General features: G+C 59.7%; 95 protein-coding genes and 12 pseudogenes (2 of these 107 running past the window's edge). 41 read left to right on the top strand and 66 right to left on the bottom strand.

Annotated features, from left to right (window positions below; all coding sequences use genetic code 11):
- A protein-coding gene (locus tag ACVISU_RS25095; RefSeq protein ID WP_050406272.1) for an NADH:flavin oxidoreductase/NADH oxidase crosses the window boundary here: on the bottom strand, nt 1–1028 show its 5' portion. The gene continues 139 nt to the left of window position 1, outside the view; 1028 of the gene's 1167 nt are visible here — the first part of the coding sequence; it begins with the start codon at nt 1026–1028; the stop codon falls past the left edge of the window.
- A gap of 242 nt (nt 1029–1270) precedes the next feature.
- Between ACVISU_RS25095 and ACVISU_RS25090 the strand changes: the two genes are divergently transcribed.
- Nucleotides 1271–2290: an LLM class flavin-dependent oxidoreductase gene (locus tag ACVISU_RS25090; RefSeq protein ID WP_456708681.1), complete on the top strand. Its 1020-nt coding sequence runs from the start codon at nt 1271–1273 to the stop codon at nt 2288–2290.
- A gap of 255 nt (nt 2291–2545) precedes the next feature.
- Here ACVISU_RS25090 and ACVISU_RS25085 read toward each other — a convergent pair whose 3' ends face one another.
- Nucleotides 2546–2797, bottom strand: coding sequence for a DUF3551 domain-containing protein (locus ACVISU_RS25085; RefSeq protein ID WP_083991991.1), 252 nt, complete (start codon nt 2795–2797; stop codon nt 2546–2548).
- A 276-nt stretch (nt 2798–3073) separates the two neighbouring features.
- Here ACVISU_RS25085 and ACVISU_RS25080 point away from each other — a divergent pair, with 276 nt between their 5' ends.
- Complete coding sequence (locus ACVISU_RS25080) at nt 3074–4687, top strand: hypothetical protein (RefSeq protein ID WP_456708680.1); 1614 nt, start codon at nt 3074–3076, stop codon at nt 4685–4687.
- Nucleotides 4688–5103: 416 nt separating this feature from the next.
- On the opposite strand, the gene ltrA is transcribed toward ACVISU_RS25080, so the two are convergent.
- The 4 genes and pseudogenes from ltrA to ACVISU_RS25060 form a co-directional block, all read right to left on the bottom strand.
- Nucleotides 5104–6540 carry a group II intron reverse transcriptase/maturase gene (gene ltrA, locus ACVISU_RS25075; RefSeq protein ID WP_456708679.1) on the bottom strand — a complete coding sequence of 479 codons (1437 nt, stop codon included), beginning with the start codon at nt 6538–6540 and terminating at the stop codon, nt 5104–5106.
- Between the two features lie 455 nt (nt 6541–6995).
- Nucleotides 6996–7195 (bottom strand): annotated as a pseudogene (locus tag ACVISU_RS25070) (transposase domain-containing protein); the annotation flags it as partial.
- Between the two features lie 193 nt (nt 7196–7388).
- Nucleotides 7389–8432, bottom strand: coding sequence for a medium chain dehydrogenase/reductase family protein (locus ACVISU_RS25065; protein WP_456708678.1), 1044 nt, complete (start codon nt 8430–8432; stop codon nt 7389–7391).
- A 728-nt stretch (nt 8433–9160) separates the two neighbouring features.
- The gene (locus tag ACVISU_RS25060; protein ID WP_456708677.1) at nt 9161–9628 is read right to left on the bottom strand and encodes a hypothetical protein; all 468 of its coding nucleotides are present in this window, start codon (nt 9626–9628) and stop codon (nt 9161–9163) included.
- Between the two features lies 1 nt (nt 9629).
- Here ACVISU_RS25060 and ACVISU_RS25055 point away from each other — a divergent pair, with 1 nt between their 5' ends.
- The 5 genes and pseudogenes from ACVISU_RS25055 to ACVISU_RS25035 all read left to right on the top strand — a co-directional run bounded on the left by ACVISU_RS25055 (nt 9630) and on the right by ACVISU_RS25035 (nt 14126).
- A complete protein-coding gene (locus ACVISU_RS25055; protein ID WP_456708676.1) occupies nt 9630–9926 on the top strand; it encodes a transposase in 297 nt (98 codons plus the stop codon).
- Complete coding sequence (locus ACVISU_RS25050; RefSeq protein WP_456708675.1) at nt 9923–10384, top strand: IS3 family transposase; 462 nt, start codon at nt 9923–9925, stop codon at nt 10382–10384. The genes ACVISU_RS25055 and ACVISU_RS25050 overlap by 4 nt, the downstream gene beginning before the upstream one ends.
- A 706-nt stretch (nt 10385–11090) precedes the next feature.
- Entirely contained in the window at nt 11091–11804 is a 714-nt protein-coding gene (locus ACVISU_RS25045; protein ID WP_456708674.1) for a hypothetical protein, read from the top strand.
- 282 nt (nt 11805–12086) lie between these two features.
- Nucleotides 12087–13124, top strand: a complete 1038-nt coding sequence (locus tag ACVISU_RS25040; protein ID WP_456708673.1) for a zinc-dependent alcohol dehydrogenase family protein — start codon at nt 12087–12089, stop codon at nt 13122–13124.
- Between the two features lie 252 nt (nt 13125–13376).
- A pseudogene (locus ACVISU_RS25035) lies at nt 13377–14126 on the top strand (IS6 family transposase).
- Here ACVISU_RS25035 and ACVISU_RS25030 read toward each other — a convergent pair.
- Entirely contained in the window at nt 14107–14301 is a 195-nt protein-coding gene (locus tag ACVISU_RS25030) for a hypothetical protein (RefSeq protein WP_456710892.1), read from the bottom strand. The pseudogene ACVISU_RS25035 and the gene ACVISU_RS25030 overlap by 20 nt on opposite strands.
- 60 nt (nt 14302–14361) lie before the next feature.
- Nucleotides 14362–15230 (bottom strand): annotated as a pseudogene (locus tag ACVISU_RS25025) (ISL3 family transposase); the annotation flags it as partial.
- Nucleotides 15231–15567: 337 nt separating this feature from the next.
- On the opposite strand from ACVISU_RS25025, the gene ACVISU_RS25020 reads away from it, so the two are divergent.
- Together ACVISU_RS25020 and ACVISU_RS25015 are read left to right on the top strand one after the other, a co-directional pair.
- Nucleotides 15568–17013 carry an extracellular catalytic domain type 2 short-chain-length polyhydroxyalkanoate depolymerase gene (locus ACVISU_RS25020; protein ID WP_456708672.1) on the top strand — a complete coding sequence of 482 codons (1446 nt, stop codon included), beginning with the start codon at nt 15568–15570 and terminating at the stop codon, nt 17011–17013.
- Nucleotides 17014–17735: 722 nt separating this feature from the next.
- Nucleotides 17736–19075, top strand: a pseudogene (locus tag ACVISU_RS25015) (IS5 family transposase).
- A gap of 42 nt (nt 19076–19117) precedes the next feature.
- Here ACVISU_RS25015 and ACVISU_RS25010 read toward each other — a convergent pair.
- Entirely contained in the window at nt 19118–19531 is a 414-nt protein-coding gene (locus ACVISU_RS25010; RefSeq protein ID WP_456708671.1) for a hypothetical protein, read from the bottom strand.
- Between the two features lie 110 nt (nt 19532–19641).
- Here ACVISU_RS25010 and ACVISU_RS25005 point away from each other — a divergent pair, with 110 nt between their 5' ends.
- Nucleotides 19642–19977: a hypothetical protein gene (locus ACVISU_RS25005; protein ID WP_456708670.1), complete on the top strand. Its 336-nt coding sequence runs from the start codon at nt 19642–19644 to the stop codon at nt 19975–19977.
- On the opposite strand, the gene ACVISU_RS25000 is transcribed toward ACVISU_RS25005, so the two are convergent.
- The 16 genes and pseudogenes from ACVISU_RS25000 to ACVISU_RS24925 all read right to left on the bottom strand — a co-directional run.
- Entirely contained in the window at nt 19969–20550 is a 582-nt protein-coding gene (locus tag ACVISU_RS25000) for an IS4/Tn5 family transposase DNA-binding protein (RefSeq protein ID WP_456708669.1), read from the bottom strand. The genes ACVISU_RS25005 and ACVISU_RS25000 overlap by 9 nt on opposite strands.
- 193 nt (nt 20551–20743) lie before the next feature.
- A complete protein-coding gene (locus ACVISU_RS24995) occupies nt 20744–22336 on the bottom strand; it encodes an ATP-binding protein (protein WP_456708668.1) in 1593 nt (530 codons plus the stop codon).
- Nucleotides 22314–22598, bottom strand: coding sequence for a hypothetical protein (locus ACVISU_RS24990; RefSeq protein ID WP_456708667.1), 285 nt, complete (start codon nt 22596–22598; stop codon nt 22314–22316). Before ACVISU_RS24990 ends, ACVISU_RS24995 begins: the two co-directional genes overlap by 23 nt.
- 223 nt (nt 22599–22821) lie before the next feature.
- Nucleotides 22822–22992: a multicopper oxidase domain-containing protein gene (locus ACVISU_RS24985; protein WP_456708666.1), complete on the bottom strand. Its 171-nt coding sequence runs from the start codon at nt 22990–22992 to the stop codon at nt 22822–22824.
- A 69-nt stretch (nt 22993–23061) separates the two neighbouring features.
- Entirely contained in the window at nt 23062–23325 is a 264-nt protein-coding gene (locus ACVISU_RS24980) for a hypothetical protein (protein ID WP_456708665.1), read from the bottom strand.
- Nucleotides 23322–24041, bottom strand: a complete 720-nt coding sequence (locus ACVISU_RS24975) for a transposase (protein WP_456708664.1) — start codon at nt 24039–24041, stop codon at nt 23322–23324. Before ACVISU_RS24975 ends, ACVISU_RS24980 begins: the two co-directional genes overlap by 4 nt.
- A gap of 218 nt (nt 24042–24259) precedes the next feature.
- Nucleotides 24260–25543: an IS256 family transposase gene (locus ACVISU_RS24970; RefSeq protein ID WP_456708663.1), complete on the bottom strand. Its 1284-nt coding sequence runs from the start codon at nt 25541–25543 to the stop codon at nt 24260–24262.
- Between the two features lie 417 nt (nt 25544–25960).
- Nucleotides 25961–26755 carry a hypothetical protein gene (locus ACVISU_RS24965; protein WP_456708662.1) on the bottom strand — a complete coding sequence of 265 codons (795 nt, stop codon included), beginning with the start codon at nt 26753–26755 and terminating at the stop codon, nt 25961–25963.
- Nucleotides 26661–28133: a hypothetical protein gene (locus ACVISU_RS24960; RefSeq protein ID WP_456708661.1), complete on the bottom strand. Its 1473-nt coding sequence runs from the start codon at nt 28131–28133 to the stop codon at nt 26661–26663. The genes ACVISU_RS24965 and ACVISU_RS24960 overlap by 95 nt, the downstream gene beginning before the upstream one ends.
- Nucleotides 28134–29328: 1195 nt before the next feature.
- Nucleotides 29329–29745 (bottom strand): YybH family protein, encoded by a 417-nt coding sequence (locus ACVISU_RS24955; RefSeq protein WP_456708660.1) that lies wholly within the window; start codon nt 29743–29745, stop codon nt 29329–29331.
- A 20-nt stretch (nt 29746–29765) separates the two neighbouring features.
- Complete coding sequence (locus ACVISU_RS24950; RefSeq protein WP_456708659.1) at nt 29766–33128, bottom strand: AAA family ATPase; 3363 nt, start codon at nt 33126–33128, stop codon at nt 29766–29768.
- Nucleotides 33125–34537, bottom strand: coding sequence for a flavin-dependent monooxygenase QhpG (gene qhpG, locus ACVISU_RS24945; protein WP_456708658.1), 1413 nt, complete (start codon nt 34535–34537; stop codon nt 33125–33127). The genes ACVISU_RS24950 and qhpG overlap by 4 nt, the downstream gene beginning before the upstream one ends.
- Nucleotides 34530–35882 (bottom strand): radical SAM protein, encoded by a 1353-nt coding sequence (locus ACVISU_RS24940; protein ID WP_456708657.1) that lies wholly within the window; start codon nt 35880–35882, stop codon nt 34530–34532. The genes qhpG and ACVISU_RS24940 overlap by 8 nt, the downstream gene beginning before the upstream one ends.
- Before the next feature lie 26 nt (nt 35883–35908).
- Nucleotides 35909–38275: a hypothetical protein gene (locus ACVISU_RS24935; RefSeq protein WP_456708656.1), complete on the bottom strand. Its 2367-nt coding sequence runs from the start codon at nt 38273–38275 to the stop codon at nt 35909–35911.
- 17 nt (nt 38276–38292) lie between these two features.
- On the bottom strand, nt 38293–39765 hold the full coding sequence (locus ACVISU_RS24930; protein ID WP_456708655.1) for a ferritin-like domain-containing protein: 1473 nt from the start codon (nt 39763–39765) through the stop codon (nt 38293–38295).
- 746 nt (nt 39766–40511) lie between these two features.
- Nucleotides 40512–40950 (bottom strand): annotated as a pseudogene (locus ACVISU_RS24925) (ISL3 family transposase); the annotation flags it as partial.
- Nucleotides 40951–41095: 145 nt separating this feature from the next.
- Here ACVISU_RS24925 and ACVISU_RS24920 point away from each other — a divergent pair.
- The 4 genes and pseudogenes from ACVISU_RS24920 to ACVISU_RS24905 all read left to right on the top strand — a co-directional run.
- Nucleotides 41096–41251, top strand: a pseudogene (locus ACVISU_RS24920) (DUF4236 domain-containing protein); the annotation flags it as partial.
- Nucleotides 41252–41404: 153 nt separating this feature from the next.
- On the top strand, nt 41405–42901 hold the full coding sequence (locus ACVISU_RS24915; protein ID WP_456711007.1) for a hypothetical protein: 1497 nt from the start codon (nt 41405–41407) through the stop codon (nt 42899–42901).
- 325 nt (nt 42902–43226) lie between these two features.
- The gene (locus ACVISU_RS24910) at nt 43227–44522 is read left to right on the top strand and encodes a DEAD/DEAH box helicase family protein (RefSeq protein WP_456708654.1); all 1296 of its coding nucleotides are present in this window, start codon (nt 43227–43229) and stop codon (nt 44520–44522) included.
- Between the two features lies 1 nt (nt 44523).
- Entirely contained in the window at nt 44524–45732 is a 1209-nt protein-coding gene (locus ACVISU_RS24905) for a hypothetical protein (protein ID WP_456708653.1), read from the top strand.
- A gap of 487 nt (nt 45733–46219) precedes the next feature.
- Here the strand turns inward: ACVISU_RS24905 and ACVISU_RS24900 are convergent, their stop codons facing one another.
- Nucleotides 46220–47119, bottom strand: coding sequence for a 3'-5' exonuclease (locus tag ACVISU_RS24900; RefSeq protein ID WP_456710891.1), 900 nt, complete (start codon nt 47117–47119; stop codon nt 46220–46222).
- Nucleotides 47120–47228: 109 nt separating this feature from the next.
- Entirely contained in the window at nt 47229–49322 is a 2094-nt protein-coding gene (locus ACVISU_RS24895; RefSeq protein WP_456708652.1) for an AAA family ATPase, read from the bottom strand.
- A gap of 1096 nt (nt 49323–50418) precedes the next feature.
- Here ACVISU_RS24895 and ACVISU_RS24890 point away from each other — a divergent pair.
- Nucleotides 50419–52254, top strand: a complete 1836-nt coding sequence (locus ACVISU_RS24890) for a hypothetical protein (protein ID WP_456708651.1) — start codon at nt 50419–50421, stop codon at nt 52252–52254.
- A 237-nt stretch (nt 52255–52491) separates the two neighbouring features.
- On the opposite strand, the gene ACVISU_RS24885 is transcribed toward ACVISU_RS24890, so the two are convergent.
- The gene (locus ACVISU_RS24885; RefSeq protein WP_456708650.1) at nt 52492–53133 is read right to left on the bottom strand and encodes a hypothetical protein; all 642 of its coding nucleotides are present in this window, start codon (nt 53131–53133) and stop codon (nt 52492–52494) included.
- 37 nt (nt 53134–53170) lie between these two features.
- Here ACVISU_RS24885 and ACVISU_RS24880 point away from each other — a divergent pair, with 37 nt between their 5' ends.
- Nucleotides 53171–53350 (top strand): hypothetical protein, encoded by a 180-nt coding sequence (locus tag ACVISU_RS24880; RefSeq protein WP_456708649.1) that lies wholly within the window; start codon nt 53171–53173, stop codon nt 53348–53350.
- A gap of 283 nt (nt 53351–53633) precedes the next feature.
- Here the strand turns inward: ACVISU_RS24880 and ACVISU_RS24875 are convergent, their stop codons facing one another.
- The 5 genes from ACVISU_RS24875 to ACVISU_RS24855 all read right to left on the bottom strand — a co-directional run bounded on the left by ACVISU_RS24875 (nt 53634) and on the right by ACVISU_RS24855 (nt 56997).
- Nucleotides 53634–54644 (bottom strand): hypothetical protein, encoded by a 1011-nt coding sequence (locus tag ACVISU_RS24875; RefSeq protein ID WP_456708648.1) that lies wholly within the window; start codon nt 54642–54644, stop codon nt 53634–53636.
- Entirely contained in the window at nt 54607–55329 is a 723-nt protein-coding gene (locus ACVISU_RS24870) for a nucleotide-binding protein (protein WP_456708647.1), read from the bottom strand. Before ACVISU_RS24870 ends, ACVISU_RS24875 begins: the two co-directional genes overlap by 38 nt.
- 610 nt (nt 55330–55939) lie before the next feature.
- Nucleotides 55940–56179, bottom strand: coding sequence for a hypothetical protein (locus ACVISU_RS24865; protein WP_456708646.1), 240 nt, complete (start codon nt 56177–56179; stop codon nt 55940–55942).
- Nucleotides 56180–56187: 8 nt separating this feature from the next.
- Complete coding sequence (locus tag ACVISU_RS24860) at nt 56188–56403, bottom strand: hypothetical protein (protein ID WP_456708645.1); 216 nt, start codon at nt 56401–56403, stop codon at nt 56188–56190.
- A gap of 345 nt (nt 56404–56748) precedes the next feature.
- Complete coding sequence (locus ACVISU_RS24855) at nt 56749–56997, bottom strand: hypothetical protein (RefSeq protein ID WP_456708644.1); 249 nt, start codon at nt 56995–56997, stop codon at nt 56749–56751.
- Between the two features lie 849 nt (nt 56998–57846).
- Between ACVISU_RS24855 and ACVISU_RS24850 the strand changes: the two genes are divergently transcribed.
- Nucleotides 57847–58386 (top strand): YfbU family protein, encoded by a 540-nt coding sequence (locus tag ACVISU_RS24850; protein ID WP_456708643.1) that lies wholly within the window; start codon nt 57847–57849, stop codon nt 58384–58386.
- Nucleotides 58387–58865: 479 nt separating this feature from the next.
- Here the strand turns inward: ACVISU_RS24850 and ACVISU_RS24845 are convergent.
- Together ACVISU_RS24845 and ACVISU_RS24840 are read right to left on the bottom strand one after the other, a co-directional pair.
- Nucleotides 58866–59045: pseudogene (locus ACVISU_RS24845) on the bottom strand (ISL3 family transposase); the annotation flags it as partial.
- Between the two features lie 1126 nt (nt 59046–60171).
- On the bottom strand, nt 60172–60726 hold the full coding sequence (locus tag ACVISU_RS24840) for a hypothetical protein (protein WP_456708642.1): 555 nt from the start codon (nt 60724–60726) through the stop codon (nt 60172–60174).
- A gap of 1868 nt (nt 60727–62594) precedes the next feature.
- On the opposite strand from ACVISU_RS24840, the gene ACVISU_RS24835 reads away from it, so the two are divergent.
- From ACVISU_RS24835 to ACVISU_RS24820, 4 genes are all read left to right on the top strand, one after another.
- Nucleotides 62595–62927: a hypothetical protein gene (locus tag ACVISU_RS24835; protein ID WP_456708641.1), complete on the top strand. Its 333-nt coding sequence runs from the start codon at nt 62595–62597 to the stop codon at nt 62925–62927.
- Between the two features lie 475 nt (nt 62928–63402).
- Nucleotides 63403–63804, top strand: a complete 402-nt coding sequence (locus tag ACVISU_RS24830) for an avidin/streptavidin family protein (protein ID WP_456708640.1) — start codon at nt 63403–63405, stop codon at nt 63802–63804.
- 218 nt (nt 63805–64022) lie between these two features.
- Nucleotides 64023–64550 (top strand): RidA family protein, encoded by a 528-nt coding sequence (locus ACVISU_RS24825; protein WP_456708639.1) that lies wholly within the window; start codon nt 64023–64025, stop codon nt 64548–64550.
- Between the two features lie 223 nt (nt 64551–64773).
- Nucleotides 64774–65256, top strand: a complete 483-nt coding sequence (locus ACVISU_RS24820) for a hypothetical protein (RefSeq protein WP_456708638.1) — start codon at nt 64774–64776, stop codon at nt 65254–65256.
- Nucleotides 65257–65732: 476 nt separating this feature from the next.
- Here ACVISU_RS24820 and ACVISU_RS24815 read toward each other — a convergent pair whose 3' ends face one another.
- Both ACVISU_RS24815 and ACVISU_RS24810 read right to left on the bottom strand, forming a co-directional pair.
- Nucleotides 65733–66152, bottom strand: a complete 420-nt coding sequence (locus tag ACVISU_RS24815) for a globin domain-containing protein (RefSeq protein WP_456708637.1) — start codon at nt 66150–66152, stop codon at nt 65733–65735.
- A 643-nt stretch (nt 66153–66795) separates the two neighbouring features.
- Nucleotides 66796–66999 (bottom strand): c-type cytochrome, encoded by a 204-nt coding sequence (locus ACVISU_RS24810; RefSeq protein WP_456708636.1) that lies wholly within the window; start codon nt 66997–66999, stop codon nt 66796–66798.
- Between the two features lie 821 nt (nt 67000–67820).
- On the opposite strand from ACVISU_RS24810, the gene ACVISU_RS24805 reads away from it, so the two are divergent.
- Entirely contained in the window at nt 67821–68033 is a 213-nt protein-coding gene (locus tag ACVISU_RS24805; RefSeq protein ID WP_456708635.1) for a hypothetical protein, read from the top strand.
- An 11-nt stretch (nt 68034–68044) separates the two neighbouring features.
- A complete protein-coding gene (locus ACVISU_RS24800) occupies nt 68045–68362 on the top strand; it encodes a hypothetical protein (protein ID WP_456708634.1) in 318 nt (105 codons plus the stop codon).
- Nucleotides 68363–68743: 381 nt separating this feature from the next.
- Here the strand turns inward: ACVISU_RS24800 and ACVISU_RS24795 are convergent, their stop codons facing one another.
- Nucleotides 68744–69211, bottom strand: coding sequence for a helix-turn-helix transcriptional regulator (locus ACVISU_RS24795; protein ID WP_456708633.1), 468 nt, complete (start codon nt 69209–69211; stop codon nt 68744–68746).
- A 930-nt stretch (nt 69212–70141) separates the two neighbouring features.
- On the opposite strand from ACVISU_RS24795, the gene ACVISU_RS24790 reads away from it, so the two are divergent.
- Entirely contained in the window at nt 70142–70360 is a 219-nt protein-coding gene (locus ACVISU_RS24790; RefSeq protein WP_456708632.1) for a hypothetical protein, read from the top strand.
- 297 nt (nt 70361–70657) lie between these two features.
- On the opposite strand, the gene ACVISU_RS24785 is transcribed toward ACVISU_RS24790, so the two are convergent.
- From ACVISU_RS24785 to ACVISU_RS24765, 5 genes and pseudogenes are all read right to left on the bottom strand, one after another.
- Nucleotides 70658–70888, bottom strand: a complete 231-nt coding sequence (locus ACVISU_RS24785; protein WP_456708631.1) for a hypothetical protein — start codon at nt 70886–70888, stop codon at nt 70658–70660.
- A gap of 204 nt (nt 70889–71092) precedes the next feature.
- Entirely contained in the window at nt 71093–71641 is a 549-nt protein-coding gene (locus ACVISU_RS24780; protein WP_456708630.1) for a phasin family protein, read from the bottom strand.
- Between the two features lie 1343 nt (nt 71642–72984).
- A pseudogene (locus tag ACVISU_RS24775) lies at nt 72985–73133 on the bottom strand (IS6 family transposase); the annotation flags it as partial.
- A gap of 92 nt (nt 73134–73225) precedes the next feature.
- On the bottom strand, nt 73226–73456 hold the full coding sequence (locus tag ACVISU_RS24770) for a hypothetical protein (RefSeq protein WP_456708629.1): 231 nt from the start codon (nt 73454–73456) through the stop codon (nt 73226–73228).
- A 2026-nt stretch (nt 73457–75482) separates the two neighbouring features.
- Nucleotides 75483–77045, bottom strand: coding sequence for an ISL3 family transposase (locus ACVISU_RS24765; RefSeq protein ID WP_456708628.1), 1563 nt, complete (start codon nt 77043–77045; stop codon nt 75483–75485).
- Nucleotides 77046–77319: 274 nt separating this feature from the next.
- Between ACVISU_RS24765 and ACVISU_RS24760 the strand changes: the two genes are divergently transcribed.
- The 6 genes and pseudogenes from ACVISU_RS24760 to ACVISU_RS24735 all read left to right on the top strand — a co-directional run bounded on the left by ACVISU_RS24760 (nt 77320) and on the right by ACVISU_RS24735 (nt 85492).
- A complete protein-coding gene (locus ACVISU_RS24760; RefSeq protein ID WP_456708627.1) occupies nt 77320–77724 on the top strand; it encodes a hypothetical protein in 405 nt (134 codons plus the stop codon).
- A 334-nt stretch (nt 77725–78058) separates the two neighbouring features.
- Complete coding sequence (locus tag ACVISU_RS24755; protein WP_456708626.1) at nt 78059–79222, top strand: hypothetical protein; 1164 nt, start codon at nt 78059–78061, stop codon at nt 79220–79222.
- 652 nt (nt 79223–79874) lie between these two features.
- Nucleotides 79875–81208 (top strand): annotated as a pseudogene (locus ACVISU_RS24750) (IS5 family transposase).
- 531 nt (nt 81209–81739) lie between these two features.
- On the top strand, nt 81740–82279 hold the full coding sequence (locus ACVISU_RS24745) for an esterase/lipase family protein (RefSeq protein ID WP_456708625.1): 540 nt from the start codon (nt 81740–81742) through the stop codon (nt 82277–82279).
- Between the two features lie 202 nt (nt 82280–82481).
- Nucleotides 82482–83516: a hypothetical protein gene (locus ACVISU_RS24740; protein ID WP_456708624.1), complete on the top strand. Its 1035-nt coding sequence runs from the start codon at nt 82482–82484 to the stop codon at nt 83514–83516.
- A 14-nt stretch (nt 83517–83530) separates the two neighbouring features.
- Nucleotides 83531–85492, top strand: coding sequence for a pentapeptide repeat-containing protein (locus tag ACVISU_RS24735; RefSeq protein WP_456708623.1), 1962 nt, complete (start codon nt 83531–83533; stop codon nt 85490–85492).
- 119 nt (nt 85493–85611) lie between these two features.
- Here ACVISU_RS24735 and ACVISU_RS24730 read toward each other — a convergent pair.
- A pseudogene (locus ACVISU_RS24730) lies at nt 85612–85767 on the bottom strand (IS5/IS1182 family transposase); the annotation flags it as partial.
- A gap of 266 nt (nt 85768–86033) precedes the next feature.
- Here ACVISU_RS24730 and tnpA point away from each other — a divergent pair.
- The 4 genes from tnpA to ACVISU_RS24710 all read left to right on the top strand — a co-directional run bounded on the left by tnpA (nt 86034) and on the right by ACVISU_RS24710 (nt 88605).
- Nucleotides 86034–86405: an IS66-like element accessory protein TnpA gene (tnpA, locus tag ACVISU_RS24725; protein ID WP_456708622.1), complete on the top strand. Its 372-nt coding sequence runs from the start codon at nt 86034–86036 to the stop codon at nt 86403–86405.
- The gene (gene tnpB, locus ACVISU_RS24720) at nt 86402–86755 is read left to right on the top strand and encodes an IS66 family insertion sequence element accessory protein TnpB (RefSeq protein WP_456708621.1); all 354 of its coding nucleotides are present in this window, start codon (nt 86402–86404) and stop codon (nt 86753–86755) included. Before tnpA ends, tnpB begins: the two co-directional genes overlap by 4 nt.
- Before the next feature lie 73 nt (nt 86756–86828).
- Nucleotides 86829–88433, top strand: a complete 1605-nt coding sequence (gene tnpC / locus ACVISU_RS24715) for an IS66 family transposase (protein WP_456710890.1) — start codon at nt 86829–86831, stop codon at nt 88431–88433.
- 19 nt (nt 88434–88452) lie between these two features.
- Complete coding sequence (locus tag ACVISU_RS24710; RefSeq protein ID WP_456708620.1) at nt 88453–88605, top strand: hypothetical protein; 153 nt, start codon at nt 88453–88455, stop codon at nt 88603–88605.
- Here ACVISU_RS24710 and ACVISU_RS24705 read toward each other — a convergent pair.
- A pseudogene (locus ACVISU_RS24705) lies at nt 88539–88712 on the bottom strand (transposase); the annotation flags it as partial. The gene ACVISU_RS24710 and the pseudogene ACVISU_RS24705 sit on opposite strands and share 67 nt — an antisense overlap.
- Nucleotides 88713–88770: 58 nt before the next feature.
- The gene (locus tag ACVISU_RS24700) at nt 88771–89667 is read right to left on the bottom strand and encodes a DEAD/DEAH box helicase (RefSeq protein ID WP_456708619.1); all 897 of its coding nucleotides are present in this window, start codon (nt 89665–89667) and stop codon (nt 88771–88773) included.
- Between ACVISU_RS24700 and ACVISU_RS24695 the strand changes: the two genes are divergently transcribed.
- Entirely contained in the window at nt 89635–90318 is a 684-nt protein-coding gene (locus tag ACVISU_RS24695; RefSeq protein ID WP_456708618.1) for a hypothetical protein, read from the top strand. The two genes, ACVISU_RS24700 and ACVISU_RS24695, sit on opposite strands and share 33 nt — an antisense overlap.
- Before the next feature lie 40 nt (nt 90319–90358).
- Here the strand turns inward: ACVISU_RS24695 and ACVISU_RS24690 are convergent, their stop codons facing one another.
- The 5 genes and pseudogenes from ACVISU_RS24690 to ACVISU_RS24670 all read right to left on the bottom strand — a co-directional run bounded on the left by ACVISU_RS24690 (nt 90359) and on the right by ACVISU_RS24670 (nt 94510).
- A complete protein-coding gene (locus tag ACVISU_RS24690) occupies nt 90359–91030 on the bottom strand; it encodes a phospholipase effector Tle1 domain-containing protein (protein WP_456710889.1) in 672 nt (223 codons plus the stop codon).
- Between the two features lie 177 nt (nt 91031–91207).
- A pseudogene (locus tag ACVISU_RS24685) lies at nt 91208–91819 on the bottom strand (phospholipase effector Tle1 domain-containing protein); the annotation flags it as partial.
- Nucleotides 91820–91833: 14 nt separating this feature from the next.
- Nucleotides 91834–92817, bottom strand: a complete 984-nt coding sequence (locus ACVISU_RS24680; protein ID WP_456708617.1) for a CBASS cGAMP-activated phospholipase — start codon at nt 92815–92817, stop codon at nt 91834–91836.
- Nucleotides 92810–93277, bottom strand: coding sequence for a hypothetical protein (locus tag ACVISU_RS24675; RefSeq protein ID WP_456708616.1), 468 nt, complete (start codon nt 93275–93277; stop codon nt 92810–92812). The genes ACVISU_RS24680 and ACVISU_RS24675 overlap by 8 nt, the downstream gene beginning before the upstream one ends.
- Before the next feature lie 33 nt (nt 93278–93310).
- Nucleotides 93311–94510, bottom strand: coding sequence for a nucleotidyltransferase domain-containing protein (locus tag ACVISU_RS24670; RefSeq protein WP_456708615.1), 1200 nt, complete (start codon nt 94508–94510; stop codon nt 93311–93313).
- Nucleotides 94511–94666: 156 nt separating this feature from the next.
- Between ACVISU_RS24670 and ACVISU_RS24665 the strand changes: the two genes are divergently transcribed.
- A complete protein-coding gene (locus ACVISU_RS24665) occupies nt 94667–94966 on the top strand; it encodes a hypothetical protein (RefSeq protein WP_456708614.1) in 300 nt (99 codons plus the stop codon).
- Nucleotides 94963–96126, top strand: a complete 1164-nt coding sequence (locus ACVISU_RS24660; RefSeq protein ID WP_456708613.1) for an ImmA/IrrE family metallo-endopeptidase — start codon at nt 94963–94965, stop codon at nt 96124–96126. Before ACVISU_RS24665 ends, ACVISU_RS24660 begins: the two co-directional genes overlap by 4 nt.
- A 69-nt stretch (nt 96127–96195) precedes the next feature.
- Here the strand turns inward: ACVISU_RS24660 and ACVISU_RS24655 are convergent, their stop codons facing one another.
- From ACVISU_RS24655 to ACVISU_RS24640, 4 genes are all read right to left on the bottom strand, one after another.
- A complete protein-coding gene (locus ACVISU_RS24655) occupies nt 96196–96507 on the bottom strand; it encodes a lanthionine synthetase LanC family protein (RefSeq protein WP_456708612.1) in 312 nt (103 codons plus the stop codon).
- Nucleotides 96508–96685: 178 nt separating this feature from the next.
- On the bottom strand, nt 96686–96994 hold the full coding sequence (locus ACVISU_RS24650; protein WP_456708611.1) for a hypothetical protein: 309 nt from the start codon (nt 96992–96994) through the stop codon (nt 96686–96688).
- 389 nt (nt 96995–97383) lie between these two features.
- Nucleotides 97384–97530, bottom strand: a complete 147-nt coding sequence (locus ACVISU_RS24645) for a hypothetical protein (protein WP_456708610.1) — start codon at nt 97528–97530, stop codon at nt 97384–97386.
- Nucleotides 97531–97612: 82 nt separating this feature from the next.
- Nucleotides 97613–98284 carry a hypothetical protein gene (locus tag ACVISU_RS24640; RefSeq protein WP_456708609.1) on the bottom strand — a complete coding sequence of 224 codons (672 nt, stop codon included), beginning with the start codon at nt 98282–98284 and terminating at the stop codon, nt 97613–97615.
- A 300-nt stretch (nt 98285–98584) separates the two neighbouring features.
- Here ACVISU_RS24640 and ACVISU_RS24635 point away from each other — a divergent pair, with 300 nt between their 5' ends.
- Nucleotides 98585–98803 (top strand): hypothetical protein, encoded by a 219-nt coding sequence (locus ACVISU_RS24635; RefSeq protein WP_456708608.1) that lies wholly within the window; start codon nt 98585–98587, stop codon nt 98801–98803.
- Nucleotides 98804–98851: 48 nt separating this feature from the next.
- On the opposite strand, the gene ACVISU_RS24630 is transcribed toward ACVISU_RS24635, so the two are convergent.
- Nucleotides 98852–99535: a hypothetical protein gene (locus tag ACVISU_RS24630; protein WP_456708607.1), complete on the bottom strand. Its 684-nt coding sequence runs from the start codon at nt 99533–99535 to the stop codon at nt 98852–98854.
- An 88-nt stretch (nt 99536–99623) separates the two neighbouring features.
- Between ACVISU_RS24630 and ACVISU_RS24625 the strand changes: the two genes are divergently transcribed.
- Nucleotides 99624–100085 carry a hypothetical protein gene (locus ACVISU_RS24625; protein WP_456708606.1) on the top strand — a complete coding sequence of 154 codons (462 nt, stop codon included), beginning with the start codon at nt 99624–99626 and terminating at the stop codon, nt 100083–100085.
- A gap of 347 nt (nt 100086–100432) precedes the next feature.
- On the opposite strand, the gene ACVISU_RS24620 is transcribed toward ACVISU_RS24625, so the two are convergent.
- The 5 genes from ACVISU_RS24620 to ACVISU_RS24600 all read right to left on the bottom strand — a co-directional run bounded on the left by ACVISU_RS24620 (nt 100433) and on the right by ACVISU_RS24600 (nt 103776).
- Nucleotides 100433–101272 (bottom strand): IS5 family transposase, encoded by an 840-nt coding sequence (locus ACVISU_RS24620; protein ID WP_456708605.1) that lies wholly within the window; start codon nt 101270–101272, stop codon nt 100433–100435.
- Nucleotides 101273–101351: 79 nt separating this feature from the next.
- Nucleotides 101352–101969, bottom strand: coding sequence for a DUF4760 domain-containing protein (locus tag ACVISU_RS24615; protein ID WP_456708604.1), 618 nt, complete (start codon nt 101967–101969; stop codon nt 101352–101354).
- A gap of 260 nt (nt 101970–102229) precedes the next feature.
- Nucleotides 102230–102370, bottom strand: coding sequence for a hypothetical protein (locus tag ACVISU_RS24610; protein ID WP_456708603.1), 141 nt, complete (start codon nt 102368–102370; stop codon nt 102230–102232).
- 398 nt (nt 102371–102768) lie between these two features.
- Nucleotides 102769–103125: a hypothetical protein gene (locus ACVISU_RS24605; protein ID WP_456708602.1), complete on the bottom strand. Its 357-nt coding sequence runs from the start codon at nt 103123–103125 to the stop codon at nt 102769–102771.
- A 336-nt stretch (nt 103126–103461) separates the two neighbouring features.
- Entirely contained in the window at nt 103462–103776 is a 315-nt protein-coding gene (locus ACVISU_RS24600) for a hypothetical protein (RefSeq protein ID WP_456708601.1), read from the bottom strand.
- Nucleotides 103777–104049: 273 nt separating this feature from the next.
- On the opposite strand from ACVISU_RS24600, the gene ACVISU_RS24595 reads away from it, so the two are divergent.
- Nucleotides 104050–105423 (top strand): toll/interleukin-1 receptor domain-containing protein, encoded by a 1374-nt coding sequence (locus ACVISU_RS24595; protein ID WP_456708600.1) that lies wholly within the window; start codon nt 104050–104052, stop codon nt 105421–105423.
- 134 nt (nt 105424–105557) lie between these two features.
- Here the strand turns inward: ACVISU_RS24595 and ACVISU_RS24590 are convergent, their stop codons facing one another.
- Genes ACVISU_RS24590 through ACVISU_RS24580 form a run of 3 tightly spaced genes read right to left on the bottom strand, consistent with a single transcriptional unit; the run spans nt 105558 to nt 109076 of the window.
- Complete coding sequence (locus ACVISU_RS24590) at nt 105558–107321, bottom strand: hypothetical protein (protein ID WP_456708599.1); 1764 nt, start codon at nt 107319–107321, stop codon at nt 105558–105560.
- A 10-nt stretch (nt 107322–107331) separates the two neighbouring features.
- On the bottom strand, nt 107332–108612 hold the full coding sequence (locus ACVISU_RS24585) for a hypothetical protein (RefSeq protein ID WP_456708598.1): 1281 nt from the start codon (nt 108610–108612) through the stop codon (nt 107332–107334).
- Nucleotides 108522–109076 carry a hypothetical protein gene (locus ACVISU_RS24580; RefSeq protein ID WP_456708597.1) on the bottom strand — a complete coding sequence of 185 codons (555 nt, stop codon included), beginning with the start codon at nt 109074–109076 and terminating at the stop codon, nt 108522–108524. Before ACVISU_RS24580 ends, ACVISU_RS24585 begins: the two co-directional genes overlap by 91 nt.
- A 925-nt stretch (nt 109077–110001) precedes the next feature.
- Here ACVISU_RS24580 and ACVISU_RS24575 point away from each other — a divergent pair.
- Nucleotides 110002–110379, top strand: a complete 378-nt coding sequence (locus ACVISU_RS24575; RefSeq protein WP_456710888.1) for a hypothetical protein — start codon at nt 110002–110004, stop codon at nt 110377–110379.
- Between the two features lie 314 nt (nt 110380–110693).
- On the opposite strand, the gene ACVISU_RS24570 is transcribed toward ACVISU_RS24575, so the two are convergent.
- On the bottom strand, nt 110694–114074 hold the full coding sequence (locus tag ACVISU_RS24570) for a TM0106 family RecB-like putative nuclease (RefSeq protein WP_456708596.1): 3381 nt from the start codon (nt 114072–114074) through the stop codon (nt 110694–110696).
- A gap of 1072 nt (nt 114075–115146) precedes the next feature.
- Nucleotides 115147–115343, bottom strand: the 3' portion of a protein-coding gene (locus ACVISU_RS24565) for a hypothetical protein (protein WP_456708595.1). It continues 112 nt past the right edge of the window; the window shows 197 of its 309 coding nt (coding positions 113–309); the start codon falls outside the window, past its right edge — the gene reads right to left on this strand; the stop codon is at nt 115147–115149.

Below are 115343 nucleotides of genomic sequence, written 5' to 3'. Positions count from 1 at the left end.
AGCGGCCAGTTCGGATCGAACAGCGCTTCGCGGCCGATCGCGACCAGATCGGCCTGACCGTTGGCGAGCACGTCTTCCGCCTGCTGCGGATGCAGGATGAGGCCGACCGCGATAGTGGCGACCTCGGCGGCGCGGCGGATTTCGTCCGCATACGGCACCTGGAAGCCATAGCCGCGCGGAATCCGCGCCGCGGTCGCCGAGCCGAGCAGGCCGCCCGACGAGCAATCGATCAGATCGGCGCCGCGCGCCTTGGCTTCGCGCGCGAATGCGACCTGATCCTCGATGGTCAGGCCGCCATCGACACCGTCGACCGAGGAGATGCGCACCGCCAGCGGCCGCTCGGCGGGCCAGGCGGCGCGCACGGTCTCGATGATCTCGAGCGGATAGCGCATCCGCCCGGCGCGGTCGCCGCCATAGGCGTCGCTGCGGCTGTTCGACAAGGGCGAGAGGAATTCGTGCAGCAGATAGCCGTGCGCGCAATGTACTTCGACGAATTCGAAACCGGCCTCCACCGCGCGCAAGGTGGCGCGGCGCCATTGCTCGCGCAGCGCTGTGAGCTCGGCGACATCGAGCGCATGCGGCATCAGCCAGCCTTCCTCCATCGGGATCGCGCTCGGCGCCACGGGGCGCCACGGCAGATCGCCGCGGGCGCGGTCGGCCGCGTCGAGCGCGGCATTGCCGTACCAGGGACGCTGCATGCTGGCCTTGCGGCCGGCATGCGCGAGCTGGATCGATGGCACCGCGCCGTTGTCCTTCAGGAAGGCGGCGATGCGTTCGAGCGGCGCGATCTGCTCGTCGTTCCAGATTCCCACGTCGCCATGGGTGATGCGGCCCTCGGCGGTGACCGCCGCGGCCTCGACCATCACGAGCCCGGCGCCGCCTTGGGCGAATTTACCAAGATGAACAAGATGCCAGTCATTGGCGAGGCCGTCGGTTGCCGAATACTGGCACATCGGTGAAATCAGGATGCGGTTTCGAGAGGTCACGCCGCGAAGCGTGATCGGCTGAAACAGAAGCGGCTGCGACATCGGGTCCTGCGGGAAACTGGTGGCGGGAGAAATGGTGGCCGGAAGCTAGGCGGCGCGCGGGCTGATCGCAAGCCGCGCCGCAGCGCAGGCGGCAAGCCCAGCGCGCATGCAGCGCGTCCACAGCGGCGCGATCGGCAAAACCCGCAACATCTGCTGAATCAATTTTTCCCCGTTGGTAAACATTTTCCGTCGTCGCCATGCCACCGTTCGCAATTCGCGCCTGATATGCCTACATTGCCGACATGAAAAAAATCGGATTCCTCTCGTTCGGGCACTGGACGCCCTCCCCGCAATCCCAGGCCCGCTCGGCCGCGGATGTGCTGCTGCAATCCATCGACCTTGCGGTCGCCGCCGAAGAGCTCGGCGCTGACGGCGCGTATTTTCGCGTGCATCACTTCGCGCGCCAGCTGGCCTCGCCGTTCCCGCTGCTGGCGGCGGTCGGCGCCAAGACCAGCCGGATCGAAATCGGCACCGCCGTGATCGACATGCGCTACGAAAATCCGCTCTACATGATCGAGGACGCCGGCGCGGCCGACCTGATCGCGAGGGGACGCCTGCAACTCGGCATTAGCCGCGGCTCGCCCGAGCAGGTGATCGATGGCTGGCGCTATTTCGGCTATCAGCCTGGTGAAGGCGAGACCGACGCCGACATGGGCCGGCGTCATGCCGAGATCTTCCTCGATATGCTGCGCGGACAAGGTTTCGCGCAGCCGAATCCGCGGCCGATGTTTCCCAACCCGCCCGGCATGCTGCGGCTCGAGCCGCACTCGGAAGGCCTGCGCGAGCGGATCTGGTGGGGCGCCGGTTCGAACGCCACCGCGGTCTGGGCGGCGAAGCTCGGGATGAACCTGCAAAGTTCGACGCTGAAGAGCGACGAGACCGGAGAGGCCTTCCATATCCAGCAGGCCGCGCAGATCCGGGCCTACCGCGCCGCCTGGAAGGAGGCCGGCCACACCCGCGCGCCGCGGGTCTCGGTGAGCCGCAGCATCTTCGCACTGGTCGACGATCGCGACCGCGCCTATTTCGGCAACGCCCAGGAGGAAGACCAGATCGGCTTCATCGACGAGCGGACCCGCGCGATCTTCGGCCGCGGCTACGCGGCCGAGCCGGACAAGCTGATCGAGCAACTCAAGACGGACGAGGCGATCGCGGAGGCCGACACCTTGCTGCTGACCGTCCCTAATCAACTCGGCGTCGCCTATAACGCGCATGTGATCGAAAGCATTTTGACTCACGTCGCGCCCGCCATGGGATGGCGCTGATCGCCACCGGAGGATGATGCAACCTCGGCCATTGCCGGTCGCTCGCGGGTTCCAGCGGAACTCCGTTCTCAAACGCGGAGAACTACGGAAACATAACTGCGTGTTGTGAGAAGAACAGGTCGAGTACAGTGCGTCCGGCGCGCACGTTGCGTGAACAGACCGCCGTAATAGCACGGGATCATCGCGCGAGACCCGTTTGTGGGTTGCCCAGGTTGATCTGGAATCAACGCGCTCGCGGATGCGAGCTGAAGAGGGTCATCGCGCGGGCTTGGAAGGACGCACAGGTCTCGGCGCATAAAAAGGGTTAACCAGGCAGGTTGCCGGATTCCCCACGGCGCTGGCCTGGCACTGCCTCATCGACGCGAAGATGCAATCCATTCGTTCGCCGATCAGTTCACCGTACACATGCATGCAGACCGGATAACGGGGATCATACATTTGCGCCGATGCCGGCTTCGTCATGCAAAGCGCGCCCAGCGCGAACAGCAGCGCTCCAAGCAACCTCACGTCAAGTCTCCCGCTATGGCACCAAAATGTATTGTCTCGCCGACAGGACCGTCGCGCACAAGCCTTGGGACTGACCTTGGGGCTGGAGCGGGCGAAGGGAATCGAACCCTCGTATGCAGCTTGGGAAAACGATTTTTAGACCTTTACCCGCCCTATTCACAACACAATAACACATTGAAAGTACGATACTTTCTGCTATTCTAAGGGGTGAACAATATTGCGTTTTAAGCGCCTCTCCCGTAGCTGTGTTTGTACGATCGTTGTACGGGGTTTCCAATGCCAGAAAAGAGCTATTATGAGCGCGAGGTGAAATCCCTCACCGACTCCGACGTTCAAAGCGCTTTGTCCTACAGCACAAGCAAAGCTGTTGTCGGAAAGGTCGCGGAGTGGCGAGACCGCAAGACAGTAGGTCTGACGGTCAGGATTACCCCTGGCAAAGCTGTTTGGTATGTGCGCCGTCGCGAGCTAACACTCCGCCTTGGGTTAGTGGCATCGAACTGGGGTTTCGACCAGGAGACAGCTGACGGCAAGCTTGACCTCGATACGGCAAGGTATATTGCCAATCAGATACGTCTGGCCGCGGGACGAAAGCGCAGCCTGCGAGAGTTTGCCGACACCTTGGTGCGGCTATCGACCGGCAGCAAATACAGAGATCCAATCGGGCACGCCGAAATTGCAGACACATATGCCGACGAGACCTCGCTGATTGCGTACCGTAAGCGCATTGGCGACACGGGCGTTACCTGGACTTGGAAGGCGCTTACTCAAAAATTTCTTGAGTACCAAAAGCCCAAGCTCAAAGCGAAGTACCGCGAACAATACGAGCATTACCTGACGTTGGCGGAATTTGCGTCGCTCAACGACAAATTGGTTAGGGAGATTCGGCTCCGAGATCTCGAACTTGTACGCGATCGGATCAATTTGAATCACGCGCCTTCAGCGGTCCATCGTGCCTTGACCCAGTCAAAGCGAATGCTCACGTGGGCCTGGAAATTCCACGCCACTGCATCCGGATTGGACGAGGTGCAAGCGGAATGGTGGACCCGATGGTCATTCGAGTACAAAACGGAGGAGCGCACGCACACCCCGACCATCAGCGAGATCGCGCGTGTCTTGATCCTAGCAGATGAGTACAGGCATTTAGCAGACGACGAGCACGATACGTATCCAGGTACATTGGGCGCACTATGGGGCGTGGCACTGACCGCGCAAAGAACAGGTGCCTTTCTTCAGTTGCGCCTTGATCGCCTCTTCGATACTGCGAAGACGTACCGCAAGCTGCGTGGATGGAAGATCGCGAACTGGACTTGCGAAGAGATGAAAGGTGGCCGGGACGGCGGCCGCCCGCATTCGCTCCCTATACCTCCAGAGGCATTGAAAGTGCTGCAGAGCTATCACAAGGAAGCTGGCGGGAATTCGCCATGGATGTTTCCGGGAAACGACCCGAAGAGACAGATTACGCCGGCCGCGCTCAATCTACTCATGTATAGGCTTCAAGGACGCGTCTACGACCACACCGTCCGACAGAAGCCCGCTCGTAAAGGGAAGCCAGGACCCAAGCCCAAACCAAAGAAAACGCGTCCCGACCTTTTCAAGGAATACGGCGTACGGCCCTTTACACTTCACGACATTAGAAGAGCGATGGCAACGTTCCTTGAAGACAACAGATTGGGAGGGGCCGCCACCGCCATCTTGGGGCACAAGATGACCTACTCTAACATCAATGAACGTGAACGATTGGCGCCCGTAACCGAGCAACACTATAGCCAATCCCAAAAAATCGATCTGAAGTCCGAAGGCATGGCACTTTGGGTCAAAACGCTTCTCGCGGCTTATGCAAAAGAACGGCGGAAGTTTCACGACCTTCGGTCGACCACGCTTGCAGCCTGATTCCGAATCCTGACTGTACCGAGGAAGTGATTGTTGGAAAAGTCAGCGTGATGAGACTGTCGACTGAAGCGCGCGAAGCCTGCAAGGTGGCGTTCCGTCGTCTCAATCTTGGCTACTGAAGCCGAGAAGGCTAAGCGCCGTAGAACGCGCTGGACCTTCTGGTTTGGCAGAGGGCCAAAAAACTTCTTACGAAGTCGAGGTCGACCCCAAGCGTGGCAAGGGCAGCGCAGAAAAACTGCGGGTCTGATCGCGTCCGCCGGTGATAGATCTCCGGCAACAATTGCTATGACGAACAGGCAGTGTTCTTTTCAGAGATGACACAGCGAATTAGGGGTCGCGGTAGGGACACGGATTTCTCCGTGCCCCCCGCCCAGATCCGTACGTGCGGAACTACCGCATACGGCTCCTGCCTTGGGTCATGACGTATACCTTGGGTTGGGATGCGGATGACATGCGCGGACTTTCGGGATGTATCGCCCAATGAATCGTCGGAACCTTTCCCAGGTCATGCGAGAGCGCTGGCTGCGTCGACGAAGCGAGCGCAGCCAGGCCCGGCAGACCTCGGCGCGGAACATGCCGAGCCGCTTCAGGTTCCCCGGGATCGCGTGGTAGTTCAGGTATCCCTGCATCACGCGACGGAGCCAAACGCCGGTCTCACCGATAGGCGCATGGCGACGTTTCATCAGGTCGTGTCGTATCGCACTCAGCGTCGCCCGCAAGCGAGAGGCGATGGTCACGCGCCGGATTGTGAAGTGCGGGTTTATCCGGGTCACCGCGCAGATGTGCGTGAACCCGAGGAAGTCGAACGTTTCCGGGCGGCGTTGCCCCCGGCGTGCGCGGCGCTCGGCCGCGTACCGTCCAAATTCCAATACCCGCGTCTTCTCCTCATTCAGCGACAAACCGAACTTCGCCATCCGCTCACGCAGTGCGTCGAGAAAGTGCAGGGCCTCGGACTTTGTTTCGAAGCCCATGACACTGTCGTCCGCATAGCGGACGACGATGACATCCCCTTTTGCCGACTTACTTCGCCACTGATGAGTCCAGAGGTCGAAGACGTAGTGCAAGTAAATATTAGCAAGAAGCGGTGAGATCACTGCTCCTTGCGGAGTACCTACTCGCGCTACGGACTTCAATCCACCTTCGACAACGCCAGCGGTTAACCACTTGCGTATCAGTCGTAAGAGCCGGCGGTCTGCGATCCTGTGCTCGAGGAATTGCATCATCCACTCGTGATCGATCGTATCGAAGAACGAACGGATGTCAGCGTCGAGCACCCAGTTCACTCTTTTCTGATGAACGCCGATCCACAGTGCGTCCAGCGCTTGGTGCTGGTTCCGCCCCTCCCGGAATCCATAGGAAAAGCCGAGAAAGTCCACCTCGTAAATCGCATTCAAGACCGTCGTCACCGCGTGCTGGACGATTTTATCTTCCAACGCTGCGATTCCGAGCGCTCTCAGTTTGCCATTTATCTTGGGGATATACACTCGGCGAGACGGGAGTGCCCGATAGCGACCTGACTGGACCGCGTCCCAAAGCACTTCGATTCGCTCGTCGAGTCCTTCCTCGTAGTCACGCCATGTCACTCCGTCGACGCCGGATGCAGCGGAATGCTTCAGTCGCCTGAAGCTTTCCGTTAGCAGTTCGCGCGTCACATGGTGCATCAGCGCTGTGAACCGTGTCTTCCTATTCCGTCTTGCCAGTTCACGTATAACATCCAACCTCGTCGACGCGCTGGTCCGGCTCTGTGTCCGGGGCACGGGAGGATGTTTGCTATTGCCCTTGGCTGCCCGCCTTCCCTCCGGACCTTCCGCGAGCATCGGTGTGGACCCGTCGCTCTTGTTCAGATCGTTCATTGGTACTGTGCAGACATCCGACTTCTCGTCGACGGTGGTGCTGGGCTTACGGCATTCAGCCTTCCCCAGCCTGCCCGAAGGTTGTTCCCCCTCGGGCGACGACGAGATCTCCCAGTTCCTGTGCGAAGGATTTCCCCGCATGCTCAGGGTCTCCGACCGCGTGGAGCCGTTGGGTGGCTTGCGATAAACGCCGTCCAACGTGTTGCCTTCCGCATTGCATAACTGCGTCGGCGCTCCAGACTTTCGATTTCGCGGCTCAATGGCTGGCCTGCGGTTTCCCCTGTCAACGCTTCGAAGTCGCCCTCACGGACGCCTCCGCATGACTCGGGGTCAGGGTGGGTCGCTACTCCTTTCCTGTATCGAACTTTCATCGACTATCCTTCGCCAGTTTCACTGGCGCACTACGCATACGACGAAGACCGCGCGGCGGGCTCTATGATGGCGTTGCGTGAAGGTCAGGCGGCCTGCTGACCGGCGGCTTGGCGCAGGAGTTTCCATTCCCAGGGCAGCAATTCGTGCAGACGTGAGCGGGAAGATCCGCGATACGGGCGAGCACGTCGGCGAGCCAGGCCTTGGGATCGACGTCGTTGAGGCGACAGGTCGTGATCATCGCCAGCATGATGGCGGCACGATCGGCACCACGCTGGCTGCCGGCTGTGCTGGGACATAAAAGAGTGTCAAAGGACAAAAAGAGTGTCACGTTTTTTGGCGCTTGTGAGCCGTCGAATCACAACCTTAGATAGGCAAAATGCGTGGAATCGGCTGAAATCAGCCGTTTTTCATCGATCCTTTTGCACGCGGTCGTAGCCTCCCCTGAAGCACGGGGTGTAGCGTGCCGGCGCACCGCCTCAGGCCGCGCGCTGGCTGCGTCGCGAGGAGAGATCCGGACAAAGAACGAGTTTGCCCTCAAGACCGCCAGCCTCGAGGCGACGGTGAGCATCGGCGACCTCCTCGAACGAGATCCGCTCGGCGATCCGCGGCCGAATGGCGCCAGTTGCCAGAAGCCCGAGCAGTCGCTCCAAGTCCTCCTTGAACCAAGCCGGATGTCGAGCCCGCATGGAATTTACAGAGTAGAAGCGGGCTCGCTTGCCGCCGGGCAACAGTCTCCACAGGTAGAGGCGCGCGATTTCCATCAAAATTGGCAACATTCGACGCTGTGCCTGCACGCTCGCCGAAAAGCCGATGGCACAGAGCAGGCCACCCGGTTTGAGCGCCGCGTATGAGCGGCGGTAGCCGTCTTCGCCAACGCCGTCGACAATGACGTCGAACCCACCCGGCACAATCCGCGTGAAGTCCTCATGCTGGTAGTCGATTGCCGTTGCCCCAAGGTCTTCCACGAGCGTCATGTGCTCGCGGCGTACAGTGCCCCACAGATCGAGGCCGGTCTGTCTTCCAAGCACGAGCAGCGCCTGGCCGACCGCGCCAGCGGCACCGTGCACGAGCACACGTTGGCCCCGCCGGACCCTGGCCGCGCGGTGCAGAAGCTGGTGCGCAGTCGTCCAGCTCAGGATCAGCGCAGCCGCTTCAGCCGCGTCCACATCCACCGGCACGCGGGCCACGTCGCCCGCCCGAAGCGTACGATAGTCGGCATTTGATCCGACCACCGTCATGTCGGCCACGCGATCGCCAATCTGAAAGTCGTGTACGCCTTCGCCGAGCTGATCGATTGCCCCCACCACGTCGTAGCCCATTACGAACGGCGGCCGGAGGCGCATCGTTTGCGGATAGAGATGGCGCCTGATCAACACCTCGGTGTAGTTGAGACTCGACGCGAGTACGCGAACGCGCACCTCGCCCGAACCGACGGTCGGCAGAGGAGCGTCCACCACCTCTAATCTCCCGGGATCACCGAAGCGGCTGACCTGAACAACTCGGTTGCGCTGCTCCATCATGACCGATCTCCATGCACCGACATCCAGCGCGGAACGGTCAGGTTGCCGCTAGGCCGCATCAATGGAATTGATCCAGATCAAGCTTGAGGCTGTACTCCTTGGAATTCTCCCCTGGCCAAATGACCACGTTGCTTGGCGCGATCATTGCTCATCGGAGGGAAAAATGCCTGCAGTCATTATGCAGTTCGTTTCGCATCCAAGGCCCGGTAGTGATCTTGCAACTATCCCACCGCTGGCAAAGGACGGCGCGTCACTTTGGAGGAAACACGGGGCCGATGTCAGCTATTGGTCCGTTATCGGCGGCGAGATCGGAAACTATGCCTTCGTCGCCCGCTTCGATAGTGTAGAAACTTATGAGCGTACCTTGGCATCACTGGGTGCCGATCCGGCCTTCGTTGAATTTCAAGCCAAGCGGCTGAAGGCCGGGCAATCGATTGGGTGCGCTCCAATGTTGCCGTCCAGGTCGATCTCTGACGGAGCGCCTTCTCGCCCAAACGCGAGACCGTCCCTCGGGCGGTCTCTTGCTACGCGGTCGATGTCGGCTGTTGGCCCATCGCGACATACCGCGCTGCCGCGGGAACTTGGTCGCTATAGAAGCAAAGCGGACGTAATCGCCGGTCACATGACGCCGCCCGCGTTTATAGGTACACGGCCTAATTTCGGCAATATCGTTTGACTGTGGACGTCAACGATCCACTTCAAGACAGCCCACTGCATCTCACATGCTTTCAATTACCCATAATTGTCGCCCCGATCGCGGCCTCTAATTCGAGGTCGGTGAGTCGCGATAGTCCGCGCCAGATCACGATATTTCCTGGCGGTGGATCGTTGGTCCGTGCCAGGTATCCTCCGAGCCGCGCGATCTTGATGACGTAGTCGGAGATCGTGGTTCGTTGAGAGCGGTTGGCGTCCCAATCTTTCACCAAATGATCGAGAAGCTCGATTTCGGGATCCGTCAGCGCCGTTTGCGGCGGCACATTCGGCGTGGAGCGATTGAGCATCGTCATCCAGAAGACGCGCCAGCTCACAATGCAGAAGACCGCGATCAGATTGACCAAGCGCTCAGCGGTTCGCAATTTCGATTCCTCCGCTTTGCAGCCCGATTTGAGGATCTTATGGAAGACTGAAATGGACCCCGATTTTTGGACCACGTGCTTAGTTGGAAGGGGCTGCTTCGTTTGATAGACGGAGCGCATGATGACGACGAAGACGAGACGCAAGATCGACGCGGCACTGAAGGCAAAGATCGCGCTGGAAGCCATGCGGGAGCAGGCGACGGTGGCCGATCTGGCCCAGCGCTATGAGGTTCACCCGAACCAGATCTATGCCTGGAAGAAGCAACTGCTGGAACAGGCGGCCCGGGCCTTTGACGCGGGTGTCGGGCGGGAGAGTGAGGAGGCTCGCGAACGCGAGATCGAGAGGCTGCACGCCAAGATTGGACAACTGACAGTCGAGCGCGATTTTTTAGCGCGGCAGCGGAGGTCCGGAAGATGAGCACGCCGGACCGTCGAGGAATGCTCGATCGCGCCGACATGGCGCTGTCGATCCGCCGCCAATGCATGTTGCTTGGCATCGCGCGCTCTGGGGTCTACCGGCCGCCACGGCCGGCCAACGACAACGACCTTGCCCTGATGCGGCGCCTCGACAAGCTGTTCACCGCCTGGCCGTTCCTGGGCTCGCGGCGAATGACCGCGATGCTGAAGGCTGAGGGGCTTCAGGTCAATCGCAAGCGCGTGCAGCGGTTGATGCGCAAGATGGGCATCGCGGCGTTGGGACCAAGGCCGAACACGACGAGGCCGGCACCGGGCCACAAGATCTATCCCTATCTGTTGCGCAACATGACGATCGACCGGCCGAACCAGGTGTGGGCGGCCGACATCACGTATCGTGCGCCTCGCCCCACATTTGGGGAAGCGCGTATGACTGGAATGCAAAAGAGAAAGGAGGACTAAAAAAATGACTTGTCCCCTGCTGTGAGGGGACATGAGCCCAAGCGGCGGGTAGTCGAATTCGCGGATGGGCTGTTCAGCAGTTCGTCCGCGAATCTCTTCGCGTCAGCCTCACTCGGAAAGGTTCTGTTTCTCGAATGGGGTATCGATTTGGCCCTTCGACTGGTTGAAGGGAACGTACCAAGTGTGTTTTAGCCCTATCCTTTTCGTGCTCATCGGCCGACGATGACTCTGTGCCCCAACGCCTGTGATGCAGCCGGGTCAGCACAGTTTTTCAGTGACGATCATTACCTAGGGTGGTCATGCCTCCATCGGCAGTCAATTGCGAGTATTGGTAGTTGATCGTTTGCGGCAATTGTCGTCGATGGAGGGGCTTGACTATTTGGCAGGCCTTCGGAACCACCTAGCCCAGAAGGGGGCAAGAAGATCAGGTTACACCGGCAGACTTGACCACGCCCCGCGCCGCCGAAGCCTGGACAGGTTCAGGCCACGCCTGCTGATTTCTCAAGCTGAAAGTTGCCCACCAGGATGCGACGCAGCCTGCGGGAGCGAAGCAATGAGGTATCCGCAGTTTAACGCAGCCCCGATGCTTGGCTTGCTCGCGCCATGCGCGGCCCACGCTCAGGAACACACGCCCGAGCCGATCCTGCGGGTGACGCTCGATCCGCCGTGCGTCGTGGTGAGACAGGCTGCCACGCAGCGGATCGAGGTGCTGGCGCCGAACTACATGACGGCGCCGCCCAAGCTGCCAGACTTCCAACCGCGCAATGCCCTGACGCGCCAGCTGCGCAGCTCCAATGAGAGCGAAGAGCGCGACGGCCTCACTTATGGCGGCGTCCGGTTCGAATTCGCGATCCATCCGCAGGAGCCGGGCAGCTATGCGATCTCTGGCCTGACGATCGTCGCCATTTGTGCGGCCGATCCGCCGGCCACACGCGAGGCAACGCTCACGCTCCCGCGGATCGCATTTCAGACCTTCATCCCGCATGTGGCATCCGATCTGCAGCCCTTCCTCGCTGCAGGCAGTCTGTCGATCGCGCAGACCATCAATCGCTCGTCGGATCAGCTCGAGACCGGGAATGCCGTGACGCGAACCGTCACTATCGAGGACCGAGGGCATTCCGACGATGCTGTTGTCGCCGGCGAAATTTGCTGTCCTAGACGGGCTCAAGCTCTACCCCGCTCAATCGTCGCTTCAGACGTCGGTACGCAAAGAATCGACGTGACGCATTTCGATGCGGTGACCTGCATGTCGAGGCAAGCGCGACGTGTTCGCGCGCGACTGGCTGCAACGGTTCGAACCGGTCGCGCCACGCATGCGATCGAGGCATTGCGGCTCGCTGCCCACGATCCTGTACTCGACGCCGAGATCAGCGTGGTCGAGCGCGCGCTCTTCCGCGGCAGCCGTTCAAAGCGATTCTAGAGAAGGACAGCGGGGGCGCTTGCCGCCAGCGGCGAGAAGGGGCCTGGTGCAGATTAATGGCGGTGCCGTATGCCGGCATGACCACCGATGCGTTCGCAAGCTCAGTGCGCGGCTGGCTCGGACGGCTCAGTTGCGGTGCCAGTTTGGAGGCTACGACGGCAAGATCCAAAACTGCCTGCCGATCACCAAAGTCTGGAACTACACGGTTCGGCTCTACCGGGCGACGGTGGCAATTGCCCGAGGCAAAACCGGCGGACTGAATACGCAAGGAGGAGATGCGAAATGAAAGCGCTTATCTTCGAAGGTCCCGGTAAAAAGTCTCTCGCGCAGCGACCGAAACCGGCCATCCTGGAATCCGGAGACGCCATCGTGCGCATCGTGAAAACCGCGATCTGCGGCACTGATCTCCACATCCTCAAGGGCGATGTAACGACCTGTCAGCCCGGCCGAATCCTAGGCCATGAGGGCGTGGGCGTCGTTGACCAGGTCGGCGGTGGCGTGACCGCTTTCAAGGCGGGTGACCGCGTCCTCATCTCCTGCATATCGTCCTGCGGCAAATGCGACTTCTGCCGGAGAGGTATGTATTCGCACTGTCGCACCGGCGGGTGGATCCTCGGCAACAAGATCGACGGCACGCAGGCCGAATATGTCCGGGCGCCGCATGCCGACACCAGCCTCCACCATTTGCCTGATGGGGTCGATGAGGAAGCTCTCGTCATGGTCAGCGACATCCTTCCCACCGGATTCGAGTGCGGCGTGCTCAACGGCAAGATCTCGCCCGGCTCCGCCGTCGCCATCGTCGGTGCCGGCCCCGTCGGCTTGGCTACGCTGCTGACCGCACAATTCTACTCGCCTGCCGAGATCATCGTGATCGATGTCAATGACAAGCGCCTCGCCATTGCGCGCCAGTTTGGCGCGACACAGACGGTCAACAGCGCCGACGGCAAAGCAGTTGAGAAGGTTCGCGCGCTGACGGGGGGAGAGGGCGTGGATGCCGCCGTTGAGGCCGTCGGTGTACCGGCGACTTTCAAACTCTGCACCGACATCGTCTCGCCGGGCGGCGTCGTGGCAAACGCTGGCGTACACGGCGTCAAGGTCGATCTGCACCTGGAACGGCTCTGGTTCCAGAACATATCGATCACCACGCGGCTGGTGGACACCGTCTCGACGCCCATGCTGCTGAAGACGGTCGTTTCCCACCGCATCGAACCGAAGCTGCTGATTACACACCGCTTCAAGCTCGACGAAATCATGGACGCCTACGACATGTTCTCGCGTGCGGCAGAGACCGGGGCCTTGAAGGTGATCATCGAGACATAACGCAACGAGGAAGGCGGTGGTGTCGGCACGCGGAAGAGAGAGGTCCGACACAGCCCAGGACGAAAGTGTCTGAAGTTGCGACGAACGAAATCGAAGGGCATCGTCGCCGCGGCACAGGCGATAACAATTTACGAAAGGAGATGGTCGAGCAGCGCACAAGCCTCAGCACCTTGAGCTTTCAGCTGCTCCAGGCGTCAGGACGGCACCGTCAAGTTAACGAATTAGAGCGGCCGACGGGGTAGACGACGGGCCATGCCGACCACCCGGGACCCTCTTTATCGCCGCCACCGCTTCCCACCGGAAGTGATCAGCTATGCCGGTTGGTTGTATTTCAGGTTTCCCTTAAGCTTGCGCATGGTCGAGGAAATGCTGGCGGCGCGTGGCATTGGCGTGACCTATGAAACCGTGCGCCAGTGGGGACGGAAATTCGGCAAGGCGTTCTCCGATCGGATCCGCCAGCGCGCTCCCGCTCGCGCCACATGGCATCTGGACGAGGTCGTATCTCGATCGCGGGCGAACAACATTGGCTCTGGCGCGCGGTCGACCAGAATGGCTTCGTTCTCGACGTCTTGATCCAGCGCCGAAGAGATTCGCGCACTGCGCAATGAAGAAGCTCTTGAAATCCGCCGGCACGCCGCCCCGCGTGATGATCACGGACAAGCTGCGTTCGTACGGCGCTGCGAGAGCGAAGATGGGCTTTCACGTCGAACATAGCCAGCACAAAGCTCTCAACGATCGGGCGGAGAATTCTCATCAGCCGACGCGGCTGACGCGAGCGGATCATGAAGCGTTTCAAATCGTCCCATCAGGCTCAACGGTTTCTGTCAGTTCACAATCAGGTCGAACCTTTTCCACTTCCCTATCCCGGAGCCGTCACGGCCGACTTCCGTCGCGCTTCGCGCGAGCGAGCCTTTGCGACTTGGCGCGAGATCTCCACGACAAGCGCTATCGCCGAATCTCGAACCTTTGAGTCGCGCCTCCTTCAGCTCGGCGGTCGATTAAGTTGACGATGCCTTTCGAAGTGTCTTTCGAGCTCTACAACCGCCCGGCGCTCCCACTCCTCAGCCTGCGTAAGCAGAGAGCAGCGCAGTACCGGTCGAAATGCCGCGGTCTGGCGACATATCGAAGCTATTGCACGGTAGCGGCGCACATTTTCCATAACGGCCAGCCCGGTCATGTCTGGATCTTCCCTTTCTGTCCCGGCCGCGAACTTGCGGCAAAACTGTTTTCGATCCGTCGCCGCATTTGTATCCTCCCGCCGCAGATAGCTCTCGTACCGCAGCTTCTCTGCCGAGGTGAGCAGCTCTGGGGTGATTGTTGGCGAACCGATCGCGCTGCGGATTGCGTGCATGGACTTGCGCACCGCGTCGAGGAAGGCGCGCGCCGGCGTTCTCCATCAGGTGCCAACGATCGGCGACCTGAACCGCATCGGGTAGTGCCTTGGCAACCGCCTCACCATAACCGCCACCGCGATCGCGTGACACGACCTTGATCCCAGGATGTTCAGCGAGCCAAGCTCGAACTGTCGCGACCTCGCGATCTGGCAACAACGTCACAATCCGTCGTCGCTCGAGATCGCAGACAATCGTTCCGTAGCGGCGATTGCGTCGAAAAGCCCAATCATCAATGCCGACAACCGTCAGCGGATCCGTTCGAAGCGCCGTCCGCCGTCGCACAACCCGAAGCAACGTATCGTTGCTGGCCGGCAGCATCAGTCCTTTGGCAAAGCTCGCTGCAGGTCTGCCGCCCAGTACCAGCCCCCAGATGGTGGACGATGCAATCCAGCCGTGCGGTCCGGCGCGACCGGGACGGGAGAACATCGTCCCGGAACCGTTCAGCGAAAATCCGCCGCCGACAATGAGGCACCTCGCAAACGAACCTCCGCGTGATCACGCGGAGGCGTATTTCCTTGCCAGCACAAGGCAAATCCGGAGCCTGTCGGTCGTATCGGCTATGGATTCGGCTTGATCTCGCCCCGCATAATGGGCATTCGGCCACGCCGCTTTCCGCTCGGACGGCTATAAAAATCGAGTCAGATGAATCACTTACGCTCTCGATAGCTAACCCATTCGGCACAAGCGACGAAATTCGAATGCCGGCTCGCATGGTCCTGAGTCCCCCATTGGAGAACCGCAAGCTCGGCAGAGAACATCATCAGATCTGAGTCAGACCCGAACATTGACCCCGCACGCGCGAAGTCAATCAAGCACTTGGGACGCCGATCGGCGTCCGGACCCCACGCCGATTCACAGCGTCGTCTGGCGCGAAACGAGGCTCGTCGACCGGGTACGCGACTGGGCGCCGTCCTCGTTTCATCGTCACGTGGAGAGCTCGGCAACTATCCAGCGGATTGGCGGACTCCCCTCATTTTTGGTGGGTCGCTTGTCCCGTTCAATTGCCCTACGGTTGTCCAATCACTGGCCTGTTGATTGGCGAGGCTTCCATGCACGTGACCATGTTGCGGCAACACGTTGTCGGCCTGATCTGTGCTATGGCCGTTGGAATATCGCCGCTCGCTGCCCAGCCTTCGGCATTGCGCAGTTATAATGCGCCGATCGGCGAGAGCTCGGTCTCCGGCATTTCATCCGGCGCCTTCATGGCAATCCAGTTCGGCACAGCCTGGTCTTCGATCATCAAGGGAGTCGGTGCGGTCGCTGGCGGCCCCTATTGGTGCGCGGAGGCGAACTACTGGTACGATGTCATCACCGGGTATTGGGGGCCGATCTGGCGGGCGACGGGTCAATGCATGAAAGGGCCTGCGTCGGACCTGAACATCAAGCACTTCACGAATCAAGCTGATGCGAAGGCGTCAGCCGGCGAGATCGATCCACTTAGCAATCTTGCCAGGCAGAAAATCTACCTCTTTCACGGCTACAACGACGCGGTCGTCTATAAAGCCGCGCCCGATGCGGCTGCCGAGTTCTATCGCCACTATTTGGGCGATGGCAAGCGCGGCAATCTCTTCTATCAGACCGTGCTTGGCGCGGGCCATTCTTTCGTCGTGACGAAACAGAACGACGCGGGACTGAACGACTGCAGCGCCAACAAGGAACCGTATATCGACCAATGCGGCTACGATCAGGCCGGAATCATTCTGCAGCACATCTATGGCCGACTGAACCCACTCAATCGCGGGCAACTCGCGGGTACACTCAAGAGCTTCGATCAGTCACTCTATACTAGGCCGTATACACCCGACGAGCTGAGCCTGGGCGATAAAGGCTATGCTTTTGTACCTCAGGACTGCGAGCAGGGCGCTCCATGCCGCGTTCACGTGGCGCTGCATGGATGCAAGCAGGATGTCGATCAAATCGGGCCCAAGTTTGTCGACTATGCCGGCTACAATGCGTGGGCGGATACGAACAGTTTTATCATTCTCTATCCTCAAACCAAGCCCCACTCATATTGGCCGACCAATCCGGATGCCTGCTGGGACTGGTGGAGCTACGTCAATCACACCGATGACTATGTCACCAAGTCCGGACCGCAAATCAAGGCGATCAAGGCCATGCTAGACGCGCTCACCGGGGGGAACGCGACGCCCAACGCGACGCTCGTCAGTGAAAACGATCAATCGGCGTCAGCACCTCAAGGGCTCACGGCGAACGATGCTTCGGATAGCAGCGTTGATCTTGTCTGGTTTCCGGTATCGGGAGCAACGACTTACAAGGTCCAGCGTGCAGGCGCCGATCGTGCGTTTCAGACGGTTGGCGAGGTAGCAGGCGCAAGCTTCGGTGACTCCGGCCTGACGCCGCAAACAGCCTTCCGCTGGCGCGTATCTGCCATGCTCAATGGAACGGAGGGCCCCGCCTCCGAGGAAGTGATCGCTACTACGCGATCGAGGCCTCCCCCTTGCAACGATCCCGGGTCCTGCCCGATAGGCAGGTAGGCGAAGGAGCAATGTATCTTTGCATCAGCTTCATTCATCTGCCGAGCGCGAGGATCATGGATGAGGCGAACATCCTCTCTCTCGGCCCAGGTGGCCGATTAGTGCGTCTGATTCAGTCTCCCTCGCGACAGATTCCGGCACTGCCACGTCCTTGTCTGTGCTGAACGAGGTGGCCCCGGAAACAGTTCGCTATCCAGCCAGATATTTGTCAGTGCGCGTGCTCAGCTCGCCGCAACGCTAACAGGTGCCACGCTGGATGCGCTCAGAAACGAAATCGAACTCGCCGAGCAGCAATCTGCACGATGGTCGTCCCCGACCGCAGCTCCCGACGACAGCGTCCATCGGCACCGCGTTCATGTCCGTAACACGGCGCGAGATCATTCTTCCATTGGAGCGATATCCCATGGATCGGGCGCGCCAGGCCGGATGGCATATGCGCGGCAAGACAGCAGCATCTCCTTTCGTGTCGTTGGTTGAGAATCCCTCAAAACTGGTCGTTTCGCGCGCCCCCTGGGCGCGAGCGATCGCCAACAATACGAACACCCTGCACACCTAGTCGGCTGTGAACAAGCCTGTAAGCGATTGAGGGGGATTCTGTTTTTGGGATTTGATGGCGTTTGAGATTGCAGGGATTTGAGGCTTGATGGCCGCAAACCTTGCAAATTCGTTTTGTGGATTCCTCTCTGCTGTGAACCGTGCTTCTGTGGTGCATCGGAGGGACGATGCGGCCGAAGAAGCACAAGACGACGGGATCGAACGATCTGTTCCGGGCACGGCTGGACCAGATCATCAACATGAAGCACGAGCTCGTTCTGCTTGCCGGCAAGATCGACTGGGACTGGATCGACGGCGAGATCGCGCCGCTCTACAGCGAGAGCGGCAGGCCTGGGATCGAGACCCGCTTCATGATCGGGCTGCTGTTGCTGAAGCACATTTACGGGCTGTCCGATGAGGGGGTGTGCGAACGCTGGGTCCACGATCCGTACTTCCAGCTCTTCACCGGCGAAGAGTTTTTCCAGCACGTTTTCCCGCACGAGCGCTCGGACCTGAGCCATTGGCGCAAGCGGCTCGGCGACAAGCTGGAGCGGTTGTTGGCCGAGAGCCTTCGGGTGGCGCACGAGGCCGGTGCGTTACGCAGCCAGGACCTCAAGCGGGTCACGATCGACACCACAGTGCAACCGAAGGCCATCAGCTTCCCGACCGACGCCAAACTGCTGCATGCAGCGATCTGGGGGCTGAACCGTCTGGCGAGGAAGCACGGGGTCAGGCTGCGGCAATCCTATTGTCGCGTGGCAAAAAGCGCGGCGATGATGGCGGGCCGTTACGCTCACGCCAAACGGTTCAACCGGCATCAGCGGCAGCTGCGTATCCTGCGCAGCCGGCTGGGTCGGATCATCCGCGACATTCGTCGCAAGATCGAAGGTCAGGCGACGCTGGAGGAGCGTTCGCCCTTCCGCTTGGTCGGGCCACGCAGATCCGATCGCAGCAGCAGCGCCAGCGCGGCTTCAAGCTCTATTCCTTCCATGCCCCGGAGGTGGAATGCATCGGCAAGGGCAAGGCCGCCGCACCTTACGAGTTCGGCGTGAAGGCCTCCATCGTTACCAACAATCGCCGCGCCCCCGGCGGCCTGTTCGTGCTGCATGCCAGGTCGCTGCCCGACAACCCTTACGACGGTCACACGTTGCGGGACGTTATGGACCGCACCGAGACACTCACCGGCTGCGCGATCGAGCGGGCCTATGTCGACAAGGGCTACCGCGGCCACGACGCGCAAAATCCCCGCCGCGTCTTCATCTCCGGCCAGAAGCGCGGTGTCTTCGGCGCCATCAAGCGCGAGCGCCGCTCCGCCATCGAGCCCATCATCGGACACCTCAAGGCTGAAGGACACCTCGGCCGGTGCTACCTCAAGGGCCGCGCCGGCGATGCCGCCAACGTCGTCCTCTCAGCCGTCGGCCACAACTTCCGTCGCATCCTCGCCTGGTTCAGAGAACTTTTGCGCCTATTGTTGGTCTCGCTCTGGCACACGCTCAACTGCCCAGCTCAGCTCAATCCGGCTTCTTAACGGTCGACCACCTACCTACACCGTAAGCGGCAAGCTGATCTTTCAATTACCCATAATTGTTGCCTCGATTGCGGCTCCAAGTTCGATGTCGGTCAGCCGCGATAGTCCGCGCCAGATCACGGTATTTCCTGGAGGCGGATCGTTGGCTCGGGCCAGGTATCCTCCGAGCCGCGCGATCTTGACGACATAGTGCGAGAGCGTGCTTCGTCGAGAGCAATCGCCACCCTTGTCTTTCACCAAATGATCAAGAAGCCTGATTTCGGGATCCGTCAGTGCCGTTTGCGGTACGACATTCGGTGAAGAGCGATTGAGCATCGTCATCCAGAAGACGCGCCAACTCACAATGCAGAAGACCGCGACCAGATTGACCAGACGCTCAGCAGTTCGCAATTTTGAGTCCTCTGCTTTGCAGCCAAATTTGAGGATCTTATGGAAGACTTCGATCTTCCACCTCAACGCGTACCATTCGATCTTCTTGATGGCGTCCTTGCGCGATCGGACCGGGAGATCGGTGAGGAGCTTCCACTCGATTTTCTTCGCCGCTTCGGCCTTCCCCGCTCTAGAGCATGGATCACGGTCAGAGTGAGTGCGGGATATTTCGTCTGTTTGCCGATCGGCGGCAGGACGCGTATCTTGCGGTACCTGATCTCAAGAACGGCGTCGTCGGGATCGCCTTTGTCGTCCTTGACCTTGATCCGATGCAGACCCTTGATCGTAACCTCGTCCATTTCGTCGGCAATTGTATGATTGCCGTCCCCGGCAAGCCGATCAACACAGGTTCGCACCAAAAAATGCGTTCCAACCTCCTCGGCCAGGCAAAACAGCTCATAGATGTCACTCTCGCGATCACCAATATGAACGCATCGTTCAGGGGCAGCGAGAAGGTCGGTCGATTACCGTAAATTCTCGAGCCAGCGGATGCTCTCCTTCTGCTCGATCGGCACTCGTGTCGGATTGATCTTTCGCTTCAGCGCCGTCGTCCCCTTGAACTTCTTGCGGGTCCAGAACTTGATTGCCGACAGTCCGAGCGGAAGCCCCTCGGTCGTTACGGCGAGACTCGAATGCATCAGGATGCCGCACTGTGTGCGTCCTGCCGTCTTGCCCGTAAAGCCGATCAGGTCCGGCTTCTCGCGCTTGAAGCTGAATTCCGTCGTGTCATGGAGGACGAGGAGCGGTCCCTCCGTCGCCGCTACGCGCCCGCGCGTCGCCTCGAAATGACCGCAAAGAATATCCGCCTCGTTGACCCGTTCGTTGGAGAGGAAGCGATAGGCGGCCTTCGTGTTGGCCCAATCCTGACAAACCAGCGGGATGCTTTGACCCATGTCGCTCCCGATTTGTGCGAGCAATTTGCAGAACCGGCGACCAAGCCGCTCATCCTTAAACTCGCATCCCGCAACTTCCCGATCAACCCACGTCTCGATACCAGTCGTCAATCGCTGAGCACGCGCCCCCGCGCGTTCCTTCACCAAGCCCATCGAGCACCCCGCGCTTCCGAATCAGGTGCTCAGCAAGGAATCACAACAGATTCTACCGATTCAAGATTTCGTCCGCGGCGCCTCGCTCAAATCCGACGTCAAATGTGGGTAATTGAAAGTCTCACATGTCGGTTACGTCGCGCTGTATTTGCCCATTCAAAACCGCCTTGGACATGCGACCTGCCCTACCTGCTCACGACGTCAGCGCGATCCTGAGCATCCGCGCGAGATCGGCGCTGACGTAAGGCTTCGGCAAGAGCAGCACGCCGGGGTCGAGCCGGCCATGATGGACGAGCGCGTTCTCGGTATAACCGGAGGTGTAGAGTACCTTGAGCGCGGGGCGCCGCTTGAGCGCTTCGGTCGCCAACTGACGGCCGTTCATCCCTCCCGAGAGCATCACGTCGGTGAACAGGAGATCAATGCGTTCGCCCCGGTCAATGATGGCCAGCGCCTCGGCGGCATCGCGGGCGGCCAGCGTGTGATAGCCGAATCGGCTGATCTGCGTCACGACATATTCGCGGACCAGCACGTCGTCCTCGACCAGCAGGATGGATTCGTCGCCTCCTTCGCTTCCCGACACGCCGGCATCAACGGCCGGCGCCTGCGGGGGCCCCGCGGCCTGCGGCAGATAGAGCTTCACAGACGTGCCGTAGCCCTGTTCGCTATAAATCTTGATATGGCCATCCGACTGCTTGACGAAGCCGTAGACCATGCTCAAGCCTAGCCCGGATCCCTTCCCCGCGTCCTTGGTCGTGAAGAACGGCTCAAACACCTTGTCGAGTATGTTGCCGGGCATTCCGACTCCCGTGTCGCTCACGGCAATCATGACATATTGACCCGGTCTGACCTCTGCATTGAGGCGCGCATAATTCTCGTCGAGCACAGCATTCCTGGTTTCCAACGTCAGCTTGCCGCCGGCGGGCATGGCGTCGCGCGCATTCAGGGCGAGGTTGAGGATCGCCGTCGAGAGCTGGCTGGGATCGATCAGGGCCGGTGCGAGATCGTGCGCCAGCATCGATTCGATTTCGATGTCTTCGCCCAGCGTTGGACGCAGCAGACGCGCAGCATCGACCACCAGCTCGTTGACGTCGGTCGAGCGTGGCTGCAGTGGTTGCCGGCGGCTGAAGGCCAACAAATGCTTGGTCAGGTCGGCTCCCCTTGCGGCTGCAGAGTTGATCAGATCGGCAATCCGGGCGAGATGTGGGCGATCTTTGACTGCATCGCCGAGAATTTCGATTGTTCCGGTGATTACGGTCAGGATGTTGTTGAAGTCGTGCGCGACGCCGCCGGTGAGCTGGCCGATAGCCTCCATCTTCTGCGCTTGCCGGATCTGGGCCTCGTGGGCCTCGATCTCCTGAAAGCGCTTCACCATGGCCTCGGCCTTGCGGCGCTGCTTCGCCTCCTCCTCAAGCGCCGCATAGGCTTCAGTTAGTTGGATACGCGTCGGCAGTACCAAAATCCGCGGCAGCATCAGCAGCAGCGCCAGCATGATTGCAAGCGAGACCGGCGCAAGCAAGACCTTGGTAACGGTTTCAATTTCGTAAGCCGGCGCCCACATTGTGAGGATCGAAAGCAGGCGGGCCAGTCCGCAGAGTGCGGCGAAGATAGCGAATGCCAAGAGCACACCCCCGAACATCACTTGACGCCGCCGCCGCCACACGAAGAATGCAAGCACAAAGGCGGTCGTAAAGAAGGCGCCAGCGACAAAAGCGTCGGAAACGACGCTCAGCCAGATCGACTCCTGCTGCCACGGAAGGCATGCGTCATGGGGGATAATTGTCGACATGTACGGAAGAACTCCAGGAAAAAAGCTCAAAAAGCGCGCAGTGGCGATCCGACCCGTCGATCAAATCATGATCGACGTGGTACGAATGGAAGGCAATCGCCGAGGTGATCGTCGCGACGTCGACGTCGCGTGCTTCCCGATTAGATGATCCCAGGAATTTGTCCACCCACCGGCATTCCTGGACATGCGCGCAGTCGTCGCGGTCGCTGAACGCGTCCAAATCGGCGCACAGCGAGAGCTGTCCTTTGCCGACAACCTGCATCGCAGCGCCCTTCGGAACCAGCGGCGCACAGGAGCGGCACATCATAGAATACGAAATCGAGTGCGGTGTTGAACAGCTGCCAGGAGCGCACCGCTGCTCGACCGGCCACATCGGCAGCTCAAAAGCCGCAAGTGAGAGCCCGGAGATGTCGGCCCGTTCTGCTCAGTCATTGCAGCTCCTTCACTCATGCGGCCTGCATGATTGACGGACCGGGCTGACCGCTTCAATGACGCCCGTTGGCGACGCCACCTGCTCCGTCCGGAATCGGCCCCCGAACGTTCTGCATCATTCCCCGATCCTCGCGATCGAGGATGTGACAGTGAAAGACGAAATCGCCGATGTGTCGGCGGTAACGCGATCGAGTGATGATCGTATACCCGCCCTTGATGAACAACGTGTCGCACCATTCGCCCCTTCAGGGTGGCATATTGCGGATCGTCCGGTCCGCTATCGACGCTTACGTTCACGTTGAGGGATTGCGGACCGCCACGATTTTGAACGGATTGACGTAGATTTGGAAGGGATGGCCGGGCGTACCACCTGTCGGGGTCCACTCGTCCGCCGATCCGAGCGTCAGAATGCGAGGCCGCCCCTTGGGATCGTACAGGACGCCCTTGACCTGGAAGCCTGCCGCTCCGATTCTGAGGTCCGCCGTCTGCTGTCCCTTGATCTCGCCATCGGTGATGTCCGGATGCGGAGCGAACGACGTGAGGCGGAGATGGTTCAACAGCTCGTCGCGGACCTTCTGACGCACGACTGTCGAGACCAAGCATCTCCTGCACCTTCGCGGCAAGCCCATCGTGACCGATGACCAGCCGGACTTGTCCTCCTTGGCGCCTTCACAGATGCCAAGGATCTCCCGGAACCCCTCGGCATTGACCGCCGAGACCCCAGCAGCGACACGTTGCGAACCTCACCGGCCCAGCTGCGCTTCATCACGATGCCATCGAGGTAGAGATACGGATGCTCGCCTTCAATCCTGCGATTGCGCCACGCCTCGATCTTGGCATAGATTTTCTTGTTCAGGTTCGCCCCTGTGCTCGGGCTGACCCGAGTGCCCCACAGCGCCTCGGTGATATCTTCAACCCGGCGAACCGAAATTCCGGCCAGATACATCTCGATCAGCGCTTCCTCTACCGAGCTCTCCCGCCGCCGGTAGCGCTCGATAATCGCCGTCTCGAAGGTTTGCCGCCGCAGCTTCGGGACCTTCAGATTGACGTCACCCGCCTTGGTGTGCAGCGTTCGCTCGTAGCTGCCTGCCCGCGTGTCCTGCCGGGCCTGGCAGCGCTCATAACGCCCAGCACCGCACAACTGGTCCGCTTCGGCCTCCAGCATGGCGTTCAGCGTCTCTTCCACCGTCCCGCGCACAATCTCGCCCAGATGATCCCGAATCCGGGCCTCATCAATCTGGATCACCTGATCCATGGCATTCCCATCGTTCATTCAAAGCTCCTTCATTCTAGAAGAAGCCGTCAGTCCTGAAAGAGCGAAAGATTCTGTACGTTATCCGCCCTCGACTGCCACGCTGTCCTCAAGGTCTTGCGCGGGATTCCCCCGGTGTAGGCAAATCGAGTCTGGCTCTTTGGAGTGGGCACGTCGCACGACACATCGCACCTGGGTCGAAAGGAGCTATCGCTAAATTTTGGTGACGGCCTGGCCGGTCAGGCGGCGGCGGTTGTGGGCTGACGGTCAGTCGGTTTGGCGATGACCTCGATCCCATCGTTGAATGTCACACCGAGAACGAGTTTTGGCAACTGGTTGTGGCCATCGAGACGACGCCAGCTTTTCTGCGCGGCCTCAAGCAGTTTGAAGACCATCGCGAGCGCCGTCCTGTTGGACAGGCAACCGTTCGATCGGATCGTGCGGTGGCGCACGGTAGCGAAGGTGCTTTCAATGGGATTGGTCGTCCGCAGGTGTTTCCAGTGCTCGGCCGGGAAGTCGTAGAACGCCAGCAGGGTGTCCCGATCCTTGCTCAGGCAGTCGGCCGCCTTCTCGTATTTGGGCGTGTAGCTCTCGATGAAGGCGTCGAACGCCAGCTCGGCGGCGGCCTTGGTTTCGGCCATCCAGATCTCCTGCAACGCGCGTTTGGCCTTCGGCTGCTGGCTCTTCGGCAACTTGGCGAGCACATTCGCGGTCTTGTGCACCCAGCAGCGCTGCTCGCGCGTTTTCGGCCAGACCTCACCGGCGGCCTTCCAGAACCCGAGCGCGCCATCGGCGATGGCGAGCCGCGGTGGCACGTCGAGCCCGCGCCGCTTAAGGTCGAGCAGCAGATCGCGCCAGTCGTGCGCGCTCTCGCGGGTGCCATCGGTAAAGCCGACCAGTTCCTTGCGGCCTTCCGGCGTCGCGCCGATCAGCACCAGGATGCACTGCTTTTCGTCTTCGAGGCGTGCTTGGAGATGGATGCCATCGGCCCAGATGTAGACGTAGCGCTTGGCCGACAGATCGCGCCTCTGCCACGCGGTGTGTTCGTCGAGCCAACCGTCCTTCAGACGGCCGATGGCCGATGCCGACAACCCGGCAGCATCCTTGCCGAGCAGCGCCGCCAGAGCCTCGGAGAAGTCGCCGGTGGAGATCCCCTTCAGGTAAAGGATCGGCAGCAGCGTCTCGATCGATTTCGAGCGGCGCATGTAGGGCGGCAGGATCGACGGAGAGAACCGGATGCGGTCGGGGTCGGTAGCGTCCGCCTCGCGATCGCGTACACGCGGCTGGCGGACCGCGACCGGACCGATACCGGTCATCACCTCACGTTCCGGCAGATGACCGTGGCGCACGACGCGTTGGTGGCCGTCCGCGGTCTTCAAATCGGCATGCTTGCCGAGAAAGTCCGCGACCTCGGCCTCGACCGCCTGGGCCAACAGAGCACGCGCCCCATTGCGCAAGATTTCGGTGAGTTGATCGTCGACGTTTCCTGGCTGAATCAGCTTGATGATGTTATCTTTGGACACGGCATATCGCTCCTTCGGTGGAGAAGTGGAGGCTTCAAGCACCCCCACGATATGCCGCCTTTCCGATTCCCGCCGTCACCAACTTTCAGCGATAGCTCGTCGAAAGCTCGCCTTCGAACTCCGGCACGAGCTCAAAGCCGCAGCTATAGGTAGTCTGACGGATTCGACGAACATCCGCGCCCGCTAAGTACGTCGACGACAACGATCTCGAGAGGAGCTGAAATATCTCAGAGCGGAGATCTACCGGCGCGACATCCAGATCGCGCACCATGCCGTCACCTACGCGGTCGGTATTCCCGTGGGGTCCCGCGAGCCGGGCAAGCCCGAGCACGTCAGGTGCCGCCGCCAAGGAGATCTGCGCCGCCAGGCTTTATCATCGTCGCCCTAGATCCATGCTGCTCGAACGCAATCATTTGCTTAGCGCACGGCGCTCGCAAGCAAGCGCCGTGCCCAGCCGATCTGACCTTCCCCTTCCACGAGGTCCCAGTTATTGAGCCGTAAATACACGTTGGCGACCACATCGGACTTCATCTTGCCAACTGGCTTGGTCGAAGCGTCTGGCAAAGCGAAGAGGGGCAGAATGCCTTCGGTGACGACATAGGTCTTTGCTACCGGGCGTCGGTCCGGGGGAATCATTGACAACGCGGCTTGCAGCGTCTTGGCGTTGTGGCCCGGATCCTGGGTAAGCCGGAGTGCGGTCGCGATCTGCTGCGGGTTCGAGGGATAGATCCTGCCAGAGGTGCGGATCGACTCAATCATTAGATTGAAGGAGGTGAGCGCCTCCTTCCTCTCGCCGTGGTCGAGCAGTACCAAGCCGCGGGCATAATCAAGCATTGCGGTAAAGAGGGGCAGTGGGCCGTCCAGCGCCTCGCCGCGGCCGGCCCAGTCGATGCCATCGGCGTAGTTCTCGCTGATCCACGCCCGGCTCCCCTTGTCCAAGGCAAAGGTCCCATCATACTCTACGATCCGATTGTAGAAATAGTAGGCGGCCGTCTCGGCAATGAACCCCATCCGGCAGTGGTCGAAGCCGGGCAGCTTCGGCAATGACTGAAGTGTCGGATAGAAGTGGTTCGAAGGATAGAGCTTTAACAGTCGCTGCGCAGCACGCCGGACGTCCTCATCCGAGCTGCACAGGGACTCGACGATGATCCGATAATCGTCGGACCGGAAGCCCGGAATGTCTCGGGTTTTGAAGAGGCGATCGGACTTCAACGATTGATCCCACGTTCCGCAGACCCTGGACGACGTAGTCGGCGACCTTCCCCCACGATTGGTAGAGCTCGGTGCGGTCGCGGTCTTCGCCGCGCACATAGGCATCCACCTGATCGGTGAGCGATTCGCTGCCTGCTGCGGGAGTGGTCTTCGGCTGCAAAGGTGCGATTGGAGAAGCAGTCGGACCCGGAGTGGATGTTGAGCTTAGATCAGGCAGAGTACGTGGCTCCTCGTTGGTGGGCGCCGCGGATGACACAGTCGTTTTCGGCGCGGGTCCGCTCGTTTCCCTGATCTGCGTCGAGGCTGACGTATTTTGCCTTGGCGGTTCTGATGAGTCGGCCGACGATGATACCCTCGCAAGTCTCGGCACTGACCGAGCGTGCGGCGGCAGGTCCGGCTGGGTGTCCTGTGGGTCGAGGTTCGAGCGGTCGCGCGCCAAGACCGAATAGCGCGGCAGCGGGCTCAACAGAACAAAGCTCAGCGCCCTGCTGCCGACGCTGTTGGTCTGGAGGGTGAAGTGTCCGTCGAGGGGCGTCTTGTTTGACTTAGTCGCCACGCGTCCTTCTATGCACGATTCGTCGGCGGTTAAGTCATTGCTCTGCAGCGCGGCGGTAACAGCTTGTTGGATGTACTGCTGCGAAAAATAGAGGTGGAATTGCGGGTTGCTTCCCCCCGACACGAGATCCATTGGCGTAGACACGTCGCGCTGGCCCGCGATGATCTCGAAGCTAAGCTCGCATCGGGCGAAGGTGCGGGACAAGTCCTTACCGACCGGCCGGTAGACGGCGATCAAAAGCCGATGCGTGCCGACGCGGGGTGGGACTTTGAGCGAGACGTTGTCCGGATCCCGACTGAACGTGAGGTCCGAATTCGCCGCGCCGACGAACACTCGATACTCGTCGTTGCCGATCGTCTGGCGATCCGGCACGTTGTGAATGTCCAGCGCATACATCGGCGCTTCCTCAGGCGGCTGGCCGAGATAGGCTAGGGCAAACCCAACGATAATCATCGCAATCGCCCCGCCCAATGTCGCATGCACCGGAGTTCCCGGAATTCTCAAAGTCGAACGGACAACCGCCGACCCGCCGACCAAGGCACCGGCGCCTCCACACAGCAGCGCGAAAATCAGTTCGATCATCCAGTAGGTCTGACGGCTCGCAACAAAAAGTTCACCGACGACGAAGACCGCGACGAACGCGACAACGGTCACGAGCACGAGGACGGCGACCGCCAGGAGGATCTGAGGGGTCGATGGGATTGCCCTATCGATATTGCCCCCATCGGGGACGACGTCGGATGCGCTCGCCTGGATTCTATTGTTGCCGGAATCGCCGATCGCCTGAATGCGATCGGCGTCTTGTGCGCTACTCCCTGTCATGGCCAACACTCCTCGTTCTGTGAGTGGATGCCTTCTTGAGGGTATTCCTGACAGGATCGCCCTAGTGTGAGTTACTTCACAGCCGAGCTGCGATTAAATCGATCTGATACGCTCCAGATTGGGGCCAGCGAGGATTTGCCAATGTTGACGCCGTCTAATTCGAGCATCCTCCGCCACGATCGCGGGCGACGACCGGGATCGTGGGATGAGCAGAGAGCCAGGCTTGAGCTGTTGCGGGTTCAGAATTCGGACGCAGGGTGATCCCCGGCACCTTCCAGGTTGCAGATGATGCTGGCGTATCGCGTGACTGCGCCGCCAGGCCCAGCCGTCAATGCTGATAACCCTGATCGGGTCAGTCAGTTGGAGGACGCCTACGGCGTCGAACGACCCAAAGAAGCGTATCTTTGCTCACCGGCAACATCAGCCGCTTTGCAAGAGCCGATAGCTTGGATATGAGATGTCAAGCCGCTGAAGCCGGGGAAGGCTCATGTTACATTCGAAGTCACATCCCACGTCAAGACGGGCAAAGACAAGGAACCCGCGCCATCCCGCGTGGCCGCAGCAGGCGCAAACTACCCGACCCGCTCTTGTCAGGGAAGTATCGCTCTTTCCGCGGTTCACGGTGTGGATCGGTGCCCGACACAGAATTGCCCAGCATTGCCTCATCGAAAATGCTACCGAACAGTTCCGTAGATGACTGGGGCGGCGTCACCGAATCGGTCGGTTGCCGCTAATGGCGCGCGGGATCAGCATGGGCGCGAGGCGTTGGCTGCGGTGTAGAGGCAACACCGTGGACGAGTTGAGAAGGGACGGATCCTTGATGAGTTGACCGCAACGACAGGTTGGCAGCGCAAGCACGCGGTGCCAGCATTGTCGGTTGCCGGAAGGATCGGCCAAGCCTGCCATTGGATGAGGGGCCGACTGACGCAACCGGACCAGCGACAGGCCGGCGGCGCCAATACCCAGCGTACGGGACGCGCTGATCGCACTGTGGGAAGCCTACGATCGCATTTGCGGCAAGCGCGTCGTATCGATGTCCCAATGCTGTTGCCTGCACTCGAGCGGCGTGTCGGCTGAAGCCGACGAGCACGGAGCGTGCGATGCTGGTAACTGTGAGCGCGGCGACGATCGATCGGATTGATTTGCGGCTGCCGCGGCGACTGTCGCGCCTCATTGATCCCGCGCTCAGGATCGATCATTTGCGGTCTTTTTCCGGCACGTTCCAGTTCCAGCTATCGTAAAGCACTTTCCAGGCGCCGTGTTCGCGCTTCCAGACCACAAGATACTTTGCGGTGTTCTTGCGATCATCAGGTTTGGCATGCGGTGCGAAATGCACCACGCCGAAGTCAGAAGCCATCTCGCCTCCACTCGCGATCTCGATGTGTGTGGGCTTGAAATCCAGATACATGTCAGGCGCTGCCTTGTAGATTGTTTCCCAACTAGCGCGGATGGCTGCGTGTCCTTTGGCGGGCGGCTGATCCGGCCAAACCAGCGAACCGTCGGTTGCGTAGAACTTCATTACATGATCGATATTCTTTGCGGTTGCCGCTTTGCTCCATTCGGCATCGAGCGCCCTGATTGCCGCTTCCTCCGCGTCATGCTTCTTAGACATCGTGATACTCCTTGGTAGGTTCAGGCTTTTAAATCGTTCGGGATCGTCTCGTGGGCGCGGGCGCCGCGAAGTTCGGCCAGAAGTTGGGCAGCTTCTCTCAAATCTCTGGTGTCACGCCCTTCGGTAAACCATTCATAGACGGGCCCCAGCAGCGCAAGCGCTTCAGCCTGATCGCCTTGGCTTGCCAAAAGGCGGGCGAGTGTGGTCGCGGCGCGAAGCTCCCAGGATTTCGCGCGTTGTTCACGGGCGAACATCAAGGACTTGCGCAAGGTCGCCGCAGCTTGTTCAGGCTCGCTTCGCAAGATCAATATCCAGCCCCTCAGGCGCAGCACTTCGGCATAGTGCGACCGCTCCTCGCCGGCTTCGGTTCGAACAACACTCTCCTCGATGAGGCTCCAGGCGCCCTCGATGTCTCCGGTTAGCGCCAGCGCCTCCGCGCGCAAAGCCCTGAGATACCAGATCCAGATGCGATGCCCCGTTTGAACCAAACGCTCGATACCGCGATCCAGCTGCCTCAAGGCCTCGTTCAAACGCCCGGCGCGCAGCCACGCCACGCCGCGGCTGATCTCGGCCATGATTTCGCCAAGCAACGCGATGCCGCGCTCCTTACCGATGCGCTCGGCTTCCTCGGTACGTTGCAGCAGCGCATCGGAATCGTAGAGATAATCGAACAATTGGGCGCCGAGCGTGAGCGCAAAGGCAAGGTCGAACGGATGGCCCCGGCGCCGGGCGTTGGCCTCAGTAAGCTGGTTCGCCGCAAGCGCCTGGTCGGGATAACCCATCATCCAGAGGAACTGCGCGCGATAAATGCCTTCGCCGGTGAACGGGTCGGTGTTGGTGAGCGCCACCAGACCCCAATGCCGCTCCGGGTCGTAAAGTCTGTGCACTTCATCGCCAGAGCGGCGTGCCGCTTCGAATTCGCCGAGCCAGTAACGGCAGGCCGAAGTGGCGCGATGTCCGACGATTTCCAAGCCGTCGTCGCCGAGCTCTGCCCCGGCCTTCAATAGTCTGTCAGCCCAGCGAAGGGATTCCGTCAGCTGGTCGATGCACATATAGTGCACCGACAGCGCGTTCGATATCGGCAAGTAGGCCGTCGTGTGCTTGAGCGACTGCGCGAGCCTCCATGCTGGTTCAAGAATATCGCTAACCTCCGCCTGTCCCCAACCTCGCTGCGCCACGATCGTTGGCCCGAGCGCGGTTCTCAGCGCCATTTCCATGCGGTCGCGCGCTTTTGACGGCTGAAGCATCGATACCGCCACCATGCCAGCCCGCAAGTGGGTGACTGCTTCGGGCAAGGCAAATCGCCCGATCGCGGCTTCGCCCGCCCGCAGCCACAGCGGCGCGGCTATCCGATAACACTCCGCCGCGGTGTGATGAAAGGCGAGCAATTCCGGGGCGGAGTCGCGCGTCGCCGGCCAGCGTTCCTCGAGGAGATGGGCGACAGCACCGTGAAGCTGCCGACGTCGACTTTTCAGGAGAGATTCATAGGCGGCATCCTGAACAAGGGCGTGCGACAATGTATACACCGCGTGGGGGATCTTCCCGTGGCACGTCGCCAGCCCAGACGAGGTTAAGTGTCGTAGTCCATCGCTCAGGGCCTCCTTGCTCATCAGCTCTAGTCCGGCAAGTAGTTCATAACTGAACTCGCGGCCGATGATCGAACCCACCTGGGCGATTTCCTTGCTTACCGCTACCCGATCGAGGCGCGCCATCAGCGAGTCGCGTAGGGTCTCGGGGATCGAGACGTTGGCCGACGATCCAGCATAGGCGTACCGATCGCCGTCGAGGATCAGGTCGCCGGACTCCATGATGGTTTTCGTCAGCTCTTCAACGAACAGGGGAACGCCGTCGGCCTTGGCAACAATCTGAGCAGCAAGGCCCGGCGGCAGCGTCTTCCGCCCTAAGACATTCGCGACGAGCGAACTGCTCTGCGCCGGGGTGAACTTGGCCAAACCTATCGCGGTTACGGCAGAGTGATCCGTCCATGACGGTCTAAATTCAGGGCGCGCCGTGACGACGAGCAAGGTCGGAATGTCGGCCAGCACATCGATAAAGCGTCCAAGCAGATCGAGCGTCGTCGGGTCAGCCCAGTGAGCGTCCTCGAACAGAATAAGGATAGGTCCCGCGCGCGCCTCAGCCTGGACGATCTCAATCAAGACGCGCATCGTCTCTTCCTTGGCGAGCTTGGGGGACACGAGAATCCCCCCGTATCGTTCCTGGAACGGAATCGAGAGCAACGCTGCGACAAAGCGCATGTCGTCGCGGGCGAGACCCAGTCGGTTGACGAGCCGCGCCTCGAGCTGACCCAATTGGATCTGCGCACCCTCGTCGCGAATCGGAAGGAGCCCCCGTTCGAAAGATGAACGGACAGGATAGAAAGCGCTATTGATGAAGAATGGCGAGCATTGAAACAGCCGAGTTTGGACTGGCTCCTTTTGGAGGCTTTCGCGTAGCGCACTGACCATTCGGCTCTTGCCAATACCGGCTTCTCCGCGCAGCAGGATCGCCCGCCCCGAACCCGCCTCTTTCACCTGCCGCCACATATCTATCAATATCGACAGCTCCGTATCACGCCCAACAATGGGTGTGAGCCCGCGTTTGGTTGCTGCTTCAAAGCGGCTCTCGGCCTCACTCAAGCCCAGTACGTGATAAATCTTTGTAGGGCCGCTGACGCCCTTCAGATCCTTCTTCCCTAGATCCTCATATTCGAACTCCCCGCCCGCCAACCGCCGCACGCTTTCGCTCACCACGACGGAGCCCGGTTTGGCGACCGTCTGAAGGCGGGAAGCCAAGTTCATGGTTTCGCCGAACGCATTCCGTTCGCCGGACGCGACGACAATTATGCCTGAAGCGATTCCGATGCGAACCTGCAGCCGCCCAACGCCTTTGATATTCAGCCGTGCGATGGCCTTGACGATATCCAACCCAGCGCGGATGGCGCGTTCAGCCTCCGATTCGTGCGCCAATGGAAATCCGAAAAAAGCGACGACGCCATCGCCTAGTGTCCTAAAGACGTAGCCCTCGTAACGATTTACGCAGGTCGTGCACGCCTCTTCGTAAGCGTGAAGGATGATTTGCTGCCGTTCGGGATCGAACTTATAGGCAAGCTTGGTGGACTCGACCATGTCACAGAACAGTACCGTCAACTGGCGTCGCTCACCTGTCCCCGTCCCGGCCTGCGCGGCCCATTCGTTGAGCGCCTTTTCCTCGCCCAGCACACGGAGGATTCGCTTGCGTGGACCGAACGGGATGCCAAGCTCCTTGAGGTCGCTGTCGGTTAGAACCCGAAGGGTCGTGAGGTCAACCTCGTTTTTCTCGAAGACTTCAATGAAAAGGTCGAGATCGTGTGACTTGAGCCATTCCGAGAGGGAGGCAGCTCTCATGGCGGCGTTCCGCCCTGCTTAGGCGGTCCGACCAAGACGCCGTGATTGACGAGCCAGCCTGCGATCGCCATTCCGGATTTGAGCGGCATGCGGTTCGACCAGAATTGCGCAATCTGCAAGGGCGTCTTGCCCGGCGGTAGATCTTGCAGCAGCGGCGCAAGTTCTTGGCCATCGAGAAACACCGCCGGATTTTCAAGGCGCGGATGATGTAAGGCCGACGCGAGGCTAACAAAGTTACCCCGCAGACAGGGCGTGCGGACAAACTTCAGTTCGGGTGACAATTCGACGGGCGTCATTGCCAAAGCGCTGGCGTCGAATGCCGGAAGCGGTTTGGACTCCCTCGAATCGAACGGGGCCGAACGTTGCCACCAGAACGGGCGGTCGCACTGATGCGCGACCGCGCGATAGTGCTCGGCGGCCCAGCGGCGGTGGCGTTCCGATGCATCGCTCAGCTGGCTGCCATAAAAGTCGAGAGCGGCGTTGGTCATTTCGCGCCGGCCCAACAGGGTGTTGGCGACGATGGCGCCAGAAAGCGCGGTCTGGATCGCCTTTTGAACTCCACTCGATGAAATCGGATCGATCGCCAGCGCCGCGTCCCCTAATTGAATTCGCGTTGGCGCCACACAGTCGTTGCTGAGATAGGGCGTCGCGTCGATGGCGCGCGCGGGGGCGACCAGCTCGGCGTCGCGACAGTCTGCCATCAGGCCGGAGCGAGCGATGAGCCCCAGAAAGCGCTCCGACAGATTGGAGCCCCGAGCCGACCTGAACGTTTCGGGATCGACAAACACCAGCGTATTATAGGTTCCGTCGGGCAAGGGAACACCCCAATACCAAACGTCCTCGCCCGCCTCGATCGACGGCGCGGTCCGCGCGCTTACGCCGCGCCAATAGCCATACACCGCCAGCGTGGACGCACCAGCTTTGGTTTGACGACGCGATGAAACGGCGTGCCGTCCGCTGGCATTCGCCACGAAGTCGGCAGCTAGTTGCCTGGAGGTACCGTCGGCGTGGAGGGTCAGCCGCCATTTCGCACCATCCCAAGCTTGTTCGAGCACATGCGCGGGTTGATGAACCCGCGCCCCCAAGGCCCGGGCGCGCTCCAGTAACCGCAGATCGAACTCGCCGCGGTCGACCAGCAGGCGTTCCTCTCTGGGATCCTCACGGAATCTCTGTCCGTCGGTCCATTTTACCCAGACACCCCTCACTGTTGGGAAACCCGCCGCCTCCACCGTCTCATGCATATCGGCCGCCCTGAGCAGCGTCATTACGCCCGGACTCAAGGACTCGCCCAGATGCCTGCGCGGGAACAGCTTCCGTTCGATCAGGTGAACCTGATGGCCGAGTTGGGCCATTCGCGCAGCGAATGTGCTACCGGCCGGCCCCGCTCCGATGACGCACACGTCAGCCATGAGCCGTTCCCATCAGGCCGAACCTAGCCGTTCCGGGGTCGGACGACAGCCGGAGATAGGCCTCGAGGCAATAATGCAGCCAGGCGCGGATGTAATCGCAGGCGGGACGCCCGCGCCTGATGACCTCGTGATGGCAGCCCCCGCCGCAGAGATAGCGCGCCCAGCAGGATCTGCAGGGCTCCTGCCGGTGGACATGCCTCGTTGCCAGCCAGTCAGCCTGGCGAGAAACGTCAACGCCATCGTCGAGCGAGCCCATCGCGCCAATCTCGTCTCCGACAAAACGGTGGCAGGCCGAAAGCTCGCCTTCGGCGGACACGCCGAGGTAGCCGGCGCCTGCGCCGCAGGGATAGGGGCGATGCGTTCCGCGGTGGATCTCCCGCATCGCATTGACCATGTTGGCGAAGGGATAGCGCTGGCCGCTGCGCGAAGCGCGCTCGAACTCCCGTCCGCAATCGATCATTTCCCCCAGCATGAGTTCGAGATCCTCGGACTGCATTTCGCCTTCGGCGTTGGGCGCGCTGAGCACAGGGGAAAAGCCGACGCTGTGAAAACCGGCGGCAATAAACGTGTCGAGCGTCCGGCGCAGGGAAAGGTTGCGGGGCGTCACGGTCACCCGCGCGGAAACCTGCATCCTTTGCTGCATCTTCAGCAGCGGCGCGACGCGTTTCATCACCGCGTCATAACTGCCGCCGCCGCCCTTGAACGGGCGCAAGGCGTCATGGGCTTCGCGGGGACCATCGATGCTGATGGTGACCCCAAAGCCATGCTCCTCGAAGAAGCGCCCGTCGTCCTCGCTCAGCAACGTACCGTTAGTGGTGATCGAGAAGGTGATCTTTGCCTCGCGGCTGTCTGCCAATTCCACGGCGTGCTGTGTGGCGGCCCGCAACACTTTGCGATTGACCAGCGGTTCTCCGCCGAGAAATGCTAAATTGAGGCGGGCCCCCGGTTGGGCGCTTCCCACCAGCAAGTTCACCGCGCGAAGTGCCTCGCCGAGTTCCATGTTCTTGGCGGCCCCGCCGAACTCGCCTCGCTGGGCGTAACAATAGGTGCAGCCGAGATTGCACTTCTGTGCGATCGCCAGCGAAAGCGCATGAATCGGCGGCGCGGAACTCGGCCCATCGTCGATCAACGGCGGTTCGCCGATGCCGATACTGGACAAAGCCTCGCTCACCCGATCGGTCGCGATCGCGGCGCCGAGGCGAGCGAACAGGTCCGGCTCGATGTTGAACAGCCGGCTGCCGTTAGCCACGAACAGATGATGGCCGGCCTCGCTTTCAAGCAGATGGATGTCCGGCGAGCGTGGCGCGCCGGCGGCCATGAAACGCATCGCGGCGGCTGAGGGCATTGCAAATCCGTCCACGCCCATGCTGATCACTTTTTCTTCGGGAATTCAGCGTCGGCGCGCTCGGATTCCTCATCGGGCTTGTAGTCCCGTCCCCCCACCTGGAATTTGAGGATGCGCTCCCATTCCCTGAACAGGTCGTCGTACATGATGAGCCGCGAGTCCTGGTAATCGTCCGGAAGGTAGTCGCCGGTGCGTTCCTTCTGCAGCCAATTGTCGCCGCGGCTCGTCCCGTCCGGCCCGATGGTGACATTGACATAATCGGGCCGGCTGGAGGCCCAGTAGTAGCAGGAGCACTCGCGAAAATCGTTCTGCCAGGGCGAGCACAAGCCCTGAGTCAGTTCGCCTGCTTCCGCCAGCCTTTCCGAGACCACCGCCGAACCGGCTTCAAAGAAGTTGCGGATCTCCAATTCCTGCTCAATTGTCTTCATCCGATATTCGGGATCCTCGGAGTCATCGGAATCATCTTCGGGATATTTGCGAAGAGCAGTGCGTGGGCCCCACTTCTCGTCACTAAAAATACAGGTAACTCTCCCACCCGCCTTGGTCAGAATACGCGCAAGACTGTTCGACCACTCCATGCACATCACGCCCTGCGGGTTGTCCTCGTTGGTTTCGACGGCGGAGCCAATCGGGTTCGATGTCTTTGGTCCCTTGACCTTGACGACCACTTTGTGACCATCGATCTTGAGCAGCCGACGTCCTCGCAATTGCCGAAACTGTTGCTCGGTGTCGACGACCAAGTTGTCGTGCTCGACCAGCGTGATTCCAACAAACAGCCGGCGCCAGACCGCACGAAAATCGAACTCGAGGCCCGGACAGCAGTTAGCAATGGCCGTGATCGGGTGTGAACTGATTGGATTGCCCGCCGCCTTGTACAGCAGTTCTGCGCTCTTGTTCACCGGGCGCAACTGGACAAGCTTTTCCGCATCGATTGTTTGCAACGGCGGTGGTGCAGCCGGCTCTTGCTTTGGAGGCGAACCAGGCTCCTGCTTGGCCTCCTTCGAGGCGGGCGGGACCATGTTTGGCGGCCCGATCTTTTCGATCGCCTTGATCTGTCGGCGCGTCAAAGCGAGATAATTACTGTCGGCACCACACATGAGCGCGGGCATCTTGCGCCGTCCGTCGTCGGTCAGATCGGCGACCTCTTCGGGCTGCCGAAGCAGCTTTGCGAACCAGGCAGCGCTCCCGCTCGTTACTGCCGCGAAGACGCGTTGATGCAATGCCATGATGGCGCGCGTGTCCGCCGCCGGTGGCGAAAACACCGGCCGCAGCGGGCGTTGATTGGCGAACGCCTCTTCGGCCGGCATGGTATCGAGATCGATGCCATCGCGGCCTCTGAACGGATTTCCGTTCATGACGGCGACGTTCATGAAGCGGACGGTTTCGAACGCCCGCCGCACGATCTCCAAAGCGCGCTCGCGCGAATCGCCGTCGATCTCGACGCCTTCGCGCGCCTGCTCGAGATCGTCAAGAAGATTGCGAACAAACAACGTGTCGGGCGCATAATGCGGCGGCGCAACGCCGATACGCGCCTTTGCACGTAAAGTCTTGCCGGATACCGTGAGTTTCGCGCGTACGAACCCGTCGCAGGCATCATCGAAATAGCCGCGACTCTTGGCCTTCTCCTGTTTGAGCCATGGCGGCGCAGGCGGAATGATCGCGAACAGATCGGGGGGCACGGTATCGATATCGTGTTCTTTCTCCTTCTGGCGTTCATGCTCCCAACGCACCCAGGACTTGGAGTTGGACTTCGGCTTGGCGTTCTGGCCCGGGTCTTTGTAAACGCGCGCAGCCAGAAACTCTTCGTCCAGATGGTCATCCGCGGGCTGCTCGGGGCCGTAGATGCGTCCGGCCGCCGGCGTGAAGCGCAAGCGGATGTGAGGATACTTCCTGTTGGGCTTGATGTACTGCACCTCGCCGAGTTCTATCGAAGCGCCGGCGACAAAGTTGTCGCACATGCCCTCAAGCTTCTGAGCCGCATGGTCTGAAAACCACTTGGTTTCTGCCTTGACTTTATCCCGTTCATTGTTGGTGCGCCGGAACACCTTGCGATTTTCCACCTCGATGCGCCATTCCAGCGTAGCTTTCCTCAGCATGTCTTGATCGAGGTGGACGAAACGGCCGTCATCAAGCTCGCCCCACAGTTCGAAGAATGGTGCCACCGGGCGGACCTTGCCGCCCTGCTTGAAAATGATCGTCTCCGGCGTATTCTCCGCCGTGATCTCACCGTTCGCCGAAACCTGGAAAGTCGGCTCGGGTACGATGCGGCGATACCCAAGAGGGTCATCATCCGTCTTCGGCAGTTCAAGCCTGTAATTGTCGACCGGTTCCGGGTGCGAGCCAAAACGCGCAAAGGCTAGAGGCGGCAGGATCGCAATTCTGTTGATCGTCATCGCACCAGCCCCCCAGTCTAGCGGAGACCTTCAAAAACGGTATTGATCCATTCAAGCGCGCCCCTGTCGGCTTTCATCAACGCCGCGAGGTAGTTTCTCGCTACTGGTCTGGTCTCCACAGCACATGCATGGCTCTTGTCGCCGAGCAGCTTCTTGCAAAGCTCTAGCGATGTAGCGATCGCCTCTCTGTGAATCCGCCAGGTATCGCGCTCGTTCGGCGGAAGCGTCAGGCGGAACGGCATCTCGAATGGCGGTCCGGCGCGCGGACTTTTCGGATCTTGCAGATCCCCCAGATCTTGATCATCTCTCAACGGCGACTTGACGAGAATTTCGGCAATCGCCTTTATGTTGTACATCTCGCCGAACACGCGGTGGATAATTTGACCGCGCAGATGCGCCGTTGCCGGCGGAGGATGCCGTCTGGTCAGCGTGAGCGCATGCAGCAGCCAGGTCAGCAGCATACGATATCGAACATTGAAAAGCCCCGCTAACCGGCGCGACCGCCTGCTCTCGATCTTAGTCCTGCTTCCAGTTGTACCCTGCGCCGAACGGCGTTTCTCGGAATAGTCGCTCGACGGGCTGAGTGGAACGTTCCAACTGAACTCACTCGCATCCTTGTAGTTGCTAAGCTCCCTGTACATCGCGTGGAAGCGCCCGTAATGGCTGTCTTCAGGTTCTATCTTTTGAATATCGGCGCGGACCGCTCGCAGAATATTGTTGCCTCCCATCAATTGTTCGACCGCAACGAGGCCTTCGCCCTGCTCGGAAAGCCCTGCTAGAGCGAGGATGGCCTGCTCTCGGGTCGTGACTTTGCTGATGAACAGGTTAGCCCGTTGGGAGCCTGTTTGCGCGGCGACCTCTACAGTTGTCGTCTTAGGTGCAGGATCGCCGCGGTAGCTGCGCCCCCAGTCATCCCAACTCATCTGGCCGAAGGCGGCGTCGACAAAGCAGTGGTCCGGGATCTTCTCGGGATCGCCGAGAATGCTGACGATCTGGTGGTAAAGCTCCCCGACGTGTTTGACTTCGGCCCCGAAGTTCTCTCCTTGCTGGTTGATATGCTTCTCCGCGTCCTCGCGAATTGCAGCGTACTCTGCAGCGCGCTTGCGGTCCTTTTCCAGACCCACCGGCATTTCTGCATAGCAATAGCAGGCCAGGGAGCCGCGGGTCAGGCGCTCGAGCTGGAACGGAAAGGCCTGGAACGGCGTATCAAAGGGGTAGTCCTCGCGGTCGATGTTGATGGGGCCGCCAAGCAGCGCGAGGATGTTCTGCACCGTCAGCAGATGTCCCATTTCCTCGCGCGCGATCAGCAACAGAGTCTCGCGCCAGCGCCGCGCCTGCTCGACATCGTCGCGCAGCGAATAGGCCGCGTACAAATATTGCACCATGAGGGCATGCTCGATCGATGCCCCCATCTGCAAGAGCACGAGTAGATATTCGTACCAGGAAAGTTCTCGGCTACGGTTGATCTGACGCTCTAGACGTTGCAGCACAACAGTCCTCCCCAAGCAAGCAGACCCTAGCTCACGTCATCTCCACAAAATCGACGGCATGCACAATCAGCATATAGCAGCTCAAAGTAGCAATCGAACCATACACCTCCGGAACGGGTCTCGGAAGACCGAGCCGCGCCTCTGCTTGACTACCTCTAAATGGTAGGCGCCAGACCCGCCGACTGTGCGCCGCGAGGTTAGACAATGACCAACGATCGCCTCGTGCAGCCGCCGCTGATTCTCTCGCATTTGCGCTTGGCGATATGCAGACCGAATAACCTGCAACACGGTCGCCTCCTTTAGGCGGAGCCAAATAGCTACACTTTGGCACATCCATGCCGTCGACTAGGCGTCCGCCCCGTCATTGAGCGGCTGAACGACTTATGTCCGCCAACAGCCGGAGATGGCAAACGTTATCCGAGGTCGCACAAGGGCAGACTCCGTCTACAACGCCTTTATTGTTCGCGCTTATGAGGATGTCGCCGGACAGCGCGGCCACAGCTGCCTTCTCCCCATCGTGGGGAAAGATCCACTCCGCTGACGACATCAAGGCCAGCAATCTCTGCGCCTGTTCGGCGGAATCGCTGTCGGCAGATCGGTAGAACCGGCCAGCTAGGCGATGGCCTGCGACACGCGAGCGGTTCTATGCGCGCGGCTGGCATACCGGAATGATATAACTCTGGCGGCCAATTGCTGTGTTTCGGCCTGGAATTAAAGGCTCTGACGCAACTTTGGTGCAGCTCCGATCATTCTGCGCCGATCAATCTTGCTTGAAGAAGATCGATTTCCGCGCGGCCATACATTTGAGCCCAACGAGCTTAAGGTTCGTGGTCTGACCTTCAGTCTGTTCGTTGGACCACGGCAAAGTGATTGCTGCTCGAACCGCCGCTTCATCTTTCGCGGTGCCACTGGGGCACGAGGCGACGGGATTTGCGCGAGCGCGGTATCCGGTCTCGTGAGCAAGTCCCGTCCGATCGTCATGAGACGCGCCTCCGAAGCCCACGCTGCTAAGCGGCGTCAAGGTTCAGCTACATTGCGGCAGCCGGACGCCCATTGATCGTCGAACCATGGCAAGCGCGGATCCAGCGAGCTCTGCCGAGTTCGGAATACATCGTGACGTTCGCCGCGGACTACCTGTCGTACCAGCTTCCCGCCGTGGCCGGTCTGACACACGATTTGCTTGATAAAGGTATCGTTAGCGCCTCTGCGCTTTGAATGCCGCCCCGTAACTTTACGGGCTGGCATCCTCGCATCACGACTTGAGCAACGGTCCGAATACGCGATAAAAGACATCCTTACTACTTTTGCTTGATTTTATTTTTGGTGGCACATGGGATTTCGGTTTCGCCAGAGCTTCAAGATCATCCCAGGCGTTCGGTTAAATTTGAGCGGCAGCGGCGCCAGCGTCTCACTCGGGCCTAGAGGAGCCCACATTACCATTGGCCCGCATGGTACGAGAGCTACGGTCGGCCTGCCCGGCTCGGGAATTTCATGGACGGGATATCAAGCCTACTCGTCCGGCAACAGCCCCTCACTTCCCAATCGTGCGTCGCCAAAGCCGACTGATCCCGGATCGAACGAAACAGCCCGCTTGGACGGAAGCGCCACTGTCATTGCTAGTGCGCCAATCGAGCAATTGGTGGCCAGCTCCACTATCGATATCGCGGAAGCACTGAACGCAAGTAGATTGAGGTGGCAACTATACAAAGCACTCATCGCGGCCCTGGCGGCGCTATTTTTGGTCGGCGCCTTCCTGGTCACGAAATCGGCGCCAGCAGCTTCACCAATAGCAGCGATTATCGTTGCCGCAGGGATCGCCATTATACTGGGGACGATAGCCGTTCACGGCCTGCGATCAAGCACGATATCACTCGATTACGATCTTTCTGGTGAAGCAGCGGGTCGTTTCGAGACGTTAGGACGCGCATTCAGCGCTTTGGCCTCGTGCAGCCGCATTTGGAGAATTCCGCTGGAGCGGCAGGAAGCGGATTGGAAGAGAAATGCCGGGGTCTCGAAGACCGTGGAACGGAAGATCGTGTTACCAAGCAGAGCCAACCCGTCCCTTCTAGAATCTAATATCGAGTTTTTGCAAGTGTCCCTCGGAAATCAGACGCTATACTTCACGCCTGACGCTGTCCTTGTGATCTCTAGAGCAAGAGTGGCTGCATTCCGCTACAATGATATTGAGATCGCCTCCAGGCCGGCCCGCTTCGTTGAGGACGGCGTACCGCCGACTGATGCTCAGGTGGTCGCCGAAACGTGGCGCTTCGTAAATCGAAATGGCGGACCAGATCGCAGGCTTAACAACAACCGGCAGCTCCCCGTCTGTCTATATGGCGAAATCGACTTCAAGTCGGCCAGCGGATTGAACGAGCGCATACATTGCTCGCGCGTCGATGTGTCTGAGGAATTTGCGTCGGCTTTCATCGCGATGCGCGCTGACTACCCCGCCGCTACGGCCACCCGCGATAGTCCGCTACCGCCCCCGTTGACTTTTGTCCCTCAGCAAACTCGCAGCGCTACAACCATAGACGTTGAGGAGGCTTACTCACGCGAGACCGAGGCCGCCCGTACTCTTGCGATAAACCAGGGAAAGCTGTGGGACTTCTTGCTTGTGGAAGAGTTGCTGAGGTCGAAATTGCAATCATTAAAGATCGATTGTGATAAACTATCAAGCATTGTTCCCCGCAAGCTCTTCACTGGCCGCGAATTTTTCCGTTGGGTTGGCAGCGAGTGTGCAGAACTCTCTTCAGCGATAATAAGCATGCGAGAATACATCGACGGAGGCCTTATGAGTGCACTCGGCGAACCTGGAGCACCTGGACGCGCAATAGAGATACTCCGCACTGTAGACTCGCTGTTTGACAACTGCCGGCGCTTCTTAAAATTTGAGACGGAGGTGAACGCAGCCGAAGTGCCCTCAGCCTTCTACGAGCTCAAAGATTCATTTCGCGGCCTGACCGAAAACATGGTCGGCGTGATTGACCGTCTGGCACTTCAATGGAGCCGGAACACGGAAGCGCTTAGGAACGGCAATCTAACGTTCGAACCTAAGGCTCATTTTGAGTCGCCGCCCCAACTCCGGGCGGCGCTAGACGCCTTCGAGAGGATGAGGAAGAGGCCCGAACTGTACTAGAGCTGGTGTCGGTTCGTCCAATAGCACCCCACGCGCCCGCATCAAATGGATGTTCACAACCGAAAAAGCCCCGCGCCAAAATCGGCGGTGCCTGTTCAAACTCGCCGCCAAATTGGCCCGAGCTCAAAGGGTAAAACCTCTGTGATGAGGTACTAGCTTGCATTTGCGCGTGCCCACTTTCGTTCCTACGAAAGAATCGCTGCGATTCCGATGAAAGACTTCCATGAAACTCTCCAGCAGACGGTGGACCCGTTTCGTCCTTCGGATGCGAGACTAAACTGGCCAAGTTGTCCAATGAAGGCCGGTCCGACCGGAGGTAATTCGTATGGTCGATTTCAAGAAACTGCGTGCCAGCAAAGCCAAGCCAGCCCCGATTCCGCCGCGAGAGATATTCCATTCCCTACCCAAGCCGGCCGGCATCAACGATCTCTATGCCAGTCAAGCCGAAGTTCTGGACGCCTGGCACCTTTGGCGGCGCACGGATCGGGATGTAGTCATCAAGCTGCATACCGGCGGCGGTAAGACGTTAGTCGCCCTCTTGATGGCGCAGTCAATCATGAACGAAACCGGCATGCCGGTCCTCTATCTGGCGCCGACGAATCAACTGGTCGGCCAGGTACTGGCCAAGAGTAACGAATACGGCATTGCCGCGATCCCCTACGTCAAGAAACAACCGTTGCCGACCGAGTTCGAGGAAGGCAAAGCAGTCCTGGTCGGCGCCTATGAGACGCTGTTTTCTGGCCGCAGCCGATTCGGCGTGCGAGGGTCTGGCACTCGCCCCCTGAAGGTCGGCGCAATCATTCTCGATGACGCGCATGTCGCGCTCTCGAATGTCCGCAAGTCCTTCACACTCACGATAGAGGCCAAACACCACAAAGATGTCTATCAAGAGATTGTCGGACGCTTCCGTCCGGTATTTCGCGAAGTGGGGCGTGTCGGGTCGTACGACGACGTTACCAGCGGCAAGGACTTCGGCATCGTCGAAGTGCCGAGTTGGGCATGGCAGTCGAAGCTGCACGAAATGCAGGACTATTTAGCGTCGGTCGTCGACGACATTGATGATTTCGTGTGGCCGCTCCTGCGCGACAACCTGAATGTCTGCCATTGCCTCATCAGTCGGCGGGCGGTGACCATCACCCCGCTATTTCCGACGATCGACCTGTTGCCGACTTTTTCAGACTGCCCGCGCCGCATCTACATGTCGGCGACAATCGCTGACGACAGCGAGATCGTGCGCACCTTCGTCGCGTCGATCACCGCCGTCGGGAAACCGATCTCGTCCACTTCGTTGGCCGGGGTCGGGGAACGCATGATCCTGGTTCCCGGTCTGATGAAGCTGGCCGGCGTGCCCGTCGACGGTCTTGTCAGACACATCGCCATGGAGATCGCGAAGCGGAAGGCGGGCGTCGCCATCCTGGTCCCCTCCGGCGAGGCGGCAAAGAAGTGGGAAGACATCGCCGAGTATCCGAACACGACAGGTGGCGTTACCCAGTCCATCAAGAACATGCAGGACGGGAAGTCCTTCGGACCGGTAGTGCTGGCGAACCGATACGACGGCATCGATCTCGCCGGCAATTCGTGCCGCCTGCTCGTCTTGAACGGTCTGCCCCAAGGCCTATGACATGTACCGCATGAATGTCATGGCGAATTCGTCGGTTAACTCGCTGCTGGCGCAGCGCGTGGAGCAAGGCATCGGGCGCGGGACGCGCGGCGGCGCCGACTACTGCGTCGTAATCCTGACCGGTGAGAAGCTGGTCGGGTGGATCGGCCGAAGGGCCAACCTCGACCAATTGACGGCGAGCACCCGAGCCCAGTTACGGATGGGCCAGGAAGTCAGCGAGGAGGTCTCGAAATCGACGGAAGTGCTGCCTACCGTGATGAAATGCCTGCAGCGCGACCCGGACTGGGTCGCTTATCACGCTTCGGAACTCGCGGAAGCCGCGAAGGCCGCGCCCGTCGACCAGCTCGCGTTGCGCATCGCCGGTGCGGAGCGGAAGGCTTTCCAGCAACAGCGCATGGGCCAGTTCGAGCCGGCCCTGGCGACGCTCGAGCAGCTGATCGCGGACAGAGAGGTCGCGTCCGATCCCGAGCGGGTCGCCTGGCTTTCCGCATCGGCCGCACGCATCGCTCACCAGATGGGTGATGATCCGCGCGGCCAACGGTTGCAGACCAACGCGTACTCGGTCAACAATAACCACTGCCCGCCGAAGCAACGCCCGCCGTATCGGCCACGCCCGATACCCGGGAAGCAGTCCGACGCGATCGTCAAGCGGCTCTTACAGTACGACCAGCGCGCCGCGTTGCTGGCCGACTTCGACGTAGCACTCGCCGATCTGGTGCCGCAGGCCTCGGCAAGGCGGTACGAGGCCGCGCTGGCCAGCCTAGGATCCTACCTCGGCTTCGATTCCGACCGTCCGGAACAGACTTACGGGACCGGTCCCGACGTGCTCTGGCGGACCGATGCCGATTTCGACTTCATCATCGAGGCGAAGAACGAGAAACAGGACGACAGCCCGCTCTACAAAAAGGATCACGCCCAGCTGCTCGAGGCCGAGAACTGGTTTCGCGCTACCTATCATGGGCGCTCATCCGTGCGTGTTTCCGCCCTTCCCGAACCGATGGCCGACGCGAAAGCTACGCCAGCAGGCACATTCGCCTTGCGCCTTGTCGAAGCAACGAAGCTCGCGGGCAGGGTGCGCGAGATGCTGGCGGAATTATTGGCGGCGTCCGGGGACGAGGCGACGCTGCGCGAGCGATGCGAGGAACTCCTCCGAAAGGCCCACCTAAAAGCCGACGGGATTAAATCGAGCTTTCTCAAGCCTTTCACCTGATGGGAAGCGCCCCTGACAACTAAAAGGTGCACGCAGCCACACGGCGCCATCGGTCGTCAGGATTACTTTCGTCGACATGCCAGGGCCTCGGCCTGCCATCGCTCCCGTCGCTCCAACTGTAGCCTTGCCGCTTAAGGACGTCTTTGAGGTCGAACAGCGGCTGCGCAGCCCATAGCCGCGTGGTCGTATTGCGAGCCCGTTCCAGCACTGCGGCGCAGACGTTCCGGTCGTCGGCAGCTCGAACGCGAGAATCTCAAGCTGGCGTGGCAGTCGTCGACCGCCCTGTGAGCCTGATGGAAGAAACCGGGGCTATTTAGCAGGTAGCTGAGGCGGGAGCTCTCGAAACGGTGCTTTCGCCATTCGGCGCTATTCGGGCTTCGCGGTTCGGCCAAAAAGCTTCGTGTCACGTTTCGCACCATCATAGAGGCGCTGGCGCGCCGCGGACTTGTCGTCGTCGCGGGGCCGCTCGACGGACGTGGACGCCCGGTCAGCAACGATCGGAGTACCGGTCGAACGCGTCGATGCGGCGCGCCTCGATCTCGACGTCATGTCGGCGGTAGATCTCCCGCATGAGGAAGCCGCGTTCACCCTCGACCGCCCCTTCGGGGACGTCGATGAACCAGGCGCGCGGCCCGCCGCTCTCGCCCGGATCCCAGCGGTAACCGCGCCGTTTCAGGGTTTCGCGGAGGTCGAACGGGGCTCCAATAGCCCGGACGCGCCAGCGCGGCGCGCGAGCGGATTCGAGCAGAACGTCGAGGCCGCGGCGCCCGCTACGAGGTAGCACGCGAGAGAGGATCTCCAGGCCGGCGCGACAGTCGTGCACGGCACGGTGTCCGTCGTGGAAGAAGCCGCAGGCGGCTGCAAGCTGTCCGAGTCGCGTGCCATCGACGAAGCCCTCCGCCGCCCAGTTGATTTCCGACCAGGAACAGACCCAGGCCAGGCGAGCAAAGGCATCGCACGACCGCTCGGCGAAGCGCCGGTCGAAGGCGGCGTTGTGCGCGATCACGACGACGGCCTCGCCCAAAAACGCCTCGAATTCGGCGGGATCAATCGAACTACCCCTGACCATGTCGTCGGTGATGCCCGTGATGGCGGTGACTTCGGCCGGTATGGGGCGCCCGGGATCACGGAAACGGCTGAAGGCTTCGTGGACGGAGAAAATGCGGCCGTCCGAGGCGAAGTCGAACGGCACCATGCCGATCTCGATGATCTCGTCGCGCGCCTGATCCAGACCCGTGGTCTCGATGTCGAGGAATATGCCTCGGTGCAGCCGGGCCGTCTCGTCCGGCAAGCAATAGACTGACCGCGGCTCAAGTCGCCGGAGGATCCGATATCGCCCGCTCGACTCCAGGACCGCCGCCATGCGCTCCAGTTCGCCCGCCTCCATGAATGCCGTTTCCCCGTTTTCGATCACCTTCGTCTCCACCGCTGCAGATGCCGCCGCAGCAGGATTTCTACGCCACGTAGCTGGCAGGAAGCATAGACTGTCACCTTGATCATTCGGGCGCTCCACTGTTTTTGCTGGCCGGGTCGGCGTTTCGCACCGGGTACGCCTTCAACAATTGGTCGATGGCCATTCGATCCAAGTAGCCGGTCAGTTCCAGTCGCTTTGCCACCGCTTCGACCGCTTGCCGGTTGGCCGCGATTAGTTCGCGCGCACGCGTCAAGCAGCGATCCAGGCGCTTCGTGATCAACGCCACGATCGAAGGATCCTGGAGAAGCATGTCGGTGGTTCGATCGGAGAAGTGCGCGACGCCGATCACTCCGAAGCCGAATCTCAATTCCAGATCGGCCGCCGCCTGGGTCGCGCGCGCGAAATCACTGTCTTCCCCTATTCCGGCTCCGGCTGTCGCGTGCGAGGCGCCCAGCAGCAGTTCTTCTGCGGCGCGCCCACTCAGCAGCGCCGCAACGTAGTTCTCGATGCCGCCTTGGGTCTGTGAATTGGCCCGCGAAAGCTCGACACACGTCGCACCGCCATGGTCCAGAATCGTGAGAGCCTGCGGTTCGAAGACGGCGAGAGCGACTCCGACGACCAAGTGCCCGGCTTCGTGTATGGCACAGGACCGCCTCAGGTTTTGCGGCATCCCTTCACGGCCCGAGCGGATTTCGAGAAGGAGATCATCGAGCGCAAGTTCGCGCCTGGCGCGGCGAGCGCGCGACTTTGCGCGCCGGACCCAGGCCTCGACATCTGCGCCGGTCCGGCCGGCGGCCGCGAGAGCGGCAGGCATCAAGTTGGCGGCGGGCAGGGCGTCCTGCAGGTGAAAGCGGAAGATCGCGGCCAGGCTCTCGGCGTCAGGCAGTTCGATCTCGATCGTGCGATCGAGACGTCCCGCTCTTTTGACCGCGGCATCGATGTGATCGGGATGGTTGGTCGCGCCGATCACGACGACGCCTGGTCGCTCCTCGATACCCGCCAACAGCTCCAATAGAAGATTTACAATCTGTGTCCAGTATTCCCTAAATTCACTCTTTATGGTGGCGCGATCCGATATCCCGTCCAGCTCGTCGATGAACAGGATACAGGGCGCAAGCTGACGCGCCTGCGAGAAAGATGCTTTGATCGCAGCCAATGTGCCCGAAAGGTAAGTTGCCGCGTTCCAGTCCGCGACCGAGGTGGCCACGAGGGGCACGTTGGCGCTCTTCGCGAGCGCGCGAGCAAACTGGGTTTTGCCGACACCGGGCGGGCCCGACAGAAGCAGGCCCTTTTCGATGCATTCCCAGTCCAGCCGCCCCGCACGGTATTCGTACAAGTCCGCGGCCAGATTGAGCCCCCACTCGCGGGCTGCGCCGTAGCCCGCGAGTTCCTCAAGACCCGGACCACGATGGTCAAAAAAACTCTTCGTGGAAACGATCTTTTCCAGGCGTTTAACGCAATCGTCCGCAGTACGACCGGAACGAACCGACAGCGCCAGATCCGAGATGTCCACCGCCCGTACGAGCTGCTCGTCCAGGGCAATCGCTGGAGATCTTCCAGTAACCGCTTCGATCACAAGTGCGATTGCGGAGGCGTCAAGGTGACCGAGTGACAGGTGATGTTCGGCCGCACGCAGGAGATCGCGCGGCAGGTGGCGCCGGGGATCCGGCGCAACACCAAAGACGGGAGCACGGGCGTGCAGTGCCTTCGCGATCATGTCGTTTCCGCGTTCAGCCTTGTGTTCGTTCGAGGCCCCGTCTCTGGCCACCAGCAGCACGGCGCGCGTATACTGCCGGTCGAACGTTCGCTCCTCGAGCACCTTCGAGTCGGGGCCGAAAGCACACGTCGTCAGGACCTGCCTAACGAGGGAAATGACCTCCGCGGCGGGCGCGGCAAGCGACCCAACGGGGCAGCCGCGACGCAGTTCGCGAGTGAGCCCGCTCACTGATTCGATCGCACGCGCGACGAGCACGGCCGCGGCGGCTAGATCGGCCCGGATCGATGTCCGTCCGACTGACTCGGGGGCCGTCGACAGGTCTTCGATAAGTCGCTCGATCGGATCGTCAGGGTTGCCGCTGCGCAGAAGCGGGCCGCTGTTCGTCCCGGCCTCGGCCGCCAACATGTCGAGGTAGGCTCGCGCGAGGAGGTCGCCCGGAGCCGCCGCTTGCAGGTCCATTCGTCACTCCATCGAGAGCAGCCTCTCAGGGCCGAATTGGGAGCGGGCAGCATCGGCTACACGCCATGTTCACCGCACGCCCAGCGCGACGGAAGCATTCCTTCCGTTCGGGTCGTGGCGTTAAGCGTTGGCTATCGCGCCGAGACGACAATGGCTCGTCCCAGCGCAAGGTGATGGATATTGAGGCTGACCAGATCTGCACCTGCCAGAGCACAGAGGGAGGCGACAATGTCGCGGGAAGGACGAGCCCGCTCTTCCAACTCCGCGAACGACTGCGGGCCGCCTTCTTCGAGGGCGAGACCGATTCTCTGCCGCTTTAAGCGACATCTGATCCCGGGCATACGACCACACGGCGTCGGAATTCGTAAAGAGCGGCTCGCACCGGATGTCTGATGAATCCCGCTCGAGCAAACGTCGGCCGTAGCGATCGAGCGCGTCGATGATGCGCGCCATCTGGTCCTCGCCACGCTCAGGTCGGTGTTCGTGCACCCTGAGCAGGAAGCGCCCATCGACGCGATCAAGAATAACCCCGTGCAGCGAAAGCGGTGGACACTCGATCATGGGGCCTGTCCGATAGCGGATTGCACAGGGATCAAGGACCGGCTGATCGAGCGCGTGGCGCAGAAGCGAATGGTGGCAGAGAGGAACCTCGATTTCGCATTTGCAGCTGACGGAAAACGCAGGAACGGCGGCCCTGAGGCAAAGCTGGGTAGGACGCATGATTCTCTCCTGAACAGTTACCTATGAGGGAGGGAATTGGCGATTTGAAAGCAGCGGATCGAGATTGCAGCCACGTGTCGGACTGTTGCTATGCGCGGGATTAATCAGCCGGCGACGACGATTGATGCGTTTGTCGCCAGAGTTTGTTGCCATTGCCGAGACGATGCCAGACGTAGATCGGAAAGGAGCATCGCGCGTGCAAGCGATCTAATGGCTGCATTCTGTACGTTATACCGTACCTTACGATTGCGACGAAGATATGGCAGCTGCGAAAAGACGTTGCAGTGATGGCCGCCCCCCTGAACTCGCGGCGCATCGACGCCATCGGCCCGCGGCTGTCGGGCCGCGACCAATTCATCGAGGCGGCTTGAGAAGTTTGACCACTTCAACGCGCAACGCCATTGCGATGCGCACAATCGGTGTCCAGCGTCGGGTTCGTCTCTTCCCGTTCAATGTCGCTGATCAATGCCCGGCGGGCTTTCCGTACGCTCTCCTCGCCGAGGCCTTCCACATCCACGGCGCTGCGCGCTTTCCGATCGTACCGAAGGCTCGACTCGGAAAGCTGCCGGCGAGCGCCCTTCTAAAGCTGTCGCTGAAGGCGGCCGCAGCCAAGGCCGAGACTAGCGTCTACGCGATGAAGAGCATCGGCCTAGCGCTCGGATTGATCCGCACGGAGAAGCGGTCCGGCAGCCAGATCTCTTTTCGCGTTGAGGACGTTGAGTGCATCGCCCGCGACCTCAAGGGCGCGATGAACCTAGCAGAGGCGCAGCGGCGGCTTGGCATCGGCTTCGGCACGATGACCAAGCTGTTGGCTGACGACACTCTGGTGCCTGCGCTTCGGGGCGGCGACAGGCGCCATAACTACGTATTCAGAACACAGGATGTGGACGCGTTTCTGGCGAAGCTCGCCCACGGCTCCAGAAAAGCATCCACGACGCCTCAGGACCTGATCGCTATCGCCGACCTCGGACGGGGCAAGGCGGCGACCATCACCGAATGCGTCCAGAAGATTCTCGACGGCACGCTGAAAGTTCAGGCTCGCGTCGACGGCCGTCCTGGCCTGCAAGCCCTCTTCATCGACCACGACGAGCTCCTGGCTGCGGTCGCGGGCCGCGAGCTATCGTTTGGTGCAGCTGCGATCCGGATGCGCCTCAATGCGAGAGGCCTGCGCAAGGCCATCGACGGCGGGTTGATAGCGGGCGCGAATAGGGGATCGACGACGGTGCCCGCGAAGACGGCGGACGCCTTCGCGGCGCGCTTCATGATGCTGGGAGAGATCCGGGATCGACTGGGCGGCTGGTTCCCGGAGCTGCGCAAGGGATTGCAAAGAGCAGGCTTCTCCCCGGATCGGAATCTCGAGAAATGCCTATGCGCTGGTTACCTCCGTCACGACGTCGAGCCCTTCGTGCAGCAGGTCGAAGCGGGCAAGGCGACACTGAGCAAGCCCGAGGCAAGCTGGAAGGCAATGGTCCGCGAGGCGGAGAGAATTCTGCGCAGCTCAAAGGCGCCGGTCCCGTCTGATGACCTGCTCAATAAACTTCGCCGCAAGGTAACCATCGGCCCCTCAGACCAGAACGACTTCTTCTATAGCGCCATGTGGGATGCGCGGGAGACGTTCGTCTTCATCGAGGGCGCGGGCTGGTGGCTGCGAGCGAACCTCTATCTGGGCCGCGCATTTCCGGTCGAAGGTCCGGTGCCGACACAGACCGAGATCGTCGACGAGACTATCATCGACATGCTGCGCGTCGCCGAGCGGCCGCTCTCGCAGGAGGACGTCCTCACAGCATTGAAGGCCCGCTCGATCCGGACCCCGATCGCCGACGGCGGGGTGTTCCTGCGACGCTTCTTCGTCCGGCACCAAGACAAGCTGATCAAGCTCACCGGGCTAGGCTACTGGGACCGTGGCCGTCCCTACCCGCCGGCGCTGTACGATCCGGCGACCTACAAGGGAAAGACCCAGACCGCCGTGCAGCGAGCCGGTCTCTGGATCGTCAAGCTGCTGACCGATGAGGGACGGCCCCTCACCCGGGCCGAACTCGAGCCGATGCTTCGGGAGCGCGGCATCATGCCCGGCAACTGCACGCGGGCCTACGTCGCGAATGCCGTCGCCGAATTTTCCGACGAAATCGTCCACCTTGACCGGGTCGGCTACTGGCTCGCCCGGAAGCTATGGCCCGCGGCGGGGTATCAGCCAGCGATCGGGAAGCAGTGACCTGAGGGACTCATTCAGCGGCACTCTGCAGAAACGGATGATCCACCGGTAAGGCGCGGAGTCCATCAAGTATTAGAGGCGGAATGTCTTTGCCGCGTCTGATCGAAAGTACGACGGTCACACGTTGCGGGACGTTATGGACCGCACCGAGACACCCGGCTGTGCGGTCGAGCGGACCTATGTCGACAAGGGCTGCTGCTACCGCTTTCGGCGAAATCCTGGAATGAGTAGCGTTGCTCAACTGCGCTTTGTTATTTTTGGTTTAGGTCTGCTTCGGCCGCGTTGCGGAGGTGCACTTGCTCCGTTGGAATCTGACCGTGCTTCCAATGCGCTCACCGTCATTCCGATCTTCTTCAAGTAAGCCGTCGTAGAGCGTAGAATTGCAGTCTTAAGGATCATATAAAACGGAAATTTTAAATCGATAATCGGTTGCTTTTTTCCGTCAATCCACTCCACAAAGTCACCTGTATCCTTATTTTTTCTGCTTATCCTCTCAAAGAGCTCTCGATAACGTCGCGGAGAAACACCATCGAAATGCTCAAAACCTACCCCCGGGAATTTTGAGTACTTACCTCGGTCGGCCCCCTCTATGACAACCGAATCCGAGTGCAAGTGACCAGCCAAGCTCTTAGGGTATGTCTGCAGCCTCCGCGCTTCTGTCGTCGTCACAAGTTTTTTCTTAGGCTTGAGATTTTTTGCGAGACGGTCGAATACGTCCGTGACCTTTATCTCGACTACATTGTACCCTTCTGAAGCGAAGTACTCTGAAAAGCTGTTGATTGACGCCCGTATGTCTGTGCCGATGGGCGCGACGAAGCCTATAAAGAGTTCGGGTTTTTTTATCCGCGCGTTGGTATCGGGCAAGGATTCACGTTCCATTTAGAGTTTGGTAAGAGTATTTGTCAGGGGTGATTCTATGAAAAAGAACCGCAATCAGTCTCACGAAGCTGAAGCCGACAACGCGACGAAGAAGTTATTGAACGCGCACAACGAGATCATCACAACTTGGTTTGATCGCTGGGCGGCCGAAGAGCGCTTAAGGATTGATCAGGCCTTTATGCGACCTGCAACAGGGAACGCCCGACAGGTTGCCTGATTCAGCATCACGCGCACAACGCGAAGTCATCGCTAGGTTGTGAATATGGTTAAAGTTCCTAGGGATTGCCTCGAGCTTGCGCCTCGCTGAGGTATCCTGGTCCTTTCAAGCTGGGCTAACGTCCTGATAAGTGGCCGCCGGAAGAATGCTCCGGCGCCGTTGCACAATTGACCAGGTCGTACACGGTCGGCGTCTGCACCGGCAGATCAGCCGGCTTCGCTCCGGTCCTCGCCGGCGCCCGCCCTCAGTCAAATCGGCCGCCAAATGAACGCGCTGCTCAGCTTTACATTTCTGGATCTGAAATGCGGGTCAGCATCTTAACGTGCGGGCCCGCCCGTTCGAAGATCGGCTCCCAAAAGGCGTAGGCTTTCTCGGCGAAACTCGCGCTCACGGTGAACTTCGTGACCGCCCCCCGATATGCGGCCTGTCGCCCGCAGCCCTGCCCCTCGACAAGGTGCCAGATGAATTGAGCGACCTGGCGCGTGTACGTGCTCGGACGACCTCGGTGGTTGGGTACGATCTCAAGCCGTAGGGTCCCGGTGTCGCGCGTCTCCGGTTCGATGATGTTGGCGAGCCAGATGAAGATTGATGGATCAATGCTCGCGGCATAGCCGTCGCACTTGAGCTGCTGATTGATCATAAAGAACGCGCTGGCGGCTTCTCTGAAGCATTCGCTCAGGATGAAGTTCGCCTCATTCTGTAGCTTGCCGCTCCGAAGATCGTCCAGCAACCTGACCGCCTCGTCAGTGAGCCGCCGCATGTATCGCGATTGCGGCTGCCCTGCGCTGTCGGCTGGTGGTTCCTTCTGCACAATCAATTCGACCGCATCCGCGCGGCACTCCGTTGCGGCTTTTTTAAGAATGGTCAAGAAAGCGTTTTCAAAAATGGGACCGACTTTTGACGCCGCTTCACCTTCCACCCGGGTCTCGGCGAGGTCCTTTGCACGGTCCAGCGCAACATCCAGTCCGGCTTTGATGTTTTCAGAAGCTCTGTCTTGATCGTCATTGGAAATCTCCACCATCATCTCGATGGTAGTGTCGGAATCCAGGAGTTCGTCCTCGCGCGGCGCCGCAAAGGGACTCGGAGCCGTCGCTTGCCTTGCAAAGATTGTTTGATCAGACGTATTCGCGCCGGTGTGCTCCCATCGCGGATTGGAAGCAGCAGCCCCGCCGGACAACACAAATATGCCATCGTCAACGGCTCGGCTCGCGGCCGCGGTAAGCTCCACGAGCGAGCGTCGCGCGCAGCGCGTCTGCCTAGTACGCCGCTTTTTCGTTTCTTGCGTGCGGCTCATGAGCTGATGCCCCCTCGACAAGCCTCTTTAAGATCCAGCACCACAGCTCACGAACTTCCTCCGAGGCTCTTCCCTCTTGGGAAAACTCGGTCACGCCTAATCCTGTCCCAAGAGCATCCTGATGGTCATTGCGCTGTCCGATACAGGGAAGCGCAAGCACCCCCAGCGAATTGAGCGACGTTGCGGCTTCACTCACGCGGCAGCCCCGCGGTGGCGTCTGATTGAGCACGAAAGCAAATCGGCGGTTGAGCCTACGAATGGCAATCAGCGTAGGTATCGCAGCTTCGATGTCTGCCAGACTCGGACGCACCGGGATTAGGCAAAGATCGGCACTCGCGATAGCGCGCATAGCCAGGGCATTGTTCGTGGCCGCGGTATCGATGACCGTTAGCCAGATCCCCTCAGCTTCAAGGCTGACGAGCGCCCCTTCTATTCCGGCGGGATCGGCGACCCGAGCGATCCGCGGATACGGATGGTCCCGCCGCTCTCTCCATTTTGAGATCGTCCCTTGTGGATCCGCGTCGACAATCGCGACGCGCTCCCCGTTCGCCATCGCCGCGACTGCAATTCCGACCGCCAGCGTACTCTTGCCGCTTCCTCCTTTTTGGGTAACCAGAGCAAGGACATACATCGCCTGCGCGTCCCGGACAACAACGACATGAAACACACGAGGTGCGCGTACCATTTCCTATCGTGAATCGCATCAATGGCGAGTGCGGAACTCACAACCAAATCAAGGCGCACCCACTAATTATCGTATCGCGCTATACGTCGCCAAGCGTCGGCCGCTCCAAACATTGGGGCACGCGGACACCCTACGCCAAGCCCGACGGTTTAAGGATGCCAGCCAGTCCGCTGCAAGGCAGGACTCCGGCTTGATCCAACCTTTACTGTTCGCCGCTTTCGCGACGACGCATCGAGTCATAACCTGACCTTTCTCGCTGCATGCCGTTTGTGAGGGAATGTGTTTGGCGGGCATACCGGAATCGTGAGTCCGCTGTTGCCATTTTTGGCGAATTCAGCGGGAGATCGTGACAGATAATGCCTCCTTCGTAAGAGCCGCACGGATGCCCGGGCGAGAAGCTCTGCGTTTGAGCCAAGTCCCCGTAATTCACGCTCCCAAACGGCTCGCACTCCTGTGCGGAACGGCCGAGCTGCGAAACCACGGTCGCCATCGCAATCGATGTATGACAGTGCGACGCACGCCTCGTTCTGCAGAATTTTCTTGGCCGTGCGCGGCACCAGGCATCCACAGCAACGAAGCCAATAGGGTGGCTATTGAAGTGCCGGATCGACTAAGATGGGTCCCCGTCGAGATCATATTGTCTGGCAAGATCTTTCGCGAATACGAAAGCGGCCGCCGGTACCATCTCGCGGCCCTCGCAGACAAAATCCGGATACCAGGTTAAGAAGGTGGGTGCAGTCGCAAAGGATCGGGTGATCGCCACGGTCTTGATGTGGCTCCAGTTCGGATGTTTGGCAACCTCCTCCATAAAGATTGCGCGCAGTTCGTCAGCCGTTTTCTTTTTCCTCATGGCTTTCCTCACTGCGTTCGGTCGCGTGCGTTCGCGCGGCTGATCTCGCTCTCAGCAAGCGCTTCAGAAGCGGCCTCTATCAAAGAGCGATAAGCATCGCCGAAGTTTTGCAGCGCAATGTCTAGCCCATCATATGAGCCTTCGTCGCTGTCGAGTACTTGCCTCGCCCGTTCGGCGAGGTCGATCGCTGCGCCGATAAAGTTCTTCAACCGAGTGTCGGCCATGATACTGCTCTCCTACTTGCAGTGGGTGTTCGGTCCGCAATTCCGCCGTTTGGCGTGTGGGTGCTTTTGGCGTAACGGAGACTTGGCAGGGCGGGCCCAACCTAAAAATGCACGGACGGCGGAGGTAAGGCCGCCCGTGCCAGTTGCGGTACGAAGAGCTTGGCCGTCGAGAGGACAATCACAAGCGACCAAGCCATATCTGGCTCAGCAACCCACGTGCCAGACGATGAAAGAATGTGAGGGAGTAAACCGGTACGCTTTCACACCGCGCCACCTAAGTGCTCGTGTGGCTTCCGGACACGCGCGTCATAAACCAGACACGGCTGAACGAGATGAGACATGCGACTAATGATGCCGAGGACGCAAGGTGATTGGATCAATCTCGCTATCGTGTAAAATGATCAGCTCACCTGGCCTCAAGCCGAGACTTTGCAACATTTCAGGTTCAAGCGGGAAGTTGAGCATTGCGGCATTGGCGCCGCTGTCTTCTATAGTCAGCTGCACGGCTTCGATCTGGTCAGCGACTGCAACCGCGTAGGTTACTTGCCGGTACTCTTCATCGTCGTCGCCGTCTTTCTTGATGGCGACGGTCACTATCCAACCACGCATCCTGCTGCGCCTCGGGAAGCATCCCCATGAGCTATTGAGCCTCTGCAATTCCGCAGCCAGTGGACACGCAGGCTGTGAATCGGGCCGGGTGGCGGAGTGTGGCATTCTGGGAACCCTCTCCCTCCACACCGCACGTTCGGCTAGGCTCACAACCCCAAGAAGAGCAGTCAATCGACGAGCTAGAAGAGGATCAGCGTATACCGCGGCCATCGATGCTGAGGCGCCTGCGATGCATGAGGAGTGGCAGGCTCGGCTCCAGCGGCTGCTCGGGCGCAGCGCTCGCGCGCATGAGCCATCCGCACGGGCCGCCGCCGATATCTCGAAGTCAGCACCCGCTCTGGTCTCGATGACTACGAAAAGTACAAGCAGGTAGGTTGTCGCTCCTGGATGCCGTCGTTTAAAGTGGCTCCGTGTTTCTGATATTCAAACGGAGGACTGTGTGAGCGAAGATCTTTACGGCGGAGCGCTTGAAGAGATTCCACCAGATCCCGCGATGCGAAGAACTAGGTAGAATTGTTCGCGCTATTGAAGGAACAGCAAGAGATCGCCGTGCGCGGCACCCGCCAATCAGCCGCTGATTTTTGGGTACGGGACCAAAAAGTTCAATCGTACTCACTGCGCGTGAGCGCTCGTTCCTTCTGGAGCCTCACCTGCTGCCCGCCGGGCCGCAGGATCCGACATACCGCGCGCAAACCGCTTAAACCACCTGATCAAGATTCTCATCCATCGATGGGGCCTCAAAACGACGAACGGATTTAACGGCTGAGAACCGTCGGCCTAAAGTCGCAACCTGAGCCAGGCATTTAAGTCGGCTGGTGCGGAGACCCTGTTGCCATGAAGATGACCGATGGAGAGAAGCTGATCGTCCTTATGCTCGCGGATATCTCGAAGCGCCTGCAAGGCGAACCTGAGGTCGATCCCGACTTCGTCGCGCAGACGATCTACGCCGACCAATTGTGGGGCTTCGATTGGCACTTCAGCGGCATACCCTTTGAGCGATCGGAGGAGCCCAATCCGGTCGTCAAGGAAACGGTCGACATCCTGGAAATGTTCAGCTCGACTATGTACCGGTTTCAGCAGCTTGAAAACTCGGCGCAGAAGCGGGTGCGTGACGATATTGGATACGCCGCTCATGGGCTCGACATCTTCCCGGGCTTTGATCGCAACCATGATCCTCATTATGGAGTTGCGAACTACCTCGTCCAGGATCTGCATCGCTTCAAGGATGTTCCGGGCGCCACGAACAACTCGCATACGCAGACATCCCTCCCGCAATATGGCAAGATGCTGCTGGTCTATCTGCCGATGCGCACAAAGCTCGGCACGGGACGATTTTCGAAAGAGGATATCATTGCCATCTTCAAAGGTGGCTAAAGCGCGCGTCCAGGGCTGTGCTGGAGGTCGTCGGAGCCGAATCGGCTCCTGTCGGCTTGGCGCGATTCCCGGAGAATCTAAGCCCGCTTGCGAAATGATCTTGCCGTAGAGCAATGAGTATTGCTCCACCACCAAACGGCAGACTTGGAGCGTCATTGGACGCATGTTGCCGTCCAAGAGGATGCGCACCCTTGTCTCGGTCGGACCAAGACCAACGATTACGTAGCGCCGCCTTTTCAACTTTGAACCGGTGCGCCACGAGCACGCCTCTTCGAACCAGTCGGGGATTACCTGCAAGAGCGTCGTCGACCGCTTCACGGCCTACATCTCTGTGAAATTGCTCCCCATCGGGATCTACGATTGCTTTTGCTTCTTCGGGCGACCTGGTCCGCCGAAGCTCCTTGAGCGCCTTGTCGACATGAGCATCCGCGATCACGCCACATCTACATGCGATCGCTGCCAAGCGTCCGGCACTGGCCGTTCTCCATCAGATGCCAACGATCAACGACCTGTACCGCGTGCGGCGGCGCCGTTGCCGTGGCTTCGCCATCTCCGCCACCACGATCGCGGGCGACAATCGCGATCGGGGAACAAGCAGATAGCCACGCTTGGGCAGTCTCTGGTTTACGATCCGGCATGATGCGGCCGAGCCGGCGCCGGCTAGTGATGGTCCTACAAATTTCAGAGCCATCGGACATGCATGCCCTCGACCCACCAGTTCCGATAGCTAGAGCTGCGCCCCATAGAGGCTCATGATAATGGCTACCTAACATAGATGGGTGGCCACTGCTTTTGGATGGCATTTGCCGCACTGTGTGCAACGACACGGTGCCCACACTTTCTCCTGACGAGGTTTCCGAGTGGCTGCGAGTCCGACCTTTCCGTCGTTCGAACAGCACGAGAATAGGCGTCGACAATGGGCATCCAAGAATGCCTGCCGCCATTGGCGAATTGCCCCGCCTCGTAATAGGAGGCTGGCTGCGGCGCCATGGCGGCAACCATTTCGAAGACGCCGGTGACCGGCATCACCGAACTGAACTGCCGCCCCATATATCCGCGGGAGTTCATCTTGATGCCGATTTCCAGGTAAAATTCGACGATTTCGGCGAAGCGGCGTACATCAACGACTCCTTATTGCGGCGATCGGCGCCTATGAATCGGCCGCCGCCTCGAAGACAGAAGTTATCTTCGAAGGGCCAGCACTCACAATCGCCTGAGGAGGCGCGCTGCGATGGACGGACTCAAATTCACACCGACCGTCCAAGCCGCTCTTCGGTCTGCCGACCCGACCAGCTCGCCGCACTCGGGGAACCACCCGCGAACGCGGAAGCCATGACGAGTTCGCGATGAGAACCACAGAACTGATACGCAAACATCCGCTTACGTTCTTTAGACTGTTAAGATCATTTTCGACGCCGCGCATGAGGAGTATCGCGCATGAGCATCACTTCCGTCATCGCTCAGAACCGTAGCGCTCGTATCGCGAGTGTGGCCCTATCTGCAGTAAATGTGGCTAGTGGATGGCGGTCGTGCGTGAGGACAGACAACCCGCAAGGCGCGTCGTACGGGGCGGGATCGGAGACGAAGCGGTCAACCACGAACGGAACGCCAGCGCAATGGCCGGTCCCGTCAATCTTCCATCGCTTGATGTGCTCGGCCGAAGTACGCCGTACAAGCTCCACCGCAAGAGGCGGCAACCCGCTCGGTGGTCCCCACGATGTGCAAACCAGACGTCGGTAGAGCGCGAGATCACTGCGTATCACAAAGCGGCCGCGCGAAAACGACTCATGCACTGGGCGTGCCGGTTTTAGTGGCGATCATCGGAGCAGCGGCCGCGGGCGCCAACGGAGGACATTTACCAGTTGAAATTCCTCTCAATCCGCATCTCGCCGTCGCTCCAATGAGAGCCCGGCGTGTTAAATAAGTCGCAGCCAAGCCATTCCAAGATTTCGCAACACGAAACCAGTTCTCCTTTCGAGCTGGCAATAGTTGTAGCTTCCTTTGCGCCTTGCGCGCAGCCGCAAACTTTCCGTCGCGTTCAGCCTGTTTCAGAGTCTTGATCAGCAGCTCCTCGGTTTGTTTCCATCCGTCGTTTGCAATTCGCCCCTCGGCAAAGTACTCGAAGACGACTCGGAAGGTCAGAGCACGACCTGCGGCGGCCCGCGAATCCAACTTTGGCTCGGTCAGCCATCGTTGAAGAGTTTCGAGCTGGTCCGGCGTACCAAGCGTGAGAACGGCACGTTCCCCGAAGAGCAGGAATGTCGCGAATGCAGCGACGTCCAATTGCGTATCCAAGTCCTGGCCATCCAGCCAACGGGCGATTGCTTCTAATGGAGACATAGTTTGGCTCTCCTGCCTTTCAGTCCCGGTTCGAGCGTCGCGACCGGCATAAGGTGGTTTGTGAGAGCGATTCGGCCCAGAGAGCGCCACGCTAGTCAACTACAAGAACTTGCGGGTTCAAATCCCTATAATTGCCGGACACAATCAAACTACAAATAACCGCAAAAGACCTGATGTTGGCGCTATGACCACCTTGGTCATCGATCGTCAGTGAAAACGCTGTACCGACTTGGCTACATCGCATGCGTCGGTCGGTTTTGGGACCTAAAGTCTATCGGCCGATGAGCACGAAACGGATATGGTTACGACACACTTGGTATGTTTCCTTTAATCAATCGAAGCGGCCAAATCGATATTCCATCCGAGAAACCAGACCTTTCCGAGCGAGGCTGACGCAAAAACATTTGCGGGCGAACTGCTCAATAGTCCTCCTGCACGTGTGACTACGATGCTGGCTGGAACGATAAACCCATACTATCCAAGACGCGTAATTGGATCGAGCGACATAGTACTTTGGATTCATGGTCGCAACTGATCCCCATGTTGCTGAGCGGGACACGCCGCTGTGAACGGTCGGCGAATGTGCTCATAGGACGCGCCCATCACAATGTCGTCGTTGTCGGCGCATACCGGCAGGTGAGATACTGGCCTTTGATGTCGCGGACGTAGTCCGCGATCGTCCCATCAGTCGCAACGATTTTTGCTTCCACGGGCAGCAGATCCGAGGGTTGCGGAGAAGCACGAACGCCAGATCGTATTCCGGAGCCTGGGCCGGCGCGAGGAGTCTGCTCTCGAACTCGCGGTAGGCACGGCTGCAGCGGAACGGCTCGAAGCCAGTGAGTGAATCCGCGACGCCGAGGCGGAGCAAATTGCGCGACCTGACGCTCGTCGTCCCGCCACGCGCGGCCAGGACCTCGGCGCGCAGGCTGCCGTCCCCCCTCCACAGCGCGTTGGTTATCATCTCGACGACGCTTTCCGCCAGCAATTGCGCTGCCTCGACGAATTCGGGATTCGCGGGCCGACGGAGTTCGCCGATCGTTGGCCTTCTGCTTATTTCGATGTGCCGCCCGGTTGCCGCGGTCGGGACTCAGGCGCGCGAATACGGCGCTCGCAGGTAGGCGGTCGGCGTCCCGTAGCGCGGTCGAGCGTGACCAGAAGCACCTCTGATCGGAGCGCAACAGATGCACCGTAGCGGATTTTCCGCCGTCGGCGTCCTGCTGCACGGCGAGGAGCGTCGCGACGCACTGTAACTGAATGCAGGACCGCTTCAGCATCGCTGCCGTCTGCACCAGGCGATTGCGGAGAGAGCCGCACGCAATCGAGCTCCGCTGGATGTTGCCGCCGCACCGACGCCGAAGCGACCGGTCAGCATAATGACCGGTAGCCTTTCGCTTCCCTCGTCCTCGAAGATCACGACCGACGCTGGTCCCCACTGGTCGTACCGTAATCCCCTCAGGAAGGCTCGTGCGTAGGCGTCGAGGGTATCGGGAATCTCCGGCATCTTCCTCGCCAAAGCCGGAGCCGGCCGAAAGCCCAGCCTGGAAGAGGTCCGGCTCCGCCCGCCGCGAGCTCGGCATACAGCGCGCTGCGCTCCCTGGCGGTATTCTCCGGATTCTCGAGACGAGGCGGATGCGGCGGCGCTTAATGGCCTCGCGCGCGCCGAAGCCGCGACCGACGTGCGAATGGTCGTGCAGCGCCGGCGGCCTGCCGTAGTTCATCCACACGATTTCGGTCGCTGCGCCAACGTACGTCGTCGCGTCGATCTCGCCCCCTCTCCATCCGGGCAAAGCCGCGTCGTAGAGCTGGGACGGGTAGCCTGAGAGCATGACTGCGCAGGGCAGAGGCCTAAAGGACGGCGAGAGCTCGACATGGTCGTGCTCGCGATAGTCGAACCGGTAGGCCTTCGCCCGCCGCCTAGTGTCGGGGAGATAGGGCGGATCGCAGCCCACCAGCTCGTCGCCGACGACGTCGTATGTCTTCAGGAATTCGAGCGCGTCGCCATGCACGATCTCCGCTCGGATGTCGAAATCGATCCGCCGCTCCGCTACCACGGAGGGGGCGATCTCCACGCCGATGCTGCGCTGCGCGGGCTGTTTGGCGCGCCGGATCGCGCCGCCGCTCAAGCGCGTCTCGATGTAGACCCGGTGCGGAGGCATCATGGAAATCAGACGATGATAGATGCGGCCATGCCGCCGGGATAGCGCATTCGCGAAGCATCGCTGTTTTCGAAGATGGCGTCGAGTGGCACCTTGGAACTCAAGCCTATCCCGATGTGAGTGAGGCACTTGAGTTCTCGCAAGGCGAGACTCATTCGTGAATGCGATCCAATGAATCGAGAAAGCGGTCGTGGTCGCGTTTGCGCGTGATCCACCCGCAGTAGTAGCGCCTTAAGCAACTCGGCAACCAAGGTGCCAATGGTCGTTTGAAACATCGAGAACTTGCCATGTCGACTACCAGATCTCGTCGGTGATTTCTGTTGAAATTTAACGCTTGGTGGCCACCGATCGTAAGGTGGCCAAGTTCGTGCGAACGAGGATGACTGTAAGCCTCACGCTATCCGTTCTGTCTGAGTTGGGTGGAACGCTGGGGGAGATACTCCACACGGGCAGCTCACCCGTCCTTAATGAGCCGGATCATGACCGAGCTGGCTTTATTGAAGCGGCCTAGGAGATCACTATGATGACACGCTTGTTTGCGTTGCTGCTCTTTGCCATCGTATCGCTACCAGCGCACGCGCAGCTGCCAGTCCCTTCTACGTGGGTGAATCAAAGGGGCTCGATTCTTTCGATACAGACGCTAGACGCATCAACAGGCGATTTCACGGGAACGTATGTGAATAACGCGGCGGGATTTTCGTGCCAGGGATATCCGTACCCCGCAGCCGGAAACGTCACGGCGAACAGAATAGACTTCTACGTCAATTGGACCTCATCCACAGCTCCGACCTGCAGAACAATGACGATCTGGCATGGCCGGGTGGCGGGTGACACGATTCCAACTCGATGGACGATGTACTACGTGGGGCCCGACTGGCACTTTCATAAAATGACTGGCTGGGATTTCTTTACGAGGAGGTAGACCAAACCTGGTGGAAGTCGCGTTGTTGATCGCTCTTAACAGCGTTGCTGGGTACGTGATCGTATGAGCGTCTGCTTCAGCAATCATGCAGGTGATTTGATTGCGAGGAGCGCGCGAACGATGGGTTGGGCACGCTTGAGACAGACGCGAACTGCGGTATCACTGCTCGTAGGGTCACTTTAGAGATGTACGTTCATGGGTAAGTGCGGGAGCGCTCGATGAAGGAAGTTGCGGGGTTTGTCGCTTTCTTTTTGGTGATCTTAGCTTCCGCGTTTGGGGATGCGCAGGCAGAGAATTCGCCGAGCGCGGAGGCGCGCTTGAGAGAGAAGAACATCACACTGTCGGCTGAGGCCGCGCCGGTCGGCAGCTACGTCAACGCGGTTCAAGTAGGCAATCTCCTGTTCATGGCGGGCAGTGTCTCAAGCGAGCCGAAGGGTAAACTTGGCCGGGATCTGACCGTCGAACAAGGCTATGAGGCTGCACGGCAGGCCGGCCTGATCATGTTGGCAAAGGTGCGAGCGGCGCTCGGTAGCCTCGATCGGGTGAAACGCGTAGTCAAGGTGGTCGGCATGGTGAACTCGGCCGATGACTTCGGTGACCAAGCCAAGGTGGTCAATGGATATTCCGACCTAATGGTCGAGGTGTTCGGTGAATCGATTGGTAAACATGCTCGCTCCTCACTGGGCGTAGCGGCGCTTCCGCGCCATGCTCCGGTCGAAGTCGAAATGATCCTTGAGGTACAGTAGCCTTGTTGTTGATCGCAATCTTTCCACTTGGAAAGGCTTTGACGCGAAGGTTGAAGATAGTCGCCGTGCCGACGTGCTCTGCTGGTTCTTTGGTCGGAACGAAACGTTGACGCACGCGTCACGGCACGGACGACACTGCGTTTAGCGTTGCCACGAAATAGCGCGGCAAATCACGTGGCCCGAACGTCACAAAGGCGTTCAGTTGCTAGTCCAGGAGGTTACCATGGAACGACGCGCGACTAATCTAAGGATATCAGCTTTGATATGTCTCGCTGTTGCTGTCCCGATCAGCGGTGCCTTCGCCCAACAGACACAGCGCGTATCCTACAAAGCGGGCGCGGAAAATGCCAAATACACACAACAGCAGTTTCTCGACGTCGGCGACGTCGCGGGCCATCAGGTGCGATCATTTGAAATTTATCGCACCTTTCCGACTAACCCTCCCGTCGTCAATGGTTTGAAGATCAAGGAAACGTGGACGCGGGGCGTTTCCGACTACGTCGACAATAATGGTCCCGCCAGCATATACAATGTCTATGTGTTCGAGAACGGCGACAAGTTCTTCTCCCGAGGAACTGTGCTCGCTCATAGCGCGGGGCCGGGAAAGCTTAGCAGCACGACTGTCTCGTACATCACGGGCGGCACCGGAACGCTCGCTAATATTCGTGGAATTGCGCGAACAACCGGCCACGCCGAGCAGGGGTAAATGAGTCGCAAGTCGAGATCGAATATTCGATCGGCAAGTAGCTGCGGATCTCAACACTTAACGATCTCATCGCTTAGCAGTCGTCGATGCACGCCTTGGAGACTTTCCAATTCAGCGGATCGCGGAACGTCGGCTCAAGAGCACGAGCACCGGTCGCACCCACGGAGCGCCTTTCCGTGGCAAGACGAGAGGATGCGCATGATTGGATAGCTCAGAAACACCTTTAACAGTGTCAGGTCCTCCGAGCGGGAGCGGGTTTCTGCCCTCGGGGCGCTCGGCCGACTCCGTTCACTCGCGGTCCCGCCGATCTGCCAGCGCGAACCCCACTCACATGCCAAATTCGACGCCGATCGAGGAATGGACAGCTCAACACCGTTCGGACAAGCCCCACAGACCAGCGTGGTGTTGAGCGTTGTGCCGTGACCTACGTCCTACGGGTGTCCGACGTCACGAACTAGGCTTCTCGCCCGCCATAGTCAAAATGAACTATGCCGGCCAATCGCGCGCAGCATCTCGGTCTGGGCGGTGGCGTAAAGTGTTTGCCAGGACTCTCTCAGCTCAGGGGTGAAAGACGCGCCGAATTTGCGCTCAAAGCTCCACATCAACGCCTCGCCCATTACGACAAAGTGCGATGGCTGAACGCCAAGTCTGGCGTGCTTGTGACCGGAAATCGCGATCAGCGATTGGAACATCGGTCTTTCGTCGAGCGAGGCGACCAGTGCCGTGATCATATCCAGCACCTTCATCCGCTGCTTCTCAGTACCGCCGCCGAACATTTGTCTTGCATCAGGAGCTAGTTCGACGAACCTGTTGTAGCACAGGTCAGCGAGGTCGCGGCGGATCGGCCACATCGCGTCAAATGATGTCCTGACAAGGTCGACCTGCTCGGGCGTCATTGATCACACCAGCAGGCTCGTAAAGAATGGTCTTGCGATCTCTGCCGCTGAGGGCTCCCTCTCATCTGAAGTGACGACGGAGACAAACTGGTGTTTGCAGTTCCAGCAGCGCCAAAGATCTTGAGCTTCATTCGCGGAGACGCGCTCGTGCCACTCGAGGGTGACTAATCCAGAACCACAGCGAACGCATTCTTTGTCATGCACTGTTGAGATTGGGAGCATGTGGAACCTCTTTTCTTACACACACGCGACGCGTCGGCAGAAGGACAAGCGTTGGTGGGGCCATCACTTGTGCGGCCTTGAGCAGCTGCGCTGGATCAGATGTCCATTCCAATGCTCGCGCCGGCAGCGAGAACTCGGCGAATGAGGGTCTTTTGCGCAAACGATACTGGGACCGGCAGCATGTTGGAAGCCGGTCAAAGAGTCGCGCCTAGGCGCGTCACAGTGTCTTGAGATATTCAAGTAACGCCTTTTTGTCCTGATCGCTCAGACTTGTCCCGTACTCGTGGCCACATAGGCTGTTTCCAGAGTTGATATTGCTGCAGTCCGTCACGGATAGAGTGTCGCTCAGCGGCGCCTGGGTGGCAGCAAGACCAACGTTTTCAATGTCGTACTTCCGTCCGACGCGAAACTGCGACTTGCGCTACCCTGACGGCTTGAGCAATTCCGCCAGCGTAGGGACCGAGCCGTTATGAAGATAAGGAGCGGCGGCCCAAATACCCTGTAGAACACGCGCCTCGTAGGCGCCCCATGGAGGGAGCCGAGTGTGAGATGCTCGTTCTGCTCCCTGACGCCTGGCCTTTTTGATTGCTTCCGAGGTGCTGACAGTATCGAAAGCCGTTAGCAAATCTCAGCGTTGGCGGTAGCCGCACCAGCCCCAGAGACTCCGGTGTGTCCGACGATCCCGGATCTGGCGCCGCTGCCACCCGGGCATTGGTTGAAGGGGCGCCGCCGGCCAACAGGTGTTCCGCGATCGAACCAATGACCGTGGTCGCAAGAATGTTAAGAATCTCATCGTTCTCCTTGAGGGGGGCGGTCGCGACGGGAATGTCCGTTCCTTTGCTTCAGCGCCTGCATCCAAGACAACGTAATCAAACGCGAGCCCTGATCGCGCGAATAGAAGTCAGCTCTCGCTGCCGCGATCCAATCCAGACCCTGGTCAAGATAGATGGGATTGGCGTCAGTGCCTTGAGCGTCCGATCTTGTCGTGACGACAGACGTTAAGGCGATCAGAAAGAGAGTGCGGAGCATCGTGTGTCCTACCGCTTCCATTGTCGCAACAGCCCGAGGCAACTTTCGCCGAAATCCGCGCCTTTTCCGGCAAACCTGGGCTTGCCTTTCGGCCTGCAGGCCATCGGATCATTGGTTATCAAAGGGCGCTATCCAACAAACGTCAACCTACCAAGTCTTGTGGGAAGCAACTGCATTCGGAAAACGATCATCGCGTCGCCCTGGATTTGTCGGAGGCATACAGGCGTGCGGCATCGCAATTGCGGAGCCTCACTGCCACATTGGTTCCGAGAGATCGTCCCGATGTCGATCTGGAATGGCGCAGGATCGACCAAAACGCTTCAAGGCGCCGCTCACTGATCGACAATCTTCCGGTGAGAACGACGTGCAAACCAGGCCGTCGAAGCGCACGAGCAATGACTGACGGGCTAAAGAAGCATGAGGCGTGACCGTAAAGACCTGCTCAGCGAATTGAACGGGAATCGCGGCCGCAATCTCGCTGCCGAACAGTTTGAAGCGGTCGCGAACCTCACCCTTGCCGAGGAGTTCGGGAGCGTCAAGCTGGCCCACAGCTTCGCGGTCGGTTCAAGGTATTTGACGGTGCGTGTCGAAGGGATCGACGGAAGGCAACTCAGCGGCACGGAGGGCTAAAAGGCGAAACAGTGACCGATATCCACGAAGAACGCGTATTCTGGAATGATACCTTTAACGCCGAGATATTTGATTTCCGCGGCCAGGTTCATTTTGCCCGCTTTGATGGCTGCACCTTCGTGAAATGCACCATCGTGCTCGATAGCAGCGCCGAACAACTTGCCTTCACCGGCTGCACGTTCAAGGACTGCAACATCGATCATATCGACGCAGACGAGGCTCGCGGAATTGTTGTCCGTGACAACTTTTTCGATCGCCCCATTGCAGAGCGTAAGGCTGATTTCGAACGACGCTTGGCTGAAGCGCTGAATCGGCGCCTAAAGTCCTAAACGCCGAACGCTTAGCCATGGAGCTTCACGCCACCAACAACATGCGGGCGATCTCCGCGCCGGCTCCATCAATTACCGTACTCGACTCGGTTACCATTGTCCGGGTCGCCCCGGTACGCGCTGAGGCCGGAGTAACTTAGTCGCCCGCGCCCCTAGACTTTGCGGCACAGTTCTCCCTACTCATTGGGGAGTACCGGAGTCATACGGATGGCGAAGGCGTGCCCGCTCCTCCATACTTTGTCCAGGTCAGGATTTTGCGCACCCTCCTGGGGCTAGAGCCAACGCCGTCCGCATGTATTTCAAGCGGGCGGCGTTGGGCCGTGGATCTGTGGCGCGTCCGATTAACTGAGTGCGCTCTCTATAGCCATAGATCTGGTCCGATCAGCGGCCATTTTTGGGCGTCGTGCGCTGGTCATGCTGTTCACTGGGCGCAGGGGCGAGCGAGCCATCCGCCTGGACGATCATCTTGCGCGAGAGAGGCGCGCCCGACAGCGGAACAGCCGATCGCTCGACCTGCGGCGGACATGTGCGAGCAAACGCGGCGATTAAGCGCTGGCGGTGACGAGCTCTCTCCACGGCCGTCTCGACCGCCTTCTCTTGGGCTCGCAGCGCGGCGCGGTATGCGCGTTTACGCTGGCGGTTCCATTCTTTCACGTCTGTCACAAGCCAAGCTGCCTCCCCGGCGGAAGTGCTCGCGCATGGAAAGTCGGGCTGTTCCGCCCAACGGACGATCGTTGCAGGTGTAATCTTGAAGTACGCCGCCAATTGAACCGCCGTCATGTAAATACCGGGCGGGTCAATCGAAGGCGGTCCAACGTCCGGGGTCATGTTTTCAGTGCTATCTGTCATCGCTCGCAGCCACCCTGGCCATCAACGAACAAAGCGCGATTGTGGCGCTTGCACTTCATCGGCGAGCCCTCTCATGAACGATGCTCCTCATGCGCCGCGTCGCAGATGATCTTGATCAACCTTAAGAGTGTAAGCGGATGTTTGCGTACAAGCTCTGTGCTCGTCTTCGCGAACTCATCGGAGCCTCCTCGCTGGCGGACGATCTCCCGAAGTGCGGCTCAGGGTCGGCATAGCGAATAGCTGCCTCGAAAGCCGGTATAAATTCAAGCCTGTCCATTGCAACACATTCCTTATGAAGAGAGCTCCGGTTTTGAAGGCGGTCTTGGTGGCGGCCTGGTCGCCATAAGCTCCGCAATCGCGGCAAGTACGACGCTCGTATCGGCCTTTCCTTCGGACCATCCCTTCAGCGCCTCTATCGCGTTCTCCAAGGCCTCATCACGGGTCACGGAACAATCTCCACAGCTCCCCTGTGGCCGGCGGCGCGGCCTGACTCCGAAAAACGCGCGGGCATCTGGAGACCGCCCGCGCGGAGTTTGCTACGTCAAGCTTGGTCCGTGTTGCGTGAAGATAAACAGCCAAACCGATAAGCCTCTCAACAACTCGCATGCCACGGCACCGTGCAGAAGTAGAGCCAAACGGCGCGGTATCGACAGAGCACAGTGAGGCCGACGCGACGGAAAAGCGTGCGGGCGACTGCTGATGACCGCCCGCACGCCGTCGCACCTCAAACAGACCTGGCCCTCACGAGGGTCAATCATTAAGCGACCAAGCTATAGACTGCTCAGCAACGCGCGTGCCAGACGACCGGAGGGTAAACGGCGCAACCCCGGTGCACTTCTCGTGCGACTTTCAGACATGCACGCAGTCAACCCGACACCGTTTGAACGAAACCAGACGTGGCTAATGATGCCGAGAGGGCGCAGGGATTGGATGGTTGCCATCGTGTATCGCGATCAGTTCGCCGGGCTCCAAACCGAGCTTTTGCAACTGCTCTTTTTGAAGCGGACAGTTAAGCATTCCGGCCCTTGCGCCGCAGTCGGCTATCGTCATCCTCACCGCTTCCGCCGGGTCAGCGACGACAACCACGTATACTACGTGTCTGAATTCTTCGTCGTCGCCATCTTCCTTGAAGACAGCAGCAGTCACTAACCAACCGTCCATCTTGCTGCGCTCCGGGAACGCGAAGTAGGCGCTGTCTTCACCTCATTCCATAAGTATTACGACTACTATGATGCCGATGGAGACTAGGCCCATGAAAATCACGCAGCCTAGGTACGGTAGGTCGCCGCGCACTACACAGCTCCAGACACGAGGACGGAGCGTGCACTCCGGCGACACGACCAACCTGCACAATTCGGCCCGCTGCGTTCGACAGCCTGACACGGCAATCCGAGTCCCAACAACTACTGGCTTGCATAGGTGCATGGCCCGGACGACAACGTCGCCCTAGCGAAGCTGGGCTTCAGCAACTTTGGCGAATTCCAAAGCGAACCCTGGATATCTGCAGCATTTGGATGCCGGACTGCCTCTGACTTTGAGGTAATCCTCGACTTTAGGACCAAACCGCGGCTTTATCTGCAGCACGTAGCGAATGTCGAATAGTAACTGAGCAGAGACCTCATTGGCTCGTTCGCGCAATTGACGCACGATGACGTCCAGCTCGAAACGGGTTTCCATCGGTTTCTCGATGACAGGAGGCTGCTTGCGGCCGCAAAGCGAATGACACCCTCTCCAACGCCTTCCTCCGGAACGCAGAGGCGCGCTGAGCTTGACGGAAACTCCCGGTCCTTCCAGGATCATCCGCCGCGAAGGTACGACTTCCGGCGCAAGCCGGCCACGATCGTCGGAACCGCGATTTGCGTTACTCGCTGTTTCGCAGGATTACTGCCTCGGTCGCACGTCTGTAGAGTGTGGCAGGTTTGTCTTGGGCCCTAACCCCTGCAAACGCATTATCGTCTGCTTGGCCAATTCCCCGTGGAGCCTATGGATCTTCTGAGAGCCAACAATGAGAGTTTCATGAGTCTGGTTCAGGAAATCGGTTTGAAGCTCAAGAGCTTCGTAAAGCGATCGCGCGCCCGCCAACTTCTCGAAAAACGACTTGGTGTGTTCGAAGGATTTTTTGACATAGTCAGCATAGGTTTTTGCGATTTCTTGATAGCTGACCGGCACTGTTTCCGCTGATACGATCCGGCCGTTCGAAGAGGTGTCAGTCGAAGAGGTGTCAGTTGACGCGAACTGCGCGCCGATCTCCTTCGGCGTGTGCTGCAATTGATCTGGCGGCGGGCCCTCTTGTTGACCCGATTGCCGCCTCTGCTGTGCAGTTTCGTCGCTCTGCCGATCCGCGTTCGGGTTGCCCTTGCCGGATTTTCGTGGTGTCTCGCTCTGGTCTGGACTCATTGCTAAATCACTCCGTGGTTTGATATCAATCAAGTTGCAAACCTCCGCCATGCTCACGCTGGCATCATGATTCCGATCGGCTCCTTGTGCGGCGATTTGCTACATTTTAGCGGACCTCTTCTACGCTGCCGCTCGGCCGGCTCCGAAAGCGGCGCGTCATAGTACGCCTGTCCTCATTGGACATCTCGCTCCCTCGCCCGCGCATTGCCGAAATCACTCGGTCGTCCCACAGCAATTATCAACCGGGGTTTGCTCCCACTGCGATCTGCGAGAAGTTCCTATCCCTGAGAGCACTGGGAGTAAGGTTGGCATCGGCCAGTCCTCTCCAAGACCTCCCGACTTCGATCCACCTGCTTTTTCGAGAGGGCAAGGTGTCAAGCATCCTCCTCCAGCAATGCCCAGGTTTGGGGGACCAAGTGCGCTACTTTCGAGAGCTTCGAGATAATTCGTTCGACGGTCTGTCCGTTCTGCGCTCGCCAAATCGATTTGACTTTATGGATGAGGGGATTGTCGTTGGCGCGAACACCGTTGCTTGTGAGGGCCGAGTCAGCCACACAGACCAGCAAGAGGCCGAGACAGAGCCACAGCACGCGTTTTCTTGCCATTTTTCATTCTTGCCATTTTTCACCTGCCGCCCCGATCCTCTGTTCTCTCTGTGAGGCACCAATGCTACGCGGATTACAAACACGCTGTTCCGCAGCATTGAAAGTTAGCAGCGACGTGACAAGACGCCCGTCGGTATCGGCCGAGCAGACGCCGTCCCTGGCTTATGTCACGCGCCACTAACCTCACTGGCCAGCCACGGCCTCAACTTGCGATGGTAGCCATGCCTGAGGGAGGGTGCCCTCGGCACGTCGAGGGTCTGCATTCTTCGTGCCAGGCAATAGTCGACAGTTCGTACCGTGTTTGTGTTGGCTTTGTCTGCTTTGCGACTTACTCAGGTTTCGATCCTTGCACTCAGGCCTGTCCGCAGCGGCGTCATGTTGACCTTGTCCTCTCCGCAATCATCGACCCGTGCAAGCGAATCTTTCGCTGCAGCTCAGACATGGATGAGATCCCTTTGGCGCCGTCATCGACACTGTTTCAGTCGGCGCCGTTGCCGCAAGGCCGACGCGATCGAAGCTCGCACCAGCGAGGCACACCTTTTCTATCGCCATTGAGCATTCACTGCGCAATCTTCGTTGGCACACCGTTTGCTCGTCCAGAAATAGCAATAGTGGTCTTTGTGGAGGCCAAAGCTCCCTGATCAGTTGCTGCGGTCGAAAAGACAAGGTCGATTCGACGGCGGTGCTGAGCGCTGAGCGGGCGGATACTTTGGCGCAGTTCGTCACAGATTGAGATGTGCTTGAGCTTATATCGAGAAGAAGTATCGGGTGAACTAAGACGTCGAGAACGAAGCCATTGTGATTGACAGCGCGCCAGAGCCAATGTTGTCCGCCCGCGATCGAGAGCGCGTTGGCCGGATGCGGTCAGAGAGCACGTTGCCGAATTTCCGTCCCCAGCGGCGCGTGGGTTCATAGCTCACCTCCAATGCCACGCGGCGACACTTTGTCGGGGAACGCATTCCCTGGCTCTCTGACGCAATTATATCGGACTCTAATCCCGCACAACCTCGACTCAAAAAAATGCCACCAAAAGTAGCGCGCTGGCAAGCGCCCTACGCGCTGCGCAGGATTCCGTCTCGTTCACCTTTTCCCGCTTCTTCGCGATGTACTCGGCGATCTCGGCAAGATCTTCGCGCCCGGACATGTAGGCAGGGACCATGTCCTGCAGATGCGCCAGGATTCGGAAGAAGGTCGGACTGACGCAGGAGGGATTTGCCCTGCGCTTCTCTGTAAAGCTGGCCATCCTGCGAGATCGGCAGCAAGGGCAATATGCTCCTGACCAGACCGAGCGCGCCTATTTGACGATTATCGACCGTGATCCGGTCGCGGTGGAGCGCCCGCTCCCGCAAGAGTGTGAAGCCGCCTGAGTGGCAGGCACAGCGGCCGACTCAGACACCCGGCAAACCATACATCCAAGCCTGCCGGTTATTTTTCGTTGACGGTCGAAGTGTGGCCATCGAGGCCGATCGCCGCGTGCTCGGCCTCACGGCATAGGGCCAAACCAAATCGCAAGCGCGAAGACGACCAAGAGGGAGACAGCGATGATCGCTTCACGGGCCGACATTCGCTTCATGGGGGTACGCCTCTCCGCGGGGATCAACGTCCCGGCAGGTTGCACACCCCCGCCGAGGGTTGCAACCTACCGAAAGCGGTAGACCGAGCGGACATGGCCCGCGCGGCCCAGCTAATGCTCAAATGAAAAAGGGCTTATACTGTTACTTCACCTTACCGCCTCTCGGCTCAATGTGTCGCAGCACGGATGCTCCGAGTTCCTGGGTTTGCTTGTTCGATAGCTTGCTCGGCGTGGCCGTCGCAACGCCTGCAAGGTGCTTGATCTTCGATGAAGTGATTGGGTGTACGGTCTTGGAGGGCGAGGTAGACGGTGGCTTTTTGGCCATCTGGCATTCTCCTACTGGGTTGAACGAATCGTCAGAGTATACCTTTCCGCGACCCCAATCGGCAGCCATCCCGCAGCGGCCTGCAACGACCGGGACCGGAAAAAGCTGGTTCAATCTGGTTCAATATGGCGTCGGCGGCTCTACTGCATGCTGGCCAGCATGCAGGGTCGGAAGAGGCGTTGCTCACTCTCGTACCAAACCCTGGGCTTGCCCGCGCCCTCTCTTCCAGACGGGCGGGTGACAAGTTCGGTCACCTCACTGGCTCAAACGTAAAAGCCAGCGCCGAGCAGATAAAAAAAGCACCAACTTATTGATGCGGGTCAGCACCGCGACGCATGGCGCTGTCAACGGTCAGACGCTGCTCGGCGTCTCGCAGCAGACCGATGCCGATGTTCACAAAACACCTGACCGATGAGGGCATATACGGCCGTCGCACGGTTACCTTGCAGCACCTTCACGTGCCCGTACTCCAGCACCTGAAGGTTGAAATCGCTCTTGCTCAGGCGGCACAATCTTGCCGTCCCCGTTTGGTGGCCATCCCCCTCTAGAACGATTTCTAGAATGGGCCAAGGAGGCTGGCTGCAAGAGGGACATCAAGGTGCGGACACACGCGCAAAGTGGTCGGCCTTACGAATCGCTCGAAATTGAGGGACCAAGCGGCGGGAAGGTTGTTCTTATTAATCCCGACCTCGGCGAGCATTTGGCGCCATCGACGGTTTCATATTTGCAGCGTCGGCTCGCCGTAAAGTCGCCGTTCCCAGAAGCGCCGGAGCCCACCACCCCGGACGACATCGAGTATGTTCCCGCCGACGGTACCGACGACTAGCTAGACTTGATGTTCATGCCGAACACCTGCAGGTGAGGTTTGATTGATCCGACTTTCATCGACCAGTCAGTGACATGCGTCTTTGATCCAGATCAACTACCAAGGTTCGTAGTGGACGCAAATTGCCGCATCTTGGCATTGAGATTGCAAATCTAGCGGCAATAAGGGAAGTTGGAGTTGGGAATGAACGCATTTCAGAACTTCCTCACGTTGCCGTAACACCCACATCATCAATTTTGTATAGCCATGACATTGATTTCATCCATTTCAGTTACGTGGCTCTCTTAGCCGGCGCGCTCCACCGATGATGACACGGCACATTCGTGCGGCCCTCACGGAAGCGAGCCGACGAGTTTTCGGTTGCCGCACATTGGGAGTGAGCTTCATCCTCGCACAACGACCAGCATGACCTGCCGCTGCGGCGCGCGCCGCGCGGCCAGGGGTGCGCGGCGGCGATCAGGGTGAGACTTCAGCGACAATCAAGGGTTCTTCCGCATATTTGGTGCAGCTTGAGCGACTGGGGTTGGATAGGTTTGCGGTCGTTCTCAGGCAGCCAGAAGGACGCGTCGACGCAATAGCGGGTAGCTTGCCCGGCCATACATTTGTCGTTTGATGGCTTTGATCCTGCTGATCTGGCCTTCGACCGGACTGGTTGTCCAGGGGGTAGTTATTGCCGCGCGGACCGCATCGATGTCGCGCGCGATGCCGTTGGCGAAGCTCTTGAGCTCGCTGTTGGCTGCTTGTGTGATCCATTTATCGAGCTCGGCGATGTCGCTACCATTGAGAAGGGACACAAACCGCTTTGCTAGATCGGCCGCCGTGGCGAGTTCGGGAGCTTGCGCGAACAGATGGCCGAGGAACAGCCTGGCTTCAGCATCGATCTGATCCGGATCCTGGCTCAAGTACCAAGCACAGCGACGACGCGTGGGAGCTTTCCAGGTCAGGTGTCGTTGTGTTGTTCCGCCCGCGTCCGCACGTGCACGCCTGTCAGCGGCCCATCGCGCGACGGTCACAAGCTCTCGCCAAAGCTGCTGGCCCACCTGGCAGCCGGAGGCCCACCGCGCTTCGAGCCACGCCTCGAAGGGACCGATAAGATGTGAAGGTCTGTAAGGACGCGAATGCTCCGGTTCGCCGCCGGCGGCGAGCCAGCGCTGGACAGTGCGCCTGTCGACACCGAGCAGTTTGCCGATGCCGGATGTCGGACAACCTTGCGCGCGGAGGCGACAGATTTCATCCCAGCGTTCGCGTCGCGCAGCCTTTCGATCCGCCCGCAACTGTGCAAGGCCGGGCGGCGCCGTGGAACTGCCGGTCTTCGGTCTTTGCGCGGACGCCATGATTTGCACGGCGGCGGCTACGTTGTGACGATGGCGGCCGACCGCGTGGCGCAGGGCGTCCCCCAAACTGTTGAGCAAGTGCCAGCGATCGGCCACCTGCACTGCGTCGGGCGCGCCGCAGCGTGTGCCATCAGCATAAAGTCCCGCACGATCGCGGGCGACGACCTTGATTCCGGGCCAGCGCTTCAGCCAGCGCGCAACACTGTCGGCGTTACGATCGGGAAGCAGGTCAAGCACGCAATTGCGCTCCAGATCGCAGATGATCGTTCCATATCGCTGGCCACGACGCCAAGCCCAATCGTCGATGCCGACCACGGTCGGGGCAACGAAATCCGGCAAGGGAGCCGAGTGAATCATTCGGAGCAAGGTGTCGCCACTGACTGGCATAGCCAGTTTGCGCGACAGGCGCGAGCCGGGCTCACCGCCGACCGCAAAGCCGATCGCCAGCTGGCTCTCGCCGAGGCGGGTTGTGCGTCTTGCTTTCGGTCGCACCGTTTCCGGTAGCCGCTCGGTGAATATCCGACGCGGGCATTGCGGATTCGCGCATCGAAACCGTCGCGCGTGAAGCCGGATTTCGACAACCCGCCCCTGCCACGGCAGATCGGCTAGGCGTCGCGCGTAGTGGCTGTGGATGCGATCCGTCTGGTAGCCGCAACAGGGACAGAGTGAGACCGCTGACTTCGGCCGAGCAACGAGCACCACCCTGTCGGTCTGGGGAAGAATCTGGACAATCAAAAGCTCGGGGCAAATCAGCGAGCAGAAGGCATGGAGCAAGGCGAATCACGAGCGTCGACTGCGATTCCGACCTTATGCCCTTATTCGAACTGTCCGTGAATCCCGCACCCTGCACCAAATATGCGGAAGAACCCCTGATTGTCGCGCTATACAGGGGATTGCATTGAAAAGATCGCCCTTGATCACCGGCCTACCGACCGACAGCGTCGCTGCTGTTCAGGTTGTCGACGGGTCGGTGATGGCGATGCAGTTGGAACGTCACAGGCCTGAGACATGCAGTGATTAAAGTGAATCAGACCCATGGATAATCGTTATGACCCGCACGTTCTCTCAGTGGCTCGGCGACTGTGCTAATGCAATGGGTCTAGACGACGACGTTGGTGACTTCGCGCGAGATCGAACGCTGGTTGTGCACGACACCATCTGCACGTTCGTTCATCCATGCGGAGACCAGCATGACATCGCCGCCGTGCTGCTCGACGCAGGCTTGCCTTCGACGGCGTCCGATCATGACCTGATTGGACTGGCATTATCCCGAAATCTCTCGAATTTCCTGCTTGGCGCGCCGCTGTTCTTCGTCAATCCGGCGAGTCAACACCTTGTTTTGGGTCAGAAGTTCGAGTTTGTGCAGATCGACCCACCATCGTTCGCGCCGTTGCTTAACGCGCTGGCTCTGCAGGCCAAAGCTTGGCGGGACAGGCGGAGCGCTGCACGATGACGGGCATTTCAAATGTGGCGGACGGCGCGCGATCGCTGGGACTCCGCGTCGGCCCGCTGGCGACTCAATCGCCGTGGGCGTTTGGGATCGAGGCGACCCCAGCGGGCCCCCTACGCTGACCGATGATCGGCGACGAGATCACGAAAGCATATCTGAACAACTGTTGAGGGCCGGTCAAACCGTCAGTGCGGGGACATTGCACTCTGGAGAGGCGCCTGCTGAAGAGCATGTGGCGCCGCTACTCCAGGACAGCTTATCGCAGTCACCTGATGCGGACGCACCGACGGAGCGTCAAGACGCTCTCCCTGCGGGTGGCGCCCGATGGTGGAGATGGATGGTCGCGCTATTGGGCGCGAGCGCAATACTGAGTGCGCTAGAGACCTTTGTTGGTCGCCTCGGTGAGGCGGCGGTGCATGCATTTTCCGGTCATCCGCAAAATCCAGAGGAGGTCAGCGATAGGTCGATGGCTGCGCATGCTGCAGTCAACATCGTGATGGAGCTGATCGCGGGCGCAAGAGTGGGTGTGCACACTTGGCGGGCGAGTGACAATCCAGAGGCTTATTGGAGAGGATTTCGCGGTGAGCGGTCGGCGCAATCTGCGGCCTTCGCGATGGCGGGAACGCCTGACGTGCCCGCAAGCCAGATGACCCGCCTCCTGCTTAGCCTCGCGACGGCTTTTGTAGCGTTCGACTTCGCCGCGCACACCGGCATACGTGCTCTTTCGTACCTTCAAAGCTCATCGAACAACAAAGTCCATGCCTACGAAGCCGTGGTTCGGTCCAATGCCAACACAGCTTACTGCTACACCCGTGAGGTCGCACACTTCGTGGCTTCCGCCTTTCAGCTCGTGTCGCACGATGCCTTGCTGAACTGGCCGGGATGGGCCGCCAGTTCCATAGCGTATAGCTTCAACTCCGCAGCACAGCAGACGGTATCCAGAGGTATCGACCAGGGTAGGGACTTCGATCTACGTTGGCCAGCAATTTCCGCTGCGGCCGAGGCCGTCGATGCTGCCATTACGTCCGGAGCTGCTCGTCTTGCTGAACCGGATAGGCCCGTGGAGATTTGGCGTGGTCGTCTTGCCGAGGGGACCTCGGCAGAGGGATATCCGCCGTCAAATCGCAGTGTCATTGATACAATCGATCGGGTGACACAACGCGCCGTTGGCCGCCAATTTGTTGGAGAATTCTCTAAGGTCCTGCCTCGTGAGTTGCAGGATCCGCGGATTGGACCAGTGCTTGCGGCCACAACGCATTTTCGCGAGGTGATGTGGCAAGCCGAAGACGCTAGTCGCGGCAACGGCGTCAGTAGGGCCGCGAGTGATCCCGAGGCGCCGCCGCCCGTCGAGATGGTGCCAAATGCCAGCAGCAGTCCGGGTCCATCTGCACTGCTGCATGAAGGTAGTGTACTGCCGTCGCCCCCGGATTTGAATGCACCGCCGCTAAACGTCGCGCGGCCATCGTCGTCTGCCGAGGCCGCCTCGAGTTTTGTGGATTGATCCTTGGAGGAGTTCGGACATCTCGTCGGCTTGGGCTGGGAGCACGGCCGCCAACCGCCACCGCCTTTCTTGATCGGCGCCCTGAACAGAAGGGGCGACCTGCCGAGGACACCGCTCGAGAGTAAAAATGTAAGAATCCACGGTCAGATCTACGCGATCTGCGTGGAACCCGGGAGTGTGGTGCCGACCATAGACAATCCGCTAGGCGGCAACTTTATACTCGTCCCGGACCTTGGGCTGAATCCCCGCGCGCCAGCGGGGACGCGCATCGGTGAGTTGTCCTCCGCATAAGGCAACCAGTTCGCATGCCAGGGGAGAGACCGTCCGCAGGACGGCGCGTTGGAGGGGGCTGGCTGCCTACCGCAATCTCTCCCTTGAGGGCTTCGGGTTTGACAAGCGGACCTGCCGCCACAAAGCGCATATCATGGCGACGTGGAGACGAAGGCGCTCAACGGTGCTTATTTGTTGCTAAGTAGTTGGTTGCCCGTGAAGAATTCGGAAGCGATTGATTTGTCGCTGTGATTTGACGTGAGCAAGTATTCGATTTTGCAAGAAAGCCGAGGGTAGGTCTTGGTTTTCATGCGTTTTGGAATTCCGGATTTCGGCGCTTCGTGATTCCCTTGACGGCAGATTCGCTGTCGGAGGAAAGCCCGTGAGCCAGCCTCGTGACGATCGTCAGGACGATCTGTTTCGTCCATCTCTGGAGAAGATCATCAACCTTCGCCATCCGCTGGTGCGTCTGGCGGCGGAGATCGATTGGGACTTCCTGGCGGGACGCTTCAGTTCGGTCTGTCGCCTCGGGCCGGGGCAGCCGCCGTTGCCGACACGATTGGTAGCCGGACTGTTCATCCTCAAGCACATGCACAATCTCTCTGACGAGGCGCTGTGCGACAGGTGGGTCGAGAACCCGTATTTTCAGTATTTCTGCGGCGAAGTGGTGTTCCGGCACGACCTGCCGTTCGATCGCTCGTCGCTGACCCGCTGGCGCCAGCGGCTGGGCGAGGAGCAGATCACCGCGCTGCTGCAAGAAAGCCTCTCGGTGGCGCATCGAGCTGGGGCGATCGAGACCAAAGATCTCGAGCGGGTCGTTGTGGACACCACCGTCCAGGAGAAGGCGATCGCGCATCCGAGCGATGCCCGGCTCATGCACCGGGCGATCGAGAAGCTGGTCGATTTGGCCAAACGCGAGGGCATCGAACTGCGCCAGAACTATCTGCGCGTGGCCAAGCGCGCCGCCATCATGGTGGGGCGCTACACGCATGCCCACCAGTTCAAGCGCGCCCGTCGAGAACTCAAATTCCTGCGCACCCGGCTTGGCCGCATCATCCGTGACATCAGACGCAAGATCGAGGGCGCCCCCGCGCTTGAGGACCGCTTTGGTCCGCTGCTCGATCTCGCCCACCGGGTTCGCCATCAAGAGCCGCGTCAGCGCGGTCCCAAGGTCTACTCGTTGCACGGCCCTGAAGTGGAGTGCATCGGCAAAGGCAAGGCCCGGGCACCCTATGAATTTGGCTGCAAAGTCTCGATTGCCACGCCTGCTACCGCGCCCAAAGGCGGGCAGTTCGTGCTGCATGTCAAGGCCCTGCACGGTAATCCCTATGACGGCCACACGCTCGGTCCCGTCATCTCCGATCTCGAAAGCTCACAGGTGTCGCAGCGCGCCGCATCCACGGCGACAAGGGCTATCGCGGCCACAACTATCCCGACCGGTTCAAGGTCTGGATCAGCTGCCAGGTTCGCCGCGTTACCAAAGCCATCCGCCGCGAGATGCGGCGGCGTGCCGCCATCGAGCCTGTGATCGGCCATCTCAAGGACGACCACCGAATGCGTCGCAATCATCTCAAGGGCCGCGACGGCGACCGCATCAACGCCGTTCTCGCCGCCGCCGGCTACAACTTCAGCCTGCTCCGCCACTGGTTCGCGGCACTGTTACGCGTCCTGCTATGGATCCTCTGTCGCCGCCTATCGCAACCACACCTTGCGTAAAACGGTATTCAGAAACGTTCTTCACGAACGACGCCGTATACATGACCGCACCGCTCCCATGTGTGAAGTCGACTGAGAAAGTTCTTGCGCCCGCGGGCCGTTCCATACATGTGCGCTACAAGCCGTCGCAGACCCACTTCGGCTACGGCATCTATCGCAACACGAGCAGACAGCCGAAGAACGCTGCGCAAAGGTCGCTGAGGACCGTGCGGCCATGCTTGACGACCACGCCGCTGATGAGTTCGCGCATGCGGTCGCCTAACGGACGTGCATCGCTTTCTTCATAACCATAACACTGCAATCGGACACCCACACCAAAAAGTAGTAATCCTCCATCCGGAGTTGTGCGACCTCTGGATTCAGATATGGTTGCCCCAAAATCACCAGTCCGTTCAGCGGTCCCGTCATTACGTGCGCACGAACCGCGAATGGTGGGTTTGCGTCACCATCGGCTGCGATCGGGTGAATTTGTGACTCACATCTGAATAGCAGTTCGAACAGATTTGTTGACCAACTGGCTGGGGAGCTAGAATGGATCTCGGATTAATGAGCCTCAAGCGAGGCTCCGGCGATTGCGCCGTCATATTTATTCATGGAGTTCTTTCCGGTGGCGACAAATGCTGGACCCACGAAAACGGCACGTATTGGCCCAACCTCCTCATGCAAGACAGCGCCCTCGGTGACCTGAGCGTTTTTGTATACACGTACGAGACCGGCATCTTTAGCGCGGATTACAACCTCGACGACGTTGTTGCAGATCTCCGGGAGTGGATGCGAGGCGCGGCGATTGAGGGCGCACCACGCATCATATTTGTATGCCATAGCATGGGTGGTATCGTCGCCCGAAGATATCTTGTGCGTCGCCAGTTCGATAAAGGTGCCCCGCGATCGCGTACGACATTTGGCCTCTTCCTCGTCGCTTCCCCGTCGCTTGGGGCCGAATGGGCAAATTGGCTCCAGCCAATCGCGGAATTTCTTTGGGCACAGCCAAGCCGATGCCCTTCGATTTTCGGAACAAAACAACTGGCTATGCGGCTTAGACGGCGATTTCCGCTCCCTGGTCCACTTTAAGGGTGACGAACTACATGGGCGCGAGCTAGTTGAAGACAAGTTCATTGTTGGTCGGTTTATTTTCGCTCCGAAGGTCGTCGCTCGAATATCGGCAGCTCATTATTTTCCAAATCCGCTCAAAATTGCCGGATCCAACCATTCCTCAATCGCCAAGCCAGAAAATGCGGTCGCGCTACAACATCAAGCGCTTCGCGAATTCATCATGGCTCTACCTAAACCTCAGGCTGATCCGGCGCAGATGGTCCGGACAACGAACGACGCCCTAAACGTGCTGATCGCCAACGCGAATGAGCCCGTGATCCGCGAAACCGTAGGTCGCTTTCGGGACGCCTTCGAGAACGCAAACACGCAGATCATGTTGATCAAACACTATAAGGGGCTTCACGACAGCTTGCACAAATTGCAACTTGTGCTCGATACGATTGAGGACGCTCTAGATCGGTCAAAAGTTGACCGGGCAGTTGCAGGCACGTTGGGCAAATACGCGGCTGTCCTAAACGGCATTGCTCGAGAAGCTCGGAAACAAATCGCCGACCTCCCAAATGCGCGGCTAGAGCAAACCTGGATAAAAAGGCTGGAAACCTACGCCGATCATATGCAACGCGCCGCAAGACCCTGCGCTGCTCAGACTGACTTCGATCAGCTTGCCAACATTGGGTTGGGCGAATTGTTGAACCAGGCGCCTCGCATTAACCAGGCCCTCACCAGCTGTATGGCCAGCCTCCATCTCGCACCGCTATCTGAGAGTATGCAAGTGATTGCGGAGAAACTCCGGCCATTCGCAAAGTCCGGCGATAAGGCGCTGCACCAACTCGACGCTGGATCACAGGCAGTCTGTGAGATGCAGCATCATCTCGCGCTTTTTGTCGGCGAACACTACGAATGGCAATGGTTCAGCAATGAACTCGACCACGCTAAATTATCCTCGAAGCATCAGCCATCGGCAAAAATGTCAAACTGGGCGGAGTTCAAAGAACGATTCACAAGACTCTGCGATCAAGATCCGAATGAAAGTTGGGCAAATGAACTCAAACAGCTAATTGAACAATGGATCGAGGCTACTCCGTCAGTTCAGCCAAGCGACGAAGAGAAAATTGCGGGAGAGAATGCGTTTGACGCATTTTACCAGGACTGCCTCGAGCGATTCGTCCAAGTTGACACGGATCTCAAAGACCTCTCTGCGCAGATTGCCAGTGTTGCCGGTAATCTAATTATGGTTTTGACGGTTATTACATAGCTCACGGAGCCACCATGACAGGCGCGCTCGTTACTCCGGCGGCGGAGCCGTTTTCCTCGCTCGACGCAATTCGGCGAGCAAATGACGAACTAATCTCGAATCTTCCGATCGACGCCATTAACTGGAAGGAGACCGAACGCGAGACAGCCGAGGAGCGCACCGCTGAATTCATCATGCGAGTAGTTGAAACCGGTGCCGTGCTAGATATGCCGGCCGACCGCAAGATGGCGCAAGGCTTCATAAACTACTGGGCGTCTAGGCCCTACACCTCATCGTTCAATGATGGAGCGACGTCGCCGAACCTGGGTAGGGCCAATACTCTTTTGACCCCTTTCGATGCGACTATCGTACTTTCTATAGTCGAAAGCTGTGATGCCATTTTTTTAGCGAAGGACCCCAACGACCAAGCTGTCATGAAACGAATGTTACTCCACCTTCTTCGCGTCTCTGATGGAGGTGCCGTCTCGTCGTTGCCGCGTGTCAAGACCAACCTATACTCGGCTGGTGAAGCTAGGTGCGGAAGCGAGATTATTGGGGAACTCCTTACCGTCGGCGCGATCGTTACGAAGGTCATTGAGGGGCGCAACTTCGTCGAACTGCGGTACGAAGCGCTTATGCGCCACTGGTCAAGGCTTCGGGACTGGATTGACGAACGTATCAAGTTTCGCGAAGCGGCGCTCTTTTGGATTCACACAGGACACGATAAGGGCGCGCTATTAGGCGCCAAGCTGGCGAATTCCGCTAAGCAATACGGCGATTTAAGTGACCTTGAGAAGGAATTCATCGATAAGAGCCTCGCACACACTAGTCGTCGGCGTGTGGCTCAAGTCGCCGCTGCTCTGATCATCCTTATCGCGCCTCTTACGACCCTATTAGCCTATAGGGAATTGTATCTCCCCTGGCAGACACCAACGAAAATTGCGGTAGCCAAGTCTCACACCAAACCAATCGAAAGCAGAGTCGACGCCATACGATGGCTGGCAGGAACGGGACGTGACAACCTCGACTTATCGGACACGTCACTGAAGGTTACTAACTCGAGGCCAATCGACCTGAAAGGATTGGTTACCCGGCGGCACTGGAACTTCAAAAGAGCGGAGTTAGCAAACGTCGACCTGAGAAAATCGAGCCTTCCAGCTGCCCAGTTCACTGAAAGCGCAATCGCTGACAGTCATTTCGACGAGGCGACGTTAGAAGATGCAAATTTCTCTGGCGCGAGGATATCGGATACCTCGTTTCCTAGAAGCAATCTTAGTCGCACAGTGTTCGATCTAGCGCAGCTTTGTCGCGTTGATTTCTCAGCCGCCGACGTTGACGAGGCCTCATTTACTGGAATTCGTTATGACAATCTCCCCAATTTCAAAAATACTGCATGGTGGCTCGCGTCTGGGTGGACGCACGAGCAAATCGACGCGCTTACTGAGCAATTCGGAGGTAGTAATTCAGATATCCCATCATTCAGGAGGGAGTTGAACCACTTCGAGAAACTGCTGGAAGCGAACAAAGACCCTACAACATTGGAATTCGTGAAAGCGCAGGACGGGATAGCCTGGACTTATGCGATCTACGGTCTTGATCTCGATAGGGCCGAAGCGGCGTCCAGGCAGTCACGTGAAGGAATCGCCAAGCTGAAAGGGCTGAGCGATTTCCACACGCAGAAACTCCAGTCGTACACGGAGGACACTCTGGGATACATTCTATTGCAAAAGGGGAAGATCGACGAATCAGTGGCGTTGTTGCAGGACGCGGCAAGGTTCGGGCAAAATCCCGGCGCGATGTTTCGTTACGCTCTTGCGCTCTCCAAGTCTGGGCGCAATGAAGAGGCTCGGAAACTCCTGAACACGGCAACTGCCAATTATGCACCCAGTCACGAACTGTATCTGCTCAGGAATACCTTTTCACGCGAGCTTCAAACTTTACTTGACGACCAACAATCGAAATCAGAGTTACCACCTACGGGCGGATGGTGTCATTAGCATATCAGGAGGCATGAGCGCTTCGACGCTCGGTGTTAATTTCGACCCTCATTTGGTCGTCCGTTAAGAAGCCGAATTGAGCGTGGCCGGCGAGGCGAGCGTGCGCCATAGCTGGACTAGACGCCACGCTTTTGACCTGAGATGAAGACGCGACGCGGATTTTGCGCGTCGTGGCCGCGGTATCCCTTGTCGACATAGGCCCGCTCGATCGGACAGCCGGTGAGTGTCTCGGTGCGGTCAATGACGTCCCGCAAGGTATGACCGTCGTACGGGTGACCCGCCCCTGAATTTTCATCCAGCGGCAGTTAGAGTCTCGGGGTTACCTGCAGCGATTCATCGGAGTAGTGTTTCGCCCAGCAGAGCGTATTCACGAGCTGCATCTGCTCGATCGTATGACAGGGTATTTCCAGAAGACGGTAAGCGGTTCTTTGTCCCCACCTTGTTCAGTGCGAGCTGACCGACAAGATAGCAACCGTCACATACAGCACGGTTCGCATACATGGTTGACCATATAGTTGACGCTTCGGAGCCACGGGGCCGGGTGGATATCCTGGTCGATGCGGGACGTCGACGCCGGTGGAGCGACGAGGTCAAGGGGCGGATCGTGGCGGAATCCTATGCGCCCGGCGCGGTGGCCTCGGAGGTGGCGCGCCGGCACGGTATTTCGCCGCAGCATCTTTTCGCGTGGCGCAAAGCGGCGCGTGGTGGCGTGCTCAGCCTGCCGGCCGACGAGGCGCCCCTCTTCATTCCGGTGGTGACAGAGCTGCGTGGCGATGGACCGGACACGGAAAAGGGAACGCGGAGCTCGACCACGATCAGCATCGAGATTGGCGGTGCGGTGGTTCGCGCTACGGCCGGGGTCGACCCGGCGTGGTTGCGCGATGTGCTGCGGGCCGTGAGGACGGCAACATGATCGCGGCGTCGGCGGGCGTGAAGGTCATGGTCGCGACGAGGCCGGTCGACTTCCGCAGGGGTGCCGACGGGCTCGCCGCGCTGGTCCGCGAGCAGCTCCGCCATGATCCGTTCTCGGGAACGATTTTTGTCTTTCGCTCGAAGCGAGCGGACCGCTTGAAGATTTTGGCGTGGGACGGGTCCGGACTGGTGCTGCTGTGGAAACGTCTGGAACATAGCGCGTTCCGCTGGCCGCCGATCAGCGATGGTGTGATGCGGCTCTCCGCCTCGCAGCTCGCCGCGCTGATGGACGGATTGGACTGGTCACGTCTGCATGTCCACGACGTTACGCAGCCAACAGTGACATCGTGAGCCGTTGCGACCAATTGAATCCGGCCACTCTTCGCATGCTACAACGTCCCGCGAATCAGATTGAATGGTTGATGTGGACGACATCACGGATCAGCTTCCGACCGACATCGACGCGCTGCAGGCGCTGATCGCGGCAGCGCGCGCGGAGCGCGATGCTGCGATCGCAAAGTGCGACGCTGCGATCGCCGAGCGAGACCACGCGCTATCGCAGATGGATCGGCTGCGCCACCTCTTGCGGCAGCTGCAACGTGCGCAGTTCGGCCGCCGCTCGGAGAAGCTTGATCCGGAACAACTGCTGCTGGCGATCGAGGACATCGAGCAGGCCGTTGCCGCCAACGAGTCGGCTGAGGATAAGAAGGACCCTGCGGGCGCACGCAAGCGCGCTGATAAGCGACGCGCCGATCGTGGTGCGCTTCCGGCCCATCTGCCGCACATCGACGTGACGGTTGCCCCGGAAGATATCAACTGCCCGTGCTGCCGCGCGCCAATGCATGTGATCGGCGAGGAGACGTCGAAGCGGCTCGACGTCGTTCCGGCGCAGTTCCGCGTGATCGTCACGCATCGTCCCAAATATGCTTGCCGGGCCTGCACGGATGGCGTGGTTCAGGCATCGGCACCGGAGCGGCGGATCAAGGGCGGGCTGCCGACCGAGGCGATGGTCGCCCATGTGCTGGTCGCCAAATATGCCTGGCATCTGCCACTCTATCGGCAGGCCCAGATGCTGCTGGCGCAGGGCATCGATATCAAGCGCGCGGTGCTTGCGTTCTGGGTGGGCTATGCGGCCGCGGAGCTTCATCCGCTCTGGCTGCGGCTGCGCGAGATCATTCTGACCGCGGGTAAGATCGCGGTCGACGAGACCACGGCGCCAGTGCTGGATCCCGGCCGTGGCCGGACCAAGAAGGGCTTCTTCTGGGCGATCGCGCGCGACGATCGGCCGTGGGGCGGGGCCGACCCGCCGGCGGTGGCCTACACTTATGCCCCCGGTCGTGGCGCCGTCCACGCGCTCAAGCTGCTCGACGGCTATCGCGGCATCGTGCAATGCGACGGCTATCGCGTCTACAAGACCCTTGCCGAAACCGCGCCTGACGCGGCAATCACGCTGGCGTTCTGCTGGGCTCACCTGCGGCGGCGCTTCTTTGACGTTGCCCAGGCCGGTCCTGCCCCGATCGCCAGCGAGGCGCTCGAGCGTATCGCCGCTCTCTATGCCATCGAGAAGACGATCAGGGGCCGCAGCGCCGATGAGCGCCGTGCCGTCCGCCAGGAACGCAGCAAGCCCCTCATGCTGGCGCTCAAGGCCTGGTTCGAGCAGCAGCTCACCCGCGTCTCGGGCAAGGCGACGATCGCCGAGCACATTCGCTACGCCTTGAACCACTGGGACGGGCTCACGCGGCTCCTCGACGATGGCCGCATCGAACTCGACTCGAATATCGTCGAGCGAAGCATCCGTCCGCTTGTCCTCAATCGCAAAAACGCATTGTTTGCGGGGCATGATCAGGGCGCGGAGAACTGGGCCTGCATCGCTTCGCTGATCGAGACCTGCAAGCTCTGCGGCGTCGAGCCGCAGGCCTATCTGACCGACGTCCTCACCAAGCTGGTCAATCTCTGGCCGGCCTCCCGTCTGGACGAACTGATGCCGTGGGCCTGGGCCGCCGAGCGCGGCAGAAGCCTCGCCGCTTGACGAACTGCGATCCTGGATCGTGTTCGAACCTGAGGGCCTCCTCGCCACCGGCTCGCTGCCATCCGGCAGCTTCAACACGCCGTCGCGGGACGCGCCGCGCCAGGCAGAAAGCTGCTGCGGCGAGATCTCGTGCCGACGCGCGACCTCCGAGACCACGGCGCCCGGCGCGTAGGACTCCGCCACGATCTGCGCCTTAACGTTGTCGCTCCAACGACGGCGCGGGCGCCGAGGCTGCGCGTCAACAACATCCGAAATTGCGTTGCGATCCGCTCTCTTCATGACGGAACGCATTTTGCAAAGTCAGCCCGCCTACGCCAAGGTGGGAGAAAATAACCGCTTACAGAAGACGAGGGCTGGCGAAGATTGCGGAAAGGCAGCGAGCCCGACTGATCGCCACATTGATACGATTGCGGCTGTAAAGAAACTCGATATTGCGCGGCATGTCCTCGCCAGAGGACGTCGTCATCGAAATCAGAACAACAGCCGCTTCCTGCCCTTGAAGTTTATCGACGGTTCCGACACGAGCGCCGTCAGGCAAGACATCGCGCAGATGGTTAACTTGCATGTTATAAGGCGTTACGACCAGAATATCGTTGATGCCGATCGCCTTCTTGGCGCCTTTCCGGTCCACCCACGTTTTGCCAAGCAGCGTGTCGTAGGTCTTCTTGATACGCTCAGCTTCAGGCGGGCAACGTTGCGCAAAACCGGCATGGTCGACAGGAACGAAGCGGAGGCCGGTTGGAGCCAACGCGTCATCCGTCGACGTGCCGATATCGATGGCTTGCTGCTTGGTCGACGGGTCCGATACGAGGCGGCCGTCGTAGACAGCATCCGAGATGAATTTGCAGATGTCGGGGTTCATCCGGAAAGTCGTCGCGAGGAAGATGCCCCGGTCGGGCGGAACGGTTGCTAACCCAGCGAGCAAGTGATCGAGGCCGGAGATGCCGGAGCCTCCCGGATGAGCCCCCTGAATGGGTTGGGACAGTTGCATCTGATCGCCGACGAGAACGACGTTTTTTGCGGTAACGCCCATTGCAATCACATTCGCAAGGCTCACCTGGCCTGCTTCGTCGATAAAGAGATAGTCGAGCTCCTGGTCGAGTTCGGGGCGCGCAAAAAGCCAGGCGGTCCCGGCAATGAGCTGATAATTGGCTTGGGCGGCCGCCGCATCCTTGTGTTCAACGGGTATTGCTTCAACACCGTGAGCAGTTGTGAGATCACGCTTGATGACCACGGCGACACGATCGTCGAAGCTGAAATCGCACAATACGCCGGGAACGATGAGGACTGGTTCGACTTCGATACGTCCGACCATCCGGAGGCGATATTTTATGACTCGTATCACCATACCGGCGACCTGCTGACTGAGCACGGCGGTGAATGCGCCCATCTCGTCAACCGGATGGTCTTCTCACACAATATAGGCGCGCTCGAATCCTACCTCTCCGACACACTGATCAACCTGGTGTCTAATGACGCGGCGGCAATGAATCGCCTCCTTACCAAAGACAAGGAGCTGAAGGAAAAGAAATTCACCCTAGCCGAGATCGCAAGCGGGAAAGAGCTCGTCCGAGCAGAGGTGCTCGGACATTTGCGATCGATTGTGTATCACAATATCCCAAGAGTGCGCGCGCTCTACCAAATTGCTGCCGGCATCGACCTGTTTGAGCTCCTCGGCGACGACAAGGACAAGCTATTCAAGGCCATTGAGTACCGGCACGACTGCGTCCATCGGAACGGTCGCGACAGCAAAGGCAACCGGCTTGAGGTATTCAGCAAGGCTTACGTCCAGGAAACGGCCGATTTAATGAGGAGGCTGGTCGGAAGGGTGGAGGGAAAGCTCTACGGCTTTGAACCGGATGCCGACGAATTCCTGCCGTTCTGAGCGAGTCACGTAATACCGGCGGCTTATCCCTCCACGATCTTCATAGCCACACGCGAGCCGTCCTTAGCGACCTACGAGCGCCTGTTGGGCGCGCGGCATAGTATTGTTTTACTTTCGTTTGGTCACGCAGGTTCGGCGGCCGGTAATCTGCACGCTGGTAGAAGTGTTGGACACCCTCGGGCGCGGCGAAGCGCGCGAGGACGCTCGAATGCAAGATCGCCTCGTCCTGGACCTCCCGCAGGCCTTCACTCCATTTGAATCGCCCGCGCAGATGACCTGGTTCGCGCTCATCATGCTGCGGGCCGAGGGGGTCCGGATGTAGCGTCATGTACCGGTCGTCGACCTTGATGCCGAAGCCGTCGGGCGTGGTGCCGTCGGGCAGATTCTTGGCCGCGTGCACCATCCAACCCAACGAGATGTCCGACAAGCGCGCCTCGTTTTCCGGATAACTGCCACCGATGTCCGAGTGATTTCCGGCGAACCAGACCTGTTGCAGCCAGTCCGGGTATTCGTCGGGACGCTGTGGCCCCATGTTGTGCGATCCACCCCACGAGACGCGCGCGAAGTCGGCACGGTTCTCGTCGATAGACATGGCATGGCGCGCGTACCAGACAGCGTTGTTCAGGTGCAGGTCGTAGAACTTCATCTTTGGCGATGCCAGATGGAGCGTCTGCCAGAACGAAAAGCCCGGCAGGCCGACTGCGTATTTCACGTGCGTCGCGACGTAGGCGACGCCCGCCGCGATCGCGGCGACCGCGGCTGTCCATAGCAGAGTAGGAACGAAGGGAAACAGGAAAAACGACTGTAGATAGCTCAGCGCAGCGATGAGGACCGTCGAAGCGCCAACCAGCGCGGCGGAGAGCGCATAGCTGCCGAGTGACGCGACCGTGTCGAAGACCCCGATGAAGAACGGCACCGCGTTAGAGGCGCCGCAGGCGTCGCTCCGGTACTGCTGGCGAAAGCTCTTCGCCAGCGCGTCGCGCTGCGGCAAGTAGTTGGTATCTCGCGGCGAACTGACGTGCTGGTAGATCTTCTTCACGGCCTCACGGGCAATGCCGGTCGTCGTACCAACGTCGCGTCGGAGCGGAGTGCCATCGTCCATCGTCGTCGGCACCCCGCACTGTCCCAGCACGGCCGCCAGGCATCGCACGGTGTAGGCGCCACGGCTGAAGCCGAACAGGAAGATCCGGTCGCCAGGCTCCCACATCCGGATAATGGCGGCGTAGCAGTCGATGATGTTGGTGGTGATGCCGAGCCCCGTCGCCTGGCTGGCCACATTGTGCAGTCAGCGGTAGGCGCGAGTGACGAACAACGCACCGCCCGGCGGCCGCGAACCGAGACCTGCATCGTAGAAGGTAAGCTGCTCCCGCGGATCGATCGCGGTGTCGGGGCCGCAGCGGGTCGCCCGATAGAGCTTGTAGATGTTCGAACGGTTCTCGTCCGGGCGAAGGCCCCCGGCCTGGCCGGTACCGTCCGAGAAGATCAGGATGTTCTTGGGCATGTCGGCCTCGCCGGTCAGATGGAGTGAAAGGGAACGAAGGGTTCGGCTACGCTGTCGAAGAAGTGGCGGCGCAGTTCGGGCAGTTGCTCCCGGGCTTCGGTGAAGCCGCGGTTCTTCATCTCGGCGATGCGGCCGGCGTCGTCCATGGTGTAGCGGCCCGGCGGCGCCGTCTGGTCGATGCGCCAGATCGCGCGATGATCGTGGCCGTCGCCGGTCACTATCTTGGCCATACCCAAGGCACTATGCGACTGGCCGGACATGAACAGACGAGCGATCGACGGCGCCATCGGCAGCTTGCCCTTCCATCGGGGCCCGGCCTTCACGTCGTTGATGGTGCCGAGACTGAGGATCTTCAGCCTGTCGGCGGGCCAGTTCAGCATGCCCACCGCCTCGATCGTGGCGACGCCGATCGGGTTGTTCGCCCAGACGCCGCCGTCGAAGAGCTCGATGGCGTCGCCGGTCATGTGGGGCTTGAGAAACGTCGGGGCAGCCGCGGTGGCCATCGCCGCATCCAGCGCCCGTATTCGGAAATCGGTCTCGAGCCTGGGATGATGTGCCGTCTTGTAGATGTACACGCGCTCGAGCATCGGATGCCATGCGGGTATGACGAGGCGGGTGCGGCTCTCACCCAGCCGACGCTCGCCTAGAATGCCCACCAGCGCGTCCTGCAGCGGCTGCGACGAGTATTTGGAGCCGAAAAGGTGCAGCGCGCCCCGCAGCCGCTGGCGGACGAAGTTGCGGATCATGCCGTGCTGCTGGTCGAAGATCGCCGGGCCCTTCTCCTCGTAGAGTTTCAGGATGTCGCCGGCGGAGAGGCCGAGGCCGAGACCCAGCGCGATGATGCCGCCGGTCGAGGTTCCAGCGATCAGGTCAAAATACGATCCGATCGGTTCTTCCAGGTGATCCTCGAGCCTGGCGAGGAAGGCTGCGGGAAAGACTCCGCGGATTCCGCCCCCGTCGAGCGACAGGATCTTGTAGGTGCGCCGCCCGTCACTCATGCGCGGCTCCTATCTCGTACTCGGAGGGCTCGCGAAATCGGAGACGGCGCCGGTTTCGCCGCGTCCGCGAAGCGTGAGCGGGATGCATGCCTCCGCCCTTCCATTCGTCCGAATCCAGCCAGTCCTCGAAATAGAACAGCCAGAGCGCCGTCCACGGCACGACCGTCTGGTCGAGCCTCATCCAGGGCTGCCATTCCCGTGTGCCGGGCAGGTAGAGGCAGAGGCGCGTCGGATTGTGGTAGACGTGCGGAAGGTCTCGGCCGCCGGCGAGAACCTCGACGTCCGGATCGTCGACGAAGATTCTCGGCGCGCTTTCGGGGGCCATCTCGATCCGGATCAAGTAGTCGCGGCTGAGGGGCGACGGAGACGTGGCGTAGGTCCAGGTCAACCTGTCAGACCGCAGGCAGCCGCGACCGGCAGTCAGGGGATTTCCCTGCAGGTTGACGAACTGCTGCGCCATCGTCAGCGCTTTCGGCCGCCCGAGGCGCATCGGTCACCCCCCGTCGCCGAAGAAGGTGTTGGCGCGGACCGGCGTCGCGCTCGCGGCGGCGCCGGCGACCAGGCCGGCCGACTTGGTGACGGAAAGGCGGTTTGATGCACGCGCGGCATCCACCCGCTCCGTCAGCGAATCCATCGCCTTGTTCGCCGGCGCCGTACCGAAGATGTCGCCCAGGAGCCGCCGGACCTGATCGAGCCCGCGCGCGGCGGCGAGGCGCTCGACATCGGCGACGATCTTGCGGTGCCATTCGAAGAAGGCGACCGCCCGCTCGGGATACTTGTTCCACTTCTCGCAGAAGTTCTCCCCCGTCGTCGTCTGATTCCAGAGGTACCAGATGACGCGCCCGGCCACCGTGCCGGTCTGCAGCATCTGCGGCATCCGCCGCAGCACATCGAGGATCAAGTCGAGTTCGTGGTCGTACTCGAAGTTGCCGACGCAGGTCTCGTAGGCCCGCGACGCCAGCGTCGTGATGATGATCGAGAGCGGCGTCAGCCCCTGGTCGTCATCGATGAAATGGAGGTCGCGATGCCGCTTGGCGATCTGGACGATGCGGCGCAGAATGCCCTTCAGCCGCTTCTCCTCCGGATAGGGTTCGACCTGCGCGTCTGCCCGGGCGCTGTCGTAGGCCTTGCCGAACACCGACCGGATGCGCGGCACGAGTGCCGCCCGCCGCTCGAACTTGCGGCGATAGCCCAGCGGGTTCGATGCCTTCCAGGCCTTCAACGTCTTGTCCGGCACAAGTTCGCCGCCGAACCGGCATTCGGGGTTCGGAATCGACGGGGTGATGTCGAGGTGGAATTCGTTGGCGTAGTCGAGCCGCCAGCACCGCGGCATCTCCTTCAAGAGCGGCGCGTAGTTGCCGTTGCTGCGCAGCCGGTCACCGATGCGCTGCTTGAGCAACGCCGGCGACACCGCGATGTCGATGTCGGGTACATGGGCGACGAGGTCGACGTCGAATTCGTTCGCCCCGATCGGCTTAACGGCGGTGCCGATGGCGATGGAGCCCTGCAGCCGGATCGCCACAGCGGCCAGCAGCGACTCATCCGATCTGGCGAGCCAGTCCCCGACGCCCTCGTATCGCTGCCGAGCCAGATCGCGTTGATAGCTCGAGGGTTCCAGATATTGGCAGGACTGCTCGATCAACCCGACCAGCTCGGAGCTGCGCAGTTGAAAGCGTTCCGCAACATAATTCATGGGCCGGCTCCATCGATCGTGGACACGGCCTCCTCATCAATGTTACATAATTGGGACCGATCACGGATGGATTCCACGCCCCCGGGATTCCGTCAAGACATAGTTACCGTTTTGGGACACATTTGCTTGTCGGGAAGGCCCGGCTATGAGAATCTCATGCTCGTGTCGGGGAGAATCAGGCTGATTCGGCTTCTGCGGGGCGCCCTCGGCGACCTTGCCGCCGACTTGCGAGCGTTCCTGGCAGAGCTCGAAGACGCCCAGTGGTCCTCCGAGAAGGCAGCCTTGAAGGCCTACCCCCTTGCGGAAGTCGACGCGCACAGGTTGACGATCCCCCTCGATGAGCAGCATTGCGTGGTCGTCGCCCTCAACTATCAATCAGGAATAGCTTTGATCGAATTTGCAGGTTTGAAGGTGGACAGATTGCGTAACCCTCTGCGGAGAGGAGCACGCTCATGAAGGTGGCGCCCATTCGGAACGAACAGGATTACGACAACGCGCTGAAGCGGATGTCCGACCTTCTCGGAAAAGCGGACCGCGCCTCCAAGGACGAAGCCGAAGTCCTGCAGGCGCTGACCGAGAAATGGGAACGTGAAAATCACGATCTTCTGCCCCCGACTCCGCTGGAAGCGATCCGGTTCCGCATGAAACAGCAAGGGCTGGAACCACGGGATCTCGTGCCGATGATCGGGCCCCGGTCGCGCGTATCAGAAATCCTGAAGGGCCGGCGATCGCTGACGCTCGACATGATCCGCGCGCTTCATCGCGACTTGGGAATTCCGCTCAAATCGCTCGTTGGAGAGGACGAAGACGATGAGGTACCCAAGCTTTCGAAGGCTGCGAGCGAAGGGCTTGCCGCGTTCGGGATCATGAAGGAACGTGAAGGTTATGCCGCGTTTCGCATGCGTGCGTTCGACGGTGGTCCGCCTTCCGCATACCTGCGAAAAACCCGGACTCTAAGAACAAACGCCAAGACTGATACCGGTGCGCTCGAGGCTTGGTGCGCTGCCGTCCTGTTGAAAGCCGAGACCGTCAAGCTGCCTAAGAAGCGCTCCGTTCCGTATGCGGAATTCGGACGCACGTTAGCTAGATTAAGCGCGGCGCCCAATGGCCCAACGTTGGTTGCCGGTGCGCTCGCCGGCGTCGGGATCATTTTTCTCGCGCTCAGACATCTGCCTGGTACTTATCTGGATGGCGCTGCGCTGTGCCGCAACGACGGTACTCCGATCATCGCGCTAACAATCCGGCATGATCGGATCGACAATTTTTGGTTCACGCTCCTCCATGAATATTGTCATGCTTGTCATCACCTGAACGGCGAGACCAATGCAATCTTGGACGACTTGGAAGTCAAGAGCACGGTCTCGGAGGACGACATCGAACACGAGGCTGATATGTTCGCCCAAAACGCGCTGTTGCCTCCGTCCCTGTCGGCTAAATTGGCATCCCCCGAACTGACACCAGAAGACATTGAGGCCATCGCGGAGCAAGCTGGCGTCCACCCGGCCATCGTGGCCGGCCGTTGGCAGCGTGAACACGCGGACTATCGTCGATTCTCGAAAATGTTAGGCCGTGGCGAAGTGAGCGCGCTTCTTTTCAACGAGAACGATGATCATTGATTCAGCGGCCTTGCCAGCTAGGCTTCGCGTTCGGAACTTACACTAGGCTTAGGCGATCCGAGGTCGTTGTCAACCGGCTACGCGTGGGGGATCGAGCAGGAGCACGCTTGGTGTCCTATTATCTGTGAGACGCAATAGCTGTAGACCTACGCCAGATATTCCAGTCATTAAGCCGATGTCCGGCACGTCCCAAACCCCTTGCAGCATGCCTGCAACGCTACGATGGAAATCGCTCCGGAGAGCGCTGAGTCGGCGCCTATACCGGCCGGCTTTGGGAAACGCTTCAGCACCTATCAGGAAAGCGTCAAGTACGCCTGCAAGTCCGTGACAAAGCCCGAGATCACTTGGTGCCTGCTTTTCAAGGCAGGCATCAAGAGCCAATCGCGCTCCAAGAGACTCATCGTTAATGCCTAGCTTGACGGCCGCGGCCCGACATCGCGGATCCTCAGAAGGGGATAACCCGGCAATCCACTTCGATCCCTACGTCAACGCTATTGCGAAGTTCAAGACCGACAAGTGAGGCTGGAAACGATGATCAATCCGCCTCCGGGCGGCTTTTTCATAGCTGGCGCACGCCGGGGATCAGCCTTGCGAAGTCTCCGTCTTTGATTTTGCCGCCGATCCGCGCGAACTTTGCGTCCGAAATATCTACGACGAGAAGAAGGTCTTTCGCGGGATCGAAGCGCGTCTCCGCAATAAGCTGCACAGAAAACCGATCGATTGGCACCCCGGTGCGGACCACGAGGAAAGATGTCGTGTCCTCCCAGAGGGCCGCCGCTTCTCTTCTTACGTACCCCACGAAATCCCTGCGGCGCTCGTCGCCGCTGGCGTCCTCTTCGAACCTGAAGCTTACGGCATAGACGGCCATCGGGGGTCCCCCTCGTCTCTTTTCATCAACCGCAGGGGATCAGCCCCGCAGCTCCTCGAGCAGAGCATAAACGTCGACTGGCCCGGCTCTAGCTACCAGTATCGGTGGCCGGTATCGTGATCGCGATTGAAGGTGAGTCCCACCCTCCCATATAATTCGACAGCATTGGGGAGGCCAATTGACGTGCCCAAATTCATTGCCAGCTACGACTTGAAGTGCGGGCAACGGCGCGTTGCGACATGCCGACGCTATAGTGCAGGCGTAGAACTTCGCGAATGTGGCGCCTGGACAGTCTCTCTGTCGGCATCTCGATCCTCTGCGGTTGGGCAAAAGACCGAGCTACCCCGGTTGCAGACTGTCAGCGGTGTGCGCCTCCCGGTTGTCCCCGATCACCGGCGCATGACCTCAAGCCGCGCCCTGGCGCCCAAAGGCTTCCCATCTGCGTCGGTCATGGTCAGGACGCTTCCCTGCACGGTGTAATAGCCGTGCGCGACCTTGCCGGGATCATCCGGACCGCTCGGGGAACGTACGCTCACCACCACACCCAATGGACCTGTAGGGCTGCCTCGGCCGGCTGTGCGACGTCATGCGCCGCCTCAAGAATATCGATCCAGCCCATCACGCTACCTTCCTTCTTGCTGCTGCTGCGTTCTGAGCGCGCCGTAACGCCCGGTCGCGCACTCCCTCACGCTCTACGATGTAGAGCTGCAGATCCCACGGGAGCGCGAAAAAGCGCTCCCTCGCCTCGCGCCGCCAAGACTGGGGCGGCTCGACGCGCGTCAAGGCGTTCATGGCATTGGTCGCCGCCGTCGATCGCGTTGGGTCGGCGTAGCCGTGCTCCTGATGGGCGCGCGAGACCTCCTGCAGAGCAAGCCAAACGCGGTCCGCTCCCAGGGAGTGAGGGGGCAACGTTTGCGTGTTCATGCCAGACACGGGGCGGCCGGCCGCTGCGAACTGTCCGTTCACCTGGCTCGTGACGTCATTCTGCACTTGCTGGAGCGCGTTCTGGACCGGGACGCTGTTGATGGTCGAGTAATCAGCTGCGGTGTACGGCGCCATGCCGGCTTTATGGTCGGCGAGGTTCTGCGACAGCGCGCCATTCTGCGACGCCGCGCCACCACCACCGAGCAGGTTAGTCGCAACGCTACCGATCGCACCGGCATAGGGATTACCCGCCTGCCCACTGGCGGTAAGCTGACCGATGGCTCCGCGCCCGATAGACCCGAATTGCCGACGAGCGGTGAGAGCCCGCTCATGATCTGGCCCAGCATCGGCTGCGCGGCCTCCCACGGAGCCGTCTGCGCTTGCTGCGTCGTCGTACTGGTTGATTTGCCGCCCATTAGGACGCCCTCGCGTGCCTCAGAACCGCGTCAGCATCTTGCGACGTCGGGTTGATGCCATCAGCGCGCAGCGCCGACAGAAGGGCTTCATTGAAATCGGTTGTCTCGTCATCGGCTCGTCTCCTTTCTGAAAACGAACCGTAACGAGCTGGCTGCGAAATGTTTCGGGCCTTACCAGTCTGGGTAGCTGGCGTTTTGCTTCGCCAGCGGCCACCGTCGGGTAATCGCGAAACGTCAGGCGGGGCGAACCATGTCGAGAAGAACGGTTTCAATCGATCAGCTGGACAACCTCAGCGTCGATGAGCTCGACCAGCTTTATTGGAAGGGCAGACGAATTGCGGCCGTGGTCGACCTGCCTTGGTGGATCCGCTTCTCTGCCGTCGCGACCGGGCTTGGCGCCAGTGCGGCGGGTATCGTCTCCGTTATTCTGTTGGCCCATATCCTCCTAGGGCTGTCTGCGGGCCGGTAAGCTGCTCAAGGACCAGTTGGTGGCCAAACCGAGGCAATCAAGGCCGCGCTATGGCAGCAGCCGGCCGACTTCGCGTCCGATGGCTCTCTCAGCGACAATGCCGACTTGCCGCGATAGCCAGCGCAGCCACCCCCACCGACCGTAGAACCGCACAGCGCGGCAAAGCAGACACTTGCTCTGCGAGGAAGCGACAATCAGGAACTTCACTTCATCACGGAAAAAGGCCACGCCCGGTTCTCCAGCTTCGAGCGCCTGCTCATCGGCAAGACCGCGCGGATAGATTTGACCGAGTTGAATACGGCGCGACTGCCGGGATCGGAGATCCTCAGTCATCTTTTGGCAGGGGCCGGCCGAACCGTGAACGTCGATCCTGCCGCGTTTTCCAAGAACGAGGGACTGGAACGCAGACTGCGGTCTCTCCATTGCCGCCGCAGCTTGGCGCGCCTGGACGCGGCCATCGAATTTTGGACTTCGACCTGCAAACGCAATGGGACGATCGATCAGTCGGATATCGACCGGGTCATCGCTCGACGCGACGAAATTTACCGGATGCTCGACGCTGACACGTTCACGGACCTTCAAAAGCAGGTCATAGCCGAAGTCACATATTTGAGCGCCGATGCCGAGCGACGCGCGGAAAAGGCCGCAGAATCTGAAGCGAAGCGCAAGGGCGATCAGAGGCGTGCCAAGTCCGCGGCCCAGGCACTGCTCGCGAAGTTCGAAGCTTCCCACATCGAGATCCCGATCGAATCTTCGACGAGAGCTTACGACCCCCGCGGCGTCCGTCGAGAGCCTCAACAAGGCTGTAAGCAAGGGGCTGATGCTGCTTCAGCCAACCGACCGCTCCGAAGGCGTCACCGAGCGTCAGCGGGCGCTCGCCGACCGGCTCGGTGCCGGCGACCATCGTATCACGCTCGAGGAGTGGACTTCCCAGCAAACCGGCGCAAGCGACGACCAGGCGCTTTTGAAGGTGGACAAGCTCCTCGGCGAACTTGCTGGCCTTGGGATCGATCCCAGTCCTTTTTCCGCTCGGATCGCGGTTCTCGAGGCCGAGCCGGGCGCCCGGCAGGCTCTTGTTGCCGACAGCCTGCTCCTCGATCTTAACTCCGCGATCAAGACCGGACGCGCGCGCGCCTCGAACGGGATCGGAGAATTTGATACCGTCTTCGAGGCCTCAAAGCGGCGATGCCAACATCACCGGCGCGCCGAATCGGGCGCGTTCCGATCCGGACTGTCACGCGCAGCGTTAGCTCTTGAGCTTCGCGGCCGGACGCCTCGATAGCCGACTTACCTTCCGGGCCGGCATCTACTGTCGCGGCCGTCGCGACAAGGGCGTCGCATCGCACTCCCGATGACCGGGCCGCCCCCCTGTGCCCGCGCAGAAGGAAAGGAAGCCCGCCGGTAAGAATCCTTGCTTTCTGGTGCCCTCTTCCGGCCGCCGCTCGATCAGAGCTTTCGCTTTTGTGCGGCCTTCGGCTGCAACAATTCCGGCACCGCCCCAAAGGCATCGGCTACCCGCCCGACCGATACTTACGATGCGAATAAGCTGCGAGCATCACAAAAGCTGACGCCACTAACCCCGCTAACGATCTCGTTATTTGCATGGACTCTCAGAGTCTGACTCAAAATTCATGACTTGAGGTTGGCCGATCTGGCGATGCGGCGCGCGAGTTGTCGGGTCGACGCCATAAGGAGCCATGCTTCGGCCGAGGTGATGGAGGCCTCCCAATCCTTGGCGAGACGTCGGCAGCGGTTGAGCCATGCCAACGTGCGTTCGACGACCCAGCGTCGGGCAACAACAACGATGCCTTTTGCGTCATCCGGGCGTTTGACAATTTCAATCGTGGGGCCGTCGAGTTTCCGGAGCGCGTTTTCAAGTTTTTCGCCGGCATAGCCGCCGTCAGCAAACAAGTGTGCAATTGTCGGGTAGCTCGCACACGCCAAAGTGACGACGGCCGGCGCACCGTCCCGATCCTGAACATTGGCCGGGTGCACGATAGCGCTCAGCAAATTTGCTTGTGTATCGGTGACGATGTGGCGCTTGCGACCTTTGATCTTCTTGCCCGCATCAAAGCCGCGTGGCCCTCCGCTCTCGGTCGTCTTGACCGTTTGGCTGTCGATGATCGCCGCCGTTGGTTGCAGCTCTCGTCCAGCAAGCTTACGCACGATTTCAACCAAGGCTTCATTCATCAAATCCAGCACGCCGCTGTCGCGCAGACGATAAAAATAGTACTGGACTGTCGTGAAGGGAGGAAAATCCTTGGGCAAAAGCGCCCATTGGCATCCCGTCGTCGCGATGTACTGGATCGCATCCCAAACCGATCGCATGCAGGTCTTGCGCGGTCGCCCGACCTTGCTCGGCCCTGGCATCAACAGCTCGATCAAAGCCCATTCCGCATCCCTGCAACCGCTTGCATAACGGAGCGCCCGTCTGTCACGCTGACAGCGGGTGATTTCGGTCCAGGTCATCTGCTTCTCCGACGGCTTCGAACACCTCGAAGAATCACAACCTGCTGAAATCACCCAACTTTAATTTCCGGTCGGCCTCTCAGTCATCATCGTGAATGCTCCTAATACTTTGCCCTAGATCAACTATCTCTTTGTAAAGCTTCGGTTTCTCATTTTTCTTTCGCCGCAGCTCGATATAGGGTGTTATCCATTCGACTTGTTGAAGAAACCAACTTCCTGAGATTGCGTTGAGGGTCTCCAGATCGTGGGCGCCAGAATTGACGGTTCGTGAAAAGAGCTCGAGTTTCCTCAACTGAGCGATCGCTTTTTTTCCCTCGTCCTCGATGAACTTAGGCGTGAGCGTCCGGTCCGTGAGATCGGGTAGCCTCATCTCTTCTCTAAGTTTCATCCAAACGTCCACCGTCGCTTGAATTCTGCGATGGCGACTGTCTTCCTTGCCGATTTTACCAGGAGATACGTAACGACAACGAGCGCTATCGTGACGACAACAAGTGCTATCGTGGCTAGTCCGGTCAGATATTCTCCCTTCAGCTGGTGCTGTGCTGGTGGTTCGCCAGCCGATGAGTATATCATACCCATCGCGAACGCCCCAATCATCAGCAACGCTCCGAGGATTACTTCCTGCGCTGGAAATCTCATGGTGATACCCTGATTGGTCATTGGCTGAACAATTGCTTTCGTTTTGCAGAAACATCATTGCATGGCCCGCACTTCACGAGTAACCGGTCGCTGAACTGGTCAACCGAGAGAATTTTTTGCCGAAGAAATAATGAGCTCAATACCTCCGAACATGCAATCAGATTGCTGCAGTCGCGATGAGACTCGGAACACACTGCCGAAGCGTCGGCGACCTGGCGCGCTCGCCGATCCATTGCCCGAGCTGTTCGAACGACATGGCATAGTCCGCCATTGTCGTCTTGCGTGCTTTTCGCGTTCCCCGCCGTTGCTTCGGCTTCGTCATGCCACGGCTCGCTTTTCGGCTTCGCGTGCGGCCTTCCAGTTCCAGGCCAGAAGTTCGTGAATCTGGCTGGTCTTCGTGGCGCCGCTCACCATTCGATCGAGAACGTCGACGAGATACGCCTTGGGGGTCGAGGCCATTCAATTTCGCTGTGTTGACAGCGTCTGGACCCGTTTCAATGTGTCATCGGCGGTTCGCTTGCGCTCATATTCTCGTCACTCACCTGACGGCGTAGCCCGCCGCCTTTTCCCCAGCGCTCACCACCACGTCTCTTAAACGCAGCAGCCTGGAGTGGTTTGAAGCCTGCCCCTGCAGGCCGGCTTCGGGAGGCCAAACTCCCATCTTCAACACAGTTACGCTGGCAGATACGCACCAGCTACGAGGCACACGGAAGCGGAGCATCGTGAAGTTCGCGACCTCCTCGACCACGGCGGCTTCCGTCAAACGCTTCCTCAGCGCTCGGGCCTTTCAATCCCGATGCCACCGGCCAAGTTGAGGACAGCTACAGAGAAATCGGAAAACGGCCTGTGCTTTTCTTTTATGTCGGTAGCCAAATAACTTTCGAGAGACCAAACAGGGCGATTCCCACTCCTGCCCAAAAAACGATGTGTTCAAGGGCCATGGCAAGCCATGCCGGAATGAACGTCATTCCAAAAAAGCCGATGTTCGACTTGCTAAATTTGTCGAGATCCTCCGAATAAGGAATGTGCGCGGCGATCATGCCACCCAAAGCACCAGCAACTACAAAGCAACCCAACGTGATCAAGAGCTGGGTCTTCATCGCACCAGCGTGGCCCGGAAATAGGCCGAGAAGCGCCACCAAGCCTGTGCTCAGTGACATGTAAATCCCGATGTGAAAAATGGTGTATTGCATCAGCAACTTCAGTTGCTCCATTGGCATTCTCCACATGCTGCTACTCGCACGATGTAGTCGAATATATTCCAGCTCCACGTCAGAACAGCTTTGAATCCGCATATCATCGTCCGCGATGAGGCCACACTTTCGGATACCTGACGCCTCATAACGCGGCAAGCCCACGGTGAAGGCGGGGCGCTGCAGACTACCGCTGCGCCAAACATCGTCGTGATGGTGTGGGCAAGCTCGATTGACGCCCTACGGGAAGAAGGAGAAACGATACTTAATAGAACCGCCGGGTAGGTTAGCAAACTCAGTGCATTCCCGATCCGTCTGCCAGACATGTTGGCTGGATAATGCGGCAGGGCGTGTGAGTTAAGCTACCGAAACTAGTGGGTCGTTGCCGCTTGAGCGCTCCCTCGCGCGATTCAAGATAAAAATTTGACAGCGAGATCGCGCTTCACTGAACTTTCGATCGAGAAATCTGCTTTGGCGGTCACGGGCAAAGATAAAGAGCTGTACTTCCGCATTATCGCTCAATACGTGCTCCGCGGTGACGAGCACCTTGCGTGAACGGTGGATCAGAGCGGCCGCGCTTCCGACGATCGGCATCACGCCGTCTCTGAATTTTGCGACCACGTCGGCCCCGCCCCCCAACAAAAGGGCAAGGTTCGTTGCAATGCATTTCATGCGAATTCGCGCCTTGGGTCTGCGAGAGGCATGCGTTGCGCGGACCAGGATTTGTCGCCCTCGAATGGCAGCTGCTCCAAATTGTATTGAGGATTTGATGTTCTACAAAAGCTCCTTGCAGCGCCTACGTTCTGGTCGGCATCGGCTTGCTCGCACTGGCGGAGGGAACGGCCAGGAAATTCAGCGTGTCGAGGCTACCTGTCCTTTGGTGTTGAAACTCGACCGAGATCGTAAGCTGTCTTAGACTGGGATCGCCCTTTTGGAGTCAGATTCATGCGAACAATCAGACCCGCCAGCAAGCATTCCGTCTTCATTGCCCATTGCGACGAAGATCATCATGAGGCCGAGCAGTACAAGAGCCTTCTTGCGGTTTCCGGGTTCTCGGTTGCGTCTCACGCCGACAGCAGGAGCGAGATCGAGAACGCGCACTTCTTCATTCTTTTGGTAAGCGACAAGTCGCTCGCGTCGGATCGCATTCAGCGGGAGCTAGGTCTTGCGCGCGCCCGCCAGCGGGCGACCGGGGGATATCTGCCAATTGTAATCCAGGTTTTTGCAAGAGAGGCTGCCTGGCGAAAGCTCAGAACAGTACCGAGTTTTCCTGTTCGTGATTTCGAAACGGGAAAGCGGACCGAGTTTCTTCCGTTGAACCCAACCTTCGACGAATTGACACGCCCGCAAGCGCGCAACGCCTTGATCGCATTTATGCGCCCGACGCTGTCGGTCGCGCGCGGCGATATTCTGGACGTAACGGGCTTCAACGAAACCGAGGTCTCCAAGCTATATGCCGATTTGTTTCCGCCAAACGAACGTGTCGATCCTGAGGATATCGAGCACTGGGTACTGGATACCGATCTCGGAACGGTGAGGTCGTTCAACTTGTCGGCCCGGGGAAAAATCTCATATCAGCTGGATTCCCGCTATTTCATCCTGAGTGTCGCGAACAAGGCGATTGGACTCGGATTCCTGACGTACGACTATGATGCCAAACTGGCTTACGTGAATTATATCGGCGTGCAGCGATGCTGGCGTGATGGCCAGCTCGCAAACGCTCTCTTTCACGACATCATTGATGTGCTGGCAGACCTGTTTCCGGAGTACGAGGCATTGATCCTGGAGGTTGAGCGATTCGACATCGATGCGGTGGACGCAACGATCGAGCGACTGAAAACCGAACCCGCGTGCTTCTCGTCTGAGCAGCAGGAGGAGATCCGGAAATTCCTGCGAATCCGCTTCTATCACAAGCTGGGCTTCTTCTTCTTTGTCGATACAGCGACAGGCAAGCCACTGGTCTGCCGCTCGCCTTGCGTCGATCCATCCGATGACCCCGCAGTCTGGAAAGACGAGGAAGCAGATTATTGGATCATGCGCTGCGATCGGCAGCCTACTGCACCGCGCCCTGCTGACGCTGCCGCAAACTGGCGTCGCGCGATCCAGAGCATCTATGTCGAGATTCTCCTGAAGTCGGTCGCGGAACGCCGTGTCATCGCAAGGCAGGCCGAGATTGCCGAAAAATACTGGGAGTATGGACATCGGGTCGTCGATGGTACCATCGCCAGTATCCAAGGCAAGAGAATTGAGCTTCGTCAATTCCCCCATCAGACTTGGTACGATCGCTGGCGGGGTTTGAATATCGTCTTGCCGATATAGCGGCATCGACAACGGCGATTCACCCGCGGCTATGGTATCGATCACCGCAGACTCGACAATGTCCCCTCTCCCGGCAGGGCGAGGGAGCGCTCAGAGTTCGCGGCGAAATTCTGGTGTTCAACGCGCCTGCTAGACTAGGCATCAAGCTTGAGTTCCGCCCACAAGGGATCCTTGTCCTTGAAATCTGCTCCGTAGGACAGCTTGAAGATCGATCCTTTGAACTTGCTCTGCTCCGTAGTCGTGTCACCGTCCCCGCGGATGACCTTGCCGCCCGTGAGCTGGTCGAGCCGTTCGTAGAGCTTGTCATAGGGCATGGCCCAGCCTTTCGGCGAGGTCTTGGTCTTCTGTTCGCGAGCCGTCAGCTCGACGACGGGAATCATCGCCACCGGGCTGGAGCTCGTCATTAGTTCGAGACCGCGCTCCCGCATGGTCGCATTGTGGCTTGCATGGTGCCCGACCTTGTAGAAGATAACACGAGCTAGAATGTCGTCAATTCTCAGAGCGGATCCGCCCGGCTTGTCGTCAGCGGGATAACTCTGGCGGTCCCAAGACAGCCAGTTGCCGACTTGCGCGTCGCCGGGAAACAGCAGCACCCTCTTGTCGGCCAGTTCGAGCGCGAGAGCCAGCGATGTGTTGTTGACGTCGTTGTCGATCTTCAGTGCGAGACTCTCGACACTTCCAAGCCATTCGTCATCGATGCAACGATCGAAAATCTGTTTCGACCTGTAAAGTCTGGCGATCGGATCGTTAGGCGAACGTGGCACAAGCTTGGCCAGGCCCTTGCTGTCGCCGACACCGTTCTTACCGGCAGGGTAAGGACGCTGATACATCCGCGTGAAGGGTTGATTGTCGATCTCCGCGTCGGGATCGCGGCCATCGATGGGGTCGCCGTGGATCGCCGCGAGCCCCGTGAGCATTTCCACCTCTCCGCTGCGAGCTAGAAACAGCTCCTCACGGCGCGCGAGATATACCTCGCTGTCTTCCTTGGAGGGATTGAGCTGGCGAAGTAGCTTGTCGTCGCGCGGCGGACCAAGGACGCACGCCCGGAACGCGTCATCCACCCCCCAGCGCACCACATCGCCCGGTTTGAGAAACGATACGTTGCTGGCGCCAGCGCGCTTCCGCAACCAGTCCAGCACCGCTTCGCAGCTCGCGTTACCGGAGAGCTTCCCGTCGACCTCCGGTTTTGCGAGACCAAGGGCGTGGGCTCGAACGCTTTCTTTTTCGCCGTAGAATTGCAGCAGATTGTTCACTGTCTGCATCGCGTCACTGTCCGGCGCGAGCGCCGAATTCAGTGCCAGACCAGCAAGCGCCGCGAGAGCTTTCTTCGTTCTGTTGCGATAACCGTTCGCGATCTTGTCGGTCCGGTCTTCGGTCCATGCCATCCAGACCTTACCGATCTTGAAATTCTTGAACTTTTCACTCGCCAGGATGAAGCCGGAAAGATGGTCATAATGCTCGTGCGTCGCCACGACCAGGTCGACCTCTTCCCCGGTCTCCTTCATGAAATCCGCCACGTTGTCGACGATGCGCGTCTTGCCAAGGGAGGTGGACGGCTTCGCCTCCACCGTACCGATGCGCTGCAAGACGCCGCAGTCGATCAGCACCTTGAAAACGCGACCGCGGGCGGCGTGCCTGACGAGGAAGAAATCGCGGAGCAATCCGCGGTACATCCGGATCGACACGGCGCCATTTCCCGGAGAATGCAGAGTCGCAGGGCTATGGTGATCGACGGCGCCATCCGCGGCTGGCGCTGAAGTCGCATCTTGCACGGACTTGCTGCCGGCCGCTGTTCGGGCGGCGGCGGAGCGCTTCCTCTTGCCGGACTTCCAGGTGGACCTCGACGCTTCTTTCTTCTTGCTCGAATTTTTCTTGAGGGTCCTTGCCTTCGCTGCCACGACCGCCCTCCTATTGACCGCGATGGATCATGGCGAACGGCTCGCGCTCGCCGCTCTCATCCGGATTATACGTGAAGCCGAAACCCTCGGGATTCGACAAAACCTTTCGCTGCTCGTCGAGGCGCGTATCGTCGGAAACGGGCTTGCGGATTACGTAACGCAACAGTTCTTCCTTGAGATCGATGATCAGCGTAGCGCCGCCACGGAAGATGAAATCCGCCGTTGCAGGCTCTTCCTCGCCGGCATCGGCTTTCTTCTGCTGTTCGAGATCAAAATGGCCATGCCGCCGTTGCGTCACCTCGATGACGAGTTGACGGAGGTCTTGCCCGTCAGGTCCAGCCCGCCGTGTCGTCCGCACGCTGTGTACTTCGACGTTCGGGAAGACTTCCCCCGAAAAGATGCTTCGCGGCACATTCTCCCGGAATTTGAAATAGACCCCAAGTGCGTTTTCCCAGGCAAGGTCGACCGATTCGTTATCGTCGTCCGGCGTCCTGAGCCACCTCCAGACCTTCTGGCGATTTGCTTCCGAGCTTCCGTGAATGTCCTTGCGTGTGTAGTGCGGAATGAGGTCCAGATTGAGCGAGTGCAGGTCGTCGACACTCAGAGGATTCGATCCGAACATCTGCTTTGGAGTCTCCCAAAGCAGGTTTTCCGGTGACATTGACAGGCAGTCCTCGACCAGAATGCCGCGCCCGCGGAAGGCTTCCGCGAAAGCAATCCGGTAGTTGTGCGGATCGTCGGGCACGAGGTCGGTGTCGGCGGTGATGATGGCGCGCAGGAATTCTCCGAACCGGACGTCGACGGGCGGCAGATAATCCAGCGCCCGGATGCACATCCGAAGGACATGGTCGGCCGATTTGACCGCCTCCCTCGTCAGGCGGGCGACGAGATCAGTATTAAGTCTCTTGCCTTCCCCGCGTGTCACGTTGCCGATGCGCAGCAGGTCATCCGTACGTGCTTTGTAGATCGTCAGGAATGCGTCGAAAACGGCCGCGACAAGAATGGCACCCCGTTCGTGGCACTCGGTCGTCACCGCAAGCAGTTCCGACTTATGACCCACATATTGGCGCAGCGATGTTCGTCCGACCGTGCCGCGGGCAAATTGTTCTGCGAGTCCGCTCAGCAGGCCCGCTTGGTCGAACGACCCACCCTCGCGCTGGATGTGCGCGGAAACGGCTTCGGTAAGGGTGAAATGCGACATCAGCGCCACGATGTCGGCGAACGCTTCGTGAAACGCGAGGCTGTCGACGCTCGTCGCCTCCGCGTACCGCCGGTGCAGTCCGTCAAGCACTGCATGCGTGGTCTCATGGGCGACGATATCGTGCGACAGTGCGGTAAAGATCCAGGTCGCGCCGGCCGCCGCGTTGGTGCTGCGGAAGTACCGAACAGGAGCGCTCGCTTGGCCATGCTGTAGTAGGCATTGGCCTCGCGCAGCGCATGGGGGTAGACGCGCAGCTTGTCCACCGGCTCGTACGTGTTGCGCGCTGGATTCCAGTGTGGCGCCCAGATCACCTTGCGTCCGAGCGCGCGCTCGAAGATGTGGATGATCTTCATCGCCACCGCAAAAACCATCTGCTGGTGGAATTGCGGATTTCCTTCGGACGGCGTCAGCCCGTCCTGCGCAAGCAGGTATGGATCGTTGAGATCCACAGGATCGTAGAACTGGCGGCTGGCTGGGTCTACGTCGATGACCTCGACATAGTCGTTGATGGGACCAGGCTGCAGTTCATCTTGCTTGGCTGTTCCCCATGGCAACGAGATAGTGGCGAACGCATAGTCGACCGAGCCCAGCCTGCTGGCAGTTTGGGGATCGAAAGCGTAGACACGAAGCCTGCGTGCTGGGGGGCCGGATACCGGTGGCTCATGAGCTGCGCCTAGAAGCTAGAGTATGAAAAAAGTAAGGGTAGATTGGCTACAATCTCCACCATCTTAGCGTGCATTCTCCAAGTTGACAACTGAATAACTGGAAGCGTTGAGTGCCCGGTTGAGGCCGCTAATGCTGCACTGAAACGTCAGCCGCACCATGTCCGGTATCTCCGCATTAAGGTTGATGACGCCCTCGCGATCTCGGAACAGGTTGCCGTCTGAAATAGCTCTGCCTTTCGGCGCGCGCGTAAGCAGCTTGAGAGACCGATGATAGACGCGCGTCCGAACGCCGCGGAGTTAAGCGCAAACAAAAACCCCGGCGGTTGAAGCCGGGGTTTAGGGGTCGTCTATTCCGCGATCGACCAGCGGAGAACATGTAGCGCACACACAAATGTGGCACTAAGCTAGGGTGTACCCGCGTCGTCCGCGGATATAATGGCACCGGCAATCAGAAACCAGATGACGTAGGCTTACCCGCGTTCTCACGCGGCGACTTCATCCTACTTGGCCTTGGGCCACCGTGCAAGTCAGCCCTTAAACATGGTTAAAATCGGCCATAAAGCGGAAAGGCGTCGACGTACTCGGCCGGGCCGATCCTTTTCAGGATCGCTCGACTGGTGGTCGTCGCATGAGGTGGGCCGGATTGTTTGCCAACAATGCGCGTTGGCTAAACCGCGCTTTGCCTGTCCAAGCCTCGCGCGTGCCGGAGCGCCGCTTGCAACCGCTCCCTCTCCTTTTGCCTTCGATTCTCCTCAGACCGTGATCGCTTATCGATAGCCTCGGCTTCAGCTTGGATTGCCGCCGCCTTCTTCCCGTGCTCGCGTCTATATCTTGCGGTAGCAGGAGGGAAACGTGGTCGTTGAAGTCTATCTGCGCGTGTGCTCGGTGCCGGGCAGCATCACGCCAACAACGTCGATCAGATCATCCTCGCCATCGCCGGAGCGGTGATCGCCCCAAGGACAACACGCCGCTGCAGGTTCGCATGGGACGGACCAACGAAATGGGGCGCGCGCTTACGTTCACGTCGGCCCGCGGCAACAGCTACGCGCAGTCCTACAACCACGCGTCCCGTCAGGTCGATCTCAAGCAGGGCAACTCGCGCGGCGGCGTGCTCCACTCTTTCGACAACTCGACGCCGATCGCCCGCTTAAGGGAAACCGGAAATACAACCAAACCAGCGGCGATAAGATGAAGAGGGTCCCGAGCGGGCGGCATGCCGGCCGTCTACTCCGCGGCCACTCCAATCCGTTGACTTGATGGTACCGCCGTCCAAACCGACAGGACCGCGACCGGTCGCAATACTCCCATGGCCAATGTGGCAACGCCAAGCCGCTGGCTGCGGCATTTGACCTTGTACTTTTCGTTGCACGCAAGCCAGTCGGGTGGGAATCTGGTTGCAGGTCTCGCTGCAGGAATTCTTCCTCGAGACGGCCGATTGGCTCGGCCTCAAGACTTTCAGCGGGTCGAGCGACTTTTGTCGGACGTTTGCGATTTCGGTTCCAATACTCATTTACCTGGTGCAACCGATTCATCGGAGTAGTGTTTCGCCCAGCACAGCGTATTCACGAGCTGCATCTGCTCGATCGTATGACAGGGTATTTCCAGAAGACGAGGGCTGGCGAAGATTGCGGAAAGGCAGCGAGCCCGACTGATCGCCACATTGATACGATTGCGGCTGTAAAGAAACTCGATATTGCGCGGCATGTCCTCGCCAGAGGACGTCGTCATCGAAATCAGAACAACAGCCGCTTCCTGCCCTTGAAGTTTATCGACGGTTCCGACACGAGCGCCGTCAGGCAAGACATCGCGCAGATGGTTAACTTGCATGTTATAAGGCGTTACGACCAGAATATCGTTGATGCCGATCGCCTTCTTGGCGCCTTTCCGGTCCACCCACGTTTTGCCAAGCAGCGTGTCGTAGGTCTTCTTGATACGCTCAGCTTCAGGCGGGCAACGTTGCGCAAAACCGGCATGGTCGACAGGAACGAAGCGGAGGCCGGTTGGAGCCAACGCGTCATCCGTCGACGTGCCGATATCGATGGCTTGCTGCTTGGTCGACGGGTCCGATACGAGGCGGCCGTCGTAGACAGCATCCGAGATGAATTTGCAGATGTCGGGGTTCATCCGGAAAGTCGTCGCGAGGAAGATGCCCCGGTCGGGCGGAACGGTTGCTAACCCAGCGAGCAAGTGATCGAGGCCGGAGATGCCGGAGCCTCCCGGATGAGCCCCCTGAATGGGTTGGGACAGTTGCATCTGATCGCCGACGAGAACGACGTTTTTTGCGGTAACGCCCATTGCAATCACATTCGCAAGGCTCACCTGGCCTGCTTCGTCGATAAAGAGATAGTCGAGCTCCTGGTCGAGTTCGGGGCGCGCAAAAAGCCAGGCGGTCCCGGCAATGAGCTGATAATTGGCTTGGGCGGCCGCCGCATCCTTGTGTTCAGCATTGGCGATCATCGTTCCTTGAAAATACTGCTCCTCCTTGGTTGATCCCTTAATTCCGTTGAAGCGGACGCCTTTCTCTTTTGCGACCGCTTCAACGTCTTTCAGCAAATTATTGATGGCTTTATGGGAGTGGGAAGCCACACCGACGCGCTTCTTCTCTGCCAAAAGGGCGACGATCGCGTGCGACGAGGTATAGGTCTTGCCGGCGCCGGGCGGGCCTTGGATGAGCATGTAGCTTTGGTCAAGGCGCTTTAGTGCAGCCACCGATCCATCGAGAAGGTCTGCACCTTGCGCGATGATAGGCGCACCTTGCGCCTGCTTTACAAGGCGGGGCGCCGTCTTCTTCATGATATCGGTCAGGGCACGGTAGCGATTTAGATCGCCCGCGATGACGGTTTCGGCAAAGCGATGAACCGCCGCCCGCAGAACCAGATCGCCAAGAGGGCCCTTGGGAATGAGCGACGCGCCGTCGGCGAGGCGCGACCATTTCGGCCCAAGCTTCAGCGAGATACGCCTTTCATCTTCATCAAGCTCAAAGACCTCGCCCGCGGGCTCCAGCGTGCCGGCCCGCAGGACCTCGTCATCGACACGCATCTTGAAGTCCTGCGGAGGGAACGTGAACGAGTAGACCATCGACTTCTTTTCCTGGCGCGGCGGGCGCGCGGGGTCCGGGGTAAGAACGCCGATGCACTCGGCGTCGTCGACCAATTCCTCGTCGGTCATTTCCTGCCGCGTGAACATCGCCCAAAATTTCGGCTTGGCCTCACGCCGGTGAAATTCCAGCAAATAGGCCAGTAAGGTCCGCCACGGACGATCTTCGGGTGCGCATCCCGTTGTGAGCGCCAGAATGTGCGCGGCGGTGCGCTGCTCGGCCTCGATGCGCTTTTGCTCGCGCACGGGATCGGCCTTCTCCGGCGCGATTTCCGTAGGCCAGGGCATATTGGCGGCGCGCAATGTGATCAGCCAGTCGCGGCATTGCGCCGTCGATTGGCAATCCAGCTTGTTGTAAGCCTCGATTTCGTCGAGCAGTTCTTTGGCGCCAAGACGGCGGAAGCGCTCGTAAATGATGATGCTGTCGCCCGCCGTCGTGACGGTTCCAGACCTCGCGCCATCGAGATAGAAGGCCTCGACGTTCTTTATCGAATATCTCGGCTCCGAGATCCGTACGGATTCGCGCACAACCTTATAAAGATCAACAAGCTTGTGCCGGCGCAGCAGATTATCGACATCTGTTTCGCGCGTGCCATGAAGCATCGCAAGGCGCTTCAAGGCCGACTCTTCGTAGCTCGCGTAATGGTAGATGTGGGCGGCCGGATAAGACGCGAGGCGCGCTGTCATGAAGTCGACGGTGTCCTCGAACGCCTTCTTTTCATCCGCGCGATTGTGCGCCCAGAAAGCCGTGAACTTCTCCTGGCCCCCATCGTAGTGAACAAGACCAAAGAGGTATTCGAGTCCCATCTCGTAAAGGGGGTCACCTTCCATATCGAAGAAGATGTCGCCTGGGCCCGGCTTGGGAAGCCGCTCAAAGCCACGGCCCGGCGATGGCGGCAGCATTTCGTGCTGGTTCTTCCCGGTATCGCGGCGTGCCACTTGCAAAGCGGCCTGCGCGCGCAATCGCGACAAGGTGTTGGCTTGCAGATCGGGAATGCGCGTGGTTGCCGGCATCGCTGCAAGCTGACGGACGGTCGTGATGCCGCTTGCCCGTAGCTTGTCCACCTGGCTGCGATGAATGTTAGCGACGAGACTTAAATGATCGTTCGCCTCCCATTCCGCGCTGCAAGCGTCGGACCACCGGCAAACGGTACAATGACCACACGGCTCCGCGACCGAGACTGTCGGGGGCGCCACAACAAAGGTTTCGAACCGCCCTCGTGCCACGCCGTAGTAGTGACGCACGTCGGATGTACGAAGTGAAACCGTGCGGCCGTCGCCAAGGACGACATGCAATTGCGGCGGCTCAACGCCTTGAGCGAAGCCAAGGAGGTCCGCATAGACGCAAAGTTGGATCACGTGCTTTGGCTTGGCGGTACGTGCGAGCTTGGTGTCGGCGACGTCGTAGGCGTAGTCACCGAGCCGCGATGGGGTGCCATTGATGCGCAGGAGAAAATCCGAGAATCCGTGCCAGGGCGAGCCATAGAGCGCGCCTTGATATACGACATCGGCGCCAGCCTGCATCGCCTCGTGGGTGGCCGCAACGCGAGCGGCAAGCGATCCTTCGCTGGTTATCTCGGCAACCGTTCGTCCTTCTTTCCGCAACCGGGCGAGATAGGCCTTTTCATGCTCGATACCCTTTTCCTGTAGGAGCTTGGCCTGCTCGTCGTCTTCCGGAAGCACCACAGGTCGCACAAGCTGCCGCAAGTCGTTGAACGTTGCATGCGTACAGCCAAGATAATTCACAAGGTCCGTTGCCGAATAAATACGTTTTCCCGCTTCCTCTCTCATGATTGCCCCCTGTTTCTCTATTCGGCGGCGTCTCTGCCGACATCGGGCGCCAGTAATACGGGTTGTGAGCTTAGCCCAACGTGCGGTGCGGAGGAAAGAGTGTCCCAAAATTCCACGGTCCGGCGCACGGCCCGACCTCACCGCCAGCATTTCCACTGGCTCCGGAATTGCAGGGGCTCTGTAGGTCGTAGGCGATGCTTCCCGAGGCGCAGCAAGATGCGTGGTTGAATAGTGACGCCTCTAGTCAGTTGCACGGCTTCGATCTGGTCGGCGACTCCAACCGCGTAAGTTACGTGTCAGCACTCATCGTCGCCGTCTTTCTTGATGGCGACAGCCATCCTTCTGTCCAGTAACTTTTCGGCTTTACCGACGAACCGCCGCAGGCGGTCCGCCTGGCTCTCATGAAGAGCGCCGGTCGGTGCAGCCTGGGCGAGCTTGTTGCAGGCGCCCTCGAGCTCCCCGTTGTCGTAAGTGTGCCGATGAACCGTCCCAGCCCGCCGACGACCTCGCGGGCCCCCACCGTGGTCGGGTTCTTGATGGAGAACGTGATCTCATAGCTATGCCGAAGATGGCGGGAGGTCGGCTGGTGCGTTTGCGCATTGCGAACCTGCGGGCCGAAGCGTCTCTCGCCGTTACGTTACTCGTGGACAGATCGCCTCGATGTAGGTGCGGAGGACGACGCACTTTACAGCATTCTGCCGCGAACTCGCCTGGCGCCCGACGCCGTGCGCGCAAGGTCAGGCCGTCGCCGAGCTCTCATCCAAGCAGATCGTCCTCCGCGAGTGCTTACGCCCGACGGCAGCCTTGCGGACGAGCGCTACGGTAGCGGATTTCGAACCTTCATCACCAGGTACTTCACGCGTCCAGCGATCAATACCTGCAGAATCGACACCAACGCGTCGGACGGGAAGCAAGCGAACCATCCTTGAGGATTGCCTACTCGACGGCCCGACACCAGTCATCCATGGCCGCAACATCGTAGCCCGGGGCCGGGCCGCGAACCGCGGCGTGGGGCAGTCCAGCGACAAACCTTGCGCGCGTTAGAGCGACGCAAGTCGGACGCGCCGTTGGCTCAACCGGAGCGGCAGGACATCGGCCAACTCCGCGCAACCCTGACCATCGATCGTCGCAAGCGCAGGAATGCCGTGCGCAATTGCACCGTCAGACCGGTTTCGGAGACCAACGCGAGGACTTGGTCGTCCCAGGGGCCGGTGCTGGCCGAGACGATGGCAATCTCGTCCGGCTCGGCGATGCCCGAAGTGGTCAGAC

Source organism: Bradyrhizobium sp. USDA 4452, assembly GCF_054063575.1.
Note: the sequence above shows the minus strand (reverse complement) of the source record. Positions and strands in the feature narration are given on the sequence as shown.

Bases quoted from the DNA above. Each gene is read 5' to 3' on its own strand.
- ACVISU_RS24820 (WP_456708638.1), top strand. From the start codon at position 64,774: ATGGAACGACGCGCGACTAATCTAAGGATATCAGCTTTGATATGTCTC.
- ACVISU_RS24570 (WP_456708596.1), bottom strand. From the start codon at position 114,074: ATGAGAGAGGAAGCGGGAAAACGTATTTATTCGGCAACGGACCTTGTG.
- ACVISU_RS24875 (WP_456708648.1), bottom strand. From the start codon at position 54,644: ATGAGCCGCACGCAAGAAACGAAAAAGCGGCGTACTAGGCAGACGCGC.
- ACVISU_RS24885 (WP_456708650.1), bottom strand. From the start codon at position 53,133: ATGGAACGTGAATCCTTGCCCGATACCAACGCGCGGATAAAAAAACCC.
- ACVISU_RS25080 (WP_456708680.1), top strand. From the start codon at position 3,074: ATGCCAGAAAAGAGCTATTATGAGCGCGAGGTGAAATCCCTCACCGAC.
- ACVISU_RS24960 (WP_456708661.1), bottom strand. From the start codon at position 28,133: ATGACAGGGAGTAGCGCACAAGACGCCGATCGCATTCAGGCGATCGGC.
- ACVISU_RS24675 (WP_456708616.1), bottom strand. From the start codon at position 93,277: ATGGCGCAGCAGTTCGTCAACCTGCAGGGAAATCCCCTGACTGCCGGT.
- ltrA (WP_456708679.1), bottom strand. From the start codon at position 6,540: ATGAACGATCTGAACAAGAGCGACGGGTCCACACCGATGCTCGCGGAA.
- ACVISU_RS24840 (WP_456708642.1), bottom strand. From the start codon at position 60,726: ATGTCTCCATTAGAAGCAATCGCCCGTTGGCTGGATGGCCAGGACTTG.
- ACVISU_RS24790 (WP_456708632.1), top strand. From the start codon at position 70,142: ATGGTTGCCATCGTGTATCGCGATCAGTTCGCCGGGCTCCAAACCGAG.
- tnpB (WP_456708621.1), top strand. From the start codon at position 86,402: ATGATCGCGGCGTCGGCGGGCGTGAAGGTCATGGTCGCGACGAGGCCG.
- ACVISU_RS24990 (WP_456708667.1), bottom strand. From the start codon at position 22,598: ATGCAGGTTGTCGGCAAAGGACAGCTCTCGCTGTGCGCCGATTTGGAC.
- ACVISU_RS24745 (WP_456708625.1), top strand. From the start codon at position 81,740: ATGGATCTCGGATTAATGAGCCTCAAGCGAGGCTCCGGCGATTGCGCC.
- ACVISU_RS24605 (WP_456708602.1), bottom strand. From the start codon at position 103,125: ATGGAGCAACTGAAGTTGCTGATGCAATACACCATTTTTCACATCGGG.
- ACVISU_RS24870 (WP_456708647.1), bottom strand. From the start codon at position 55,329: ATGGTACGCGCACCTCGTGTGTTTCATGTCGTTGTTGTCCGGGACGCG.
- ACVISU_RS24665 (WP_456708614.1), top strand. From the start codon at position 94,667: ATGCTCGTGTCGGGGAGAATCAGGCTGATTCGGCTTCTGCGGGGCGCC.
- ACVISU_RS25090 (WP_456708681.1), top strand. From the start codon at position 1,271: ATGAAAAAAATCGGATTCCTCTCGTTCGGGCACTGGACGCCCTCCCCG.
- ACVISU_RS24785 (WP_456708631.1), bottom strand. From the start codon at position 70,888: ATGGAAACCCGTTTCGAGCTGGACGTCATCGTGCGTCAATTGCGCGAA.
- ACVISU_RS24910 (WP_456708654.1), top strand. From the start codon at position 43,227: ATGGTCGATTTCAAGAAACTGCGTGCCAGCAAAGCCAAGCCAGCCCCG.
- ACVISU_RS24940 (WP_456708657.1), bottom strand. From the start codon at position 35,882: ATGCCCTCAGCCGCCGCGATGCGTTTCATGGCCGCCGGCGCGCCACGC.
- ACVISU_RS24825 (WP_456708639.1), top strand. From the start codon at position 64,023: ATGAAGGAAGTTGCGGGGTTTGTCGCTTTCTTTTTGGTGATCTTAGCT.
- ACVISU_RS24755 (WP_456708626.1), top strand. From the start codon at position 78,059: ATGGTCGCGCTATTGGGCGCGAGCGCAATACTGAGTGCGCTAGAGACC.
- ACVISU_RS24880 (WP_456708649.1), top strand. From the start codon at position 53,171: ATGAAAAAGAACCGCAATCAGTCTCACGAAGCTGAAGCCGACAACGCG.
- ACVISU_RS24955 (WP_456708660.1), bottom strand. From the start codon at position 29,745: ATGTCTAAGAAGCATGACGCGGAGGAAGCGGCAATCAGGGCGCTCGAT.
- ACVISU_RS24860 (WP_456708645.1), bottom strand. From the start codon at position 56,403: ATGGCCGACACTCGGTTGAAGAACTTTATCGGCGCAGCGATCGACCTC.
- ACVISU_RS25050 (WP_456708675.1), top strand. From the start codon at position 9,923: ATGAGCACGCCGGACCGTCGAGGAATGCTCGATCGCGCCGACATGGCG.
- ACVISU_RS24680 (WP_456708617.1), bottom strand. From the start codon at position 92,817: ATGAGTGACGGGCGGCGCACCTACAAGATCCTGTCGCTCGACGGGGGC.
- ACVISU_RS24865 (WP_456708646.1), bottom strand. From the start codon at position 56,179: ATGAGGAAAAAGAAAACGGCTGACGAACTGCGCGCAATCTTTATGGAG.
- ACVISU_RS24650 (WP_456708611.1), bottom strand. From the start codon at position 96,994: ATGGCCGTCTATGCCGTAAGCTTCAGGTTCGAAGAGGACGCCAGCGGC.
- ACVISU_RS24740 (WP_456708624.1), top strand. From the start codon at position 82,482: ATGGCTCTACCTAAACCTCAGGCTGATCCGGCGCAGATGGTCCGGACA.
- qhpG (WP_456708658.1), bottom strand. From the start codon at position 34,537: ATGGCTGACGTGTGCGTCATCGGAGCGGGGCCGGCCGGTAGCACATTC.
- ACVISU_RS24995 (WP_456708668.1), bottom strand. From the start codon at position 22,336: ATGTCGACAATTATCCCCCATGACGCATGCCTTCCGTGGCAGCAGGAG.
- ACVISU_RS24815 (WP_456708637.1), bottom strand. From the start codon at position 66,152: ATGACGCCCGAGCAGGTCGACCTTGTCAGGACATCATTTGACGCGATG.
- ACVISU_RS25030 (WP_456710892.1), bottom strand. From the start codon at position 14,301: ATGACCGGGCTGGCCGTTATGGAAAATGTGCGCCGCTACCGTGCAATA.
- ACVISU_RS24805 (WP_456708635.1), top strand. From the start codon at position 67,821: ATGAGGCGTGACCGTAAAGACCTGCTCAGCGAATTGAACGGGAATCGC.
- ACVISU_RS24660 (WP_456708613.1), top strand. From the start codon at position 94,963: ATGAAGGTGGCGCCCATTCGGAACGAACAGGATTACGACAACGCGCTG.
- ACVISU_RS24975 (WP_456708664.1), bottom strand. From the start codon at position 24,041: ATGAACGATGGGAATGCCATGGATCAGGTGATCCAGATTGATGAGGCC.
- ACVISU_RS24610 (WP_456708603.1), bottom strand. From the start codon at position 102,370: ATGGCCTCGACCCCCAAGGCGTATCTCGTCGACGTTCTCGATCGAATG.
- ACVISU_RS24770 (WP_456708629.1), bottom strand. From the start codon at position 73,456: ATGGCCAGCTTTACAGAGAAGCGCAGGGCAAATCCCTCCTGCGTCAGT.
- ACVISU_RS24835 (WP_456708641.1), top strand. From the start codon at position 62,595: ATGGTCGTGCTCGCGATAGTCGAACCGGTAGGCCTTCGCCCGCCGCCT.
- ACVISU_RS24670 (WP_456708615.1), bottom strand. From the start codon at position 94,510: ATGAATTATGTTGCGGAACGCTTTCAACTGCGCAGCTCCGAGCTGGTC.
- ACVISU_RS24620 (WP_456708605.1), bottom strand. From the start codon at position 101,272: ATGACCTGGACCGAAATCACCCGCTGTCAGCGTGACAGACGGGCGCTC.
- ACVISU_RS24850 (WP_456708643.1), top strand. From the start codon at position 57,847: ATGAAGATGACCGATGGAGAGAAGCTGATCGTCCTTATGCTCGCGGAT.
- ACVISU_RS24935 (WP_456708656.1), bottom strand. From the start codon at position 38,275: ATGACGATCAACAGAATTGCGATCCTGCCGCCTCTAGCCTTTGCGCGT.
- ACVISU_RS25065 (WP_456708678.1), bottom strand. From the start codon at position 8,432: ATGATGGAGCAGCGCAACCGAGTTGTTCAGGTCAGCCGCTTCGGTGAT.
- ACVISU_RS24735 (WP_456708623.1), top strand. From the start codon at position 83,531: ATGACAGGCGCGCTCGTTACTCCGGCGGCGGAGCCGTTTTCCTCGCTC.
- ACVISU_RS24635 (WP_456708608.1), top strand. From the start codon at position 98,585: ATGTCGAGAAGAACGGTTTCAATCGATCAGCTGGACAACCTCAGCGTC.
- ACVISU_RS25020 (WP_456708672.1), top strand. From the start codon at position 15,568: ATGCACGTGACCATGTTGCGGCAACACGTTGTCGGCCTGATCTGTGCT.
- ACVISU_RS24830 (WP_456708640.1), top strand. From the start codon at position 63,403: ATGATGACACGCTTGTTTGCGTTGCTGCTCTTTGCCATCGTATCGCTA.
- ACVISU_RS25060 (WP_456708677.1), bottom strand. From the start codon at position 9,628: ATGCGCTCCGTCTATCAAACGAAGCAGCCCCTTCCAACTAAGCACGTG.
- ACVISU_RS24595 (WP_456708600.1), top strand. From the start codon at position 104,050: ATGCGAACAATCAGACCCGCCAGCAAGCATTCCGTCTTCATTGCCCAT.
- ACVISU_RS24600 (WP_456708601.1), bottom strand. From the start codon at position 103,776: ATGAAATGCATTGCAACGAACCTTGCCCTTTTGTTGGGGGGCGGGGCC.
- ACVISU_RS24895 (WP_456708652.1), bottom strand. From the start codon at position 49,322: ATGGACCTGCAAGCGGCGGCTCCGGGCGACCTCCTCGCGCGAGCCTAC.
- ACVISU_RS24625 (WP_456708606.1), top strand. From the start codon at position 99,624: ATGCTGCTTCAGCCAACCGACCGCTCCGAAGGCGTCACCGAGCGTCAG.
- ACVISU_RS25040 (WP_456708673.1), top strand. From the start codon at position 12,087: ATGAAAGCGCTTATCTTCGAAGGTCCCGGTAAAAAGTCTCTCGCGCAG.
- ACVISU_RS24905 (WP_456708653.1), top strand. From the start codon at position 44,524: ATGTACCGCATGAATGTCATGGCGAATTCGTCGGTTAACTCGCTGCTG.
- ACVISU_RS24615 (WP_456708604.1), bottom strand. From the start codon at position 101,969: ATGATGTTTCTGCAAAACGAAAGCAATTGTTCAGCCAATGACCAATCA.
- ACVISU_RS24760 (WP_456708627.1), top strand. From the start codon at position 77,320: ATGACCCGCACGTTCTCTCAGTGGCTCGGCGACTGTGCTAATGCAATG.
- ACVISU_RS24950 (WP_456708659.1), bottom strand. From the start codon at position 33,128: ATGAGAGCTGCCTCCCTCTCGGAATGGCTCAAGTCACACGATCTCGAC.
- ACVISU_RS25055 (WP_456708676.1), top strand. From the start codon at position 9,630: ATGACGACGAAGACGAGACGCAAGATCGACGCGGCACTGAAGGCAAAG.
- ACVISU_RS25005 (WP_456708670.1), top strand. From the start codon at position 19,642: ATGGATCACGGTCAGAGTGAGTGCGGGATATTTCGTCTGTTTGCCGAT.
- ACVISU_RS24795 (WP_456708633.1), bottom strand. From the start codon at position 69,211: ATGACAGATAGCACTGAAAACATGACCCCGGACGTTGGACCGCCTTCG.
- ACVISU_RS25000 (WP_456708669.1), bottom strand. From the start codon at position 20,550: ATGGGCTTGGTGAAGGAACGCGCGGGGGCGCGTGCTCAGCGATTGACG.
- ACVISU_RS24900 (WP_456710891.1), bottom strand. From the start codon at position 47,119: ATGGAGGCGGGCGAACTGGAGCGCATGGCGGCGGTCCTGGAGTCGAGC.